This window comes from Duganella sp. 1224, assembly GCF_013408245.1.
GTDB lineage: Bacteria > Pseudomonadota > Gammaproteobacteria > Burkholderiales > Burkholderiaceae_D > Rugamonas.
On the sequence record NZ_JACBYS010000002.1, the window covers coordinates 738,312 to 850,690 of the forward strand.

106 protein-coding genes (2 of these 106 cut by a window edge) are annotated in these 112,379 nt (G+C 66.2%); 41 read left to right on the forward strand and 65 right to left on the reverse strand.

Annotated elements, in window-relative coordinates:
• The 4 genes in view from FHW58_RS15335 to FHW58_RS15350 are tightly spaced (at most 21 nt apart) and all read right to left on the reverse strand, a layout consistent with a single transcriptional unit that may run on beyond the window.
• A protein-coding gene (locus FHW58_RS15335) for an inner membrane protein YpjD (protein WP_179673989.1) crosses the window boundary here: on the reverse strand, positions 1-460 show its 5' portion. 344 nt of this gene lie to the left of the window's left edge; only the first 460 of its 804 coding nucleotides appear in the window; it begins with the start codon at positions 458-460; its stop codon lies beyond the left edge, outside the window.
• A gap of 21 nt (positions 461-481) precedes the next feature.
• Positions 482-1,273 (reverse strand): ABC transporter ATP-binding protein, encoded by a 792-nt coding sequence (locus tag FHW58_RS15340; RefSeq protein ID WP_179673990.1) that lies wholly within the window; start codon positions 1,271-1,273, stop codon positions 482-484.
• A complete protein-coding gene (locus tag FHW58_RS15345) occupies positions 1,273-2,103 on the reverse strand; it encodes an ABC transporter permease (protein ID WP_179673991.1) in 831 nt (276 codons plus the stop codon). Before FHW58_RS15345 ends, FHW58_RS15340 begins: the two co-directional genes overlap by 1 nt.
• Complete coding sequence (locus FHW58_RS15350) at positions 2,103-3,071, reverse strand: ABC transporter substrate-binding protein (protein ID WP_179673992.1); 969 nt, start codon at positions 3,069-3,071, stop codon at positions 2,103-2,105. Before FHW58_RS15350 ends, FHW58_RS15345 begins: the two co-directional genes overlap by 1 nt.
• A gap of 159 nt (positions 3,072-3,230) precedes the next feature.
• Between FHW58_RS15350 and FHW58_RS15355 the strand changes: the two genes are divergently transcribed.
• The 3 genes from FHW58_RS15355 to FHW58_RS15365 all read left to right on the forward strand — a co-directional run bounded on the left by FHW58_RS15355 (position 3,231) and on the right by FHW58_RS15365 (position 6,414).
• A complete protein-coding gene (locus tag FHW58_RS15355) occupies positions 3,231-4,451 on the forward strand; it encodes a hypothetical protein (protein WP_179673993.1) in 1,221 nt (406 codons plus the stop codon).
• A gap of 40 nt (positions 4,452-4,491) precedes the next feature.
• Positions 4,492-5,859, forward strand: coding sequence for a signal recognition particle protein (gene ffh, locus FHW58_RS15360; protein WP_179673994.1), 1,368 nt, complete (start codon positions 4,492-4,494; stop codon positions 5,857-5,859).
• 180 nt (positions 5,860-6,039) lie between these two features.
• Positions 6,040-6,414: an SWIB/MDM2 domain-containing protein gene (locus FHW58_RS15365; RefSeq protein WP_179673995.1), complete on the forward strand. Its 375-nt coding sequence runs from the start codon at positions 6,040-6,042 to the stop codon at positions 6,412-6,414.
• 92 nt (positions 6,415-6,506) lie between these two features.
• Here FHW58_RS15365 and FHW58_RS15370 read toward each other — a convergent pair whose 3' ends face one another.
• On the reverse strand, positions 6,507-7,082 hold the full coding sequence (locus FHW58_RS15370; RefSeq protein ID WP_229265332.1) for a lytic transglycosylase domain-containing protein: 576 nt from the start codon (positions 7,080-7,082) through the stop codon (positions 6,507-6,509).
• Between the two features lie 110 nt (positions 7,083-7,192).
• On the reverse strand, positions 7,193-8,929 hold the full coding sequence (locus FHW58_RS15375; protein WP_179673997.1) for a proline--tRNA ligase: 1,737 nt from the start codon (positions 8,927-8,929) through the stop codon (positions 7,193-7,195).
• A 203-nt stretch (positions 8,930-9,132) separates the two neighbouring features.
• Between FHW58_RS15375 and FHW58_RS15380 the strand changes: the two genes are divergently transcribed.
• On the forward strand, positions 9,133-9,762 hold the full coding sequence (locus tag FHW58_RS15380; RefSeq protein ID WP_229265333.1) for an RNA pyrophosphohydrolase: 630 nt from the start codon (positions 9,133-9,135) through the stop codon (positions 9,760-9,762).
• Positions 9,763-9,819: 57 nt separating this feature from the next.
• Positions 9,820-10,245 carry a DUF1841 family protein gene (locus tag FHW58_RS15385; protein ID WP_179673998.1) on the forward strand — a complete coding sequence of 142 codons (426 nt, stop codon included), beginning with the start codon at positions 9,820-9,822 and terminating at the stop codon, positions 10,243-10,245.
• Between the two features lie 117 nt (positions 10,246-10,362).
• Here FHW58_RS15385 and FHW58_RS15390 read toward each other — a convergent pair whose 3' ends face one another.
• Together FHW58_RS15390 and FHW58_RS15395 are read right to left on the reverse strand one after the other, a co-directional pair.
• Entirely contained in the window at positions 10,363-10,713 is a 351-nt protein-coding gene (locus FHW58_RS15390) for a cytochrome c (protein ID WP_179673999.1), read from the reverse strand.
• Positions 10,714-10,724: 11 nt separating this feature from the next.
• Complete coding sequence (locus FHW58_RS15395) at positions 10,725-11,069, reverse strand: cytochrome c (protein ID WP_179674000.1); 345 nt, start codon at positions 11,067-11,069, stop codon at positions 10,725-10,727.
• A gap of 191 nt (positions 11,070-11,260) precedes the next feature.
• On the opposite strand from FHW58_RS15395, the gene FHW58_RS15400 reads away from it, so the two are divergent.
• From FHW58_RS15400 to FHW58_RS15415, 4 genes are all read left to right on the forward strand, one after another.
• Positions 11,261-12,112 carry a MoxR family ATPase gene (locus FHW58_RS15400; RefSeq protein WP_179674001.1) on the forward strand — a complete coding sequence of 284 codons (852 nt, stop codon included), beginning with the start codon at positions 11,261-11,263 and terminating at the stop codon, positions 12,110-12,112.
• A complete protein-coding gene (locus tag FHW58_RS15405) occupies positions 12,109-12,714 on the forward strand; it encodes a GNAT family N-acetyltransferase (protein WP_179674002.1) in 606 nt (201 codons plus the stop codon). The genes FHW58_RS15400 and FHW58_RS15405 overlap by 4 nt, the downstream gene beginning before the upstream one ends.
• 1 nt (position 12,715) lies before the next feature.
• Positions 12,716-13,885: a VWA domain-containing protein gene (locus tag FHW58_RS15410; protein WP_179674003.1), complete on the forward strand. Its 1,170-nt coding sequence runs from the start codon at positions 12,716-12,718 to the stop codon at positions 13,883-13,885.
• 100 nt (positions 13,886-13,985) lie between these two features.
• Positions 13,986-14,900, forward strand: a complete 915-nt coding sequence (locus FHW58_RS15415) for a GNAT family N-acetyltransferase (RefSeq protein WP_179674004.1) — start codon at positions 13,986-13,988, stop codon at positions 14,898-14,900.
• Between the two features lie 45 nt (positions 14,901-14,945).
• Here FHW58_RS15415 and kdpE read toward each other — a convergent pair whose 3' ends face one another.
• The 6 genes from kdpE to kdpF are packed head-to-tail and all read right to left on the reverse strand — an operon-like array spanning position 14,946 to position 23,184.
• Positions 14,946-15,653 carry a two-component system response regulator KdpE gene (gene kdpE, locus FHW58_RS15420; RefSeq protein WP_179674005.1) on the reverse strand — a complete coding sequence of 236 codons (708 nt, stop codon included), beginning with the start codon at positions 15,651-15,653 and terminating at the stop codon, positions 14,946-14,948.
• Positions 15,646-18,489: a DUF4118 domain-containing protein gene (locus tag FHW58_RS15425; protein WP_179674006.1), complete on the reverse strand. Its 2,844-nt coding sequence runs from the start codon at positions 18,487-18,489 to the stop codon at positions 15,646-15,648. The genes kdpE and FHW58_RS15425 overlap by 8 nt, the downstream gene beginning before the upstream one ends.
• A 15-nt stretch (positions 18,490-18,504) precedes the next feature.
• A complete protein-coding gene (kdpC, locus tag FHW58_RS15430) occupies positions 18,505-19,116 on the reverse strand; it encodes a potassium-transporting ATPase subunit KdpC (RefSeq protein WP_179674007.1) in 612 nt (203 codons plus the stop codon).
• A 43-nt stretch (positions 19,117-19,159) separates the two neighbouring features.
• Positions 19,160-21,283 carry a potassium-transporting ATPase subunit KdpB gene (kdpB, locus tag FHW58_RS15435; RefSeq protein WP_179674008.1) on the reverse strand — a complete coding sequence of 708 codons (2,124 nt, stop codon included), beginning with the start codon at positions 21,281-21,283 and terminating at the stop codon, positions 19,160-19,162.
• Positions 21,284-21,292: 9 nt separating this feature from the next.
• Positions 21,293-23,095 (reverse strand): potassium-transporting ATPase subunit KdpA, encoded by a 1,803-nt coding sequence (gene kdpA / locus FHW58_RS15440; protein WP_179674009.1) that lies wholly within the window; start codon positions 23,093-23,095, stop codon positions 21,293-21,295.
• On the reverse strand, positions 23,095-23,184 hold the full coding sequence (gene kdpF / locus FHW58_RS15445; protein WP_179674010.1) for a K(+)-transporting ATPase subunit F: 90 nt from the start codon (positions 23,182-23,184) through the stop codon (positions 23,095-23,097). Before kdpF ends, kdpA begins: the two co-directional genes overlap by 1 nt.
• A 282-nt stretch (positions 23,185-23,466) precedes the next feature.
• Between kdpF and dapA the strand changes: the two genes are divergently transcribed.
• From dapA to FHW58_RS15460, 3 genes are all read left to right on the forward strand, one after another.
• Positions 23,467-24,468 carry a 4-hydroxy-tetrahydrodipicolinate synthase gene (gene dapA / locus FHW58_RS15450; protein ID WP_229265334.1) on the forward strand — a complete coding sequence of 334 codons (1,002 nt, stop codon included), beginning with the start codon at positions 23,467-23,469 and terminating at the stop codon, positions 24,466-24,468.
• Positions 24,465-25,052 (forward strand): hypothetical protein, encoded by a 588-nt coding sequence (locus FHW58_RS15455; protein WP_179674011.1) that lies wholly within the window; start codon positions 24,465-24,467, stop codon positions 25,050-25,052. The genes dapA and FHW58_RS15455 overlap by 4 nt, the downstream gene beginning before the upstream one ends.
• A 216-nt stretch (positions 25,053-25,268) precedes the next feature.
• Positions 25,269-25,916, forward strand: a complete 648-nt coding sequence (locus FHW58_RS15460) for a hypothetical protein (protein ID WP_179674012.1) — start codon at positions 25,269-25,271, stop codon at positions 25,914-25,916.
• On the opposite strand, the gene FHW58_RS15465 is transcribed toward FHW58_RS15460, so the two are convergent.
• Genes FHW58_RS15465 through FHW58_RS15475 form a run of 3 tightly spaced genes read right to left on the reverse strand, consistent with a single transcriptional unit; the run spans position 25,913 to position 27,589 of the window.
• Complete coding sequence (locus tag FHW58_RS15465) at positions 25,913-26,674, reverse strand: TorF family putative porin (protein ID WP_179674013.1); 762 nt, start codon at positions 26,672-26,674, stop codon at positions 25,913-25,915. The genes FHW58_RS15460 and FHW58_RS15465 overlap by 4 nt on opposite strands.
• A 13-nt stretch (positions 26,675-26,687) precedes the next feature.
• Entirely contained in the window at positions 26,688-27,278 is a 591-nt protein-coding gene (locus tag FHW58_RS15470; protein ID WP_179674014.1) for an AAA family ATPase, read from the reverse strand.
• On the reverse strand, positions 27,275-27,589 hold the full coding sequence (locus FHW58_RS15475) for a hypothetical protein (protein ID WP_179674015.1): 315 nt from the start codon (positions 27,587-27,589) through the stop codon (positions 27,275-27,277). The genes FHW58_RS15470 and FHW58_RS15475 overlap by 4 nt, the downstream gene beginning before the upstream one ends.
• A gap of 210 nt (positions 27,590-27,799) precedes the next feature.
• On the opposite strand from FHW58_RS15475, the gene FHW58_RS15480 reads away from it, so the two are divergent.
• Together FHW58_RS15480 and parC are read left to right on the forward strand one after the other, a co-directional pair.
• Positions 27,800-29,797: a DNA topoisomerase IV subunit B gene (locus tag FHW58_RS15480; RefSeq protein ID WP_179674016.1), complete on the forward strand. Its 1,998-nt coding sequence runs from the start codon at positions 27,800-27,802 to the stop codon at positions 29,795-29,797.
• A gap of 386 nt (positions 29,798-30,183) precedes the next feature.
• Complete coding sequence (parC, locus tag FHW58_RS15485; RefSeq protein WP_179674242.1) at positions 30,184-32,481, forward strand: DNA topoisomerase IV subunit A; 2,298 nt, start codon at positions 30,184-30,186, stop codon at positions 32,479-32,481.
• A 133-nt stretch (positions 32,482-32,614) separates the two neighbouring features.
• Here the strand turns inward: parC and FHW58_RS15490 are convergent, their stop codons facing one another.
• The 5 genes from FHW58_RS15490 to FHW58_RS15510 all read right to left on the reverse strand — a co-directional run bounded on the left by FHW58_RS15490 (position 32,615) and on the right by FHW58_RS15510 (position 40,198).
• Entirely contained in the window at positions 32,615-33,082 is a 468-nt protein-coding gene (locus FHW58_RS15490; RefSeq protein WP_179674017.1) for a hypothetical protein, read from the reverse strand.
• A 95-nt stretch (positions 33,083-33,177) separates the two neighbouring features.
• Positions 33,178-34,581 carry an IgA Peptidase M64 gene (locus tag FHW58_RS15495; protein WP_179674018.1) on the reverse strand — a complete coding sequence of 468 codons (1,404 nt, stop codon included), beginning with the start codon at positions 34,579-34,581 and terminating at the stop codon, positions 33,178-33,180.
• Between the two features lie 109 nt (positions 34,582-34,690).
• On the reverse strand, positions 34,691-35,905 hold the full coding sequence (locus tag FHW58_RS15500) for a cyanophycinase (protein WP_179674019.1): 1,215 nt from the start codon (positions 35,903-35,905) through the stop codon (positions 34,691-34,693).
• A 138-nt stretch (positions 35,906-36,043) separates the two neighbouring features.
• A complete protein-coding gene (locus FHW58_RS15505; RefSeq protein ID WP_179674020.1) occupies positions 36,044-37,369 on the reverse strand; it encodes a cyanophycinase in 1,326 nt (441 codons plus the stop codon).
• 87 nt (positions 37,370-37,456) lie between these two features.
• Positions 37,457-40,198, reverse strand: a complete 2,742-nt coding sequence (locus FHW58_RS15510; protein WP_373996690.1) for a TonB-dependent receptor — start codon at positions 40,196-40,198, stop codon at positions 37,457-37,459.
• A gap of 169 nt (positions 40,199-40,367) precedes the next feature.
• Here FHW58_RS15510 and FHW58_RS15515 point away from each other — a divergent pair, with 169 nt between their 5' ends.
• Positions 40,368-41,507, forward strand: coding sequence for a succinylglutamate desuccinylase/aspartoacylase family protein (locus tag FHW58_RS15515; protein ID WP_179674021.1), 1,140 nt, complete (start codon positions 40,368-40,370; stop codon positions 41,505-41,507).
• Positions 41,507-42,901 carry a YfcC family protein gene (locus FHW58_RS15520; RefSeq protein ID WP_229265336.1) on the forward strand — a complete coding sequence of 465 codons (1,395 nt, stop codon included), beginning with the start codon at positions 41,507-41,509 and terminating at the stop codon, positions 42,899-42,901. The genes FHW58_RS15515 and FHW58_RS15520 overlap by 1 nt, the downstream gene beginning before the upstream one ends.
• 24 nt (positions 42,902-42,925) lie before the next feature.
• On the opposite strand, the gene FHW58_RS15525 is transcribed toward FHW58_RS15520, so the two are convergent.
• Positions 42,926-43,375 carry a GNAT family N-acetyltransferase gene (locus FHW58_RS15525; protein WP_179674023.1) on the reverse strand — a complete coding sequence of 150 codons (450 nt, stop codon included), beginning with the start codon at positions 43,373-43,375 and terminating at the stop codon, positions 42,926-42,928.
• Between the two features lie 80 nt (positions 43,376-43,455).
• On the opposite strand from FHW58_RS15525, the gene argH reads away from it, so the two are divergent.
• Both argH and FHW58_RS15535 read left to right on the forward strand, forming a co-directional pair.
• A complete protein-coding gene (gene argH / locus FHW58_RS15530; protein WP_179674024.1) occupies positions 43,456-44,850 on the forward strand; it encodes an argininosuccinate lyase in 1,395 nt (464 codons plus the stop codon).
• 163 nt (positions 44,851-45,013) lie between these two features.
• Positions 45,014-47,296: a M4 family metallopeptidase gene (locus tag FHW58_RS15535; RefSeq protein ID WP_373996682.1), complete on the forward strand. Its 2,283-nt coding sequence runs from the start codon at positions 45,014-45,016 to the stop codon at positions 47,294-47,296.
• Between the two features lies 1 nt (position 47,297).
• Here the strand turns inward: FHW58_RS15535 and FHW58_RS15540 are convergent, their stop codons facing one another.
• Positions 47,298-48,890 (reverse strand): S-layer protein, encoded by a 1,593-nt coding sequence (locus tag FHW58_RS15540; RefSeq protein WP_179674025.1) that lies wholly within the window; start codon positions 48,888-48,890, stop codon positions 47,298-47,300.
• A gap of 114 nt (positions 48,891-49,004) precedes the next feature.
• Here FHW58_RS15540 and FHW58_RS15545 point away from each other — a divergent pair, with 114 nt between their 5' ends.
• Positions 49,005-50,231, forward strand: coding sequence for a Xaa-Pro peptidase family protein (locus tag FHW58_RS15545; protein ID WP_179674026.1), 1,227 nt, complete (start codon positions 49,005-49,007; stop codon positions 50,229-50,231).
• A 3-nt stretch (positions 50,232-50,234) separates the two neighbouring features.
• Here FHW58_RS15545 and FHW58_RS15550 read toward each other — a convergent pair whose 3' ends face one another.
• From FHW58_RS15550 to paaA, 14 genes are all read right to left on the reverse strand, one after another.
• Positions 50,235-52,418, reverse strand: a complete 2,184-nt coding sequence (locus FHW58_RS15550) for a tetratricopeptide repeat protein (RefSeq protein ID WP_179674027.1) — start codon at positions 52,416-52,418, stop codon at positions 50,235-50,237.
• Positions 52,415-52,708, reverse strand: a complete 294-nt coding sequence (locus tag FHW58_RS15555; protein ID WP_229265337.1) for a hypothetical protein — start codon at positions 52,706-52,708, stop codon at positions 52,415-52,417. Before FHW58_RS15555 ends, FHW58_RS15550 begins: the two co-directional genes overlap by 4 nt.
• Before the next feature lie 64 nt (positions 52,709-52,772).
• Positions 52,773-54,821: a phenylacetic acid degradation bifunctional protein PaaZ gene (gene paaZ, locus FHW58_RS15560; RefSeq protein ID WP_179674028.1), complete on the reverse strand. Its 2,049-nt coding sequence runs from the start codon at positions 54,819-54,821 to the stop codon at positions 52,773-52,775.
• Between the two features lie 43 nt (positions 54,822-54,864).
• Complete coding sequence (locus FHW58_RS15565) at positions 54,865-55,476, reverse strand: phenylacetic acid degradation protein PaaY (RefSeq protein ID WP_179674029.1); 612 nt, start codon at positions 55,474-55,476, stop codon at positions 54,865-54,867.
• 2 nt (positions 55,477-55,478) lie between these two features.
• The gene (pcaF, locus tag FHW58_RS15570) at positions 55,479-56,693 is read right to left on the reverse strand and encodes a 3-oxoadipyl-CoA thiolase (protein WP_179674030.1); all 1,215 of its coding nucleotides are present in this window, start codon (positions 56,691-56,693) and stop codon (positions 55,479-55,481) included.
• 10 nt (positions 56,694-56,703) lie between these two features.
• Positions 56,704-58,014, reverse strand: coding sequence for a phenylacetate--CoA ligase PaaK (gene paaK, locus FHW58_RS15575; protein ID WP_179674031.1), 1,311 nt, complete (start codon positions 58,012-58,014; stop codon positions 56,704-56,706).
• 13 nt (positions 58,015-58,027) lie between these two features.
• The gene (gene paaI / locus FHW58_RS15580; RefSeq protein ID WP_229265371.1) at positions 58,028-58,408 is read right to left on the reverse strand and encodes a hydroxyphenylacetyl-CoA thioesterase PaaI; all 381 of its coding nucleotides are present in this window, start codon (positions 58,406-58,408) and stop codon (positions 58,028-58,030) included.
• 100 nt (positions 58,409-58,508) lie between these two features.
• Positions 58,509-60,122 carry a 3-hydroxyacyl-CoA dehydrogenase PaaH gene (paaH, locus tag FHW58_RS15585; RefSeq protein WP_179674033.1) on the reverse strand — a complete coding sequence of 538 codons (1,614 nt, stop codon included), beginning with the start codon at positions 60,120-60,122 and terminating at the stop codon, positions 58,509-58,511.
• Between the two features lies 1 nt (position 60,123).
• Entirely contained in the window at positions 60,124-60,924 is an 801-nt protein-coding gene (gene paaG / locus FHW58_RS15590; RefSeq protein WP_179674034.1) for a 2-(1,2-epoxy-1,2-dihydrophenyl)acetyl-CoA isomerase PaaG, read from the reverse strand.
• Between the two features lie 13 nt (positions 60,925-60,937).
• Positions 60,938-62,020 carry a 1,2-phenylacetyl-CoA epoxidase subunit PaaE gene (paaE, locus tag FHW58_RS15595; protein WP_179674035.1) on the reverse strand — a complete coding sequence of 361 codons (1,083 nt, stop codon included), beginning with the start codon at positions 62,018-62,020 and terminating at the stop codon, positions 60,938-60,940.
• Between the two features lie 5 nt (positions 62,021-62,025).
• Complete coding sequence (gene paaD / locus FHW58_RS15600) at positions 62,026-62,700, reverse strand: 1,2-phenylacetyl-CoA epoxidase subunit PaaD (RefSeq protein ID WP_179674036.1); 675 nt, start codon at positions 62,698-62,700, stop codon at positions 62,026-62,028.
• Positions 62,701-62,713: 13 nt separating this feature from the next.
• Complete coding sequence (paaC, locus tag FHW58_RS15605; RefSeq protein WP_179674037.1) at positions 62,714-63,466, reverse strand: 1,2-phenylacetyl-CoA epoxidase subunit PaaC; 753 nt, start codon at positions 63,464-63,466, stop codon at positions 62,714-62,716.
• Positions 63,467-63,477: 11 nt separating this feature from the next.
• Positions 63,478-63,762, reverse strand: a complete 285-nt coding sequence (paaB, locus tag FHW58_RS15610) for a 1,2-phenylacetyl-CoA epoxidase subunit PaaB (protein WP_072786100.1) — start codon at positions 63,760-63,762, stop codon at positions 63,478-63,480.
• A 13-nt stretch (positions 63,763-63,775) separates the two neighbouring features.
• Positions 63,776-64,756 (reverse strand): 1,2-phenylacetyl-CoA epoxidase subunit PaaA, encoded by a 981-nt coding sequence (gene paaA / locus FHW58_RS15615; protein WP_179674038.1) that lies wholly within the window; start codon positions 64,754-64,756, stop codon positions 63,776-63,778.
• 147 nt (positions 64,757-64,903) lie between these two features.
• Between paaA and paaX the strand changes: the two genes are divergently transcribed.
• Positions 64,904-65,830 carry a phenylacetic acid degradation operon negative regulatory protein PaaX gene (paaX, locus tag FHW58_RS15620; protein ID WP_179674039.1) on the forward strand — a complete coding sequence of 309 codons (927 nt, stop codon included), beginning with the start codon at positions 64,904-64,906 and terminating at the stop codon, positions 65,828-65,830.
• Here paaX and FHW58_RS15625 read toward each other — a convergent pair.
• Positions 65,827-66,078, reverse strand: coding sequence for a DUF2442 domain-containing protein (locus FHW58_RS15625; protein ID WP_179674040.1), 252 nt, complete (start codon positions 66,076-66,078; stop codon positions 65,827-65,829). The genes paaX and FHW58_RS15625 overlap by 4 nt on opposite strands.
• Positions 66,038-66,211 (reverse strand): DUF4160 domain-containing protein, encoded by a 174-nt coding sequence (locus FHW58_RS27950; RefSeq protein WP_218892771.1) that lies wholly within the window; start codon positions 66,209-66,211, stop codon positions 66,038-66,040. The genes FHW58_RS15625 and FHW58_RS27950 overlap by 41 nt, the downstream gene beginning before the upstream one ends.
• A gap of 252 nt (positions 66,212-66,463) precedes the next feature.
• On the opposite strand from FHW58_RS27950, the gene FHW58_RS15635 reads away from it, so the two are divergent.
• Both FHW58_RS15635 and FHW58_RS15640 read left to right on the forward strand, forming a co-directional pair.
• On the forward strand, positions 66,464-67,597 hold the full coding sequence (locus tag FHW58_RS15635; protein WP_179674041.1) for a carboxypeptidase family protein: 1,134 nt from the start codon (positions 66,464-66,466) through the stop codon (positions 67,595-67,597).
• Between the two features lie 94 nt (positions 67,598-67,691).
• Entirely contained in the window at positions 67,692-68,798 is a 1,107-nt protein-coding gene (locus tag FHW58_RS15640) for a hypothetical protein (RefSeq protein WP_179674042.1), read from the forward strand.
• Between the two features lie 6 nt (positions 68,799-68,804).
• On the opposite strand, the gene nfsB is transcribed toward FHW58_RS15640, so the two are convergent.
• Together nfsB and pmbA are read right to left on the reverse strand one after the other, a co-directional pair.
• Positions 68,805-69,458, reverse strand: coding sequence for an oxygen-insensitive NAD(P)H nitroreductase (gene nfsB / locus FHW58_RS15645; protein WP_179674043.1), 654 nt, complete (start codon positions 69,456-69,458; stop codon positions 68,805-68,807).
• 117 nt (positions 69,459-69,575) lie between these two features.
• The gene (gene pmbA, locus FHW58_RS15650) at positions 69,576-70,928 is read right to left on the reverse strand and encodes a metalloprotease PmbA (protein ID WP_179674044.1); all 1,353 of its coding nucleotides are present in this window, start codon (positions 70,926-70,928) and stop codon (positions 69,576-69,578) included.
• 94 nt (positions 70,929-71,022) lie between these two features.
• Between pmbA and yjgA the strand changes: the two genes are divergently transcribed.
• The 3 genes from yjgA to FHW58_RS15665 are packed head-to-tail and all read left to right on the forward strand — an operon-like array spanning position 71,023 to position 72,915.
• Positions 71,023-71,640 (forward strand): ribosome biogenesis factor YjgA, encoded by a 618-nt coding sequence (gene yjgA / locus FHW58_RS15655; RefSeq protein WP_179674045.1) that lies wholly within the window; start codon positions 71,023-71,025, stop codon positions 71,638-71,640.
• Positions 71,630-72,250: a molybdopterin adenylyltransferase gene (mog, locus tag FHW58_RS15660; RefSeq protein WP_179674046.1), complete on the forward strand. Its 621-nt coding sequence runs from the start codon at positions 71,630-71,632 to the stop codon at positions 72,248-72,250. Before yjgA ends, mog begins: the two co-directional genes overlap by 11 nt.
• Entirely contained in the window at positions 72,247-72,915 is a 669-nt protein-coding gene (locus FHW58_RS15665; RefSeq protein ID WP_179674047.1) for an alpha/beta hydrolase, read from the forward strand. Before mog ends, FHW58_RS15665 begins: the two co-directional genes overlap by 4 nt.
• 81 nt (positions 72,916-72,996) lie before the next feature.
• Here the strand turns inward: FHW58_RS15665 and FHW58_RS15670 are convergent, their stop codons facing one another.
• Positions 72,997-73,551, reverse strand: a complete 555-nt coding sequence (locus FHW58_RS15670; protein ID WP_179674048.1) for a carboxymuconolactone decarboxylase family protein — start codon at positions 73,549-73,551, stop codon at positions 72,997-72,999.
• Between the two features lie 98 nt (positions 73,552-73,649).
• Between FHW58_RS15670 and FHW58_RS15675 the strand changes: the two genes are divergently transcribed.
• Positions 73,650-74,993, forward strand: a complete 1,344-nt coding sequence (locus tag FHW58_RS15675) for an aspartate aminotransferase family protein (RefSeq protein WP_179674049.1) — start codon at positions 73,650-73,652, stop codon at positions 74,991-74,993.
• A 42-nt stretch (positions 74,994-75,035) separates the two neighbouring features.
• Here FHW58_RS15675 and FHW58_RS15680 read toward each other — a convergent pair whose 3' ends face one another.
• From FHW58_RS15680 to FHW58_RS15695, 4 genes are read right to left on the reverse strand one after another with little or no spacing between them, the layout of a single operon-like run.
• Positions 75,036-75,887: a fumarylacetoacetate hydrolase family protein gene (locus FHW58_RS15680; protein WP_179674050.1), complete on the reverse strand. Its 852-nt coding sequence runs from the start codon at positions 75,885-75,887 to the stop codon at positions 75,036-75,038.
• 34 nt (positions 75,888-75,921) lie between these two features.
• Positions 75,922-76,818 (reverse strand): 2OG-Fe(II) oxygenase, encoded by an 897-nt coding sequence (locus FHW58_RS15685; protein ID WP_229265338.1) that lies wholly within the window; start codon positions 76,816-76,818, stop codon positions 75,922-75,924.
• 7 nt (positions 76,819-76,825) lie between these two features.
• On the reverse strand, positions 76,826-78,151 hold the full coding sequence (locus tag FHW58_RS15690) for an MFS transporter (protein WP_179674051.1): 1,326 nt from the start codon (positions 78,149-78,151) through the stop codon (positions 76,826-76,828).
• A gap of 12 nt (positions 78,152-78,163) precedes the next feature.
• The gene (locus FHW58_RS15695) at positions 78,164-79,612 is read right to left on the reverse strand and encodes a KamA family radical SAM protein (RefSeq protein WP_229265339.1); all 1,449 of its coding nucleotides are present in this window, start codon (positions 79,610-79,612) and stop codon (positions 78,164-78,166) included.
• 133 nt (positions 79,613-79,745) lie between these two features.
• On the opposite strand from FHW58_RS15695, the gene FHW58_RS15700 reads away from it, so the two are divergent.
• Entirely contained in the window at positions 79,746-80,195 is a 450-nt protein-coding gene (locus tag FHW58_RS15700; RefSeq protein ID WP_179674052.1) for a cache domain-containing protein, read from the forward strand.
• Between the two features lie 81 nt (positions 80,196-80,276).
• Complete coding sequence (locus FHW58_RS15705; RefSeq protein WP_179674053.1) at positions 80,277-81,920, forward strand: methyl-accepting chemotaxis protein; 1,644 nt, start codon at positions 80,277-80,279, stop codon at positions 81,918-81,920.
• Here FHW58_RS15705 and FHW58_RS15710 read toward each other — a convergent pair.
• On the reverse strand, positions 81,825-82,400 hold the full coding sequence (locus FHW58_RS15710; protein WP_179674054.1) for a DNA-3-methyladenine glycosylase: 576 nt from the start codon (positions 82,398-82,400) through the stop codon (positions 81,825-81,827). The two genes, FHW58_RS15705 and FHW58_RS15710, sit on opposite strands and share 96 nt — an antisense overlap.
• A gap of 183 nt (positions 82,401-82,583) precedes the next feature.
• Between FHW58_RS15710 and FHW58_RS15715 the strand changes: the two genes are divergently transcribed.
• The 4 genes from FHW58_RS15715 to FHW58_RS15730 all read left to right on the forward strand — a co-directional run bounded on the left by FHW58_RS15715 (position 82,584) and on the right by FHW58_RS15730 (position 88,706).
• Positions 82,584-83,450, forward strand: a complete 867-nt coding sequence (locus FHW58_RS15715; protein ID WP_179674055.1) for an HDOD domain-containing protein — start codon at positions 82,584-82,586, stop codon at positions 83,448-83,450.
• 14 nt (positions 83,451-83,464) lie between these two features.
• Complete coding sequence (locus tag FHW58_RS15720) at positions 83,465-84,652, forward strand: DUF2863 family protein (RefSeq protein ID WP_179674056.1); 1,188 nt, start codon at positions 83,465-83,467, stop codon at positions 84,650-84,652.
• A 118-nt stretch (positions 84,653-84,770) separates the two neighbouring features.
• Positions 84,771-85,952, forward strand: a complete 1,182-nt coding sequence (locus tag FHW58_RS15725; RefSeq protein ID WP_179674057.1) for a tetratricopeptide repeat protein — start codon at positions 84,771-84,773, stop codon at positions 85,950-85,952.
• Between the two features lie 147 nt (positions 85,953-86,099).
• Positions 86,100-88,706, forward strand: a complete 2,607-nt coding sequence (locus FHW58_RS15730) for a quinoprotein amine dehydrogenase (protein ID WP_179674058.1) — start codon at positions 86,100-86,102, stop codon at positions 88,704-88,706.
• Positions 88,707-88,712: 6 nt separating this feature from the next.
• Here the strand turns inward: FHW58_RS15730 and FHW58_RS15735 are convergent, their stop codons facing one another.
• On the reverse strand, positions 88,713-89,108 hold the full coding sequence (locus tag FHW58_RS15735; RefSeq protein ID WP_373996691.1) for a DNA-deoxyinosine glycosylase: 396 nt from the start codon (positions 89,106-89,108) through the stop codon (positions 88,713-88,715).
• Positions 89,109-89,179: 71 nt separating this feature from the next.
• Here FHW58_RS15735 and FHW58_RS15740 point away from each other — a divergent pair, with 71 nt between their 5' ends.
• Both FHW58_RS15740 and FHW58_RS15745 read left to right on the forward strand, forming a co-directional pair.
• Positions 89,180-89,629: a hypothetical protein gene (locus FHW58_RS15740; protein ID WP_179674059.1), complete on the forward strand. Its 450-nt coding sequence runs from the start codon at positions 89,180-89,182 to the stop codon at positions 89,627-89,629.
• Positions 89,623-90,369 carry a DUF1828 domain-containing protein gene (locus FHW58_RS15745; protein WP_179674060.1) on the forward strand — a complete coding sequence of 249 codons (747 nt, stop codon included), beginning with the start codon at positions 89,623-89,625 and terminating at the stop codon, positions 90,367-90,369. Before FHW58_RS15740 ends, FHW58_RS15745 begins: the two co-directional genes overlap by 7 nt.
• Before the next feature lie 56 nt (positions 90,370-90,425).
• Here the strand turns inward: FHW58_RS15745 and FHW58_RS15750 are convergent, their stop codons facing one another.
• The 3 genes from FHW58_RS15750 to FHW58_RS15760 are packed head-to-tail and all read right to left on the reverse strand — an operon-like array spanning position 90,426 to position 91,749.
• On the reverse strand, positions 90,426-91,076 hold the full coding sequence (locus FHW58_RS15750; RefSeq protein WP_179674061.1) for a hypothetical protein: 651 nt from the start codon (positions 91,074-91,076) through the stop codon (positions 90,426-90,428).
• Complete coding sequence (locus tag FHW58_RS15755; protein ID WP_373996692.1) at positions 91,073-91,570, reverse strand: DNA-deoxyinosine glycosylase; 498 nt, start codon at positions 91,568-91,570, stop codon at positions 91,073-91,075. Before FHW58_RS15755 ends, FHW58_RS15750 begins: the two co-directional genes overlap by 4 nt.
• Positions 91,571-91,614: 44 nt before the next feature.
• Positions 91,615-91,749 (reverse strand): hypothetical protein, encoded by a 135-nt coding sequence (locus FHW58_RS15760; RefSeq protein ID WP_373996693.1) that lies wholly within the window; start codon positions 91,747-91,749, stop codon positions 91,615-91,617.
• 77 nt (positions 91,750-91,826) lie between these two features.
• On the opposite strand from FHW58_RS15760, the gene FHW58_RS15765 reads away from it, so the two are divergent.
• The gene (locus FHW58_RS15765; protein ID WP_179674063.1) at positions 91,827-92,264 is read left to right on the forward strand and encodes a DUF962 domain-containing protein; all 438 of its coding nucleotides are present in this window, start codon (positions 91,827-91,829) and stop codon (positions 92,262-92,264) included.
• A gap of 1 nt (position 92,265) precedes the next feature.
• On the opposite strand, the gene FHW58_RS27725 is transcribed toward FHW58_RS15765, so the two are convergent.
• Positions 92,266-92,400 carry a hypothetical protein gene (locus FHW58_RS27725; RefSeq protein ID WP_255484675.1) on the reverse strand — a complete coding sequence of 45 codons (135 nt, stop codon included), beginning with the start codon at positions 92,398-92,400 and terminating at the stop codon, positions 92,266-92,268.
• Between the two features lie 167 nt (positions 92,401-92,567).
• On the opposite strand from FHW58_RS27725, the gene FHW58_RS15770 reads away from it, so the two are divergent.
• Both FHW58_RS15770 and FHW58_RS15775 read left to right on the forward strand, forming a co-directional pair.
• A complete protein-coding gene (locus FHW58_RS15770; RefSeq protein ID WP_179674064.1) occupies positions 92,568-93,476 on the forward strand; it encodes a DMT family transporter in 909 nt (302 codons plus the stop codon).
• The gene (locus FHW58_RS15775; RefSeq protein WP_179674065.1) at positions 93,476-93,967 is read left to right on the forward strand and encodes a GNAT family N-acetyltransferase; all 492 of its coding nucleotides are present in this window, start codon (positions 93,476-93,478) and stop codon (positions 93,965-93,967) included. The genes FHW58_RS15770 and FHW58_RS15775 overlap by 1 nt, the downstream gene beginning before the upstream one ends.
• A gap of 139 nt (positions 93,968-94,106) precedes the next feature.
• Here the strand turns inward: FHW58_RS15775 and FHW58_RS15780 are convergent, their stop codons facing one another.
• From FHW58_RS15780 to hutU, 7 genes are all read right to left on the reverse strand, one after another.
• Entirely contained in the window at positions 94,107-95,696 is a 1,590-nt protein-coding gene (locus FHW58_RS15780; RefSeq protein ID WP_373996683.1) for a glycine betaine ABC transporter substrate-binding protein, read from the reverse strand.
• A 61-nt stretch (positions 95,697-95,757) separates the two neighbouring features.
• The gene (gene hutI / locus FHW58_RS15785) at positions 95,758-96,978 is read right to left on the reverse strand and encodes an imidazolonepropionase (RefSeq protein WP_179674066.1); all 1,221 of its coding nucleotides are present in this window, start codon (positions 96,976-96,978) and stop codon (positions 95,758-95,760) included.
• An 11-nt stretch (positions 96,979-96,989) separates the two neighbouring features.
• Entirely contained in the window at positions 96,990-97,568 is a 579-nt protein-coding gene (locus FHW58_RS15790; protein ID WP_179674067.1) for a HutD family protein, read from the reverse strand.
• On the reverse strand, positions 97,565-98,941 hold the full coding sequence (locus tag FHW58_RS15795; RefSeq protein WP_179674068.1) for a formimidoylglutamate deiminase: 1,377 nt from the start codon (positions 98,939-98,941) through the stop codon (positions 97,565-97,567). The genes FHW58_RS15790 and FHW58_RS15795 overlap by 4 nt, the downstream gene beginning before the upstream one ends.
• The gene (gene hutG, locus FHW58_RS15800; protein ID WP_179674069.1) at positions 98,938-99,723 is read right to left on the reverse strand and encodes an N-formylglutamate deformylase; all 786 of its coding nucleotides are present in this window, start codon (positions 99,721-99,723) and stop codon (positions 98,938-98,940) included. Before hutG ends, FHW58_RS15795 begins: the two co-directional genes overlap by 4 nt.
• Before the next feature lie 11 nt (positions 99,724-99,734).
• On the reverse strand, positions 99,735-101,273 hold the full coding sequence (gene hutH, locus FHW58_RS15805; protein ID WP_179674070.1) for a histidine ammonia-lyase: 1,539 nt from the start codon (positions 101,271-101,273) through the stop codon (positions 99,735-99,737).
• Positions 101,274-101,281: 8 nt separating this feature from the next.
• Positions 101,282-102,985, reverse strand: a complete 1,704-nt coding sequence (gene hutU, locus FHW58_RS15810; protein ID WP_179674071.1) for a urocanate hydratase — start codon at positions 102,983-102,985, stop codon at positions 101,282-101,284.
• 291 nt (positions 102,986-103,276) lie between these two features.
• Between hutU and FHW58_RS15815 the strand changes: the two genes are divergently transcribed.
• Positions 103,277-103,813, forward strand: coding sequence for an FxDxF family PEP-CTERM protein (locus tag FHW58_RS15815; RefSeq protein ID WP_179674072.1), 537 nt, complete (start codon positions 103,277-103,279; stop codon positions 103,811-103,813).
• Between the two features lie 40 nt (positions 103,814-103,853).
• Here FHW58_RS15815 and FHW58_RS15820 read toward each other — a convergent pair whose 3' ends face one another.
• Entirely contained in the window at positions 103,854-105,512 is a 1,659-nt protein-coding gene (locus FHW58_RS15820; protein WP_229265340.1) for an amidohydrolase, read from the reverse strand.
• 139 nt (positions 105,513-105,651) lie between these two features.
• On the opposite strand from FHW58_RS15820, the gene msbA reads away from it, so the two are divergent.
• Positions 105,652-107,496, forward strand: a complete 1,845-nt coding sequence (gene msbA / locus FHW58_RS15825) for a lipid A export permease/ATP-binding protein MsbA (protein WP_179674074.1) — start codon at positions 105,652-105,654, stop codon at positions 107,494-107,496.
• On the opposite strand, the gene FHW58_RS15830 is transcribed toward msbA, so the two are convergent.
• The 4 genes from FHW58_RS15830 to ada all read right to left on the reverse strand — a co-directional run bounded on the left by FHW58_RS15830 (position 107,484) and on the right by ada (position 110,829).
• The gene (locus FHW58_RS15830) at positions 107,484-108,209 is read right to left on the reverse strand and encodes an SDR family oxidoreductase (protein ID WP_179674075.1); all 726 of its coding nucleotides are present in this window, start codon (positions 108,207-108,209) and stop codon (positions 107,484-107,486) included. The genes msbA and FHW58_RS15830 overlap by 13 nt on opposite strands.
• Before the next feature lie 92 nt (positions 108,210-108,301).
• Positions 108,302-108,880: a TetR/AcrR family transcriptional regulator gene (locus FHW58_RS15835; protein WP_179674076.1), complete on the reverse strand. Its 579-nt coding sequence runs from the start codon at positions 108,878-108,880 to the stop codon at positions 108,302-108,304.
• A gap of 13 nt (positions 108,881-108,893) precedes the next feature.
• Positions 108,894-109,781, reverse strand: a complete 888-nt coding sequence (locus tag FHW58_RS15840; protein WP_229265341.1) for a 2OG-Fe(II) oxygenase — start codon at positions 109,779-109,781, stop codon at positions 108,894-108,896.
• Positions 109,765-110,829: a bifunctional DNA-binding transcriptional regulator/O6-methylguanine-DNA methyltransferase Ada gene (ada, locus tag FHW58_RS15845; RefSeq protein WP_179674077.1), complete on the reverse strand. Its 1,065-nt coding sequence runs from the start codon at positions 110,827-110,829 to the stop codon at positions 109,765-109,767. Before ada ends, FHW58_RS15840 begins: the two co-directional genes overlap by 17 nt.
• A gap of 126 nt (positions 110,830-110,955) precedes the next feature.
• Between ada and hutC the strand changes: the two genes are divergently transcribed.
• A complete protein-coding gene (gene hutC, locus FHW58_RS15850; protein WP_179674078.1) occupies positions 110,956-111,678 on the forward strand; it encodes a histidine utilization repressor in 723 nt (240 codons plus the stop codon).
• A 197-nt stretch (positions 111,679-111,875) separates the two neighbouring features.
• Positions 111,876-112,379 carry the 5' end (the start) of a PAS domain S-box protein gene (locus FHW58_RS15855; protein WP_229265342.1) on the forward strand. 3,750 nt of this gene lie beyond the right edge of the window, so 504 of the gene's 4,254 nt are visible here — the first part of the coding sequence; it begins with the start codon at positions 111,876-111,878; its stop codon lies beyond the right edge, outside the window.

The following is a 112,379-nucleotide window of genomic DNA, read 5'->3' on the forward strand; positions in this document are numbered from 1 at the left end:
ATTTCTTGTCGCTGCGCGCGTGCAGGCGCGACTCCTGCAGCGCCATCAGCACGGCGTGGAAGGCGGCAATGGTCAGCGTGCTGTAAGCCATGGTGGCGATGGCGATGTGCCAGCCGAACAGCGGCGACTTGCCCTCCAGCGGCACCAGGTTGCCGGGGAAAACCACCTGCAGCGCGGCCGACACGGCGGCGAACGGCATCACCAGGCGGCGCAGGCCGTCCAGGCTGAAGTTGCGGTTTTCCACCCAGTAGGCGGCCACCGACACCCACAAGGCCGACGACAGCATGGCGGCAAAGCCAAAGCGCAGTTCGCCGCCGCCGGCGATGTCCGACCACAGGCCCACGCCATGCAGCAGCCAGGCCAGCACGGTGATGGCGGAAATCAGGCCGCCACGGCGCGATGGCAGCGCGGCGCACAGGATGTACAGCGCGATGGCTGCGATAAAGGAATAGGTCTGCATCCCCGCAGTTTACACCATCGCTCAGTCGACGGCTGCCATGCGCAACTCATCGTGATGGTGACGTTGCTGTTCTTCCATCACCAGCTGGCCCAGTTCGCGCTTGAGCGCGTTGAACTCGGCGGCGGCCGGGTCGCGCAGGCGCGGCAGCTCCACCAGCAGGTCGCGCTTGACGGTGCCGGGGCGGTAGGTCATGACCACGATGCGGTCGGCCAGGTAGATCGCCTCCTCGATCGAATGGGTGACGAACAGGATGGTCTTTTTCAGCTCGGCCCAGATGCGCAGCAGCTCGTCCTGCAGATTGCGGCGCGTCAGCGCGTCCAGCGCGCCGAACGGCTCGTCCATCAGCATGATCGGCGAATCCAGCGCCAGCACGCGGGCGATGGCCACCCGCTGGCGCATGCCGCCGGACAGGTCCTTCGGGTAGCGGTTGCGGAAATCCTGCAGCGACAGCATGGCCAGCAGCTGGTCCACCGTGGCCTGGATCTGCGCCTTGGGCTGGCCCTTGATCTGCAGGCCGAAGGCGATGTTGTCGGCCACCGTCATCCACGGGAACAGCGCGTATTCCTGGAACACCATGCCGCGCTCGGGGCCGGGCGCGGTCACCAGCTTGCCGTCGGCGGTGATGCTGCCGGACGACGGCGGCGCGAAGCCGGCCACCGCGTTGAGCAGCGTCGACTTGCCGCAGCCGGACGGCCCCAGCAGGCAGACGAACTGGCCCTGCGGGATTTCCAGGTTGATGTCCTTGAGCGCCACCACCGCGCGTTCGGCGGTCTGGAACACCTTGTTGACTTGCGAGACTAATATATGCGACATCAATTCTCCAGTCCGCGGTGCCAGCGCAGCAAGTGGTTATTCAGCTTGTTCATGCCGACGTCGATGGCCAGGCCGATCAGGCCGATGGTGATCATGCCGGCGATGATCTTGTCCGACCAGAAGTACTCGCGCGCCTCCAGGATGCGGAAGCCAAGCCCGTTGTTGACCGCCACCATCTCGGCCACGATCACCACGATGAAGGCGGTACCGATGCCGATGCGCACGCCGGACAGGATGTAGGGCACCGCCGCCGGCAAAATCACGCGGGTAAACAGGGTGAAGCCGGAGGCGCCGAGGTTGCGCGCGGCACGGAGATAAATGCCGTCCACCTGGCGCACGCCGGCGATGGTGTTCATCAGCACCGGGAAGAAGGCGCCCAGCGCGATCAGGAACACCGCCGGCGGATTGCCCAGCCCGAACCACAGCATCGACAGCGGAATGTAGGCGATCGGCGGTATCGGCCGCACCATCTGCACCAGCACGTTGAACCAGTCATAGACGCGGTGGCTCATGCCCATGGCCAGGCCGAGCGGCAGCGCCAGCCCGCCGCCGATCAGGAAGCCGACCACCACCCGGTACAAGCTGCTCAGCGAATCGGTGATCAGCTCGCCGGAGAAGGCCCAGTGCAGCCAGCCGCCGGCGGCCGGATCATAGGGCTGCAGCGGCAGCAGGTAGGCGATCCACTTCTCCGCCACCGCCAGCGGCGACGGCAGCACCTGCGGATTGACCCAGCCCATGCTCGCCACCGTCTGCCACAGCGCCACCACCACGGCCGGCAACACCAGGCCGACGCCGACCTGCCGCCACGACGCGGACGAAGCGGCTGCCATTACTTGACGCCCAGCGACTTCTTGGCCGCGTCCAGCAGGTCGGTCTTGACCCAGTCCTTCGCCACCGGCGGCTTGCTCATGCGGCCGACGCCGGTCTTGACCATGACGTCGGTGGTGGTCTGGATGTGCTCGGGCGTGATGTCGTAGCTGTACGGCGAATTGCCGATGGCGTCGTCGAAATCATCCTTGGTGATCTGGCCCTTGAACACCACCTCGCGCACATACTTCTCGGCGATGGCCTTGTTGTCGATGAAGGTCTTGGTGGCCTGCACGAAGCAGCTCATGAACTTCTCGGCCAGCGGGCGCTTCTCCTTGTAGAACTTCTCGGTCATCACCATGGTGCGCACCGGCTCGCCGATCGGCGTGTCGTACGGCTTCAGGATCTCGCTGCCGAAGCCCTTGTTGACCGCCTGCGACGACTGCGGCTCGGACTGCATCATGGCATCGATCTGCTTGCCCAGCAGCGCCTGATTGAGGTCGGCGTAGGCCAGGAACACCAGCTGCACGTCCTTGCCCGGCTGGTCGGAGAAGCTCAGGCCGTTCTGCTGCAGCTCGGCCAGCAGCAGCACCTCCTGGATGCCGCCGCGCGTGACGCCGACCTTCTTGCCCTTGAGTTCCTTGACGCCTTTCAGCTTCAGGTCGGCGCGCCCGACCAGCATGGCGCCGCCCTTGGCGAAGCCGGCCACCACATAAATCGGCGCCCCGCCGGCGCGGCCGGAGATGGCCGCCTCGGACGCGGTGGTGCCGACATCAAGCTCACCGGCGATAATCGCCTGCATCACGTCCAGCCCCTTGGCGAACACCCGCTCCTCGACTTTGATGCCGCACTTGGGCGCGATTTCCTTGATATACGAGACGGCGCCGTAGTGGGCGAATTTCAGGTTGCCCAGCCGCACCACTTCCTGCGCCTGGGCGGTGCCGCACAGCGCCAGGGCGGTCAACGTGACGCCGATCGCTTTCAATTTCATGCCTGTCTCCCGAGAGTTTTTCTTGCGGAAATGATACCAAGCCCAGCAGCATATCTGTAAAAAATGTAACTTGTGATGATTATCACCTTTGAACGCCGCCACTGGGCTTACGATGGCTTGCGAAATCGCAAACATATTTCTTTTTACAACGGAGGCAGCATGCCCACATCCCCCCGCCACGCGTTATCCACCCTTCCAGCCGTATTGCTGCTGACCGCCTTGTCCGCCTGTGGCGGCGGTGGCGGCAGCAGCGGCACGGTTACCCCGCCGCCGGTCACGGAAACGCTGGCATTGAGCGCGCCGGTGTTCAAGACCATCGGCGGCAAAAACATCACGCTGGGCGCCGGCACCGCCACCGGCAGCGCCGCCACCTGGACCCTGGCCAGCGGCAGCGTCGGCAGCCTGTCGGCCAGCAGCGGCGCCAACCTCTTTTATCAGCCGCCTGCCAGCGTCAGCGCCATCTCGACGGCCACGGTGACCGCCGCCATCGGCAGCTTGAGCAAGTCGGCCACGCTGTATGTGTATCCGGATCCCGGCACGCCCGCGCTGAGCCTGATCGCGGGCGCCGACGATCTGCAGTCGGGGCCGGTCGATGGCCAGGGGGCCAGCGCCCGCTTCCAGAATCCGCGTCTGATGGGCGCCGCCCCGGACGGCAGCATTTATGTGGCGGACTTCAATCCGCAAGGCAGCTTGACCGAGGACCGCTTCGCGCTGCGCAAGATCAGCGCGGCTGGCGTGGTCAGCACACTGGCCACCAATGTCGACCTGAACCCGAACTACTACAACGACGTGGTGCGTATCGGCGTCGACCGCGCCGGCACCGTGTACCTGGCGGAAAACGGCCGCACGTCGCTGGGCAACAACAATCCTTCCGGCGGGGCGATTTACAAGCTGGGGACGGACGGCAAGCCGGCGCTGTTTGCCGGCGAACTGTCGCACAATGCCGCCGCCAACGAAACCTTCCAGCAGGACGGCACCGGCAGCGGCGCCAAGTTCTACGCGCCCGATATCGTCGGCTTCGATGCCGACAACAATCTGTATATCAAGGACAGCCCGCGCAACGTGGCCTTGACGCGCCCCTACCGCAAGGTGACGCCGGCCGGCGTGGTGACCACCATCGACGCGCTGCCGGCCGGCGTGGGGGCGGCCGACGACGGCAACAGCGACGCCTACAGCGCCGACCTCAACGCCAATGTGATTTACCGCACCCCGGCCGGCGGCGTCAAGACGGTGGTGGCCGGCGTCGCAGGGCAGCCAGGCGACCAGCTGGGCGCCCTGCCGGGCCTGCTGAGGGCACCCAATGCCCTGATCCAGCTGGGACCGTACAGTTACGCCTTCAGTTCGGGCACGCGGGTACTTAAGCTGGTGACGCCGCGCTGATGCGGTAAAATGGCGGCCAATCTTCAACTCCGCCATCACCATGCTAGATAATCTGACTCAACGCCTCGCCAAGGTCGTCAAGACCATGCGCGGCGAGGCCCGCCTAACCGAAGCCAACACCGCCGAGATGCTGCGCGAAGTGCGCATGGCGCTGCTGGAGGCCGACGTCGCCCTGCCGGCCGTGCGCGAATTCATCGCCCGCGTCAAAGAAAAAGCCCTGGGCGAGGAAGTGATTTCCTCGCTGTCGCCGGGCCAGGCGCTGGTGGGCGTGGTGCAGCGCGAGCTGGCTGCCATCATGGGCGCCGACCTCGGGCCGGAAGCGGCCCAGTTGAGCTTTGCCCAGCAGCCGCCCGCCATCATCCTGATGGCCGGCCTGCAGGGTGTGGGTAAAACCACCACCGTCGGCAAGCTGGCCAAGTACCTCAAGGAGGAAAAGAAAAAGAAGGTGCTGACCGTGTCGGCCGACGTCTACCGTCCGGCCGCGATCGCCCAGCTGCAGTCGGTGACCGCGCAGGTCGGCGCCGACTTCTTCCCGTCCACCGCGCAGGACAAGCCGGTCGACATCGCCTTGAACGCGCTGGACTGGGCCAGGAAGCACTACCACGACGTGCTGATCATCGACACCGCCGGCCGTCTCGGCATCGACGAGGAAATGATGAAGGAGATCGCCGCCGTGCACGGCGCGGTCAAGCCGGTGGAAACGCTGTTCGTGGTGGACGCCATGCTGGGCCAGGACGCCATCAACACCGCCAAGGCCTTCAACGACGCGCTGCCGCTGACCGGCATCGTGCTGACCAAGCTCGATGGCGACTCGCGCGGCGGCGCGGCGCTGTCGGTGCGCCACATCACCGGCAAGCCGATCAAGTTCGCCGGCGTGTCGGAAAAGCTGGACGGCCTGGAAGCGTTCGACCCGACCCGCATGGCCAACCGCGTGCTGGGCATGGGCGACATCCTGGCGCTGGTGGAGGAAGCGCGCAAGGGCGTCGACGCCAAGGCCGCCGCCGACCTGGCCAACAAGGTCAAGTCGGGTGGCAAATTTGACATGAACGACTTCAAGGCGCAGCTGGGCCAGATGAAGAAGATGGGCGGCATGGCCAGTCTGGTCGACAAGCTGCCGGCGCAGTTCCAGCAGGCGGCCGGCAACGCCAACATGGACCAGGCCGACAAGCAGGTGCGGCGCATGGTCGGCATCATCGACGCCATGACCCCGGCCGAACGGGCCAAGCCGGAGTTGATCAAGGCCACCCGCAAGCGCCGCATCGCCGCCGGCGCCGGCGTCCAGGTGCAGGAAGTCAACCGCATGCTGAACCAGTTCGAGCAGATGCAAACGATGATGAAAAAGCTGTCCGGCGGCGGCATGATGAAGATGATGCGCGCCATGAAGGGCATGATGCCGGGCCTGCGCTAAGCGGCGCGGCGCGCTGTCGAAAGCGGCCTCGCTCACGTAAACCGGGGTTTTGCCCCTTGTTTACGTGGTGTTTCCGGGAAAAAACGCGAAAAACACTTGCGCACCGGTTAAATCCCCACCAATATTAGCCGGTGCGATCAATTGCGCAATTTTCTATGTGTTCGTTAAGGAGGCTCGAATATGGCAACAGCCAAAAAAACCCCAGCAGCACCAGCAAAGAAACCCGCGGCGAAACCAGCCGCGAAGAAAGCAGCAGCACCGGTAAAAGCCGCCGCGAAACCAGCCGCCAAAAAGCCGGCCGCGCGCAAGCCTAACGCCGCCTTCATGAAAGAACTGACCCCATCGGCCTCGCTGGCCGCCGTGGTGGGCGCCGCCCCGCTGCCACGCACCGAAGTCACCAAAAAGGTGTGGGATTACATCAAAAAGCACGATCTGCAAGACGCCGCCAACCGCCGCAACATCAACGCCGACGACAAACTGAAAGCCGTATTCGGCGGCAAAGCCCAGGTTTCCATGTTCGAAATGACCAAGCTCATTTCCGACCACCTGAAATAATCTGCACACAAAAACCGGGGTCAGTGCCGACATTCGGACATTGGGTCGCTCGCGATCCAATGTCCGAATGTCGGCACTGACCCCGGTTTTTTTTATTTCCAGTTATTCCACGCGGCCAGCACCGCGTTCGGGTAGTCCGGCTTGCCGCGGCTGCCGTTGTAGCGGCCCAGCGCCAGGTACAGATTGCCGGCCTCCATGTCCAGGTACATGCGCAGGATCGAGCAGCCGTAGCGCAGATTGGTCTGCATGTCGAATAAGGCGCGGCGGTTGCGGTCGCCGATGATGTTGGTCCAGAACGGCATCACCTGCATGTAGCCGCGCGCGCCGACGATCGACACCGCGTACTTGCGGTAGGCCGATTCCACCTGGATCAGCCCCAGCACCATGCCCGGATCGAGGCCGGCGCGGCGCGCCTCGTACCACACGGTGGCGAGGAATTCGTTGCGGGTCTGGTCATCCGGCAGCTTGCGCTTCAGCCGGTAGGACATGGTCTCCAGCCAGTTGCGGTAGCGCGCGGCGTCGGACGGGTTGCGGAAGGTGGGCGTGGGCGGCGTGGCGTCCTTGATGGCGTTGGACAGCGCCAGCCGCACCGAGTCGGCCAGCGCCTCTTCCTTCTGGTTGCCGGCCAGCGCCAGCGGCGCGCAGCCTGCCAGCACCAGCGCCAGCAACCACCGTCGCCCCGGCGCACGCCGGGCGCTGCGCCGCCGCGCGCCATGCTGAGCGTCCCGCCCGGCGCAGCATGGATCCCGGCTTGCGCCGGGATGACGCGCGCCGTCCATCACTGCGCCATTTTGCCTTTGATAAAGGCCAGCGCCTCGGCCACCGGCACGGCGGTCGCTTCGGTGTCGCGGCGGCCCTGGTATTCCAGGTTGCCTTCCTTCAGGCCGCGGTCGCCGATCACCACGCGGTGCGGCACGCCGATCAGCTCCCAGTCGGCAAACATCTGGCCCGGACGCAGGCCGCGGTCGTCGATGATGACGTCGATGCCCGCCGCCACCGCCTCGGCGTACAGCTGCTCGGCCGCCTGCTTGACCGCCTCGCTGCGGTCCATGCCCATCGGGCACAGCACCAGCTCGAACGGCGCCAGCGCGGCTGGCCAGATGATGCCCTTGTCGTCGAAGTTCTGCTCGATGGCGGCGCCCAGGATGCGCGTCACGCCGATGCCGTAGCAGCCCATCTGCAGCGGCGCCGGCTTGCCGTTTTCATCCAGGAAGGTGGCTTTCATGGCTTCCGAGTAGGCCGTGCCCAGCTGGAACACGTGGCCCACCTCGATGCCGCGCTCGATCGCCAGCACGCCCTGGCCGTCCGGCGAGGCGTCGCCCTCGACCACGTTGCGCAGGTCGGCCACGATGGCCGGCTCGGCGCAGTCGCGGCCCCAGTTGGCGCCGCTGTAGTGGTGGCCGGCGTCGTTCGCGCCGCAGACGAAGTCGGCCATGTTGGCCACGGTGCGGTCGGCCACCACGGTGACCGGCGCCTTGGTGCCGATCGGGCCCAGGTAGCCCGGCACGGTGCCGTAGACTTCGAGGATTTCCGCCTCGGTCGAGAAGCGGTGCGCGGCCAGGCCCGGCACCTTGGCCACCTTGATCTCGTTCAGTTCGTGGTCGCCGCGCAACAGCAGCATGAAGTACTGCTTGCTCACCTTGCCGTCGGTTTCCTGCTCGACGGTCAGCGCCAAGGTCTTGACGGTCTGCGCCAGCGGCAGCTTGAGCTGCTCGGCCACCAGCTCGCACTTGGTGGCGTCGGGCGTGGCCACCTTGGTCAGCGGCTGGGCCGCGGCCGGACGGGTGGCGCTGACCGGCAGCGCCTCGGCCGCTTCCATGTTGGCGGCGTAGTCGGAGGTCGGGCAGTACACCAGCGCGTCCTCGCCGGTGCTGGCGATGACATGGAATTCGTGCGAACCGGTGCCGCCGATGGCGCCGTTATCGGCTGCCACCGCACGGAACTTCAGGCCGAAACGGTTGAAAATCCGCACATAGGCGTCATACATGATCTTGTACGACGCCTGCATGCCGGCCAGGTCGCGGTCGAACGAGTACGCATCCTTCATGGTGAACTCGCGGCCACGCATCAGGCCGAAGCGCGGGCGGCGCTCGTCGCGGAACTTGGTCTGGATGTGGTAAAAATTCAACGGTAGTTGACGATAGGATTTTATTTCCGAACGGACAACATCGGTGATCACTTCCTCGGCGGTCGGCTGGAAGGCGAACTCGCGGCCGTGGCGGTCCTTGATGCGCAGCAGTTCGGCGCCCATCTTGTCCCAGCGGCCGGTCTCCTGCCACAGCTCGGCCGGCTGAATCAGGGGCATCAGCAGCTCGATGGCGCCCGACTGGTTCATTTCTTCGCGCACGATGGCTTCGACCTTGCGGATGATTTTCAGGCCCATCGGCATGTAGGTGTAGATGCCCGAACCCAGGCGTTTGATCATGCCGGCGCGCATCATTAACTGATGACTGACGATCTCGGCATCCGAAGGAGCTTCTTTAAGCGTGGAAATAAAAAAACGTGACGCGCGCATACGGTGAATTCTTTTTAAAAAGAGAGAGTTATAATCAACCTAATTTTAAAGGATTAGCTGGCTGATGCACCCATACTTTATACAAATGCGTTCAAATCAGGGCCCGCCGGCCGTTTTCGCACCCCGAAAACCGCGCTGGCGTGCTGTTTTGTGGGCAAAAAGATAAGACAGGGAGCTCAGCGGCAGAAAGTTTGAGGTGCAATATGCTCGATCGTGAAGGGTTTCGGCCCAACGTCGGCATCATCCTGCTGAACGCCCAGAACGAGGTGTGGTGGGGCAAGCGGGTGCGCGAGCACTCATGGCAGTTTCCGCAAGGCGGCATCAAGTACGGCGAAACGCCGGAGCAGGCGATGTATCGCGAGCTGGAAGAGGAAATCGGTCTGCGGGCCGAGCACGTCAAGATTGTCGGTCGCACCCGCGACTGGCTGCGCTACGAGGTGCCGGACCACTTCATCAAGCGGGAAATCCGCGGCCATTACCGTGGCCAGAAGCAGATCTGGTTCCTGTTGCGGATGTGCGCGCGCGACAACGACGTCAACCTGCGGCTGACCGACCATCCGGAGTTTGACGCCTGGCGCTGGCACGACTACTGGGTGCCGCTGGACGTGGTGATTGAATTCAAGCGCGACGTCTACCAGCGCGCGCTGCAGGAGCTGTCGCGCTTCCTGACGTGGCCGGCCAACGGCCACGACCGCCGTCACCACGGCTCGCGCTACCTGCGCCAGCCGCACGCGCCGCGCAACAGCGCGACGCCGCCGCCCAAGCCGCTGCCGCCCACCACGGACGACTGCGCGTGCGCCGAACCGGCGGCCGGGCAGAAAAACAGCGCATGATGCCGAGCGCGGGGCCGTCTCTGACGGTCCCGCGGTTTTTCCGTACAATGGCGGCCTATGTTTAATCCATCCTCCGACGATGTGCGCCGCTTCTTTTGCGCCGCCTACCGCAAGCAGCAGGCGCGCGAACCGCTGACGCCGATCGAAACCATGGCGGCCGACTGGATCCGTCACCATCCCGAATACCACGACGTGCTGGCCGACGTCGACACGGCGCTGACGCGCGACTACCAGGTCGAGGGCGCGCAAGCCAATCCGTTCCTGCACTTGTCGATGCACCTGTCGATCGACGAGCAGATCTCGATCGACCAGCCGCCCGGCATCCGCGCGCTGGCCACGCAGCTGACGCTGAAGCTGGACGATGCCCACGCGGCGCAGCACGAGATCATGGAATGCCTGGGCGAGATGATCTGGAACGCCCAGCGCACCGGCACCCCGCCCGACGGCGCCGCCTACCTCGACGCCATCCGCCGCCGCCTGTAACGACGGGGTCATGTAACGACGGGGTCAGGTCCTCCATTTCTACACGAGCTGTGCCGTAGGTGCGCCTACGGCACAGCTCGTGTAGAAATGGAGGACCTGACCCCGGAGTTTCGGCGTTTAGCGGTGGGTGGCCAGCGTGCCTGGCAGGCTGTGCAGGTAGGCCGCCAGGTCCTTGATGTCCTGGTCGCTCAGCGGCTTGACCTGGCCGGTCATGATGGCGTTGCTGCGGCCGTTGGCGGCGTCGCCGCGCTTGTAGGCCCGCAGCGCGTGCTCCAGGTAGTCGCGGTGCTGGCCGGCCAGCTTCGGATAGCTGGGGTCGATCGGGCTGTTGAAGTCCTTGCCGTGGCAGCTGAAGCAGGCGTATTTGTCGGTCAGCGCCTTGCCGGCGTCGATGTTGCCGGCCGCGTGGGCGCCGGCGGCGGTGAACGCGGCCAGCGCGCAGGCCAGGATGGCGATAATGCGTTTCATGGGAGCGCTCCTCATTTCGGGTCTGCCGTGCGGGTCTGCTGCGAATAGAACGCCGCCACGTCGGCAATGTCCTGGTCGCTCAGGCTGGCGGCGATGCCGCGCATCGATGGGTGCTTGCGCTCGCCCTTCTTGTAGGCCTGCAGCGCGTTCTCGATATACTTGGCCGACTGGCCGCCGATCATCGGCACCTGGAACACTTCGGGAAACGTGGCCTTGTAGCCGGGGATGCCATGGCAGCCGATGCACATTTCGATCTTGGCTTTGGCGTTCTGGACATTGCCGACCACGTCGGCCGCGTGGACAGCGGCGATGTGCGACAAGCCTGCGAGCACGAGGAGTGCGGGGAGTTTTTTCATGGTGTCTCTAAGTAAGTAATCGGATGCTGCGATCTCGGATACTACTACCACGCGTCAATTCTATTGACTTTTGCTCTATATCTTCAAGGATTCTAACCCAAGTATTTTTTACAAACAACACGCTTCGGTCGCATGCCGCGCGCCGGCGTTTCCTTCTATACTGTTTTCACGTCGCTCACCAGGAAATCCGCATGACCACCGCTCGCTTCGAAGGTTCCGACCACTACGTGGCCACCGCCGACCTCAAACTGGCCGTCAACGCCGCCCTCACCCTGCAACGCCCGCTGCTGATCAAGGGCGAGCCCGGCACCGGCAAGACCATGCTGGCCGAGGAGGTCGCGGCCGCGCTCGACCGGCCGCTGCTGCAGTGGCACGTCAAGTCCACCACCAAGGCGCAGCAGGGCCTGTATGAGTACGACGCTGTCTCGCGCCTGCGCGATTCCCAGCTCGGCGACGAGCGCGTGCGCGACATCCACAACTACATCGTCAAGGGCGTGCTGTGGCAGGCCTTCACCGCGCCCGAGCCGGTGGTGCTGCTGATCGATGAAATCGACAAGGCCGACATCGAGTTCCCCAACGACCTGCTGCGCGAGCTGGACCGCATGGAGTTCTATGTCTACGAGACGCGCGAGATGGTGCGGGCGCTGCACCGGCCGCTGGTCATCATCACCTCCAACAACGAGAAGGAGCTGCCGGACGCCTTCCTGCGCCGCTGCTTCTTCCACTACATCCAGTTCCCCGACCGCGACACCATGGCGCAAATCGTGCAGGTGCACTACCCGCACCTGAAGCGCGACCTGCTGGCGCAGGCGCTGCAGACCTTTTACCAGCTGCGCGAGGTGCAGGGCCTGAAGAAGAAGCCGTCCACCTCGGAGTTCCTCGACTGGCTCAAGCTCTTGATGGCGGAGGACATCCCGCCCGAGGCGCTGCGCAGCCAGGACGCCAAGGCCATCGTGCCGCCGCTGCACGGCGCGCTGCTGAAGAACGAGCAGGACGTGCACCTGTTCGAGCGCCTGGTCGCCATGGCGCGCATGAACCGATGAGCGCGACGTTCGACACGCCGCTGCCGGTCACGCTGGCGCTGCATGGCGTACGGCTGGAGCCGCTCGGCGCGCACCACGCCGGCGGCCTGCGCGCGGCCGCCAGCGACGGCGAGCTGTGGCACCTGCGCGTGACCTCGGTGCCGGCGCCGGACGAGGTCGATGCCTACATCTACAAGGCCATCGGGCAGCGCCCCACCCGGCTGGCGTTCGCCGTGATCGACGCCGGCAGCGGCACGCTGATCGGCACCACCAGCTACCACGACATCGTGCCGGCCATCGGCCGCCTGGAAATCGGCTACACCTGGTACGCGCGGCGCTGGCAGCGCACCCACGTCAACACCACCTGCAAGCTGCTGCTGTTGACGCACGCCTTCGAGACGCTGGGGGCGGCGCTGGTGGGCCTGCGTACCGACAATTTCAACCACGCGTCGCAGGCTGCCATCGAGCGGCTCGGCGCGAAGAAGGACGGCGTGCTGCGCCACCACGCGCAGCGCCGCGACGGCACCGTGCGCGACACGGTCATGTACAGCATCGCGGCCGGCGAGTGGCCGGAGATCAAGGCCCAGCTGCGCGACCGGCTGGCGCGGCACGGAGTGCGCTGACATGCTGATCGATTTCTTTTTCACGCTCAAGGATGCCAGGATCCCGGTCACCATCAAGGAGTTCCTGACCTTGCTGGAGGCGCTGCAAAAGCAGGTCATCCTTGGCTCGCTGGACGATTTTTACTACCTGTCGCGGCTGACGCTGGTCAAGGACGAGGCCCACTTCGACAAGTTCGACCGCGCCTTCGGCCTGTACTTCAAGGGTATCGCCGCGGCGCTCGATGAACAGGGCGGCGTGCCGCTCGACTGGCTGGTGCAGCGCATGAAGCGCGAGCTGACGCCGGAGCAGATTGCCGCGCTGGAAAAATTCGGCTACGACAAGCTGATGGACCGCTTGCGCGAACTGCTCAAGGAACAGCAGGAGCGCCACGAGGGCGGCAGCAAGTGGATCGGCACCGGCGGCACCTCGCCGTTCGGCCACGGCGGCACCAACCCGGAGGGCGTGCGCATCGGCGGCAAGGGCGGCAACCGCACGGCGGTCAAGGTGTGGGAGGCGCGCACCTACAAGGACTACGACGGCGAGCGCGAACTCGGCACCCGCAACATCAAGGTGGCACTGCGGCGGCTGCGCAAGTTCGCGCGCCAGGGCGCGGCCGACGAACTTGCGCTGGACGACACCATCCGCGCCACCGCCAGCAACGCCGGCTACCTGGACATCAGGATGCGGCCCGAGCGCAAGAACAACATCAAGGTGCTGATGCTGTTCGACGTCGGCGGCAGCATGGACGACCACATCGAACGCACCGAGGAGCTGTTCTCGGCGTCCCGGTCGGAATTCAAGAACATGGAGTTCTTCTACTTCCACAACTGCGTGTACGACCACCTGTGGCAGAACAACCGGCGCCGCCACTCGGAGCGCTTCCCGACCTGGGACATCCTGCGCAAATACCCGCCGGACACCAAGCTGATCTTCGTCGGCGATGCCACCATGAGTCCCTACGAGATCCTGCAGCCGGGCGGCTCGGTCGAGTACAACAACGAGGAAGCCGGCAGCGCCTGGCTGGCGCGCTTCACGGCGGCGTTTCCGAAATGCGTCTGGCTCAATCCCGAGCCCGAGCACCTGTGGCAGTACCGGCAGTCGATCGCCATCATCCGCCAGCTGATGCACCAGCGCATGTACGCGCTGACCATGAACGGCCTGGAGCAAGCGATGCGCACGCTGAGCAAGTAATTAACGAAACGCAACTTTGTTAAATATATTGAAATTTATGAAACAAACTGCTACAAATCTTAAGTTGTAGCGCAACCGTCCATCCCTTAGCCTGACGGCCATGTCTATCCTGCTCTCTTTTCGCCGCCTCGGCGCGCGCCTGCGCGCGGCCAGCCCGCGCAGCATCGCGGCCGGCGCCGCCGTGCTGATCGCCGCGATTTTCCTGCTCGATGTCGGCAGCGGCCCGACCATTTCCTTTGGCCTGTTTTACACGCTGGCGGTGGTGCTGGTGGCGTGGCGGCTCGGCCCCGGCGCCACCGCGCTGGCGGTGCTGGGCGCCAGCGTCGCCCGCGTGGCCGATTTTTATCTGACGCGCCACCACGACAGCCCGCCGATGCTGGTCTACGATCTGCTGCAGAGCGCGGCCGGCTACGGCCTGGCGGCGCTGCTGGCGTGGCAGGGCCGGCTGCTGTTCGAGCGCACCGCCCGCCATGCGCGCAGCTTCCAGCGCCAGGCGCGCCGCGAACGGCGCCGGCGCCGGCTGGAGTCGACCATCCGCCGCGCGGTGCTGGCCGATGTGCCGGCCATCATCGCGCTGACCAACGCCGGCGGCGAGGATGGCGCCTTCGACCAGCGCGTGCAGGACGCCGTGCACCAGGCGGCGCTGAGCAACAGCTTCAGCCAGGGCATCATCGAGGGCGCGGCCCTGCGCGACGTCTGGCACGGCGGCCAGACCGTGGTGCCGATCGAGTTCTGGGTATCCGAGATCGATGGCCAGCTGGCGGCCTACATGATGGTGCTGGGCCTGGACGGCAACAAGGGGCCGGAGCGCGAGCTGCACGCGCTGGCGGTGGCGCCGGCGCAGCGCGGCGCCGGCCTGGGATCGGTGATGGTGAATTTCTTCTGCACCCGCTACCAGCAGCGGCGGCTGGTGGTGGCCAGCAAGGCCGGCTCGCAAATGATGCAGATGTTGCAGCGCCGCCACTTCCAGCAGCTGAGCAGCGACAAGGGCTATGACATCATGGTCCGCGACTGAAGCCGCCGCCCGGCCAACAGGGGTCTGCCCCCGCAGCTGCGGCGCTCATGCGGGCAGCTGCAGGCGGTAGCCGACCGCGGTTTCAGTCAGCAGGTAGCGCGGCTGGGTCGGGTCCTGCTCCAGCTTGTGGCGCAGGTGGCCCATGTAGATCCGCAGGTAGTGGCCGTTTTCCGACTGCGACGGCCCCCACACCGCGCGCAGCAGCTGCGGGTTGCTCATCACCCGCCCGGCGTTCGCCACCAGCACCGCCAGCAGCCGGTATTCGGTTGGCGTCAGGTGCACGTGTTCGCCGCCGCGCGTGACGCGCCGGTGCTGCAGGTCGACCGCCACCTCGCCAAAGCGCACCATCCCGCCTTGGTCGGCGGCCGGCTGGCGCTGCCGGCGCAGCGTGGCGCGCACCCGCGCCAGCAGTTCGCCGACGCCAAACGGCTTGCTCAGGTAATCGTCGGCGCCGGCGTCCAGTGCGCGGATTTTGTCGGCCTCGTTGACGCGCGCCGACAGCACGATCACCGGCACCGACGACCATTTGCGCAGGTCGGTGACGAAGTCGATGCCGTCGCCGTCCGGCAGGCCGAGGTCGAGCACGATCAGGTCGGGCTTGCGGGTGCCGGCGTCGATCAGGCCGCGCTGCAGGCCGCCGGCTTCAAACACTTGCCAGCCCTCCTCTTCCAGCGCGGCGCGCACGAAGCGGCGGATTTGCGGTTCGTCTTCGACCAGCAGGGCAGTCGGGGCGGTCGCGGCATGATCAGTCATGGGGTTCCTCGTCCGGCATCGCCGGTGGTGTGCCAAGCGGCAGCGTGAAGGTGAAGGCGGCGCCGCCGGCGGCGCCGCGGCCGGCGCGGATCTGGCCGCCATGCGCCTCGACGATGGCGCGGCAGATCGCCAGCCCCAGGCCGACGCCGGGCTTGGCCGATTCGCGCTCGCCGCGGGTGAATTTTTCAAACAGCGCCTCCTCGCGCCCGGCCGGCAGGCCGGGGCCGTCGTCGCTGACGGTGATGGCGATCCAGGCGCCGTGCAGCGCCGCGCCGATCGCAATGTGGGCGCCGGCCGGCGTGTATTTGGCGGCGTTTTCCAGCAGGTTGGCCAGCACCCGCTCGATCAGCACGGCGTCGTAGTGCAGCAGCGGCAGGTCGGCCGGCAGCTGGGTGCTGACGTGGTGCGCCCGCAGCGTGGCGCCGCTGGCGCGCAGCGCGCTGCCGACCACTTCTTCCAGCGGCTGCCATTGCAGATTGAATTTGACTTCGCCGCTCTGGATGCGCGCCATGTCGAGCAGGTTGGCCACCATGGTGCTCATGCGCAGCGCCTCGTCGTGCAGCGCGCGCGCCACGTCCTGCTGGGCGTCGCTGAGCGCCGGCCGTGAGCCGGCCAGCGATTCGGACAGGCCAACCAGCGAGGTCAGCGGGGTGCGCAGGTCGTGCGACAGCGCCGCCAGCAGCGAGTTGCGCAGCCGCTCGGATTCCATGCTGACCAGCGCGCTCTGGGCGACGTCGATGTAGTGCACCCGCTCCAGCGCGATGGCGGCCAGCGCGGCGAAGGTGTCGATCTGCTGGCGCTGCTCCGGGATCAGGATCCAGCGCCGCTGCTGCGGCTCGATCGCCAGCACGCCGCGGGTGCGCATCGGCGCCACCAGCGGCAGGTAAAAGATGCGGCTGGCCGGCAGGGTGCCGGTGCCGAGGCCGGCCGGTTCGGCGCGGTCGTAGGCCCATTGGGCGATGCCGGTGTCGAGCACCGACAGGTGCGCGCGGCTGGCGCTGTCGGCCATCAGGTTGGCGCGCTCGAACGGCGGCAGCTGCAGCCGGCCAGCGTCGTCCGGCAGCAGCAGCGTGGCGCGCGCGCGGAAGGCGTGCTGGATCACGCGCTGGGTGCTGTCGAAGATTTGCTCGGTTTGCAGGGCGCCGGACAGTTCGCGGGCAAATTCGTACAGCGCCCGCGCGCGCCGCTCGCGCTGCGCGGCCACCCGCGCCTGGAAGCGCAGGCCGGCCGTCAGGTGGCCGGTGATCAGGCCCACCGCCAGCATCACCACGAAGGTGATCACGTACTGGAAGTCGCTGACGGCCAGCGTGAAGCGCGGCGGCACGAAGAAGAAGTCGAAGCTGGCGACGCTGACGCAAGTCGCCAGCACCGACGGCCCGCGGCCGTGGCGCACCGCCACCAGCACCACCACCAGCAGGAACAGCATGGCGATGTTGGCCAGGTCCAGCCAGGCCAGCAGCGGCGTCGCGATCAGCGCGGTGGCGAGGCTGGCCGCGGCGGCCACCAGGTAGCCGGTGGCGCGGCGGCGCTGGGCGGCGCTGGCGGCGTCAGCATCGGCATCGGCCGCGGCGTCGGCCTCGCTGCGGGCCGCGCCATCGACGCCGCCCCAGTTGCCCGCGCTGGCCGCGCTGCTCGACGCGGCATCGTCGGCCGCGGCCGCGCGCGCGCTGGCCGGCTGCCGGCGCGGGGTGCCGATTTCGATCAGGTCGAGGTCGGGCGCCTGCTGTGCCAGCCGTTTCAGGTGCGGTGTGCGCCACGGCTGCGGCCAGACGGTGCGGTGCGCGCGGCCCAGCACCAGCTTGGACAGATTATGGCTGCGTGCGTAGTCCAGCGCGGCGGCAGCGATGTCGGCGCCGGACAGCACCGCGGTGCTGGCGCCGAGGTCTTCGGCCAGCTTGAGGTGTTTGAGGATCTGTTCGCGCTGCGCCGCCGGCAGCCGCTGCAGCGCCGGCGTTTCGACGTACACCGCGTGCCAGCCGGTGCCCAGCTGGCTGGCCAGGCGCGCCGTGCTGCGCACCGTGTGCTCGCCGTCGGCGCGCGGGCCGACGCAGGCCAGCAGCGCGGCGCCGGTCTTCCAGATGTCGGCAATCGATTTTTCGACCCGGTAGGCGCGGACGTCGTCTTCGACGCGGTCGGCAGTGCGGCGCAAGGCCAGTTCGCGCAGCGCGATCAGGTTGCCTTTGCGGAAGAAGTTCCTGGAGGCGCGTTCGGCTTGCGCCGCCTGGTAGACCTTGCCGCTTTGCAGGCGCGCCAGCAGTTCGTCGGCCGGCAGGTCGACCAGCACCACTTCGTCGGCCTGGTCGAACACGGTGTCGGGCACGGTTTCGGCGACACGGATGCCGGTGATGCCGCCCACCACGTCGTTCAGGCTTTCCAGATGCTGCACGTTGACGGTGGTGAGCACGTCGATGCCGGCGTCCAGCAGTTCTTCGACGTCTTGCCAGCGCTTCGGATGGCGCGAGCCGGGCGCGTTGCTGTGCGCCAGTTCGTCCATCAGGATCAAGGGCGGCTGGGCCGCCAGCGCGCCATCGAGGTCGAACTCGGCGATCTGTTTGCCACGGTAGGCGACCTGGCGGGGCGCCAGCAGCGGCAGCCCGGCCAGCATGGCGGCGGTGTCGGCGCGGCCGTGGGTTTCCACCACGCCGACCAGCACCGGCTGGCCGTCGGCCTGCAGTTTGCGGGCGGCGGCCAGCATGGCGTAGGTTTTGCCGACGCCGGCCGAGGCGCCGAAGTAGATCCGCAGCTTGCCGCGCGCGGCCTTGCGTTCCTGTGCCTGCACCTGCGCCAGCAGCGCATCGGGGTCGGGTCGGACGGAATCGTGGGGGAACAGGGCCATGCGCGGATTGTACCCTTAGCCGTGGTCCGGCGGGGTGGCCATATGCGCCGCCCGGTCCAGCGCCAGGTTCAGCGCCAGGACATTGACGCGGCTTTCACCGAAGAAGCCGAACCACTGTTTCTGCTGCTCGCGGGCGATCAGCGCCAGCACCTGCTCGCTGCTGACGCGGCGCGCGGCAGCGATGCGGCCGGCCTGGTAACGGGCGGCGGCCAGGCTGATCTCGGGATCGAGGCCGCTGGCCGAAGCAGTCACCAGGTCGACCGGGATCGCTGCGCTGTTGTGGACGCCCACCGCGGCGTCGGCAGCGTGCAGCGCGTCGATGCGGCCTTTGACGGCGTCGATCAGGGCCGGGTTGGTCGGCCCCTGGTTGGCGCCGCTCGAGCCGCTGGCGTTGTTGGGCATCGGCGCGGTGGCCGACGGCCGGCTCCAGAAGTACTGCGGCGAGGTGAAGGCCTGGCCGATCAGCGCCGAGCCGACCACTTTGCCGTTGACGCTGACCAGGCTGCCATTGGCCTGGTCGGCGAAGGCGGTCTGGCCGATGCCGCTGACGGCCAGCGGGTAGATGACGCCGCAGAGCACGGTCAGTGCGGCGAAGATGGTGAGGGCGGGACGCAGTTGCGATGCCATGGGAACTCCTTGCTGCCCCCTCGTCCAGCGAGGGGGCGTGAGATTAAACGAGGTTGAGGGCGGCCAGCAGCAGATCGATGGCCTTGATGCCGATGAACGGCAGGATGATGCCGCCGACGCCGTACAGCAGCAGGTTGCGGCGCAGCAGCGCCACCGCGCCGATGGCCCGGTATGGCACGCCTTTCAGTGCCAGCGGGATCAGCACCATGATGATCAGGGCGTTGAAGATCACCGCCGACATGATCGCCGAGGCCGGGCTGGCCAGTTGCATGATGTCGAGCGCCTTCAGCTGCGGGTAGGTGCCGACAAACGCCGCCGGGATGATGGCAAAGTATTTGGCGATGTCGTTCGAGATCGAGAACGTCGTCAGCGAGCCGCGCGTCATCAGCATCTGTTTGCCGATTTCAACGATTTCCAGCAGCTTGGTCGGGTTCGAATCGAGATCGACCATGTTGCCGGCCTCCTTGGCGGCCTGGGTGCCGGAGTTCATCGCCACCGCGACGTCGGCCTGGGCCAGCGCCGGGGCGTCGTTGGTGCCGTCGCCGGTCATCGCCACCAGCCGGCCTTCGGCCTGGTAGCTGCGGATCAACTTGAGCTTGTCTTCCGGCGTGGCTTCGGCCAGGAAGTCGTCGACGCCGGCTTCGGCGGCGATGGCGGCGGCGGTCAGCTTGTTGTCGCCGGTGATCATCACGGTCTTGATGCCCATGCGGCGCAGTTCGGCAAAGCGTTCCTTGATGCCGCCCTTGACGATGTCTTTCAGTTCGACCACGCCCATCACGCGGTCGCCATCGACCACCACCAGCGGCGTGCTGCCGCGACGCGCTATATCGTCGACGCTGCGGGCGATTTCGTTCGGATACGGCTGGCCCAGCGCGGCGACATACTGGCGCACGGTGTCGGCCGCGCCCTTGCGCACGGCGCGTACCGTGCCATCCGCGCCCGGCAGGTCGATGCCGGACATGCGGGTTTGCGCGGTGAACGGCACGAAGGTGGCGTTCAGCGACGCCATTTCGCGTTCGCGGATGTTGAACTTTTGCTTGGCCAGCACCACGATGCTGCGGCCTTCCGGCGTGTCGTCGGCCAGCGAGGCCAGTTGCGCGACGTCCGCCAGTTGCTGTTCGCTGACGCCCGGCGCCGGCACGAAGCTCGAGGCCTGGCGGTTGCCCAGCGTGATGGTGCCGGTTTTATCCAGCAGCAGCACGTCGACGTCGCCGGCGGCTTCCACCGCGCGGCCCGAGGTGGCGATCACGTTGGCCTGCATCATGCGGCTCATGCCGGCCACGCCGATCGCGCTCAGCAGGCCGCCAATGGTGGTCGGGATCAGGCACACCAGCAAGGCGATCAGCACGGTGATGCTGACCGGCGTGCCGGCGCCGGCGGCGCCGACCGAGAACAGCGAGAACGGCAGCAGGGTCACGGTGACGATCAGGAACACGATGGTCAGCGCCACCAGCAAAATCGTCAGGGCGATCTCGTTCGGGGTTTTCTGGCGCTTGGCGCCCTCCACCATCGAGATCATGCGGTCGAGGAAGGTTTCGCCCGGATTGGCGGTGACGCGCACCACCAGCCAGTCCGACAGCACGCGGGTGCCGCCGGTGACGGAGGAAAAGTCGCCGCCCGATTCGCGGATCACCGGCGCCGATTCGCCGGTGATGGCGCTTTCGTCGACCGAGGCCACGCCTTCGATCACTTCGCCGTCGATCGGAATGACGTCGCCTGCTTCGACCAGAATGTAATGGCCCTTGCGCAGGTCCAGCGCCGGCTGCGGCAGCCAGGTGGTGCCGTGCTTCGGCGTCGCCAGCTTTTTGGCGGTGACGGTCTGCTTCAGGCTGCGCAGCGAGGCCGCCTGCGCCTTGCTGCGGCCCTCGGCCAGCGCTTCGGCGAAGTTGGCGAACAGCACCGTGAACCACAGCCAGACGGCGGTGGCGGCGATGAAGCCGAACGGCGCTTCGCCGTGGCCGCTTAGCGCCTGCGCCGCCAGCAGGGTGGTGATGATGCTGCCGACGTAGACCACGAACATCACCGGGCTGCGCAACTGGGTGCGCGGATGCAGCTTGCGGAACGAGTCGGCAATCGCCGGCACCACCAACTGGGAGTCAAACATGCGCAGTTTGCGGGCGGGCGGATTGGTGAACAAGGTCGCCTCTTTTTGAGTAGCTTGTGACATGGTAATTCCTTATTTGGCAAACAGCTGCAGGTGTTCGACGACCGGGCCCAGTGCCAGTGCCGGCACGTAGTTCAGCACCCCGACCAGCACCACCACGCCGCACAGCAGGCCGATGAACATGCCGCCGTGGGTCGGCATGGTGCCGGCGTTGGCGTCGAGGCGCTGCTTGCCGGCCAGCGAGCCGGCGATCGCCAGGATCGGCACGATCATGGCGAAGCGGCCAAACCACATGGCCACCGCCAGCATGCTGTTGTAGAACGGCGTGTTGGCCGACAGGCCGGCAAACGCCGAGCCGTTGTTGTTGGCGGCCGAGCTGAAGGCGTACAGGATTTCCGAGAAGCCGTGGGCGCCGGGGTTGGCGATGCCGGCCTTGCCGGCGTCGCACAGCACGGCGATGGCGGTGCCGGCCAGCACCAGCGTCGGCGTCACCAGGATGGCGATCGAGGTCATCTTCATTTCATAGGCCTGGATTTTCTTGCCCAGATATTCCGGCGTGCGGCCGATCATCAGGCCGGCGATGAAGACCGCCATGATGGCGAACACCAGCATGCCGTACAGGCCGGTGCCGACGCCGCCGAAGATCACTTCGCCGAACTGGATCAGCAGCATCGGGATCATGCCGCCCAGCGGTGTGAACGAGTCGTGCATGGCGTTGACCGCGCCGCACGAGGCGGCGGTGGTAACGGCCGCGAACAGCGTCGAGGCGGAGATGCCGAAGCGGGTTTCCTTGCCTTCCATATAGCCCTGGCTCTGGTCGATATTCAGTGCCTGCAGCGCCGGATGGGCGCTCTGCTCGGCGCTCATCACCACGCAGGTGCAGAGCACGAACAGCAAGGTCATCGCGCCCAGCACGGCCCAGCCCTGGCGGCGGTCGCCGACCATGCGGCCGAAGGCGAAGCACAGGCCGGCCGGAATGATGAAGATCGCCAGCATCTGCAGGAAGTTGCTCAGCGCCGTAGGATTTTCATAGGGGTGGGCCGAGTTGGCGTTGAAGAAGCCGCCACCGTTGGTGCCCAGCATTTTGATCGCTTCCTGCGAGGCCACCGGCCCCATGGCGATGGTTTGCGTGGTGGCGGTCAGCGTTTCGGTGACCGGCTGGCCCTGGGCGTCCAGCAGCGGCTGGCCGTCGGCGCCGGTTTTAGGCTGGCTATAAGTGACTGGATCGAGCAGTTGCACTTGCTGGTACGGCGAGAAGTTCTGAATCACACCCTGCGCCATCAGCACCACCGCCAGGATCAGCGACAGCGGCAGCAGGATGTACAGGGTCGAGCGCACCAGGTCGACCCAGAAGTTGCCGATCGATTTGGCCGAGCGCGCGGCGAAGCCGCGGATCAGCGCATAGGCCACGGCAATGCCGGTGGCGGCCGAGAAGAAGTTCTGGCCGGCCAGCACCAGCATCTGGGTCAGATAGCTCATGGTCTGTTCGCCGCTATAGCCCTGCCAGTTGGTGTTGGCGACAAAGCTGACGGCGGTGTCGAACGCCGAATCCGGCGAGACATTGGCCATGGCCTGGGGATTCAGCGGCAGCCAGATTTGCAGGCGCTGCAGCGCGTAGGTGGCCAGCGTGCCGATCACGCTGAACAGCAGCAGCGAGATGGCGTAGGCTTTCCAGCCCTGGCCTTCTTTCGGGTTGACGCCGGCCAGGCGGTAAATCAGGTTTTCCAGCTTGGCCAGCCAGCCGAAGCCGCGCAGCGGGCTGCTGCCGGCGGCGCCGGCGTCACCGACGCGCGCCAGCACGATGCCGAGCGGCCAGGCCAGCGCCAGCAGCGCCGCCAGGAACACGATCAGCAGAACGACAGATTGCATGCTCATTACAGGTCCTCCGCTTTCAGCAGCGCCACCACCAGATAGACCAGCAGGCCGGCCGACGCCACCGCGCCGATCACATAGAAGGTATTCATTGTTTGCCTCCCAGCTTGTCGCAGCCGGCGGCCAGCGCCGCCGTCAGCAGATAAAACAGCACGATTGCGCCGATAAATACGATGTCCATCACACCCTCACAGGTCTTGTTTTGATAGCCTGAAGGTTAGCCAAATCGGTCTAAAGATTTTGTAAAGACTTGCCGGCGGGGTGTAAACAAGGCGTAAAAATTTATGTTTTCTTTACGCCCGGCGGGCCACTCTTTAGAACATTTTTACGGGCGCTTGGCTACGCTGGATCCATCGCAACTACCTCGGACTATCATGACTTCTTTACACGGCATCTGGGTGCCGCTGGCCACCCCCATGCGCCACGGCGAAATCGACCTGGCGCAGCTGCAGCGGCTGGCCGCGCGCCTGATCGACGACGGCGTCCACGGCCTGGTGGTGTGCGGCACCACCGGCGAGGCGCCGCAGCTGGACCTGGCCGAGCAGAGCGCGGCGCTGGCGGCGGTGCTGGAGGTAGCGCAGGGCGCGCACGGGGCGCATGGTTCGCACCAGCGCTGCCCGGTCATGATGGGCATCGGCGGCAGCGATACCTTTGCCGCCGCCAGCCGCGTGCTGGAATTCGATGACACCGACCTGGCCGGCTATCTGGTATCGACGCCGGCCTATGTGCGGCCGTCGCAGGAGGGGCTGGTGCGCCACTTCGAGACCATCGCCGACGCCACCGCCCGCCCCATCGTGCTGTACAACGTGCCGGCGCGCACCGGCGTCAACCTGGAACTGGCCACCGCCGAGCGGCTGGCGCAGCGGCCACAGTTTGTCGCCATCAAGGAAGCCGGCGGCAGCCTGCAGCAGATGACCGATCTGGTGCAGCAAACGCCATTGTCGGTACTGTGCGGCGACGATGTGCTGCTGTTTGCCGCGCTGTGCGGCGGCGCCCATGGGGCCATTTCGGCCTCGGCGCACATTCGCGCCGACCTGTATGTGCAGCTATTCGATCTGGTGCGCGAGCAGCGTCTGGTGGAAGCCTGCGCGTTGGCCGAACGCCTGCTGCCGATGATGCGGCTGCTGTTCTCGGAACCGAATCCGGCGCCGCTGAAAGCCGCACTGTCGATGCAGGGCCTGCTGCGCGATGAATTGCGGCTGCCGATGGTGCCGGCCACCGAAACCTGCCGCCAGAAGCTGGCGGCGGCGCTGGAGGCGCTGGAGGCGGTGCCGCTGTACCGGCCGCAACGCCCGGCAGCGGCGGCAACGACAGCAACGTCGGCAGCCGCGCGCACGGCGCGCTATTCGCTGGCGCATGCCACGGCGGCCGTATGATCGTCGCCCTGACTGGTGAAGACGGCGACAGCGCGGTCGCCGATCTGGCCGAAGACCTGGCCATGCTGCGCGTGGCGGCTGGCAAGCGCGTGCTGCTGGTGTCGCCCAATCCGCGCCCCTATGACGCCCAGCTGTTCGACGATCTGGTGATCGACGCCTCGCTGCGCAGCCAGGACACGGCGCTGGCCCGCGCCAGCGTGATTCTGGCGCTGCTGCGTCCCGAGGCGCTGGAGCGCGATGGCTGCGCCGAACTGCTGGCGCGCTTGAAGGTGATGCAGAGCGTGAATCCGGCGGCGCGGGTGCTAGTGACGGTGGCGCACGGCCGCCGCCCATTGACGGCGCATCAGGCCGGCTGTGTGCTGGTGTTTGTCGCCCAGCTGCCGCACGCCCGCCTGGCCGACACGCTGGTACTCGAAGATGGCCACGACACCTACCACTCGCGCCACAGCGAACTGGAGCTGCAGGCCTACAAGGAAGACCGCAAACTGTGCGCCCCCGAGGTGCGCCACCTGTACCGCGAAATCTTCCCCCAGCGCGCCGACCTTCACACGGGCGCCCTGTTCCCGCGCGCCTGCCCGCTGTAGCGGGAGGATATACATGGGGGTCGCATTTTTCGGCGTTTTACTAAAATTGTCTATTCCGTACTACCTCATCGTATCCGGTGCTATTTCACGCTAACGGGACGGCGCGGGAACTAAAACCCATGCCGGCGCTCTAACCTTAGTAAGTGTTAGAGCGCTGCCGCACTCTATAGCACGAATGAGCAGCTTTTAGTAAAACCCGTTTTTCGGAGCCCCCACATGCCTACTCTCCAATTTCCGATGCGCCTGCCTGCCGACCTGATGGTAGAACTGGGCGAACTCACCGGCATTGCCTGGAACAGCTGGGAGCTGGAACCCATCATCTGCGAAGCCATCCGCCGCTACATGCATCCGCCGGCCACTGCCGCGCAGGAGCCAACCAGTACCGCCAGCGGCGCCGGCTATCAATGGAAACAAGTCTATCTGCCGGATGGCACCCGGCTGCGCGCGAGCTTCGGCCGCAAGCCCTACTTCGCCACTGTCAGCGGCACCGACATCAAATGCGGCGATCTGACCGTCACGCCCTCCGGCTTTGCCAATCTGCAGGGCAGCGGCAACCGCAATGCCTGGAAAGCCGTCTGGCTGCGCTTCCCCGGTAATGAACAATGGGTGCTGGCCGACGTCTGCCGCACCAAGCAAAAAGCCGCGATCGCCCGCCTGTTTGCCGGCGCGGACTACGTAGCTGCCGATCCGCCAGCCAAACCGGCCCGCCCGGCCATCGCGCCAGCAAGGCAAGCGACGCAGCCAACGCCAGCGGCCGGGCAGACCCCGGCCGCGCAAAACGGCAAACAGCACAAACTCCGGAAACGCGGCAGACGCGGCAAGCGCCGCCACCCGCACGGCGCGGCGCCCGCCCCGGCCGCTTAGAACACCTTGCTGATGGTCAGCTGCAGCGCCGTCTTGCCGAGGAATTTGCCGTTGGCAGCCGAGGTATAGGCCGATTCCTGGGCATTGGTGCCGATTACCGCCAGCGCGCCGGTCACCACGCCGAAGTCCTTGGTCACGCCCAGCTTCCAGTCGGTGTACGAGGCAGCGTCGTTGTGACGCACATCTTGGCGGCCGCCGTGCAGATTGATGGTCCAGCCGTCGCCGGCGTCGAGGTTGGCGCCGATATCCAGGTAGCCGCTGTTCTTGCTGTCGGCAAAGCCAAACAGATTGGTCACCGAGTGCGAGTATTTCACATACGCCGGGCCATAACCCAGTTGGCCGTAGATCTCGGTGGTGTTGGCGCTGACCGGCAAACCGTTCGACGCGTACACATAGGTCAGCACACCAAGGTCATACGACACCGCCTCGGTGATCTGGCCGCGCTTGCCGCCATACAGGTCCAGCTCGACGTTGCCATCGCCGCCGGCGTCCTTGATCCATTTAATGGTCGAGGCCCAGGCGCCCAGATAGAAACCGGTCGGGTTGTTGACGTAATCGACGCCGCCCTGCAGCGCCGGCTTCAGGCGGGTTTGCGAAATGCCGCGATAGCGGTAATCGCTGATCGTCGCGACGTTGAAGCTGACCGCGTTGTCCGGCACCGCCGCCGCCGCAGGTTCCGCAGCGACGTCCTCGGCGCGGGCGCCAGTGGCAATAACAGCAAGGGTAGCCACGGCTGCGGCGAGTACTAACTTTTTCATGTTCTACTTTCTATCAGTGGTGGAAAACTTCGCGGTACAGCCCGTCCATATCGGCTGGCGCCGGACCGCGAATAATGGCGCTGGCCAGCGTCGCCGACATCACCCGCGACGCGTAGGCGCGCACGGCAGCGCGCTCCTCGTCACCGGGCGCGCGGTCGCCGCCAACCAGAACAAACAGCACGCGCAAGCCCGGATTGAACATGCGCGCAGCATTCAGGCGGGCAATCAGCTGGTACTGGCTGCCCAGATCGACCTGCTCGGCTGTCACCGGCACATCCAGCGGCACGATCGCCAGCCGCGCGGCGATCAGCGCGGCGCGGCTGTCGGCCGTGTCGCGGCCCTCGGTGTCGATGACGATATCGTTGTAGCGCTGGCGCAGCAGCTCCAGCTCGCCCACCAGCGCGCGGCCGCAGAGGGCGCGCGCGGCCACGCGCGGCCGCACGCCGGCCGCCGCCAGCTCGCCGCACCAGGCGCAGGAGGCGGCGCGCGGGTCGGTGTCGAGCAGCAGCACGCGGCGCCCGGCCCGTGCCCGCAGCAGCGCCAGATTGTTGGCGACGATGACCTTGCCGGCGCCGCCGCTTTGGTTGGCGACGGCGATGATCATGCGCTCCTCTGCGCCAGCGCGGTCAGGCGGCCGAATTCGGCGCCCGGCAAGGCCCGCATCACGGCCTCCATCACCTGCCCGGCCAGCGCCCGCGACAGGCACAGCCAGACCTTGACGCGGGCGCCGTGGTCGCAGGCCTCGACCCGCATGAACTCCATGGCGCCGCCGCAGGTGCGCATCACCAGCGCCCGCAGGTCGCTGACCGCGCCCACGTCCACGGTCAGCTGCATCAGGCAGCCGCGCGCCGGGGCCGGGCGGCGCGGCGGTTTGGCGCGGCGTTGCGCGGCTTGGGTGTGGAAAAAGGCGTGCATGACTAACCTCCAGGTGAGCGTTTCGATACCTGTCAGCTTAGCGACGGCGTCGTAAAAACGGTCTAAAAAGGCGGCCCCGCCCTGTAAACATCGTGTATAAATTGCGCGGTGCGCAATTTTTGCCGCGCCCCGGCACGGTTGAGGATAGAATACGCATTAATCGCCGCACCTGTACATAAACCCAGTATCAAAAACACAAGCTGCTCACGTATGGCCACCAAAAAACCTGTTTCCGACTATAGCGAATCCTCCATCCGGGTCCTGAAGGGGCTGGAACCCGTCAAGCAACGCCCGGGCATGTACACCCGCACCGAGAACCCGCTGCACATCATCCAGGAGGTGATCGACAACGCTGCCGACGAGGCGCTCGGGGGCAACTGCAAGAATATTATCGTGACGCAGAACGCCGATGGCAGCGTGACGGTCGAGGATGACGGTCGCGGCATTCCGGTCGGCCTGCACCCGGAGGAAGGCGTGCCAACGGTGGAAATCGTGTTCACCCGGCTGCACGCCGGCGGCAAGTTCGACAAGGGCAAGGGCGGCGCCTACGCCTTCTCGGGCGGCCTGCACGGGGTCGGCGTGTCGGTCACCAACGCGCTGTCCAAGCGGCTGGAGATCACCGTGTGGCGCAAGGAGCCCAACGGCACCGGCCTGCACCACCTGGTGTTCGAGCACGGCGACGTCGTCGAGCCGCTGTCGTCGGTGGTGGCGCCGCGCGACGCCAAGAAGTCCGGCACCAAGGTTACCGTGTGGCCGGACGCCAAGTATTTTGACTCGGCCGCGATCTCGCAGGTCGAGCTGCAGCGCCTGCTGCGCTCGAAGGCGGTGCTGCTGCCGGGCGTGTCGGTCACGCTGACCAACGCCAAGAGCGGCGAATCGCAGACCTGGCAGTACAACGACGGCCTGCGCGGCTACCTGACCGAGGCGCTGGCGCAGTCGAGCGACGGCGAAACGCTGATCCCGCTGTTCGAGGGCGAGCAGTTCGCCGGCCCGGACGCCGAGGGCTTCGCCGAGGGCGAAGGCGCGTCGTGGGTGGTGGCGTGGACCGAGCAAGGCGCCATCGTGCGCGAATCCTATGTCAACCTGATCCCGACGCCCAACGGCGGCACCCACGAATCGGGCCTGCGCGACGGTTTATATGGCGCGGTGAAGAACTTCGTCGAGATGCACTCGCTGCTGCCGAAAGGCGTCAAGCTGCTGCCGGAGGACGTGTTCGCGCGCGCCTCGTTCGTGCTGTCGGCCAAGGTGCTCGATCCGCAGTTCCAGGGCCAGATCAAGGAACGCCTGAACTCGCGCGACGCGGTGCGCCTGGTGTCGACCTTCTCCAAGCCGGCGCTGGAACTGTGGCTGAACCACCACGTCGACTACGGCAAGAAGCTGGCCGAGCTGGTCATCAAGCAGGCGCAGTCGCGCCTGCGCTCGGCGCAGAAGGTGGAAAAGAAGAAATCCTCGGGCGTGGCGGTGTTGCCGGGCAAGCTGACCGACTGCGAATCGACCGACGTCGAACGCACCGAACTGTTCCTGGTCGAGGGCGACTCGGCCGGCGGTTCGGCCAAGATGGGCCGCGACAAGGAATTCCAGGCGATTTTGCCGCTGCGCGGCAAGGTGCTGAACTCGTGGGAAACCGACAAGGACCGGCTGTTCGCCAACAACGAGATCCACGACATCTCGGTGGCCATCGGCGTTGACCCGCACACGCCGCAGGACACGCCGGACCTGTCCGGCCTGCGCTACGGCAAAATCTGCATCCTGTCCGATGCGGACGTGGACGGCTCGCACATCCAGGTGCTGCTGCTGACGCTGTTCTTCCGCCACTTCCCGGCGCTGATCGCCAACGGCAACATCTGCATCGCCCGGCCGCCGCTGTACCGCGTGGACGCGCCGGCGCGCGGCAAGAAGCCGATCCAGAAGCTGTACGCGCTGGACGACGGCGAGCTGACCGCCATCGAGGACAAGCTGCGCAAGGACGGCCTGAAGGAAGGCGCGTGGTCGATCTCGCGCTTCAAGGGCCTGGGCGAGATGAACGCCGAGCAGCTGTGGGAAACCACGATGAACCCGGACACGCGGCGCCTGCTGCCGGTGGCGCTGGGCGGCTTTGGCCTGCACGAATCGGCCGCCCGCTTCAACATGCTGATGGGCAAAGGCGAAGCGGCCGCGCGCCGCGCCTGGATCGAAGAACACGGCAACGAAGCCGACGCCGACATTTGACACGTCATTCCGGCGCAGGCCGGAATCCATGCTGAGCCGGCCAGGACGCGCCGCATGGGTTCCGGCCTGCGCCGGAACGACGCGGGACCAACAACACAGCCACAGACACCATGACTCAAGCAAATCTCTTTGACGACCCGGCGCCGGAAGACAACAAACCGGCGCCCGCGCCGGCCTCGGCGCCCAACGCCGCCACGCCCGGCGCCTCCGACCATCCGGTGCATAGCGCCGGTCAGGCCGCGTCCCACGCCGCCGCCGAGGCGCACGCCCACGGCCAGCCGGCGCCCGACGCTGACACCAGCGTCGCCCTGGCCGACGCCGACGCTGGCGGCGACCCCGCCGGCAATAACGGCGCCGGCGGCGGCGGCGGCAACGACGACGGCGGTATGTTCGGCAACGGCGGCGGCGATGACGGCGGCGACGCCTTGACGCTGTCCACCTTCGCCGAGCGCGCCTACCTCGACTACGCCATCTCGGTGGTCAAGGGCCGCGCGCTGCCGGACGTGTGCGACGGCCAGAAACCGGTGCAGCGCCGCATCCTGTACGCGATGAACGAAATGGGCCTGAACGCCACCGCCAAGCCGCGCAAATCGGCCACCGTGGTTGGCGACGTGCTCGGCAAACTGCACCCGCACGGCGACCAGTCGGTGTACGACGCCATGGTGCGCATGGCGCAGGACTTCTCGCTGCGCTACCCGCTGATCGACGGCCAGGGCAACTTCGGCTCGCGCGACGGCGACGGCGCGGCGGCAATGCGCTACACCGAAGCCCGGCTGACGCCGATCGCCAAGGTGCTGCTGGACGAAATCAACCAGGGCACGGTCGACTTCCAGGCCAACTACGACGGCTCGACCGAGGAACCGACCTTGCTGCCGGCGCGCCTGCCGATGGTGCTGCTGAACGGCGCCTCCGGCATCGCGGTCGGCCTGGCCACTGAAATCCCGTCGCACAACCTCGGCGAAGTGGCCTCGGCCGCCGTCGCCATGATCAAGCATCCCAAGATCAGCCACAGCGAGCTGATGGCGCTGATGCCCGGCCCCGACTTCCCGGGCGGCGGCCAGATCATCACCCCGCCGTCGCAGATCGCCGAGATGTACGCCACCGGGCGCGGCTCGATGAAGGTGCGCGCGCGCTGGAAGATCGAAGAACTGGCGCGCGGCCAGTGGCAGGCGGTGGTGACCGAGCTGCCGCCGGGCACGTCGGCGCAAAAAGTGCTGGAAGAAATCGAAGAGCTGACCAATCCCAAGGTCAAGCTGGGCAAGAAGGCGCTGACGCCGGAACAGCTGGCGCTCAAATCGCTGATCCTGAATTCGCTCGACACCATCCGCGACGAATCCGGCCGCGCCGCGCCGGTGCGCCTGGTGTTCGAACCGAAGTCGAAGAACCAGGACCAGACCGAGTTCATGCTGCTGCTGCTGGCCCACACCTCGCTGGAATCATCGGCCTCGATCAACCTGGTGATGATTGGCGGCGACGGCCGGCCGCGCCAGAAAGGCCTGAGCGACATCCTGCAGGAATGGATCACCTTCCGCTTCGCCACCGTCACCCGCCGCACGCAGTTCAAGCTGGGCAAGGTCGACGCGCGCATCCACATTCTCGAGGGCCGGCAGACCATTCTGCTCAACATCGACGAAGTGATCCACATCATCCGCAACTCGGACGAGCCGAAGGCGGCGCTGATCGAACGCTTCAAGCTGTCCGAGATCCAGGCCGAAGACATCCTGGAAATCCGCCTGCGCCAACTGGCGCGCCTGGAAGCGATCAAGATCGAACAGGAGCTGTCCGAACTGCGCAAGGAAAAGCAGATGCTGCAGGACCTGCTGGACAACCCGGCGTCGATGAAACGCGCCATCATCAAGGAAATCGACAACGACGCCAAGGTGTACGGCGATGCCCGCCGCACGCTGATCGAGGAAGCGCAGAAAGCCGTGGTCGAGCAGAAGGTGGTGGACGAGCCGGTGACGGTGATCATCTCCGAAAAAGGCTGGATCCGCGCCCGCAGCGGCATCGGCCACGACGCCACGCAGTTCACCTTCAAGGCCGGCGACACGCTGTACGGCGCCTTCGAATGCCGCACGGTCGACCACCTGCTGGCCTTCGGCAGCAACGGCCGCATCTACTCGGTGCCGGTGGCGGCCTTGCCCAACGCGCGCGGCGACGGCGTGCCGGTGACTACGCTGATCGACCTGGCGTCCGGCTCGCGCCTGCTGCACTACTTCGCGGGCAATGCCAACACGCGCTTGCTGCTGGCCACCAGCGCCGGCTTCGGTTTCGAAAGCAAGGCCGGCGACATGGTCAGCCGCAACAAGAGCGGCAAGGCCTTCATCACGCTGGACGAGGGCGACAGCGTGCTGCCGCCGACCGTGATTCCGGACAGCGCCAGCGCGGTGGCGACGTTGTCGTCGGGCGCGCGGGTGCTGGTGTTTGGCATGGACGAAATGAAGGTGCTGACCAACGGCGGTCGCGGCGTGATCCTGATGGAGCTGAACGACAAGGAAACGCTGCTGGCGGCCAAGCCGATCAGCCAGAAAGGCGTGACCGTGCATGGTATCGGGCGCGGCGGCAAGGCGCAGGAAGAGAAGCTGTCGGCGTCGGCGCTGGCGGTACACTTCGGCAAGCGCGCGCGCAAGGGCAAGGAGCTGGCGACCAAGATCAAGCCGAGCGGGTTGGTGCCTATCGTTTAACCCGCACGGCGGCAGACGTAGGGTCGGACCCGCAGGGTCCGACCCTGGGCCTTAATGACGTTGCGGCTCACGTATAGGACGAAGGGTCGGACCCCGCAGGGGTCCGACCCTCGTTTCGCTTGGGGGTAAAAGCTTAGTGCTTGGCAGCAGCCTCTTTCACATCCGCATCCGCCTTGGCCTTGACGGCAGCGGTCTTGTTGGCGGCCAGCGCCTTGTCTTCGGTGGCATCCACGGTAGCCTTGATGGCCTTGGCATCCGCCTTCACCGATTTCTTCTCGGCCTTTTCCATGGCCTTGGCGACGTTCTTGTCACCCTTGGCTTCGGCCTTGGCCTTGTCTTCCGGATCGGCCTTGGCTACTTTCTCATTGGCCTTGGCCTGCTCCACGGCTACCTTGGCCTGCTGCTCTTCATGCACCTTGTCGGCCTTGGCGATGGCCTTGTTGGCCTTCTTGTCGGCCTTGGCGTCAGCCTTGGCTTCCTTCTGCTCGGCCTTGGCGACATCCTTGTTCGCATCAGCTTGGGCCTTGGCGACGTCCGAGGTTTGCGCGAAAGCGGCGGTGGCGAACAGGCCGGCGATCAGGGTAGCGATAATCTTGTTCATGATGTGATCCCTTTCGGTGTGTTGTTGGAGTAAGTGAGACACAGCTTATTCCTCCAACGACACACACACTGTACGCTACCGTACTAAACCGCCTATTACTTTTCCGGCCGGGAATACAAATCGATGATGGTGCTGATCGCGTCCGCGCACACCGCGCAGAAGGCCGCGCTGCGGTCGAACATAATGCACTGCATCTCCGGCCGGTAATAGCCGGTGGCCTCGTAATTGGCGCCCTCGAACGCCCCCACCGTGTGCAGATGCGGGTCGCGCGAGAACAGCGCGTTGGTGTCCGCCAGATCGCGGCGGAACAAGGCGCTCATCTCCGACTCCGGCCGGTTGGCGGCGCGCAGCGCGGCGCGCTCCTTCTGGTAGGCGCGCGAGGCCGTCTCATAGGCCTGCTTCGGCCATGGCGTCGGCAGTGGCGTGCCCGCTTTCACGAACTTCTTCCATTTCAGCCTGGCCGGATCGCGCAGCGCGGTGGCATTGGGCTCCCACGGCTCGCGGCGCTCGCCGCCGGTCGCGTAGGCCACCGGCGAGGTGTAATACTCGTCGGCCAGGCCGGCGAAGTGGTGGCCGAATTCATGCACGAACAGGTAGTTGGCCCAGTCATTGTCGGCCGCCGCCGTGCTGAACTGGCCGAAGATGCCGCCGCCGCCGTAGGTGTCGTTGTTGACCAGGATCTCGATGAACTCGTACGGCGCGTACTGCGCCAGCTCGCGCAGCGCGCGGTTGTCGGTGGTCAGCACATAGCGTTCGCTGCCGAAAATATCGTAGCGCGCGCCCAGTGGCGACGCGTGATGCACGCCGGTCGACGGCCGCGACACGCCCGACTCCTGCGTCGGCAGCGCGATGGCCCAGACGTTGAAGTCCCGCGCGCGCTCCTTGAACGGCGATACCTGGAACAGGTGGTCGGCCAGGCGGCGGGCGGCGGCCTCGAACTTCGGCATCTCGGCCTGGGTATAGCCATCGCCGACGATCAGCAGATCGACCTTGTCCTCGGACGGGCCGTTGACGCGGATGCCAATCGGCTTGACCGGCGCCGGCGGCTGCTTGCGGACCACGTCCATCGCATCCGGGTTGACGTCAGCGGTCCAGACCAGCGAAAACTGGTTGCGCTCATCGCGCTTGAGGATGCGCACGCGCACCGGCTGCTCCGGCTTGGGGAAACGCACCGATTCCTCGAAGGCGCGGTCGACGCGCGCCGCCTCCTCGGTGCTGCGCCACTCGGCGAACACGGTCGAGAAGCCGCGCGAATACAGCAGCTTGCCGGTGTTGGCGTCCACTACTTCGACCATGTTGTTGCCGCGGTTGGTCTGGTCGATGGTCTGGCGCAGGTTGCCGGGCCACGGCAGCGGCTCGATCACCACGCGCTCGATCGCGTAATGCTCGTCGCGGGCGTTGCCGCTGTGAAGATAGTCGAGGCGCATGGTCGCCGGCTGCGCGGCCAGGGCGGAAGCCGAGGCGCACAGCGCCAGCAGGGAAAGCAGAGTGCGGAGCATGGGGATCCTGATGGGCAGTTGAAAACGTGGACCACATTGTAAACCGACATCGTGCCCGGCCCGTCCTTGCCGCGCGCGCGCAGCCGGATAGGCGCCGGGCGGTGGGCCGCTACGGTTGGCGCAGCGCGCCGCCAAGCTCGAGCGGACGGATGTCGAGCCGCAGGTTGAGGATGGAATAGCTTTGCGGCGCAGCCGATGCGTAGCCGACGCTGTCGCGCGTCTTGCTCAACGTGAACTGGAAGGCCAGCTCCGGCGGCGTCGCGCCGGGGCCGCCGGTGGCAATGCCGATGGCCTCGCTGCGGCGGTTGTTCATCAGGTTCTCCATCAGCTCGACCAGCGCGTTGCGCGCCAGGATGTCGGGCGAGAAGACCGGGCCGGCCAGCAGGTCCGGGCGCGGGCCCAGCCGCCCGCCCGCCTTGGCCGGCGATGGCGTGAAGGTGTGGCTGGCGAGATCGTACAGGTCGCCGCGATCCAGGTAGCTGATGACCGCGTTGGACACATTGAAGCCGGCGCTGGCCGGATCGGTGATGGCATGCGACAGGTCGACCAGCAGCGCGCCCTTGCTGCCGACGATTTCCACGCGGCGGCGGCGATCGACCACCATGGCGGTGTTCTCGTCGATGCCCAGGCCGAACTTGTAGCCCTTCTTCAGCATGGCCGGAATCATGCGCGCGAAGCGGCCGCGCACCAGGAAATGCTGGTCGACGAACACGTCATCGCCGATGAAACCGAGGCCGGGAGCGATCTCCTGGCCGTCGGTGACGCCGCCGCGCAGCGTGGCGTACACCGTCTTGGGCGCGTAAAACATGGTGCTGCTCATCACCGCCGCGCCGGCGCTGTTACCCGCCACCACGCCGCCGTTGCGATAAACCTCCCACACCGCCTCCAGCACCGCGCTGCGGCTGCCGTCCGCGCGCACCAGCGCCTGGGTGATGCGGGCCTGGTCGCCGCCGGAGAAGAACACGCCACCGGCGCCGCGCACGGCGTCGGCCAGCAGCGGATCGTCGGCGGCCTGGCGGAAATCGCGGTCGGCCAGCTTGACGGCCAGCGGGATCTGGAAGGCGTCGGCGCCGTAGCGGTTCAGGTAGCCGACGATGGCGGCCGCCACCGGCGCCGGATCGGCCGCCGCCGACGCGAACACGGCGATGCGCGCGCCCGGGCCGCCGGCCAGTTGGACGATGCGTTGCCAGACGGCGTCGTTATCCGGCCGCAGGTTGCCGCCGATGATGACCAGCGAGCCCTTGGGGCCGTCGCTGGCCACCACCGGGAACGGGAGGGCCAGCAGCAGGGCCGCGTGGACCAGGAATTTGAGTGCCGTGCGCATACAATCTCCGGAAGAGGTACGGGGTCATTGTATGCAATTTACGGCGGGAAGTGGCGGCGGATGGCACCCGCGCAACCCGCACCGCTAGCGCCAGGGTCTGACCCCGTACGGGGTCAGACCCTTTCGTCCGGGGTACTTTTAGCGGTAGCGGTACAACGGCTGCTGCAACTGGATCGGCCGGATGTCCATGCGCAGTTTCAGCACCGAGTAAGCCTCCACCTCGGTCGAACTGTAGCCCACGCTGTTAATAGTCTTGGAAAAGCGAAACTCGAAACCCAGTTCCGGGTTGAAATCGCGCGGGTTGCCAAAGGCGATGCCGATCGCCTCCTGCTGCGCGTTGTCGATCAGATTGACCATCAAATCCAGCACCGCGTTATTGCCAAGAATATCATTGGTATACACCGGCTCGCGCGTATCCGGCTGATTCGGATCGAGCTTGTTGTCGGCCTTGTCCGGCGACGGCGTGAACTCGCGGCTCACCAGATTGAACTTGTCGCCCCGGTCCAGATAACTGATGGTGGCATTGGAAATATTAAAGCCCTTGATGCCGCGGTCGGTAATCGCCGCCGACAAATCCAGCAGCAACGCCCCGCTGTAACCGATAATTTCCACATCGCGCTTGGCATTGACCACCATCGCCGTATTCTCGTCGATCCCCAGGCCGATCTGATAGCCCTTCTTCAGCATCACCGGTATCATGCGCGCAAAGCGGCCGCGCACCAGCAAATGCTGGTCCACAAACACATCCTCGCCGATGAAGCCCAGCCCCGGCGCGATCTCATGGCCATCGTTGACGCCCTGCTTCAGCATATCCAGCGTCGACTTGGCGTCATAAAACATGGTGGTGCTCATGATCGCCGCGCCGGCCGACGAGCCGGCGATGACGCCGCCGTCGCGGTACACATCCCACACCGCGTCCAGCGCCGCCGTGTGGCTGCCGTCGGTCCGCACCAGCGCGCGCGTGATGCGCGCCTGGTCGCCGCCGGTGAAGTAAATGCCGGTGGCCGAATGGATCATGGCCACGGTTTCCGGGTCCTCGGCCGCCTTGCGGTAATCGCTGTTGGGCCAGGTTACGCCCAGCGGAATGGCGAATGCCTGCGCGCCGTACTGATTGAGCTTGTTGACGGTGGCCTGGGCCGCCGCCTCCGGGTTGATCGAGGCCGAGCCGAACACGCCGATGCGCGCGCCCTTGCCGCCGGCCAGTTGCACGATGCGCTGCCACACCTCGGCGTTTTCCGCGCGCAGGCCGCCGCCGATGATGACCAGGTTGCCCGCTGGCGGCGCCAGCACCGGCTTGGGTGGCGGCACGGCCTTGGCCGGCTTGCTGGTCTTGCCCGGCACCTGCACCTTGGGAACCGGGGTCGTCGTCGCCGCCTGCGCGGCGGCGCCGGCCAGCACCAGCAGCCAGAGCATGCACAACCGCCACATGCCCCAGCCCTGGCGCGTCAAACCAGTAAATTTCATGTTGCCCTTCCGATGAAAACCGGCGCCGGGCTGTCGCCGGGCGCCGCAATTACCGCAGATGATACCAAGCTATTGCTTAAAAACGCATTACTTGAACGCGTAATTTACACTAGCAAACAGGCGACGGCCGCGCACATCGGTATACGTCGGGTCATAGCCGGAAATGAAGTAATACGCCTGGTTGGAGAACGGCGGCGCGGTGTCGAACAGGTTCTGGATGCCGGCCCGCACCTTCAGCGCCTTGCTGGCCTGCCACGAGCCGGTCAGGTCCCACAGCGAGTAGGACTTGACGTGATTCGGTTTGACCACCGAGCCGTCGTCCAGGTTGATGGCCGAGTTCTGGTCCTCGTAGCCGGTCGAGAAGGTGTTGGACAGCGTGGCCGCCCACGGGCCGCGGTCCCAGTCGAAGCTCAGGGTATGGCGCCAGCGCTGCACCACGCCGTCGGTGACGAAGCGGCCCAGGTTGGACACGTAGACGTCGCCCTTGTCGTTCTGGATCTTGGAATCGGTCACATAGGTGCCGCTCAGGCGGCCGCCGAAGCGCCCGGCCCAGGTCTGCACGCCCTTGAACTCGATCGTCAGGTCGAGGCCGGCGGCCTTCTGGGCGCCGCGGTTTTCCTTGTACTGGTCGATCCACAGGATGTAGTTGTCGTCGTCCGGGTCGCGGTGCACCAGGCTGGCGTACTTGACCGGGTTGGCCAGGATCAGGTCGTCGCCGACCTCGGCGATCAGGTCGGTGCGCTTGATGTTCCAGTAATCCAGCGTCAGCATCACCTGCTTGGACGGCTGCAGCACCATGCCCAGCGAGTACTGGCGGCTCTTCTCCGGCTTCAGGTTGGGATTGGAGTGGCGGTGGGTTTCCCACGACTCGGCGCAGGCGGCGTAATCGTTGTCGACCACCGCGCAGTAGACCGGGTCCGGCAGCACGGCGGTGCCGCCGACCTGGGTCGGGCGGTACAAGTCGGTCATCGACGGCGCGCGGAAGCCGCGCCCGGCCGAGGCGCGGAACAGCATGGTCTTGGTCGGCATGTAGCTGAGGCCGACCTTGGGGCTGGCGGCGCCGCCGACCACCTGGTAGTGGTCGTAGCGCGCCGACAGCTGCGCCTCCCACTGCTTGGTCAGCGGCAGCAGCAGCTCGCCGTACACCGCCTGGATGTTGCGCGCATAGCTGGTGGCCTGGCCGCCCTCGGGCGCGGCGTCGTTGTTGATGTTGTCGCTCAGCAGCAGGGCCGACGGCCGGTAGTCGGTCTTCTCGCGGCGGATTTCGCCGCCGATGGCCAGCGCGGCGTCGCCGCCGGCCAGCGTGCCGACCGCGTGCGAGATCTTGAAGTCGACCGAGTCGGTGGTGCCGCGCGCGTGGCGCACCTCGTCGTTGACCTGCAGGCTGTTGATCAGGTCGCGGCCAGCCTGGCTGGACGGGCCGAACGGGTTGATCAGGCCATCGCTGATGCCCTGCACCAGCTCGTTGTACAGCAGGTAGCCATGGGTGTCGCGGTCGCGCACCACGTTGACGCTGTGGTTGAGGCCGATGTCATAGTCGAAGCCGTTGCGCGAGCCGCTCAGGCCGACCACGTAGCGCTGGCTTTCGCTGGTCAGCTCGCTGGTGCGGCGGCCGGCCTCGTTGAGGCGGATGCGCAGCTCGACCTCCGGGTCGCCGCCGGCCTCGTCCGAGCCGAGGTCGTAGCCCTTGAAGGCCGGGATCACGCTGGCGTCGACATAGGCGCGCACCCGCGCCGACGAGGCCGCGTACCAGGTCTTGGTGCGGCTCAGCGCGATTTCGGCGTACAGCTGGTTGTCCGGATTGAGCTGCAGCACGCCGCGGGTCAGGAAGTTGGCCTTCTCCGATTTCGGGTACAGCTCGGTGTCGCCCATGTAGTTGTAGGTGCAGCCCTCGGGGCCGCCGGTGCCGGTCGGCAGGTACAGGTTGGCCGGCGTCGAGCAGGTCGGCACCGACGGGTTGATCAGGCGGCTGCTGATGGGCTGGCCGTTGATCTTGAAACCGTTGGCGGCCAGGTAGTCGCGCTGGTCGGCGCTGAGGCGGATGTTGGCCGGCGAGGTGTAGCCGGACAGCAGGTGCGGCAGGCGCTCGGGGATGCGCAGCTTATCGATGAAATCGCGCTGCGAGGTCGACAGCGCGTCGGTGCGCTGGAAGTCGGCCACCGCGAAGAGGTTGTAGCCGTCCTTGGACAGGTCGCCGTGGCCGGCGGTGATGGTGGCGGTGCGCTTGCCGGCGCCGCCCTCCTCGGTCTTGAGGCCGTAGGCGTTCAGCTCCAGGCCCTGGAAATCCTTGCGGGTGATGAAGTTGATCACGCCGCCGATGGCGTCGGTGCCGTACAGCGCCGAGGCGCCATCCAGCAGCACCTCGACGCGGGCGATGGCGGCCGCCGGGATATTGTTGAGGTCGACGCCGGTGTCGTCGCCGGGCGAGGCGAAGTTGGCCATGCGGCGGCCGTTCAGCAGCACCAGCGTGGACGAGGTGCCGATGCCGCGCAGGTTGGCGCTGTTGAAGCCGCGCTGGTCCTTGCCATCCGAGATGCTGGCGCCGTCGGTCAGGCCGTTGACGTTGGCCGACAGCCGCGCCACGATTTCAGACGCGGTGGTGACGCCCACCTTGTCGATCTCGTCGCGGGTGATGATCTGCACCGGCAGCGCGGTCTCGGACTCGATGCTGCGCTTGATCGCCGAGCCGGTGATCTCGACCTTGGCCAGCGGTTCCGGCAGCGGCGTGTCCTGCGCGCGGGCCGGCTGGCCGAGGATGCCGGCCACGGCACCCAGGCCGACGGCCAGGCGGACGGCAAGGGTCATGGCGCGGGCGCGCGGACGGTGCATGTGCTTCATAGGCTCTCCCTGCTTTTCGATATATAAATAATTCATTTAAACTAACTGTACGCAGTTGTAGCCGAAAACTCAAGAAAGCGCGCCGCCTTTCTCCGGTGCGCGATTTACTTTGTGAAAATAGTGCTACATACTCAATCCTTGACCACAACGGTGACCCGCCATGCAAGCACATACCCATCCCCTGTCCGCGCCGTACGCGCGCGCCACGTATGAACTGACCAGTTTCCATTTCGGCACGCCCGGCCGTGGCAAAAAAGTCTACATCCAGGGCTCGCTGCACGCCGACGAGGTGCCGGGCATGCTGGTGGCGCAGTTCCTGCGCAAGGAACTGGCGGCGCTGGAGGCGGCCGGCAAGATCAGCGGCGAAATCATCCTGGTGCCGGCCGCCAATCCGATCGGGCTGGCGCAGGTGATCCACGGCGCCGCCTTCGGCCGCTTCGACCTGACCACCGGCGTCAACTTCAACCGCGCCTACAAGCACGTGGCCGAGGATCTGAAAAAATCGCTGGCGGGCAAGCTGGGCCAGGACGCCGCCGCCAACGTGGCGCTGATCCGCGAACACGCGCGCGCCTCGATCGCCGCCTGGCAGCCCAACACCGACGCCGAAACGCTGAAGAAAACCCTGATGATGCTGGCGATCGACGCCGACATCGTGCTCGACCTGCACTGCGACAACGAGGCGGTGCTGCACCTCTATGCCGGCACGCCGCTGGCCGAGGCCATCGCGCCGCTGTCGGCCATCCTTGGCTCGCACGCCACGCTGCTGGCCTACGAGGCCGGCGGCGAGCCGTTCGACGAGGCCTGCAGCCGGCTGTGGTGGGACCTGGACCGCCACTTCCAGCACCAGTACCCGATTCCGCCCGCCTGCCTGGCCACCACGGTCGAGCTGCGCGGCGAGCAGGAAGTCAGCTACGAACTGGCGCGCAAGGACGCCGCCGGCCTGCTACAGTTCCTGACCCTGCAAGGCGTGCTGCACGCCGACGACGCCGCCGCGCGGGCCGCCGCCGCCGTGCTGCCGGCGCCATTGTGCGCGGCCACGCCGCTGGAGGGCGTGGAACCGCTGTATGCGCCGCACGCCGGCATCCTGGTCTACACCCGCGAGCTCGGCGCGCGCGTGGCGGCCGGCGACGAAATCGCCGACCTGATCGACCCGGTCAGCGGCGACGTCACCGTGCTGCGCGCGGCAGTGGATGGCGTGTTCTTCGCGCGCAGCGCGCACCGCCACGTGATCCGCGGCATGAACGTCGGCAAAGTGGCCGGCGCCAAGGCCTACCGCGAGGGCGACCTGCTGAGCGCATGATGAAGAAGAAACTCAAACTCCCGCATACCTTCGTCCTGCTGTTCATCATCCTGGCGCTGATCGCGGCGGCCACCTGGCTGGTCCCCGGCGGCAAGTACGACACGCACCTGGTCAATGGCAAGCAGCTGATCAACCCGGACAGCTTCCACTACATCGACAGCGCGCCGCAGGGGCTGGTGGCGCTGATGAAGGCGCCGATCAAGGGCTTCGTCGAGGCGGCGCAGATCATCGGCTTCGTGCTGATCGTCGGCGGCGCGTTCGCGGTGCTGCAGAAGACCGAGGCCATCGACGCCATGATCAAGTCGCTGGCCAAGGCGCACGCCAGCTCGAAGTTCATCCAGCGCGCGCTGATCCCGGTGTTCATCACGCTGTTCTCGATCGGCGGCGCGACGTTTGGCATGAACGAGGAAGCCATACCGTTCATCCTGATTTTCGTGCCGCTGGCGCTGGCGCTGGGCTATGACACGGTGGTGGGCGTGTCGATTCCCTTCCTAGGCTCGCAGGTCGGTTTCTCGGCGGCGTTCCTCAACCCGTTCAACGTCGGCATCGCCCAGGGCATCGCCGGCGTGCAGGTTTTTTCCGGTTGGGGCTACCGGCTGATCGTGTGGGCGATCGCCACCGCTGTCACCATCGTCTTCATGATGTGGTATGCGGCGCGCGTCAAGCGCGACCCGACCCTGAGCCCGACCTACGCGCTGGACCTGGAAAAGCGCAAGGACCTGCCGGTGGGCGGCATCGGCGAGTTCCACGGCATGACCTTGCGCCACAAGCTGGTGCTGTGGATCTTCGCCGGCTCGCTGGCGGTGATGGTGTTCGGCGTGGTGCACTACGGCTGGTACATCGACGAAATCGCCGCGCTGTTCCTCAGCATGGCGGTGGTGATCGGCCTGGTGGGGCGGCTCGATTCGACCCAGATCGTCGAAGGCTTCATGCAGGGCGCGCGCGACCTGGTCGGCACGGCGCTGGTGATCGCGCTGGCGCGCGGCACGCTGGTGCTGGCGCGCGACGCCCACATCATCGACACCATGCTGCACGCGCTGATGCCGCTGGTGCAGTCGGCGCACCCGGTGTTCGCGGCGTGGAAGATGTTCGGCATCCAGACCGTGATCAACTTCTTCATCCACTCCGGCAGCGGCCAGGCCGCGCTGACCATGCCGATCATGGCGCCGCTGGCCGACCTGGTGGGCGTCACGCGCCAGACCGCGATCCTGGCGTTCCAGTTCGGCGAATTCACCACGCCGATGATCCCCACCTCCGGCATCACCGTCGGCGTGCTCGCGCTGGCGCGCATCCCGTGGATCACCTGGGCCAAGTGGATGATCCCGCTGCAACTGATCTACGCGGTCCTCGCGCTGACCCTGCTGGTGCCGCCCTGCCTGATGAACTGGCAGTAGTCCCGCCCGCGCCGGCCGGCGCCGTCACGCCGAGGACGCTGCGTAGATATCGGGGAAATAGCGCTCCATCAGCGTCGCCGGGCGGGCCGGCGGCGTGAAGCCGTAGCGGGCGTAGAGCGCGTGGGCGTCGCTGGTGGCCAGCATGAAGCGGCGCAGCCTTTGCAGGTCCGGATGCGCCAGCACCGCTGCCATCAGCATCTTGCTGACGCCCTGGCCGCGCTCCGCCTCCACCACGAACACATCGGCCAGATAGGCGAACGTGGCGCGGTCGGTGGTCACGCGCGCGAAGCCCACCTGCCGGCCATCGCGATACGCGCCGAAGCACAGCGAGTTGGCAATCGCCCGCTCCACCGTGGCACGCGGTATGCCGCGCGCCCACGCCGAGCGCTCGGACAGAAACTGGTGAATCAGGGCGACGTCGAGCGCCGCCGGATCAGTGCTGATGTGCAGTTGGGCCATGTTTTCCGTAACCATAAAGACAATGTTGACGTATTTTAGGGCAGATGCCGGTTTATAATCGCTGTTGATCTTCAGCGACATTCCACTATTTGACTATGACTTCACAATTCTCCAAAAAAGCCGAAGCCTGGTCGGCGCGCTTCAGCGAACCGGTTTCGGACCTCGTCAAACGCTACACCGCCTCGGTGTTCTTCGACAAGCGCCTGGCCAAGGCCGACATCCAGGGCTCGCTGGCGCATGCCGAAATGCTGGCCGCGCAGGGCATCATCAGCGCCCAGGACCGCGCCGACATCGAGCGCGGCATGGCGCAGATCAGCGCCGAAATCGACGCCGGCCAGTTCGAATGGCTGCTGGACCTGGAAGACGTCCACCTGAACATCGAAAAGCGCCTGACCGAACTGGTAGGCGACGCCGGCAAGCGCCTGCACACCGGCCGCTCGCGCAACGACCAGGTGGCCACCGACATCCGCCTGTACGTGCGCTCGGCCATCGACGACGTGCTGCAACTGCTGCACGCGCTGCGCTCCGCGCTGGTCGACCTGGCCGACAAGAACGCCGACACCATCCTGCCCGGCTTCACCCACATGCAGGTGGCGCAGCCGATCACCTTCGGCCACCACATGCTGGCCTACGTCGAAATGTTCGGCCGCGACGCCGAGCGCATGGCCGACGCCCGCAAGCGCGTCAACCGCCTGCCGCTGGGCGCTGCCGCGCTGGCCGGCACCACCTTCCCCATTGACCGCGTGCGCGTGGCCAGGACGCTGGGCTTCGACGACGTCTGCCACAATTCGCTGGACGCCGTCTCCGACCGCGACTTCGCCATCGAATTCACCGCCGCCGCCTCGCTGATCATGACCCACATCTCGCGCATGTCGGAAGAGCTGATCATCTGGATGAGCCCACGCGTGGGCTTCATCGACATCGCCGACCGCTTCTGCACCGGCTCGTCGATCATGCCGCAGAAGAAAAACCCGGACGTGCCGGAACTGGCGCGCGGCAAGACCGGCCGCGTCTACGGCCACCTGATGGGCCTCCTGACCCTGATGAAAGGCCAGCCGCTGGCCTACAACAAGGACAACCAGGAAGACAAGGAACCGCTGTTCGACACCGTCGATACGCTGGTCGACACGCTGCGCATCTTCGCCGACATGGCCGGCGGCATCACCGTCAAGCCGGACAACATGCGCGCCGCCGCGCTGCAAGGCTACGCCACCGCCACCGACCTGGCCGACTACCTGGTCAAGAAAGGCCTGCCGTTCCGCGACGCCCACGAAGCCGTGGCCCACGCGGTGCGCGCCTGCGACGACCTGAAGATCGACCTGGCCGAGATGTCGCTGGAACAGTTGCGCGCCTTCTCGACGCTGATCGAGGACGACGTGTTTGCCGTGCTGACGCTGGAAGGCTCGGTGGCCGCGCGCGACCATGTTGGCGGCACCGCGCCGAACCAGGTGCGCCAGGCCATCGCCCGCGTGCGCGCGCAACTGCAGTAACCAAGCGTCGTTCCGGCGCAGGCCGGAACCCATAGAACGCCAGCCTGCCCGCGTTCTATCGGTTCCGGCCTGCGCCGGAACGACGTGGCGGTTTGTTGATCTGGCACAGTACCTGCAGCCCGCCCGCGATCTAGCGTGAAGTCATCTACCAACGGAGGATGACATGACACCCCACACGCCCCTGACCGCCATCTGCCTGGCCCTGCCCCTGGCCTTGGCCACCTGGCCCGCCCGCGCCGCCCAACTGATGTCCGCCCCGGTGGCCGTCGCCACGCCGCAGGAAAGCGCCAGCCTGGTCGCTCGTCTGATGGCGCTCGACGCCCGCCAGGGCCTGACCAACGACTACAGCTTCCGCATCAGCAGCCAGCACCCCGGCGTGATCGGCCAAAAAATCACCCGCGCCCAGCACACCTACAAGAACCTGCGCGTGCTCGGCTCCGAATCGGTGGTGGTGACCAACGCCGCCGGCGACATCGTCAGCGTGTCGGTGTCCGACCGCCGTCCCGGCCTGACGCTGCAGGCCACCACGCCCGGCGGGCCGCCGCCGCCGGCGCTGCCCTCGCCGGCCGAGCTCACGCCCACGCTCAGCCCCGACGACGCCATCCAGCGCGCGGTCCAGGCCATCGCCCCCGGCGCCACCCACCGCTGGCCGCCCGGCGCCGAACTGCTGATCTACCCGGTGATGAAAACCGTGCGCAACGCCAGCGCCGCCAACAAGCCGGACGAACAACTCAACGCCCTCGACGTGGAAGAAGTGGTGGAGCGCTACGCGCTGGCCTACCTGGTGCGGCTGCGCATGGCGCTGGACGGAAAGCTGGTCTACTACGACGTGGTGGTCGACGCCCGCGACGGCGCCATCATCGCCAGGTGGCCAGCGCTGCAGACGGTGATCGGCACCGGCAACAGCCAGTACAACGGCGTGGTCCCGATCAGCACCTCGCAGATCGCCAGCGGCTTCCAGATGCTCGATCCGTCGCGCGGCAGCGGCGGCAAATTCGGCGGCATGGCCATCACCAACGCCAACCACAGCTCGCCCAACAACCCCGATCCCGGCGCCATCTACACCAACAGCAGCAACACCTGGGGCGACGGCAAGCAGTACACCGGCGCCAGCACCACCGACGCCAACGGCCAGACCGCCGCCGTCAACGCGCTGTGGGGACTGATGAACACCTACGACACCAACCGCAATGTGTTGGGATGGCAGTCACTGGACGGCAACAACACCGCCACCTACATCGCCGCCCACGTCGGCACCCGCTACGACAACGCCTTCTACGACGACAGCTGCGCGTGCATGTACATCGGCGACGGCAACAGCTTCACCAGCCTGGGCGCGATCGACGTCATCGGCCATGAAATGTCGCACGGCGTCACCGCCGCCACCGCGAACCTGATCTACGCCGGCGAATCCGGCGGCCTGAATGAATCCAGCTCAGACATCGGCGGCGAAATGGTGGAAGCTTACGCCCGAGCCGGCGGCAGCGGCACCACGGTGCCAGCCAGCGGTAACGACTGGATGATGGGCACGGAAATCAGCAAGAGCGGCCAGCCGCTGCGCTGGATGTACAAGCCGCACAAGGATGGCAGCAGCCCGGACGCCTGGAGCGCCAGCCTGAAAAACCTCGACGTCCACTATGCCAGCGGCCCGAATAACCGCATGTTCTACTTCCTGTCGCAAGGCTCCAGGGCCGATCCGGCCAGCGACTACTACAGCCCCTATCTCACGCGCACCCCGGCCGCCATGACCGGCATCGGCAACGACAAGGCCTACCGCATCTGGTTCAAGGCGCTGACCACCAAATTTACCGCCGCCACCAACTACGCAGACGCCCGCAACAAGGTACTGCAAGCGGCGCAGGAACTGTACGGCGCGGCGTCGAAGGAAGCCATCGCCGTGCAGCGCGCGTATGCCGCCATCAACGTTGGCGCGGATATCGACGAGGAAGGGGGCGGCGGCGGGGGCGGCGGTGGCGATGGCGGCGCCGTCGAGCAGATCGTCAACGGCGGTTTTGAAAACGGCGTCACCGGCTGGAACGGCAGCACCGGCGTGATCGGCGCGCACAGCGGCCAGACGCCCTACGAAGGCAAGCGCTACGCCTGGCTGGGCGGGAACGGCCGGCGCAGCAGCGAGACGCTGACGCAGCAGGTGCAGATCCCCGCCGCCGCCAGCAGCGCGCAGTTGAGCTTCGCGCTGCACATCGACACCGCTGAAACCAGCAACACCGTCTACGACACGCTGACCGTATCGCTACGCCCCGACAGCGGCGGCGGCGCCACGCTGGCCACCTACACCAACCTGACGCCGGCCGCCGGCTACCAGCTACACAACTTCGACCTGCTGGCCTACAAAGGCCAGACGCTGACGCTATCCTTCGCCATGCGCGAAGACCGCAGCAAACAGACCTCCTTCGTGCTCGACAAAGTCAGCCTGCTCACACGCTGAATCAGCGCAGCGTGACGAACACCGGGTTCGAATAGAACCACAGGCTGCGGTAATTGCGGTCGTTGATGTCGTTGAAGCGCTGGGTATTGTCGGTGGTGCTGGTGCGCTGGTCGGCCAGCGGTTCGCCGTTGGCCGTCAGTCCCGCCACGTCGGTGCCCAGGTTGGTGCCGCGCAAACGGAAGTACTGGTTCTTCGACGCCGTGGTTTCATACGTCACGCTGTAATAGCCATCCGCATCCACCTTCCAGTCGGCCGCCGTGAAACGCTTGACCACGCGCGTGCTGGCGTTGGTCGCCACGCTGTACGCCGCGCTGCCCGGCGCCGCCTTGGCGCCGACATCGCCGGCGATCAGGTCCACATGGTCCACCACCGGCTTGACGTTGGCCGCCGTGCCGCTGTCCACCGGCTTCTCGTAATTGTTCTTGGCCGGCGACTTGAAGCGGATGGTGATGGTGACCTTGTCGCCGCTCGTCACTTTCAGCTCGCCGCCCATCTCCTTGCGGTCATCCTTGCTGGCCAGGTTGAAGTCCAGCGCGTTGATCAGATCACCGTAGACCGAGAACATCTTGCCCGAGCGCAGACCGGCCAGCAGATCCTTGGCCGCAGGTTTGCCGGTGCCGCTGTTGAACACATAGTTCTTCGCGTACTCGCCGGGGAAGTAACCGCTGCTGTTACCGCCAACGATCTTGAAGTGCGTATCCGAATCGGTCAGGTTCCAGATGTGGCGACCCTCGCCCAGCAGCGCGTCCCACGGGCCGCCCAGCTTCGCCACCACGTAATCCACGCCGCCGTACACGCGCAGCAGCGCGTTGTCGTCAGTGTAGGCCGCCGTGTAGCCGCCGCGATCCGGCTCCATCTGGTTGCCCACCATGCCCTCGATGGCAAACATGATGTTCGGCGCGGCGTCGTTGAAGGCGCGGAAGTCGGCGATGCTGTAGCTGCCCTTGTTGCGCGACGGGTGATTGATCACCGCGTAGCTGGTGTCCGGATAATTTGTCTTCAGCCAGTTGAACGCCTGCAGCGCATCGTCGGCGGTCTTGTTGTAGCGCGTGTCGCCGTACTTGGCCTTCCACGCCGTCACATCGGCCGGATCGAACATGGCCACGTCACGCGTGGTGAACAGGTACTCGAACTCCTTCAGGCCCTTGGCGCCGCCGTCCAGCAGCGCGATGCCAACGTGATCGTGGGTCGGCATGTCCCACTCCACGCCGGAGAAAATCAGCTTGTCGGCATACGTACCTGCGGCCTGCAAGGCCTGGATGTGCGGCGTCTCGTAACGCTCTATGCCAACCGACATCGGAATCTGCGCCGCCAGCGTGGCGCCCTTCTCGTCGCGGGTCGACACGCGCAGGTGGTTGGACACGGCCATCCAGTCCAGGCCATAGCTGGTAAAGGCCTTGGACAAAATCTTGTCGAGCGTCTGGCTGACGTCGGCGTCTGCCGACTGCGTGGTGTGGGTGTGCAGATCGCCGGCGAGCCAGCGGCCCGCTGGCAGCGGCGGCACCGTGTTCACGGGACCGTTGTCGCCACCGCAGGCGGCGACAGTCAGGACGGCGGCAATGGCGGATGGGATCAGCAATTTTTTGAACGACATGGGTGGGTATCCTGAAGTGTAAAACAAACGAGCGGGCACCATAACATTGGTGTGTGACGGCCGAATGACCTGCTATCATCGACAGCTTGTACGCACACCCATCAGGATATAAAAATGACTATTGGCGGAAAGACCATCGACCAGGCGCTGGCCTCCTTATCGGACATGACCGCGGGCGCGGTCCCCATCGGCAAAGACGAACACCTGCAACGCATCGCCCGCGCCCAGGCCTACATGCAGGCGCAGGGCATCGCCGCCATCTACATCAACGCCGGCGCCAACCTCACCTACTTCACCGGCACCAGGTGGTACGCCAGCGAACGCATGGTGGGCGCCATCCTGCCGGCGCAAGGCGCGGTGGAATACATCGCCCCGGCGTTTGAAGAAAGCACGTTGAAAGACTTCATGCTGGTCGAAGGCGCCGTCAACTGCTGGGAAGAACATGAAAGCCCGTACGCGCTGTTCGTCGCTGTGCTGAAACGCATGGGCATCATGCCGAATACCGCACAACCACCGCGCGTGGGCATTTGCGAAAGCGCCGCCTTCTTCATCTATGACGGTATCCGCCCGCTGGCCGATGGCTACGCACTGGAAAACGCCCGCACCGTCACCGCCCACTGCCGCACGCGCAAGTCGGCCGCCGAAATCGCCCTGATGCAGCGCGCCAAGGACATGACCATGGCCGTGCACATTGCCACCGCCAGCATCCTGCATGAAGGGATCACCACCAAGGAGGTGGAAGAATTCATCGACCGCGCGCACCGCAAGGTCGGCGCGCCCGCCGGTTCGTATTTCGTCATCGTGCTGTTTGGCGAAGCCACCGCCTACCCGCACGGCGTCAGCTACGTGCAGACGCTGAAGCCGGGCGACACAGTGCTGATCGACACCGGCTGCAAACTGCACAACTACATCTCCGACATCACCCGCACCTACGTGTATGGCCCGATCAGCGAGCGTCAGCGCTCGGTGTGGAACAGCGAGAAGAAAGCGCAAGCCGCCGCCTTCGCCGCCGCACAACTTGGCGTGCCATGCGAGGAAGTGGACCAGGCCGCGCGCCGTTCGCTGGAAGCCGACGGCTTCGGCCCCGGCTACAAGCTGCCCGGCCTGCCGCACCGCACCGGCCACGGCATCGGCCTCGACATCCACGAATGGCCCTACCTGGTGGGCGGCGACAAGACGCCGCTGGACGTCGGCATGTGCTTCTCCAACGAGCCGATGATCTGCATCCCCGGCGAATTCGGCATCCGCCACGAGGACCACTTCTACATGACGGAGAACGGTCCGAAGTGGTTCACCGAACCGGCGCACAGCATCGACGATCCATTCGGCCTGCAGCGCTAAGGGCTAGCGCAGCTGGCGCACATCGGCCGCCACCTGCGCCACCAGCGGCGCCCAGTCGCCGCGCTGCGCCTGGCGGTACAGCGTGGCCGTCGGATACCAGGGGCTGCTGGCGCCCTGCTCCAGCCAGCGCCATTCGAATGGCCTCTGCAGCATGATCCACACCGGCAGCCCGAGCGCGCCGGCCAGGTGCGCCACGCTGGTGTCGACCGTGATCACCAGGTCCAGCACCGCGCACAAGGCGGCGGTGTCGGCGAAATCGTGCAGCTGATCGGCCACCTGCAACACCGGCAGCGTGTCGAGCAGGGCCTGGTCGCCCGGCCGCACATCCTTTTGCAGGCTGATGAAATCGCACGGCGCGTCAAACAGCGCCGCCAGCAGCGGCAGCGGCAGGCTGCGATTGCGGTCATTCTGGTTGTCCGCGCTGCCGCTCCAGGCCACGCCCACACGCGGCCGCGTGCGCGGCCCCAGCGCGGCGCGCCAGTGCGCCACCTTGTCCGCGTCCGGCGCCAGATACGGCGTGGCGGCCGGTATGCTGTCCAGCCGCGTGCCAAAGGCCAGCGGTAAACTCATCAACGGAATGTGATAGTCGAACGACGGCAGCGGCTTGCCCTTGGCCACGATGCGGCTGACGCCATCGAGGGTGCCCATCAAGGCCACCAGCGCCGGCCGCACCTCCAGGATCACCGTGGCGCCGCGCTGCGCCACCAGCGGCGCGTAGCGGCAGGCCTGGATGGCGTCGCCAAAGCCCTGCTCCGCGTGTAGCAGGATAGTCTTGCCGGCCAGCGGCTCACGCCCCGTCCACATGGGTTGGCGAAAATCGCGCTGCTTCTTGTGCAAGTCCAGCGTCTCCGCTTTCCAGCGGTATTCGTAATCGCGCCAGCCCTGCTGGTAATCGCCGCGGCGCAGATGCACCAGGCCGCGGTTCCAGCGCGCCAGCGCGTTGCCCGCATCGAGCGCAATCGCGCGCTCGTAGTTGGCCATGGCCTGATCGGCCAGGCCAAGCTGGTCCTGCACGCTGCCAAGATTGGTGTAGCCAGCAGTGTTGTGCGGGGCCAGCCGCACCACCTGCTCGTAGCTGTGCAGCGCCTCGTCGTAGCGCCCCGCCGCGCGCAAAATGACGCCGCGCGTCAGGTGGAATTCCGCCGCGTCCCGCTTCAGCGCCACGGCGCGGTCAATGCTGGCCAACGCCGCGTCGCGCTGTGCGGCGGCGTTGAGCGCGCGCGCATGCAGCTGCCACAATGCGGCGTCGCCCTCATCCAGCCGCAACGCGGCGGCGACATGGCGCGCCGCCGCTGCCGCGCGTCCCTGCGCCAGCTGCTCTTCGCCGTGCCGGCGGTAGGCTGCCACCTGTTCGCGCCGCAGCTTATTGGCCGTGGCCTCGGCGCGTTGCGCGTCATCGCGGCGCTCCAGCTGGCGCAGCACGGCGGCGCGGCTGGCGTGGGCTTCGTGCCATTGCGGTTGCAGCGCCAGCGCCTGATCGTAGCAATACAGGGCGTCGGCCGGCTGGCCCGCCGTCGCCATCAACAGGCCAAGGTTGTGGTGGGCTTCGGCATATTCCGGCACCAGCGCCAGTGCCTGTTGCAGGCTTTGGGATGCGTCCTCCAGCCGTCCCAGCGCATGCAGCGCGACGCCGCGCAGATTGTGCGCCTCCACGTTCTGGGGATTGATGGCCAGCGCCTGCTCCGCGCTCTCCAGCGATGGGGCGTGTTGCCCCAGTTGGCGCAGCGCGGCAGCGCGCTGCTGCCACGCCTGGTCGTCGGCGTCGTTCAGCGTCAGCGCCTGCTCGAAGCTGTGCAGCGCATCCTGCGGCCGCGCCACGGCCAGCAGCACGGCGCCGCGATTGAACCAGGTGTCGGCATCGGCCGCGTTCAGCGCCAGCGCGCGCTCGTAGCTGTCCAGCGCCTCCTCCAGCTGCTGCTGTTCCTTGAGCGCGTTACCGAGGTTGCTGTGCGCGGCCGCATCGTCCGGCGCCAGCGCCAGCACGGAACGGAAAAAGCCGGCCGCCATCTCGAAGTTCCCGGTCTGGAAGCCGACGATGCCGACGTGGTACAGCGCGTCGATGTGCTGCGGCGCCAGCTTGAGCGCCTGCTCGTAAGCTTGCATGGCCTGCGCCAGATCGCCCTGGCCATGGAATTGCAGGCCTTGAGCAAACAGCTGGTCGGCCTGGGAAGAATGTGGAGTGGTCATGAAAAACTCAGGCCTGAAGGCGCTTCAGGCGGAAATAGAAGTAGTAAGGGGCGGTAACCTGCAGCGCGCGATTCTGCGGCGGTGCGGATCACGATCCGGCGGGAGTCCCCGCGCGCCGGGCGCGGGCCCTTGTCGTTGAAGATGCGTCCTTCGGCGGTTTCGCCGGCAGCCACGCTGCCGTGCACCGGCAGACAGCCCGGCAGCGATGGCAGGCCGCCAAAAATGAGCCAGTCACGCAGGGCGAGCATCGGGCGGACGCCGATTGATGGCATGATGAAGGAGGATCTCATTCCTTCATCATGCGCCAGTTTGGCAAAAAAATCAAAGCCCGGTCGGGCGGCCCGGCCTGCGGCGTCAGGCGCGCTTCATCACCAGCGTCAGGATGTCGTAGCTGGCCACCAGCTCGTCGCGCTGGTTGGTGACCTGCACGTCCCACGCCACCACGCCCTGGCCAACGCCTTTGTCGTCGGTACGGTTGCGGTCCACCTTGCGCTTGCAGGTCAGGCGCGCGCGGATGGTATCGCCGATCGCCACCGGCGCCACGAAGCGCAGGTTGTCGAGGCCATAATTGGCCAACACTGGCCCCGGCGCCGGCGACACGAACAGCCCGGCCGCCGCCGACAGCACAAAGTAGCCGTGCGCGATGCGCTGGCCAAACTGCGTATCTTTCGCCGCCACCTCGTCGAAGTGCATGTAGAAGTAATCGCCCGAGACGCCGCCGAAGTTGACGATGTCCGCCTCGCTGACCGTGCGGCGATGCGTGAGCAGCGAGTCGCCAATCGCCAGGTCTTCGAAGTATTTGCGGAACGGATGCAGGTCATGCTCCTGCACCGCCGCGCCCCGAACGTACTCGCCGGTGACGGCGGCCAGCATGGTCGGCGATCCCTGCACGGCCGCGCGCTGGAGGAAATGACGCACCGCGCGAATGCCGCCCAATTCCTCGCCGCCGCCGGCGCGTCCCGGCCCGCCGTGCTTGAGCTGCGGCAGCGGCGAGCCGTGGCCGGTCGAATCCACCGCCGCTTCGCGATCCAGCACCAGCACGCGGCCATGCGAGGCGGCCGCCGTCGGCACCGCATATGCCGCAATCGCCGGCTCCTTGGTCACCAGCGTCGACACCAGCGAACCCTTGCCGCGCGCGGCCAGCGCCAGCGCTTCGTCGATGCCGTTATAGCTGATGATGGTGCTGACCGGCCCAAACGCTTCAACATCATGCACCGCCTCGTTACGGTGGCCGTCGCGGCACAGCAGCAGCGTCGGCGCGAAGAAGGCGCCATCGGCCACGCCCTCGCCCACCGGCTTGAAGCCGTCGCGCGCGCTGAACAGCACCTCGTTGCCGCGCGCGAGCAGCTCGACCCGCTCGGCCACGTCGCGCTGCTGGTCGCGCGACGCCAGTGCGCCCATGCGTACGCCCTCCACCGACGGGTCGCCGACGCTGACCTTGGCCAGCCGCTCGCGCAGGCGGGTGCCTACCGCGTCCACCATCTGCTCCGGCACGATGATGCGGCGGATGGCAGTGCATTTCTGCCCCGCCTTACCGGTCATCTCGCGCGCCACCTCCTTGACGAACAGGTCGAACTCGGCATCGTCCGGCGTCACGTCCGGCGCCAGGATGGCGCAGTTGAGCGAGTCCGCCTCGGCGGTGAACGGCACCGAGTTGGCGATCAGGTTGCGGTTGACGCGCAGCCTGGCAGCGGTATCGGCGGAACCGGTAAAGGTCACCATGTCGGCGCCGCCCAGCCGATCCAGCAGATCGCCGGTGCTGCCGATGACCAGTTGCAGCGCGCCATGCGGCAGCAGGCCGGAGTCGTGCATCATGCGCACCAGCGCCTCGGTCAGGTAGCTGGTGGCGGTGGCCGGCTTGCCGATGCACGGCATGGCGGCCAGGAAGCTCGGCGCGAATTTCTCCAGCAGGCCCCAGATCGGGAAATTGAAGGCGTTGATGTGCACCGCCAGTCCGCCGCGCGGCACCAGGATGTGGGTGCCGGCGAAACCGCCGTTCTTCCCGAGCGCCATGGCCGGGCCTTCGTGCAGCACATTGGACGACGGCAGCTCGCGGCTGCCCATGCTGGCATAGGCGAACAGCGTGCCGATGCCGCCTTCGATGTCGACCCAACTGTCGGCGCGGGTGGCGCCGGTCTGGTGCGAGATGGCGTACAGCGCCTCCTTGCGCTCCAGCAGATGCAGGGCCAGTGCCTTCAGGCGCGCGGCGCGCTGCTGGAAGTTCAGTTGCATCAGCGCCGGCACACCGGTCTTGCGGGCATAGGTGACCGCTTCGTCGAAGTCGATCTGGTCGGCGTGGGTGTGGTAGATGACGGCGTTGGTCAGGGCGCTGTGCAGCGGCGCGGCGGCCTCGCTGCCGATCCAGCGGCCGGCGATATAGCTTTGCAGAGTAGGTTGTGACATGTGCGGTCTCCGTTGATATTGTGATTGCGGCTGGTGGCGCGTGCTATGCGCTGGCGTTCTTGTGCAGATGCAGCGGCAGCGCGCTGTCCCATTCGACGCGTTTGCGGTCCGGCTCCGGCGCGGTCAGGGCCTCGGTTTCGCGCATGGTCCGCATCGAGCGCACGGCCAGTTCCTGATATTGCGCGGTGCCACCGGACTTCCAGGCGATTTCGTCATCGCGCAGTTCGCGCGCCACCTTGGCCGGGGAACCCATCGCCAGGCTGCGCGGCGGGATCTCCATGCCGGCGCGGACAAAGCTCATGGCGGCGACGATGCTGTCGGCACCCACCACCGCGTTGTCCATGATGACGCTGTTCATGCCCACCAGCGCGTTGCGGCCGATGCGGCAGCCGTGCAGCACGGCGCCGTGACCGATGTGGCCATCGCGCTCCACCACCGTGTCGCAGCCGGGGAAGCCGTGCATGACGCAGGTGTCCTGAAGGTTGGCGCCCTCCTCCAGAATGAGCCGCCCGAAGTCGCCGCGCAACGCGGCCAGCGGGCCGATATAACAGCGTGGGCCGACGATCACGTCGCCGATCAACACCGCGCTCGGGTGGACGTAGGCGGTGGGGTCGACCACCGGCGTAACGCCATTAATTTCATAGACCTTGACCATGCTCACACCCGTTCGATGACGACGGCGATGCCCTGCCCCACGCCGATGCACATGGTGCACAACGCGTAACGGCCGCCGGTGCGTTCCAGTTGATGCAGCGCCGCCAGCACCAGCCGCGCGCCGGACGCACCCAGCGGGTGGCCGATGGCGATGGCGCCGCCGTTGGGATTGACGTGCGGCGCGTCGTCGGCAAGGCCCAAGTCACGCGTCACTGCCAGCCCTTGCGCGGCAAACGCCTCGTTCAATTCGATGACATCCATGTCGGCAATACTGAGGCCCAGTTGCGCCAGCACCTTCTTCGACGCCGGTGCCGGACCGAAGCCCATGATGCGAGGCGCCAGCCCGGCGGTCGCCATGCCCAGCACGCGGGCGCGTTTGCGCAGGCCATACTGCTCGACGGCGGCGGAGGAGGCCAGCAGGATGGCGCAGGCGCCGTCATTGACGCCGGACGCGTTGCCGGCGGTGACCGTGCCATCCGGCCGCACCACGCCTTTCAGTTTGGCCAGCATCTCCAGCGTGGTGTCGGGGCGCGGGTGCTCGTCGGTGTCCACGACCTGCGGCGGCGCCGACGCGCGGCGCGCCTGCGGCAGGGTCACCGGCACGATCTCGTCGCGGAACACGCCGGCCGCGTGGGCGGCGGCCCAGCGCTGCTGGCTGCGCAATGCAAACGCGTCCTGGTCGGCGCGGCTGATGCCGAACTCCTGCGCCACGTTCTCCGCCGTCTCCGGCATCGAGTCGATGCCATGCGCCTCTTTCATGCGTGGATTGACGAAGCGCCAGCCGATGGTGGTGTCCTCGATCTTGGCGGCGCGCGAGAAGGCGCTGTCCGCCTTGCCCATGACGAACGGCGCGCGCGTCATGCTCTCCACGCCGCCGGCGATCACCAGTTGCGCCTCGCCCGACTTGATGGCGCGCGCCGCCATGCCCACCGCGTCCAGCGACGAGCCGCATAGGCGGTTGATGGTGCTGGCCGGGACGTCCACCGGCAGGCCGGCCAGCAGCGCTGCCATGCGGGCGACGTTGCGGTTATCCTCGCCAGCCTGGTTGGCGCAGCCGTAGTAGACGTCGTCCACGCGCGCCCAGTCGACGCCGGGATTGCGGGCGACCAGCGCGGCGATCGGCAACGCCGCCAGATCGTCGGTGCGCACGCCGGCCAGCGCGCCGCCATAGCGGCCGAACGGGGTGCGGATGGCGTCACAAATATAGGCTTCGTTCACGGTGTCTCCTTTAGTGTTTGGGGCGTTTGTCGACCACGCGACGCGCCTTGCCGGTCAGCGTGCGCTCGATGCCGTTGGGCGGCAGCGGCGTGACCCGTGTACTGACGCCAACGTTGGTCTTGATGCGCTGTTCCAGTTCGCGCCCCAGCGCCGCGGCGTCGCTGGCCGGGGTGTCCGGCCGCAGCTCGGCCAGCACTTCCAGCTTGTCCAGGTGGCCGTCGCGCGTGACCACCAGCTGGTATTGCGGCGACAGTTGCGGCATCTTGCAGATCAATTCTTCGATCTGCGTGGGGAATACGTTGACGCCACGGATGATCAGCATGTCGTCCGAGCGGCCAGTGATCTTGCCGATGCGGCGCATGCTGCGCGACGTTGGCGGCAGCAGGCGCGTGAGGTCGCGCGTGCGGTAGCGGATGATGGGCAGCGCTTCCTTGCTCAGCGAAGTAAATACCAGTTCACCCTCTTCGCCGTCCGGCAGCACGTCACCGGTTTCGGGATCGATGATCTCCGGGTAGAAGTGATCTTCCCAGATCACCGGGCCATCCTTGCTCTCGATGCACTCGCTGGCGACGCCGGGACCCATCACTTCCGACAGGCCGTAGATGTCGACGGCGTCGATGCCGGCGCGCTGCTGGATTTCGGCCCGCATGGCATCCGTCCACGGCTCGGCACCGAAGATGCCGACCTTGAGCGAGCTGGCGGCGGCGTCCAGGCCCTGGCGCTGGAATTCTTCGATGATGTTCAGCATGTAGGACGGCGTGACCATGATGATGGATGGCTTGAAGTCCTGGATCAGCTGCACCTGCTTTTCGGTCTGGCCGCCGGACATCGGCACCACCGTGCAGCCAAGCCGTTCGGCGCCATAGTGCGCGCCCAGGCCGCCGGTGAACAGGCCGTAGCCGTAGGAGATGTGCACCATGTCACCACGCCGGCCGCCGGCGGCGCGAATCGAACGCGCGACCACGTTGGCCCAGGTGTCGATGTCGTTCTGCGTATAGCCGACCACGGTCGGCTTGCCGGTGGTGCCGCTCGACGCGTGCACCCGTGCCACGCGTTCCCGCGGCACGGCGAACAGGCCGAAGGGATAGTTATCGCGCAAATCCTTTTTGCTGGTGAAGGGGAATTTGGCGATGTCGGATAGCGTGCACAGGTCGTCCGGATGAACGCCGGCGGCGTCGAAGGCGGCGCGGTAGTGCGGCACGTTGTCGTACGCGTGCTTGAGCGACCATTGCATGCGCTGCAGCTGCAAGGCTTGCAGCTCGTCGCGGCTGGCGCGTTCAATTGGCTCCAGGTCGGATGGCGCCGGGGTGCGTTGGACCATCGATGTCTCCTCGTTATATGACTTCGCCGCTGATGCGGTGCGATTTACCCCGGAACAGGGCGATCGTGCGGCCGTCCTGATTGGTGACCTTGACGTCGTAGATGCCGGTCTTGCCGGCCAGCGTTTGCTCGCTGGCGGTGGCGGTCAGCACGTCGCCCTCGCGGCCTGGCGACAGGTAGTCGATGGTGCAGCCGGCGCCCACGGTGACCTGGTTATGGCTGTTGCAGGCGAAGGCGAAGGCACTGTCGGCCAGTGCGAAGATGAAGCCGCCGTGGCAGGTGGCATGACCATTCAGCATGTTGGCGCGCACCGGCATCGACATGCGCGCATAGCCGGGAGCGATGGTGTCCAGCGTCATGCCGAGCGATTGCGAGGCCGGGTCGCGCGCATACATCGTCGCGCCGACCGACTCGGCCAAAGCCTGTTCCGGCACGCACGCGTCAGACGATGACGCGCGAGGTTGCGCCGCGCCGGCGGCGAGGTTGTCGAGCGGTTTAGTCATGGAAGCGCCCTCCGCTCATCTGCTTGCGGCGCAACAGCGGCGACACGCGGTAGCGGTCCTCGCCATAGCTGGCGGCCAGGTTGGCCAGCACGCGCACCACATGTTCGATGCCGATGACGTCCGCCCAGGCCAGCGGGCCGCGCGGATAGTTGACGCCTTTCTTCATCGCGGTGTCGGCGGCGGCGGCGTTGCAGACGCCCTGGTTGACCGCGTCCGCCGCCTCGTTGGCCAGCATGGCGACGGTGCGCATCACGGCCATGCCGGGCACGTCGTCCAGCCGCGTGACGGTGAAGCCGGCCGCCTGCAGCAGGCCGACCACCGCGTTGTAAGCCGCCAGCGAGCACTGGTCTGCGCGGGCGACCGCAATGCGCCTGGCGCTGCCGTAGTCCAGCGCGAGGTCGAACAGCACCGTATCGTCGTGGTGGTTGTCGCACGCGCGCTGGGTGGCGCTGCGGCCATCGGTAAGGTAGATGGCGGCGCCGTTGCAGTGGAAGGCTGGCGCATCATCGTGGGCGCCGGCCGCGCGCATCGTCTCCGGCGTCTTGCGGTGCGTGATGTCAATGCCGGACGCGCGCAAGCGAGCCGCCAGCGCGTCCACCACCGTGCCAGCCACCGCATGCGCGGCGCTCCCCTGCTCGATCGTGTAGCTGACGTATTCCGGCTTGGGCTGCGCCGCCTCGGCATTGACCCAGGCCACAGCGGGCGCCTCCGCAGCACCTGCCGCCGCCGGCGACACGCCGTCGCCGTAGCGATAGACGCCGCGCCCCGTTTTACGCCCAAGGAAGCCGGCGTTGACCATCTCTTGTTGCAGCACCGACGGCGTAAAGCGCGGATCGCCAAAATAAGCGTTGAAGACCGACTGCGTGACCGAGAAGTTGACGTCATGCCCGATCAGGTCCATCAGCTCGAAAGGCCCCATGCGGAAACCGCCGGCCTCGCGCAGCACGGCATCAATGGTAGCGGCATCGGCGGCCTGCTCGTTCAGCAAGCGCCAGCCCTCCGCATAAAACGGCCGCGCCACGCGGTTGACGATGAAGCCCGGCGTCGATTTGGCATGCACCGCCTGCTTGCCCCACGCGGAGGCGGTGTCGTACACGGTCTGCGCGACGGCAGCGTCGGTGGCCAGGCCGCTGACCACTTCGCACAACGCCATCAACGGCACCGGATTGAAGAAGTGCATGCCGGCCACGCGCTCCGGCACGCGCAGGCCGGCCGCAATCGCGGTGACGGAAATCGACGAGGTGTTGGTGGCCAGGATGCAGTCGTCGCCAACGATGGCCTCCAGCTGCGCGAACAGTCCGCGCTTGGCCTCCAGGTTTTCGACGATGGCTTCCACCACCAGGCCCGCCTCGGCAACCTCCTCCAGCGCGGCCGCGGCATGCAGGCGGGCGATGGCGGCGGCGCAGGCCACGGCGTCCATGCGCTCTTTGGCGACCAGTTTGTTCAGCGCGGCCGCAATTTCGGCGATGGCCTTGGCGACAGCGTCTGGACGCGTGTCGAACAGGTGCACGGTATACCCGGCCACCGCCGCCACTTGCGCGATGCCCGCGCCCATGGCGCCGCTGCCGATGACGGCGACCGCGCGGTCAGTGCTCAGGGCCGCCATCTCAGCGCCCCTTGAACTGTGGCGCGCGCTTTTCCATGAAGGCGGCCACGCCTTCGCGGTAGTCGTCGCTGCGACCCAGCTCGCTCATCATGCCGCACTCCAGCGCCAGCTGCTGTTGCAGGGTGTTGTGGCCACTGGCGTGCAAGGCCTGCTTGGTGAAGGCCAGCCCCTTGGTCGGCGCGCTGGCGAAGTGGCGCGCCATCGCCTGCACCTCGGCGGCAAAATCGGCATCCGGAATCGCGCGCCAGATCAGGCCCCAGGCCTCGGCCTTTTCAGCGCTGAGCTTTTCACCGGTCATGGCCAGGCCCATGGCGCGCGCGCTGCCGACCAGGCGCGGCAAGAAGTACGTGCCGCCGGTGTCGGGGATCAGGCCCAGTTTGCAGAATACTTCGACGAAGCTGGCCGAGTGCGTGGCCAGCACGATGTCGCACGCCAGCGCGATATTGGCGCCGGCGCCGGCCGCCACGCCGTTGACGGCGCAGATCACCGGCAGCGGCAGCGCGCGCAGCGACTGCACCAGCGGCGCATAGTTCTTTTCCACCGAGTCGCCCAGATCGACGGCCTTGGCGCCCGGCTCCACCGCGCGGTCGCCCAGGTCCTGGCCGGCGCAGAAGCCGCGTCCCGCGCCGGTCAGCACCAGCACGCGCGCGCTGCCATCGCCGGCCGCCGCGGCGGTGCGCTTCAGCGCGTGCCGCACCTCGTCGTGCATGGCCTGGGTGAAGCTGTTCAGCTTATCGGGGCGGTTGAGCGTCAGCGTGGCGATGCCGCCGCTGATCTCGAACAGGATGTTCTGGTAGTCCATGGGGTCTCCGTTTTTATTCCGCCTGGTCGAAGTCGATGACGACTTTGGCGGTGGTGGGGAAGCTTTGGCAGCTCAATACGTAGCCGCGCGCGATTTCGTAGTCCTCCAGCGCGTAGTTGACGTCCATATCGACCTTGCCTTCAATGACCTTGCAGCGGCAGGTCGAGCATACGCCGCCCTTGCAGGAGTAGCGCATGTCGAGGCCCGCGCGCAGCCCGGCGTCCAGTAGCGATTCCTTGTCCTGCTCCATGGTGAAGCTGGCGGCGTTGCCGTCCATGATGACGGTGACTTCGGTCTGGGCGTGGGCGGCAGCGCTGGTGGTGCTGGCACGCGGTTGGTGGGCGTGCCTGGGAATGCTGGCGGCGAACAGTTCGACCTTGATCTGCGCTTTCGGCAGGCCAGCCTCCTGCAGCGCTTCGGAGACGCCCAGCATCATGTCTTCCGGGCCGCAGATGAAGGCGGTGTCGATGTCCTCCACACGTACCCAGTAGCGCAGGAATTGCGCGGTTTTTTCCTTGGTGATGCGGCCGTTGAACAGTTCAATGTCCTGCTGCTCGCGGCTCATGACGTAGGCGATTTTCAGGCGGTCGAGGTAGGTGTCCTTGAGGTCCGAGAGTTCTTCCTTGAAGATGACCGACGACGAGGCGCGGTTGCCGTAGAAGAGCGTGAAGTGGCTGTGCGGTTCGGCGGCCAGCGTGGTCTTGATGATCGACAGGATGGGCGTGATGCCGCTGCCGGCGGCGAAGGCCAGGTAGTGCTTGCGGTTGGCGGCGTCCAGCGGGACGTTGAAGTGGCCCATCGGCGGCATTACCTCGATGGTGTGGCCGGCTTGCAGGTTGTCGTTGGCCCAGCACGAGAACAGGCCGCCCTGGGTGCGCTTGATGGCGACGCGCAGCGTGCGCTCCTGCGCGGCGGAGCAGATGGAGTAGGAGCGGCGCACGTCCTCGTCGCCGATCTGCGCGCGCAGCGTGAGGTGCTGGCCTTGCTGGTAGTGGAAGCTGTCGCGCAGTTCGGGCGGCACGGTGAAGGTGACGGCGATGGTGTCGCGGGTTTCCTGGCGCACGGCGGCGATGGTCAGCGGGTGGAATTTGCTCATGGCGGTTAGTGGCACTTGAAATAGTCGAACGGTTCGCGGCAGTCCAGGCATTTGTAGAGGGCTTTGCAGGGCGTGGAGCCGAACTGGCTGGTGATTTCCGTGTGCGTGGAGCCGCAGTGCGGGCACGCGACCGTCGGCGCCGGCGCGGCGTGGCGGGCGACGGCGGCTGCGGCGCTGCGGTGCGGCGGAACGGCGACGCTGGGGGACGGCGCGCCGTCGGCGCCGCGCCGGGCGGCGGCGGACGTCGCCCGCAGGCCGCTGATGTCGATCACTTTCTGCGCCGGTGGGGCGATGCCGTAGCCTTTCAGCGCGGCTTTGCCGGCGTCGCTCATCCAGTCGGTGGTCCAGGCGGGGGATATCTGGGTGTGCAGGCGCACTTGACGCATGCCGCGCGCGTGCAGGGCGTCGGTGATGGCGTCGGCGATGACTTGCATGGCCGGGCAGCCCGAATAGGTCGGCGTGATGGTGATGTCGCAGGCGCCGTCGTCGCCTACGCGGACGCTGCGCACGATGCCCAGGTCGACGATGCTGATGACCGGGATTTCTGGATCGGGAACTTCGCCGAGCCAGGCCAGGATTTGCTCAGCATGGGCCCCGGCTTTCGCCGGGGCGACGGTGGCGGCGCCGGCGCTGCTGATGGCCGGCGTAACGGCTGTGATGGCGTGCGTGGCGGCTTTCATGGGCGGCTCGCGCTTACCAGGTAGCGCCGGGATAGGCGCGCTGCAGGAACTGCATCTCGGCCAGAATGTAGCCCAGGTGCTCGCTGTGGCGGCCTTGCTTGCCGCCCTTCTGCATCCACGCGTCGGCGGGCGGCATGGTCAGCGTGGCTTCGGCAAAGATCTCCGCCACGTGCGCTAGCCATTGCGCGCGCAGCTGCTCGGCGGCCGGCGCGACGCCGGCGGCGATCATGGCCTCATCCACTTCGTCGTAGGCGAACACTTCGCCGCTATACATCCACAGCGCGTCAACGGCGGCCTGGGTCTTGGCGTGGCTGATCTCCGTGCCGTCGCCCATGCGCACGATCAAGTCGCCGCTGCGGCGCAGGTGATAGGTCACTTCCTTGAGCGACTTCTCGGCGATGGCGGCGATGCGCGCGTCGCTGCTGCGCGTCAGGCCCTCGATCAGGAAGTAGTGCCAGGTGTCGAAATAGAACTGCCGTACCAGCGTGTCGGCATAATTACCGTTCGGCTGTTCCAGCAGCAGGCAATTCTTGAAGTCGTGGGCGTCGCGCAGATAGGCCAGCTTGTCCTCGTCGCGACCGGCGCCTTCCAGTTCGGCGGCGTACTCGTACCACAGGCGGGTCTGGCCCAGCAGGTCCAGCGCGACGTTGGTCAGCGCCATGTCCTCCTCCAGCGCGGGGCCTTTGCCGCACCATTGCGACAGCTGCTGGCTGAGGATCAGCGCATTGTCGCCAAGGCGCAGCAGGTAATTGACTTTGTGGTCCATGGCGGCGCGCCTCACAGGTTCTTGACTTCTTCCGGCATCGGGAAGAAGGTCGGGTGGCGATACACCTTGCTGTTGGACGGCTCGAACAGCGCCCCCTTGTCGCCCGGGCTGCTGGCGACGATGTCGGCCGCGCGCACCACCCAGATGCTGACGCCTTCATTGCGGCGGGTGTAAACGTCGCGCGCGTTGTTGACCGCCATCTCGGCATCCGGCGCGTGCAGGCTGCCGACGTGCTTGTGCGCCAGCCCGTGCTGGCTGCGGATGAAAATTTCCCACAGTGGCCATTCTTTGCTCATGCTTGTCTCCTGTTTATGCGGCGGCGCGTTTCTTGTCGGCGTGGGCGACCAGCGCGTCGCGGAACCATTCGCCGTCATCCCACGCCTTGACGCGGGTCTGCAGGCGCTCGCGGTTGCACGGGCCGTTGCCCCTCAAAACGTTGTGGAACTCGGCCCAGTCAATGGCGCCGAAGTCGTAGTGGCCGGTATCGGCGTTCCATTTCAGGTCCGGGTCGGGGATGGTCAGGCCAAGGTATTCGGCTTGCGGCACGGTCTGGTCGACCATGCGCTGGCGCAGTTCGTCGTTGGAGAACAGCTTGATGCGCCACTGCGCCGACTGCGCGCTGTTGACCGATTCCGCGTCCGACGGGCCAAACATCATCAGCGACGGCCACCACCAGCGATTCAGCGCGTCCTGCGCCATGGCCTTCTGCTCCGGCGTGCCGCGCGCGAGGGACATCATGATGTCGTAGCCCTGGCGCGCGTGGAACGACTCTTCCTTGCAGACGCGGATCATGGCGCGCGCATACGGGCCGTACGAGCAACGGCACAGCGGGATCTGGTTGATGATGGCCGAGCCATCCACCAGCCAGCCGATGGCGCCCATGTCGGCCCAGCTCAGCGTCGGGTAGTTGAAGATGCTGGAGTACTTGGCCTTGCCACTGTGCAGCGCGGCCAGCAATTCGTCGCGCGACACGCCCAGGGTTTCGGCGGCGCTGTAGAGGTACAGGCCGTGGCCAGCCTCGTCCTGGATCTTGGCCAGCAGGATCGACTTGCGCTTGAGGGTCGGCGCGCGCGTCACCCAGTTGCCCTCCGGTAGCTGGCCGACAATCTCGGAGTGGGCGTGCTGCGAGATCTGGCGTATCAGGGTCTTGCGGTAAGCCTCGGGCATCCAGTCCTTGGCTTCGATTTTGACGCCGTCATCGATGCGGGCCTGGAAGGCCTGCTCGTCGGCGCTCATGTCCGCGGCCGTGCGGACTTGCTTCAGGCCGGTTTCCACCAGTTGTGCGTACATGGCTGTCTCCTGTTTCACCACATAATACGATACGTATTTTGATTTAGCTACAGTTTTTTTGTGTCATATTATTTTAATGCATCTCGTTAAATTTTGGCGCAGGGCAAAGTAAACTATTGTTTCCCTGTACAGATTAGTAAGCCGCTTATGAATTGCAACGACTGGATAGCCGGGTTTCTGGCCAGCGATCCGCCGCGCTCGAAGTCGCTGGTGGTGACGATTTTTGGCGATGCCATCGTGCCGCATGGCGGCATGGTGTGGCTGGGCAGCCTGATCGAGTTGCTGGCGCCGTTCGGCGTCAACGACCGGCTGCTGCGCACCTCGGTGTTCCGGCTGGCGCAGGAGGGCTGGCTGGGCGCGCAGCGCGACGGCCGCCGCGCCTCGTACGCCATCACGCCGGATGCGATGGCGCGCTTCGTGCACGCCTACCGCCGCATCTACGCGCCACCGAATGTGCACTGGGACGGCAGTTGGACGCTGGTGCTCAACGGCGATGGCGCGCTCAATGCGGCCGAACGGGCGGCGGTGCGCAAGGAATTGTTGTGGGAGGGGTATAGCGTAATCGCGCCCGGCATCATGGGCCATCCGGCCGCCGACGGTCCGGCGCTGGACGAGCTGCTCAAGCGGCTGGGCGTGGCCGGCAAGCTGTTCGTGGTGCAGGGCAAGGCGATGCGCCAGGTCAGCGCGCGGCCGCTGAGCGATCTGGTAGCGAATGGCTGGGATGTGGCGGCGGTGGCAGAGGGCTACAACAAATTCATCGCGCAATTCCAGCCGCTGCTGGCGGCGCTGCACGCGACGGCCTGCGACGAAACGCTGACGCCGGAAAAAGCCTTCGTCGTGCGCACGCTGCTGATCCACGCCTACCGCCGCGTCCAGCTACACGACCCGCAGCTGCCGGTCGAGTTGCTGCCAACGCCGTGGCCGGGCACGCTGGCCTACGAGCTGGCGCGCGACATCTACCTGCACGTCTACGCCGCCGCCGAACGGCACATCGACGCCGCCCTGCGCCGCGAGGACGCCGCCGCCCCGTCCGCCGAAGCCGCCTTCTTCGACCGCTTCGGCGGCCTGGCCTAGCGCGCGATCAGCGGAAACGCCGCCGGATCGCGCAACGAGGCCACCGCCAGATCGACATCCAGCGCCGGCCAATACAAGTGGTCGGCGCTGGGCCGCCGTACGTCGCTGATCTGTTCAATGGTAGCGTCAGCAAACCACGGGAAATCCGCATAAGCCGCATACAAGCGCTCATTGCCCAGATCGACCCAGAAGCCGTACACGGAACGCTCAAGGATTCTGACCTGATGAGAAATAGGTATGCCATGCATCTTGCAACTCCAGTCGATGATCCTTGATGAAACGCTCGGCGCTGCGTAGCTGGTGCGACGACAGGCCACGATGCTCTGCCAACTTCACGTCCGGCGACAGCCAGAATTTTGCGTCGCCGTCTGGATGAGACACGTGAACATGCTAGCGAGTTTCCTCGCGTGAGAAAAAAAAGTAGCGGAAATTGCCATCGTGGTACACGGTCGGCGTCATGATGATTTTACCCCGGTCTACGGAGACACCAATCTAGCCTCGCCGCCGGACAACGGTTTGCGCTAGCGCAGAGGGACAGGAAATCCGGCGCAGTCCCGCGCAAGCCTGTATCATGTCGGCTCCGCGCCACAAGCGCGAGCCACTATTTCCATAGAATTCACCAGGATTCCTGCCATGCCTATCAAAATCAGCCAGCAGTTTGACGCTGGCGCCATCGAGGTCGTGCGCGCCGACGATCCGGCCGCCATCGACCTGAACATCCGCAAGGATTCCCACGCCGACATCGTTCAATGGTTCTACTACCGTGTGCAGGGCGCGCAGGGCACGCCGCTGACCATGAACTTCCTGAACGCCGGCCAGGCCGCCTATCCGGATGGCTGGAAGGATTACCAGGCCGTCGCCAGCTACGACCGCGACAGCTGGTTCCGCGTGCCGACCACCTACGATGGCAAGACCATGACCATCAAGCACACGCCCGAGCACGACAGCGTCTACTACGCCTACTTCGAGCCGTACTCGTGGGAGCGCCACCTGGCGCTGCTGGACAACGCCCAGCTGTCGCCGCTGGTCAAGCTGGTGGATCTCGGCAACACCGTCGACGGCCGCGACCTCAACATGCTGGTCATCGGCGACCCGGAAGCCGAGCAGAAGGTGTGGGTCATCGCCCGCCAGCACCCTGGCGAAACCATGGCCGAGTGGTTCGTGGAAGGCTTCGTCGAAGCGCTGCTGGACCCGGCCAATCCGTTCGGCCGCCAGTGCCTGAAGGAAGCCGTGTTCTATGTGGTACCGAACATGAACCCGGACGGCTCGGTGCGCGGCAACCTGCGCACCAACGCCGCCGGCGCCAACCTCAACCGCGAGTGGCTGAATCCGACCATGGAGCGCAGCCCGGAAGTGTTCCTGGTCAAGCAGAAGATGCACGAAGTGGGCGTCGACCTGTGCCTGGACATCCACGGCGACGAGGGCCTGCCGTACGTGTTCGTGGCCGGCAGCGAATCCCTGCCGACCTTCACCGAAGATCAGGCCGAAGCGCAGCAATACTTCATCGACAACTTCCTGATCGCCAGCCCGGACTTCCAGGATGAGTACGGCTACGGCGAAACGCCGTACACCGACGAGACGCTGACCATGGGCTCGCCGCACATCACCCACGCCTTCGGCTGCCTGTCGCTGACGCTGGAAATGCCGTTCAAGGACAACGCCAACGATCCGGACCCGGACACCGGCTGGAACGGCGCCCGCTCGGCCGAGCTGGGCAAGTCCATCCTGCAGCCGGTGCTGCAGTCGCTGCTGGCACAGCAACAGTAAGCCGCTTCCCTGCGGCGCCACAAAGCGGTCGCCGCGGGGAAAAATACACTGGACCTCGGGCGGCGCATCCACGCGCCGCGTTCGGAGGTCCATCATGCCATTTCCCGCCTTGTGGCGCCGCGCGGCGCTGTTGCTGATGGTGCTGCTATGCGCCTGCACCACACCCTACCATCCGCCGCTGGTACCGTCGGCGACGTTTCCCGGATTGATCGATCTGGCCGCGCAGGCCGATGGCCGCGAGGCCGACGTGCTGCTGGTGCACGGCATCTGCACCCACGACGCCAGCTGGGCCAGCGTCACCGTCGCGCAACTGGCGCGCGCGCTGAGCGACGCCACCACGACCACCACGCCCGCGACAGCCATCGTCGCGCGCAATGCCGCCGCTCCGGCCGTCGACATCGTGCCCGCCACTATCGTTACGCCGGCAGGACGCCTGCGCTTTAGCGCGCTGATCTGGTCACCACTGACCAACGACCTCAAGCGCCAACTGTGCTACGACCAGACCGACAAGTCCGCCCTATGTACCGACGCCCCGCCCTATCCCTACACCCGCGCGCGCCTCAACGCCCGCTTCAAGGACGGCCTGATCGACGACTGCCTGCCGGACGCGTTGATTTACCAGGGCGTGGCGCGCGACAGCATCCGCCAGCGCATGCGCGCGGCGGTCCTGCAAGTGCTGTCCGCCGCACACGCCGACGTGCCGCTGGTGGTGATCGCGCACAGCATGGGCAGCAAGATCCTGTTCGACACCTTGTTGAGCATGACCGAGGAGCCAGCCGGTTCGCCGGCGGCGCAACTGGCGCGGCAAGCGGTAGACCGCATGCGCTTTCTGGTGATGGCAGCCAATCAGATCCCGCTGCTGTCGCTGGCCGACCAGCAAGTGCCAGGCGCGACGCTCGCCGCCGCGCCCGACAGCCTGCAACTATTGCTGCGCCAGCGCCAGGCCAGCCAGCGCCGCGTGCCCGGCGGCAACCTGACCGTGGTAGCCTTTACCGATCCGAACGATCTGCTGTCGTACACGCTGGAGGAAAGCAAATACGCGCAGCAAGGCGTCACGGTCTACAACATCCTGGTCTCCAACGCGCCAACCTGGCTGGGCCTGCTGGAGCGGCCGGACACCGCCCACCTGGAATACCTGAGCAATCCAGACGTCGGCCGGCTGATTGCCTGCGGCCAGCCGATCAGCCGGCGCTGCAACTGAACTGCCTTACAGGAAGGTGAAGACCTGCTCTTCGGGCAGGCGCGACTTGGGCAACTTGGCGTTGAAGTCATCGTCGGCGTGATAGCCGAGGCTCAACACCATCAGGCTGGTCAGCCCCTTGGCATGCAGGCCGAATTCCTCATCAATGGCCTTGGTGTCGACGCCTTCCATCGGCGTGGTGTCGATGCCCAGCGTGGCGGCGGCCAGCATGCCGGCGCCCAACGCCAGATAGACCTGCTTTTCCAGCCAGTGGCTCATGTCTTTGCCCTGGAAGCGATGCTGATCGACAAAGAACTTGCGGGCCTTGGCTTGCGCGGCCTTGTCGTCGTCGGTGCGATAGCGGCCATCGCGCTGCTCCTGCGACAGCAGCAACTCCTGGTGGCCGGCATCGGCATCGACGCGGGCGCAGAACACGATCACATGGGAAGCCTGGGTAATTTTCGGGGCATTGAAGCTGTAGCCGCCCTGCGCGCCCTTGGCCACGCGGGCCTTGCCCTCCGCCGTGCTGGCAACGATGAAATGCCACGGCTGCGAATTGACCGACGACGGGCTGAGTTGCAACACACTCAATACCTGGCGGAATACGTCGTCGGGGATCTTGCGGTCTGGATTGTAAGCTTTGGTGGTGTAGCGGTTTTTTGCGGCGGTAACGATGTCCATATTGTCCTTCATGTCATGTTGGCGATACAACCTGGTGTGTATCGCCACCATTATCATGCGGCTGAAAACTTATGGCGCACGGCACCGACCTTTGGCATAGCGCAAAAGTGCAATCGCTTAGCTGCCGGCCACCACCATGTTCTCGATCAGGATCGAGCCGGTCTGCTTGGTGCCGCGCACCAGCACATCGTTACCGACTGCAACGATTTGCGCCAGCATGTCCTTCATGTTGCCGGCGATGGTGATTTCCTCGACCGGATACTGGATCACGCCGTTCTCCACCCAGTAGCCGGCCGCGCCGCGCGAGTAGTCGCCGGTGACGTAGTTGGTGCCCTGCCCCATCAGCTCGGTGACCAGCAGGCCGGTGCCCATCTTGCGCAGCATGCCGGCGAAGTCATCGGCCTCGGCGGTCAGCGTCGACGTCAGCGACAGGTTGTGCGAGCCGCCGGCGTTGCCGGTGGTCTTCATGCCCAGCTTGCGCGCCGAATAGGTCGACAGGAAATAACCCTGCACCACGCCATCCTTGACTACGTCACGCTTGACGGTGCGCACGCCCTCCTCGTCGAACGGCGCCGAACCGACCGCGCCGATGACGTGCGGGTCCTCGTGGATCTGCACATGCTTGGGCAGCACCTGCTTGCCCAGCGAATCCAGCAGGAACGACGATTTGCGGTACAGCGCGCCGCCGGACGTCGCCTGCACGAAGGCGCCCAGCAGCCCGGCCGCCAGCGGCGCCTCGAACAGCACCGGGCAGGTGCGGGTGTCGATCGAGCGCGCGTTCAGGCGCGCCAGCGCGCGCTCGGCGGCGTAACGGCCGATCGCCTCCGGCGTCGACATCTTCGACGCGTCGCGCACCGACGAATACCAGTCGTCGCGCTGCATGTGCTTGCCCTTGCCGGCGATCGGCGCCACCGACAGCGTGTGGCGCGAATACGGATAACCGCCGATGAAGCCGCGCGAATTGGCCGCCACGAAGTGCGACTGCTGCACGTGCACGCCGGCGCCTTCCGAATTGGTCACGCGCGGATCGACGGCAAACGCCGCCGCCTCGGCGCGCTGCGCCAGCGCCACCGCGTCGGCGGTCGAGATATCCCATGGGTAGAACAGTTGCAGGTCGCGCGGATGCAGCTCCAGCTGATCCTCGTCGGCCAGGCCGGCGCAATCGTCATCGGCAGTGAAGCGGGCGATGTTGTAGGCCGCTTCCACGGTCGCCTTCAGCGCCGCCGGCGAAAAGTCCGAGGTCGAGGCATTGCCGCGGCGCTGGCCGATGAACACGGTCACGCCCATGCCCTTGTCTTTATTCTGCTCGATGGTCTCGATCTGGCTCTTGCGCACCGACACCGACAGGCCGCTGCCCTCGCTGATTTCGACGGCGCAATCGCTCGCGCCCTGGGCTTTCGCATAGCCCAGCACATCGCGTGCGAGCTGCTTCAACTGGTCCTGGGTGTGGGTAAAATGGGTATCGCTCATGGGCTGTTTTCTTCGGGTGGCCACTAAAACAGTTATCATAGCAGTCGTTTACAGTTTAAGGGCGCAGCCAAGCGCCCGCAGGAAAGTTGATATTATGGTAAATCCCAACCGCAGCGGCGGCGGCGTCGGCTTCAGCTCGGCCGAATTCGAAGACGAATACGAACGCCCTTCCAAATCCGAAATGAAGCGCCAATCGGACGCGCTGCAAAAACTCGGCAAGGAACTGGTCGAGGCCCCGCGCGACCGCGTGAAAAAAGTGCCGATGCCGGAAGACGTCCTGGACGCCATCCTCGAATGCCAGAACATTACCAACCACGAGGGCCGTCGGCGCCAGATGCAGTTCATCGGCAAGAAGATGCGCACGCTGGACGAGGCCGAAGTGGCCGCCATCCAGAAGGCCATCGACAGCTGGAAAGGCGGCTCCAAGGCGGAAACCGCCGCCATGCACGCGCTGGAACGCCGCCGCGAGAAGCTGCTGGCCGACGACAACGCCCTGACCGCGCTGCTGAGCGAAGCGCCGCACCTCGACGTGCAGCACCTGCGCACGCTGATCCGCAACGCCCGCAAGGAACAGGCCGAGAACAAGCCGCCCAAGGCCTACCGCGAAATCTTCCAGATCCTCAAGCAGCTGGAAGCTGACAAGCACAAGGCCGCCGCCGGCGATGATGCCGACGCCGACGCCGACGACGGTCACGAAGACGATGACGAATAACGCCGCAGCGCCGCTGCTGGTCGGCCTGGTCTCGATCTCCGACCGCGCCAGCGGCGGCGTCTACCAGGACCAGGGCATACCGGCATTGCAGGAGTGGCTGGCGCGCGCGCTGACCACCCCGTTCGAGGTCGAAACCCGCCTGATCGCCGACGAGCAGCCGCAGATCGAAGCCACGCTGATCGAGCTGGCCGACGTCGCCCGCTGCCACCTGATCCTGACCACCGGTGGCACCGGGCCGTCGCGCCGCGACGTCACGCCGGAAGCCACCAAGGCGGTCGGCACCAAGGAGATGCCCGGCTTCGGCGAACAGATGCGCCAGATCAGCCTGCACTTCGTACCGACCGCGATCCTGTCGCGCCAGACCGCCGTGATCCGCGAAAGCGCCGATCACGCGGCGCTGATCATCAACCTGCCCGGCCAGCCCAAGGCCATCGCCGAAACGCTGGGCGGCCTGAAGGACGCCGACGGCGCCACGCTGGTGGGCGGCATTTTCGCTGCCGTGCCCTACTGCGTCGACCTGATCGGCGGCCCGTACATGGAAACCGATCCGGCCGTGTGCAAGGCCTTCCGCCCCAAATCCGCCATTCGCCCCGCCCAAGGACAAGCATGAGCCAACTGCTGCAAACGATCGAAAAAGAAACCGGCGCCAACCCGACCGTCTCCATCATCTGGATGCACGGCCTGGGCGCCGACGCCAACGACTTCGTGCCGATGCTGCACGAGCTGGACTTCACCGGCCTGCCGGCGATCCGCTTCATCTTCCCGAATGCCGAGACCATGCCGGTGACCATCAACGGCGGCTACGTCATGCGTTCGTGGTACGACATCGTGCACACCGACCTGGGTCGTCAGGAAGACGAAGCCGGCCTGCGCGCCTCGCAATTGAAAGTGGAAGCGCTGATCGCGCGGGAAAACGCGCGCGGCATTCCGAACGAGCGCATCATCCTGGCCGGCTTCTCGCAGGGCTGCGCGATGACGCTGCAAACGGGGCTGCGCCAGAAGAGCAAGCTGGCCGGCATGCTGTGTTTGTCGGGCTACCTGCCGATCGCCGCCAAGGCGGCGGACGAGCACACGGCGGAAAGCAAGGCCACGCCGATCTTCATGGCGCATGGCCGCATGGACCCGGTGGTGCAACTGCCACGCGCCACCGCCTCGCGCGACCTGCTGGTGGCATGGGGCTACCAGGTGGAATGGCACGACTACCCGATGCAGCACTCGCTGTGCCAAGAGGAAGTAGACGACATCAGCGCCTGGCTCAAGCGCACCCTCGGCTAAAACCCCACCCCGCACGGCGGCACACCGGGGGTCTGACCCCGTACGGGGTCAGACCCCAGCCTCTCCGGGTTAAAACGCCGCTCAATCAGGCAATGGCAAAGCGGACGACGGCGGCACCGCCGTCTGCGCCGCGTTCATCACCATGGCCAGAAACGTGTAATAGCCGTTAATGCCCATCAAATCCACCACCCCCTGCTCCCCGAACGCCGCCAGCGCCGCCGCGTAGGTCGCATCGTCCACCCGCTGCCGCTGATGCAGCTGCACGCAAAAGTCATACACCAGCGCCTCATCCTCCAGCGCAAACGCCGGCCGCGCGCGCGCCGCGATGGCCGCGATCACCTCCTCGCCAACGCCATCATCGCGCGCGATCGGCGCATGAATCGCCCACTCCACCTGCTGGCTCCACTGCCGCGCCGTCACCAGGATGGCCAGCTCCGTCAGCCGCGTGCCGATGGCCGACCGATAGCGCAGATACTCGCCCATCCGCTGCGCCGCCGCCATCAGCTCGGGCGAGCGTATCAACGGCACAAACGGCCCATACAGCGCCCCGCGCGGCCCGTCGATCACCGCCTGCGCCGCCACCTGCTGCGCCGCCGTCATATCGGCAAACGCAATCGGCCCCAGTCGATCCTCCATGCTGCCTCCCTCAAAGACCTCATCATGGCATACATCAAAAAGCCCGCGCCAAAATCCGGCTATCGTCGGCAGTCTGCACCTCGCCACGAAAGGACGCCATGAGCCACATCATCCACCGCAACCTGCGCCGGCCGCCGCCGGTGGCCGCCCACGCCGCCGGCATCACCGTCACCGACACCGCCGGCCGCACCTATCTGGACGCCAGCGGCGGCGCCGCCGTCTCCTCGCTCGGCCACGCCCATCCCGACGTGCTGGCCGCCATGCATGCCCAGATCGACCGCAACGCCTACAGCCACACCGCCTTCTTCACCAGCGACGCCGCCGAGGAACTGGCCGCGCACCTCGCCGGCCACGCCCCCGGCGACCTCGATCAGGTCTACCTCGTCTCCGGCGGCTCGGAAGCCATGGAAACCGCGCTCAAACTCGCCCGCCAATACTGGCTCGAAGCTGGCCAGCCGCAGCGCGCCACCTTTATCGGCCGGCGTCAGAGCTACCACGGCAACACCCTCGGCGCGCTGGCCGTCGGCGGCAACGAGTGGCGCCGCCAGCCCTTCGCGCCGCTGCTGGTCGACGTGCCGCGTGTATCGCCCTGCTACGAATACCGCGAACGCGCCGCCGACCAAAGCACGCCGGCCTACACCGCCGCCCTGCTGCGGGAGCTGGAGGACGCCATCCTTGCCACCGGCCCGGAAAAGATCATCGGCTTCGTCGCCGAAACCGTGGTCGGCGCCACCGCCGGCGCGGTGCCGCCCACGCCCGGCTACTGGCGCGGCGTGCGCGCAGTGTGCGACCGATACGGCCTGCTGCTGATACTCGATGAAGTCATGTGCGGCATGGGCCGCACCGGCACGCTGTACGCGTTTGAGCAGGACGGCATCGTGCCCGACCTGGTGGTATTGGGCAAAGGCCTGGGCGCCGGCTACCAGCCGATCGGCGCCGTGCTGGCGCGCGCGCCCATCGTGGAGCGCCTGCGCGACGGCAGCGGCGCCTTCCAGCACGGCCACACCTACATGGGCCACCCGGTGGCGGCCGCCGCCGCGCTGGCGGTGCAAAAAGTGATACAGCGCGACGGCCTGACGGAGGTCGTCACCGCGCGCGGCAAGGCGCTGCGCACGATGCTGCAAGACGCCTTCGGCCAGCACTCGCAGGTGGGCGACATCCGCGGCCGCGGGCTGTTGATAGGACTGGAACTGGTGGCCGACCGCGCCAGCAAAGCGCCGTTCGACCCGGCGCGGCGGCTGTACGCCATCATCAAGGACGAAGCCATGGCGCGCGGCCTGATGATCTACCCGATGGGCGGCACGATCGACGGGCGGCAGGGCGACCACATTCTGCTGGCCCCCCCCTTCATCGCCACCGAGGCGGACCTCGGCGAAATCACCCACCGCTTGTCAGAAACGCTGTCCGCCGCGCTGAACCCCGCCACCGCACGAGGGGTCTGACCCCGTACGGGGTCAGACCCCGCGACGGAACGACGTGCGGGTTTAGCGCGCGCGCCAGCTGATCACTTCCTGCTGCTGCTCGCCCAGGCCCGCAATCCCCAGGCGCATCACATCCCCCTTCTTCAGGAAGCGCTGCGGCTTGCGGCCCATGCCCACGCCCGGCGGCGTGCCGGTGGCGATCACGTCGCCCGGCTCCAGCGTCATGAACTTGGACAGATAGCTGACAATCTGCGCCACCGTGAAAATCATGGTCGAGGTATTCCCGGTCTGCATGCGCTTGCCGTTCACCTCCAGGTACAGGTCCAGATCCTGCACGTCATAGATATCCTCCGGCGTCACCAGCCACGGGCCGACCGGGCCAAAGGTATCGCAGCCCTTGCCCTTGTCCCATTGGCCGCCGCGCTCCAGCTGATACTCGCGCTCCGACACATCATTGACCACCGTATAACCGGCGATGAACTTGTGCGCATCCGCCTCGCTCACATACTGCGCGCGCGCGCCGATGACGATGCCCAGCTCCACCTCCCAGTCGGTCTTCTTGGACCCTTGCGGCAGCATCACCGGATCATCCGGGCCGCTCAGCGCGGAAATCGCCTTCAGGAAAACGATCGGCTCCTTGGGCGCCGCCATGCCGGCTTCCGCCGCGTGGTCCGAGTAATTGAGGCCGATGCAAATGAACTTGCCCACCCGCGCCACCGGCACGCCAAAGCGCGGATTGCCACGCACCAGCGGCAGCGATGACTGCGCAATCTTCTCCAGCTTGCGCAGCGACTTGGGCGCCAGCGCCGTCGCGTCCACATCGGCGATCACGCCGGACAGGTCGCGCAGCTTGCCCTCGTCATCGATCAAGCCTGGTTTCTCTTTGCCTGGACGGCCGTAACGTACGAGTCGCATCTATCATCCTCAGTAAAAATAAGTCACGCTTATTTTAACCGTAGCGCTCCTGCCGCAGCCACTTGTTGGCGATGATCTTGGTGCCGCGCACCACCGGCGCGCCGCCGTGCAGCGTCTGCGGGTCCGGCTGGTGATTGCTGTCGGTGTTGAGGAACCACAGCGCATGGCCCTTCTTGGGAAACACCTCCAGCCCGAGATTCGGGAACACCGTGCCGCCGCCGGCCTCCACATCGCACAGATACAGCACAAAGGTCGCCAGGCGCTGGCCGCCGCGCGCCAGGTGCGAACGGTGGCCGGCGCTGTCGGGATCCAGCCAGTCGTAGTGCGGCCGGTACTCCTGTGTCCTGTCGTACTTCTGTAGCTGGAACGGTTCGCTGCATTCGGGCGTCCAGTGGGCGATGGCCGCCAGGCGGCGGTCGATGCGTTCCGCCACCTCGGCCTCGCCGCGCTGGATGAAGGCCATCTCCGACGTGCGGCCCTCGTGCACCACGCTGGCGCCGTCGGCTTCCGCTGTCACCGTCGACCGCGTGTAGCGGCTGCCGCAATGGGCGACAATGGCGTCGCACTCGTCGTCGCTGAGCACATTCCCCAGCAGGATCACCTGCGGCTTCTTCAGCACGAACAGCACCTCGATCTCGCGGTCCGGCGCCGCGATGCGGTTGCTGCTGGCGTCAATGAACGGCATCTCGCGCGGCGCCGAAAACGCACTGGCCACCGGCGCCGCCGCACCAGCAACGCCAGCGCCCGCGCCGGCGGCACGGATGCGCACCGCATCGTCGATCGCCGCGCGCGCGGTGGCCATGCTGTACTGGCCGGTGCGCGCCATGCTGTTGGCCATATCCAGCGGGCTGCAGGCGCGCGCCAGGTTTTCCATGATCCAGTCGCGCCAGGTCAGCGGCAAGGAAGCAAACACATTGTGATCTTGGGTCATCGCAGCATCAGAGGGTGGTCGGATGGGAAGTCCATTCTACCGGATTGCGCCAGCGCCGCCACGCAAACCAGAACAGTCCGGGCAGCTGCAGCGCCACCAGCGCGCCAAACGCCACCTGGTAGGCCAGCGCCGGATAATGCCCCAGCAAATCCGGCCGCCAGCAGCCGACCACCAGGCCGAATCCCGCCTGCACGGCGAATGCCCCCAGGAAGATCAGCAGGTTCAGGCAGGTGGCCGCGCGCCCGGTCAGCGCGCCGGGCAGGCTTTGCGCGACGATGGTGTACTCGATGCCGGTCACCGTGCCCACCAGCGTGAACAGCACCGACAGCAACTGGTAGCTGGGCCGCCAGTTCAGCACAAAGCCGGCCTGCACGGCGACAAACAGCGCCACCCCGGTGGCCGCCACCGCGATCGGCGCAACGCCGCGCCGTCCGGCCCACTCGGTGATCATGCCCACGGCGATGGCGCCGAAGATTACCGCCGCCATGCCGAGGTACAGCAGATACGTCACCGCGTCCTCGGGATAGCGCGCCACGTCGCTCAGCCAGCGCCCGATCCACAGGCCCTGGATGCCGAAGAACACCATGTGCGGCACCAGCACCAGCGCCGCCACCTCGCGGAATGCCGGATGCTGGTACACGGCGCGCATGGCGTCGCGCAGTCCCGGCTTGTGGCCGGCGCCGGGCTGCGGCGGCGCCAGCGCGCGGATCAGGATGCCCACCATGGCCGCCGCCGCGGCCAGCCACAGAAACAGGCCACGCCAGTCCATGTACTGCATCGCCAGCCGCACCGGCAGCGTGGCCGCCGCCGCGCCCAGCCCGCCGACCGCGATCAGGTAGCCCTGCACCGAAGGCAGGCGCGCCGGCGCGATCCACGTCGAGATGGCCTTCACCGCCGACATGAAGCAGCCGCCCAGTCCCAGGCCGATCACCGCGCGCGCCGCCAGCAGCTGGCTGAAGGTGTGGCCGCCAGCGAAGGCCAGCGCGCCGACGCCGGCCAGCATGAGCATCGGCAGCTGCACCTTGGCCGGCCCCCAGCGGTCCAGCGCCATCCCCACCGGCAACTGCGCCAGCGCGAAGGCCAGGAAGAAGGCGCTGGTCAGCAGCCCAAGCTGGCCGGGGGTGAGCGACAGCGACGCCACCAGTTGCGGCGCCAGCGTCGCGTTCACCGTCCGCATCAAGCTGGAAAGGAAGTGGCCCAGCGCGAACGGCAGGAACACCAGCACAAACACCGCCCGGCCGGACAGCGGAACCACCGCCGGCAGTGCCACGCGCCCCACCACGTCTGAAACCGCCGCAGATGGCGCGGTGGGGCGGCGCGGATCGCGCGTCATACCGCCCCGCCGCTAGGCCGCGCTGTGCGAATCGCAACCGGCCGCGCTGTCGCCCGCGCCGGCCGCTGCCGGGGCCGCGCCGGCCGCGCCGCCGTCCGCCCGCGCCGCCATCAGCGGTATCACCTTGCGCGCTCCCGGCGGCGCGATGCCGTACTCGCTGCGGCTGCCGCCCTCCTCCTCGAAGAAAAACTTCTCCTTGCCAAACGCCGGTTTCAACTCATCCATCCACGTCGCCTGCGGATCAAACTTCGCATAAAACGGCTTGCGCACCCAATCCGCATTGCGCGCCTGCAGGAACTGCAAGGCAAACACCTTCTCGCCGCCGATGGTGGCAATCCCGTCGATCACCACCTTGCCCGGAAAAGCGCTCATCGACGGCCCGCGCACCGTGCGCGACAAGCCGGACACCATCTGGTAGGCCGCCTGGAAAATCGCATGCGCGCGCGCCAGCGGCAACTGGAAATACTCGCGCGGCCCGGTATCGCGCTCGACGAACATGTAGTACGGAATCGCCCCCAGCCGCACCCCGGTCTGCCACAGCTCCGCCCACGACGCCGGATCCTCGTTGATATGCCGGATCAGCGGCCCCTGCATGCGCAAGGTCGCGCCGGTGCCGACGATGCGTTTGACCGCCTGCTGCGCGATCTCCTGGCGCAGCTCCACCGCATGGTTGTAGTGCCCCATGATCGCCATGTTCTTCCCGGCCTGCACCACCCGCTCGAACAGGCGCAGAAGATCATCCGCATCACGGTCCGACACGAAGCGCTGCGGCCAGTACGCCACCGACTTGGTGCCGATGCGGATGTTCTGGATATGCGCCAGCTCCGGCGCCAGCAGCGGCGCGATATACGCCTCCAGCGAACGCGTGTTCATGATCAGCGGATCGCCGCCGGTGATCAGCACATCGGTCACCTCCGGATGCAGGCGCAGATACGCCGCCAGCTCGTGCGACTCCCTGGCGTCGAACTTCATGTCCTCCATGCCGACGAACTGCGGCCAGCGGAAACAGAAGGTGCAATACGCGTGGCAGGTCTGGCCCGCGCTCGGGAAAAACAGCACCGTCTCCTTGTACTTGTGCTGCAAACCCTTGAGCGGCGCGTCGTTCACGCGCGGCACATTGTGCGTCATCTGCCCGGCCGGATGGGGATTCATGCGCAGGCGGATGCGCCGCACCAGCTCCGCCAGCGCCGGCTGGTCGGCGCGGCCCAGCACCAGCTCGCGCAGGCGCGCGTAGTCGTCCGGCGCCAGCATGTCCCGGTGCGGGAAGGTCAGGCGGTACATCGGATCGTCGGGGATGTTGTCCCAGTCGATCAGATGATCCAGCACATACTCGTTGGTGCGAAACGGCAGCACGTGCGACACCACCTGCACCGCCTCCTGCAGATCGGGCGGTATCCATTCCCACTGCCGCGCGTGGGAGATGGTCTGTCGTATAAACGGTTTGAATTTGGGCGTATCCATCACGGTATCCTGTGTTGAGGTTTGGAAACGCCATGCTAGGCCGCGCGGCGCCGCTCAGTCTTGCGGCAACGCAACTCTTTAAATTTCCTGACGGTTACAGTGGACAGGTCATCCACCCGACAGGAGAACGCTGATGAAACCCCTCGCAAGCCTGATACTGCTGGCCGGCCTGGCGCACACCGCGCATGCCGCAGAACCGACCGAGAAGGACGCCATCGCCATGGCAGAAAAAGGCGCCGCCTACATCAAGGCCAACGGCCAGGACGCCTTCCTCAAAAAGATCGCTGCCAAGGATCCCGAGTACCTGCAAGGGTCCTTGTACGTGGACGTGCGCGATCTCAAGACCGGCATCGTGCTGGCGCACCCGGTCAACCCGTCGATCGTCGGCAAGGATCTGACCGACATCCCCGACGCCAGCGGCAAGAAGTACCGCCGCGAGATCATCGAGCTGGCCGCAAAAAAAGGCCATGGCTGGGTGGACTACCAGTACAAGAACCCCACCACCGGCAAGATCGAGCCCAAAACCACCTACATCCTGCGGGTGGGGGAAGTGGTACTGGAAGCGGGCATCTACAAAAAATAGCACCGCTACCCCGGGGCACAGCGGGGTCTGACCCCGTACGGGGTCAGACCCCATCGCCCGCGGGGGTTCAAGGAGAACACCATGCTCAACCAACTGCGTATCGGCCCCAAACTGCTGCTCGCCCCCATGCTGGTGCTGGCACTGCTGATCGCCACCGCCGCCGCGGCCTATGTCGGCATGGTGCGCCAGAACGCCTCGCTGGAAAACCTGGTACAGGTGCGCGCCGCCCGCCTCAAGACCGCCGCCGACGTCAGCGGCGAGGCGCGCTACGCCCACGCCAACATTTACCAGTTGCTGGCCTGGGTCAACGGCAGCTTCGCGCAAGCGCGGCTGGACGCGCTGTCACGCGACATCAAGGCCCGCCACGCCGCCACCGACACCCTGCTGCGCCAGCTCAACGCCGACGCCAGCGACGCCGCCGAGCGCCACATCGCCGCCCAGTCGCTGCAGGCGCTGGCGGCCTACCGCAAGGCGGTGCTGGAGACCATGGACATGGCGCAGATGGACCAGAGCATCGCCACCAACGCCATGGCCATCGCCGAAAAACAGTTCCTGCTGCTGAACGAACAACTGGCGCAACTCTCGGCGCTGGAAAAGCGCCTCAGCGAACAGGCGCACGCGCAGGCCAAGGCCGACTTCCACACGCTGAACACCAGCATGGCCATCATGGTGCTGCTGTCCATCGCGCTGTCGCTGGGCGTGACAGTGGCGGTGCGCGGCGCCATGCTGCGCGATATCCGCGCCATCGCCGACGTGGTGGTGGCGCTGGCGGCCGGCCGCCTCGCCGCCGGCCGCGGCACCCAGGGCCGCGATGAAATCGCCGATACCGCGCGCATGCTGGACCAGACCATGGCCAATCTCACGCACACCCTCACCACCATCCTCGGCGCGGTGCGCTCGATCGACACCGCCGCGCGCGAAATCGCCACCGGCAACCTCGATCTGTCGACCCGCACCGAGCTGCAAGCCAGCTCGCTCGAGCAGACCGCCAGCGCGATGAACACGCTGACGCAGGCGGTGCAGGCCAACGCCGCCAACGCGCGCCAAGCCTGCCAGTTGGCGGCCGGCGCCAGCGACCTGGCGCAGCACGGCGGCGCGGCGATGGAGGACGCGGTGCGGACCATGACCTCGATCCGCGCCAGCTCGCGCCAGATCGTCGACATCATCGCCGTCATCGACGGCATCTCGTTCCAGACCAATATCCTGGCGCTGAACGCCGCCGTGGAAGCGGCACGCGCCGGTGAACAGGGACGCGGCTTCGCGGTGGTCGCGGCCGAGGTGCGCACGCTGGCGCAGCGCTCGGCCGCCGCCGCCAAGGAGATCAAGACGCTGATCGCCGCCTCGGTGGCCACCATCGACAGCGGCAGCGCAACGGTGCAGCAGGCCGGCGAGCGCATGGCCGGCATCGTCGCCGCCGTGCGCCAGGTGAACGACATCATCGCCCGCATCAGCGCCGCCAGCGCCGAGCAGGCGCAGGGCATCGCCGAGGTCAATCAGGCGGTCGGGCAGATGGACGATGTGACGCAGCAGAACGCCGCGCTGGTGGAACAGGCCGCGGCGGCGGCGGCCAGCCTGCAGGACCAGGCCGGCCACCTGTCGCGGGCGGTGTCGGTGTTCAAGCTGGAGGGTTCAGCGCATGGGCTTGCTCAAAAAGCGCGAGCCGGCCTCGACGAAGCGCCACGGCAGATCCACGGCCTTGGAAATGCCGATGCGCGGACCGGCTAGCACCGCCACCTCGCGTGCGCGCGGCAACAGCAGGAACGGCGCCTCGGCCAGCGGCAGGTTGTTCTGCGCGCGCGTCACGCCCAGCGCCTGGCACAACCGGCCCGGCCCCGAGCACAGCAAGCGGACGTCGTCCAGCCCGCGCCGCGCGCGCATGCGCGCCAGGCCGTCGTCGTCCGCCAGCGGTTCCAGCGCCCGGATCAGCACGCCGGCGCCATGGCCGGCCTCGCGGCAGACGAAGTTCAGGCACCAGTGGATGCCGTGCGACTGGTACACATAGCTGCGCGCGGGCGGTCCGAACATGGAAAAATTGCGCGCCGTCTCGCCGATGTAGCAGTGCGAGGCCGGCTCGTCGCGGTCATAGGCCTCGGTTTCGACGATGCGGCCGCCAACGCCGCCGACCAGCAGCGTCACGCCGATCAGTTGCGCCGCCACCTCGTGCGCGGGAGCGCTGAAATCTATGCCTGCCAGGGTGGTCATCATTGCCCCATTGTAAACGCCAACCGGCGCCGGCCGCGCGCACGATTGGTGACAAATCATTATCAAATCGCGGCAATACATGACAAAATACGGTGCAGTCCACACAATTTCATTGCAAATTCACGCAATCGACGCCGCTTGCGGCGATAATCGAGGGTAAGATTGCCTTTTGCCCCGAAAACCACGATGACGACCGTTGCTGCCCCAGCCCTGCCAACCGAAAACGCGGTGGAAGACGCGCTGATGCGTTCCATCCGGATTCCGCCTCGGCCCAGCCTGCTCGTCGACCTGCAGCGCGAACTGGCCCGCGACGATCCGTCGCCGCGCCAGATCGCCCGCATCATCGCCAACGACGTCGGCATGTCCGGCGCGCTGCTGAAGCTGGCCAACTCGCCGTTCTTCGGCGCCGCGCGCAAGGCCAAGTCGGTCGAGCAGGCGATCAACTTCCTCGGCATCAACCAGTGCGCGGCCCTGCTGACCGGCCTGCTGGCGCGCCAGGCCATCGACGGCAACGATACCGACCTCAGCGCATTCTGGGAAGTCTCGGCGCGCCGCGCCCAGGCGCTGGTGTTCACCTCGCGCAAGCTGCGCGTGGCGCCGCCCGACATCGCCCACACCTTCGGCCTGTTCTGCGACATCGGCGTGCCGCTGCTGATGAACCGCTTCGCCGACTACACCGACACCTACCAGCGCGCCTGCAACGACGCCGACGGCGTCTTCACCGCCGTCGAGGACGCGCGCTACAGCACCAACCACGCCGCCATCGGCTGCCTGCTGGCGCGCAACTGGGGCCTGTCGCCGGACGTCTCCTGGGCCATCCTGCACCACCACGACTACCGCGTGCTGGACGACCCGGCCACCGACGACGCCATCCGCTCGCTGGTGGCGCTGTCGCTGCTGGCCGAAAAAGGCATCCAGCGCCTGCACAACCACCACAGCTCCTACGAATGGGAAAAAGGCGGCGACAGCGCCTGCCGCCACCTCGGCCTGACCGAGGATGAAACCGAAGACCTGCTCGACGAGCTCAACGAAACCTTCCACACCGAACGATAAGAAGAACCACCAGCATGCCCAAGAACAAGCGCCCGGTACCGCGCAAATCCGCCAACTCGCCCGAGCTCAAGGACGAGCAGCAAACCACCGAACTGTGCGCCCTGGCGCTGGACCTGGCCGACGAATCGGCCGGCGCCGACATCGTGGCCGCCAGCACCCGCGAGGAGCTGGCGCAGAAGCACATCGACTTCCAGCGCCTGCTGCGCCGCCTGCTGGCGCAAGGCAAGAACGAGGTGCTGTACGGCGCCATCGAGCTGGCGCGCGAGGAGTCGCTGGACGGCTACCGCTACCTGCGCAACGCCGTCGAGGAAGGCGCCGCCAACCTGATTCTGCGGCGCGACAACGCGCCCGACCTGGAAATCGACGCCTTCGCCATCCCGGTGTTCGTCCACAGCCAGGGCGGCCTCGACCCGGCGGCCGACTTCCAGGACAGCGACGCCTACGAGGCCCTGCTGCACAGTTTCACCGACGCCGGCCTGGAAAGCCCGAAAGCGCAGGTGGTGCTGGTCAGCCACGCCTACGACCTGAGCGAGATGGCCCGCATCACCTACGGCCAGCTGCAGGCCATGGTGCGCGAGGCGGCGCACTCGCTGACCGACAAGAAGATCGCCGCCGCGCCGGCGCTGGAGCGCAGCCTGGCGGCCGGCTGGTCGGCCACCAGCTTCGGGCCGGACGACACCGCGGTCGAACTGCGCTTCCTGCTCGGCTTTGCCATGAAGCGCGCCGACGACGCCTTCTACAAGGTGCCGGCCGGCGAGAAGGCGGCCGACGCCTACTTCGCCAAGCGCGCCGCGGCCTACCAGAAGTGGACCGAACAGCATGCGCCGCTGGTGGCGCGCTGCCTCGGCCGAGCGCGCGGCGCCAACCCGGCGCTGACGCTCAATTTCCTGTACCAGGACCTGTTCTTCGGCGCCCGCGCCCAGGGCCAGGCCGAGTACGACATGCTGGGCCTGCTGTCGACGCTGAACCAGGCGCTGGCCGGCCACGACCCGGCCGCGCTGCGCGCCGTCATCGCGCCCGGCGGCGACGACGACGAGCCGGCGCTGCGGGTGCAGCTGTCGCACGGCGACACCGTGCTGGTCAGTGTCGACAAGCCGCTCGATCCGGCCGCCGCGCTGGACCTGGCGCTGGAGGACCTGGCCGACGCCTTGTCCAGCCTCGGCGTCACCGATATGTCGGTATCGGAAGATCCGCTGCCCTGAAAGCGTTTTCCAGTTTGACAGTCCCGGTTTAGCCGAGGATACTTTCCAGCACGCGGAACGCAGATTCCGCTGCCTGGTGCGGCGCCGGCCTTGTGCTCCGCAGCAAAGGGAGACAGTCATGCAACCATGGGCCATCCTCGTGTGCGCCGCCGCCTTGCTGGGCGGCTGCGCCAGTCAGCCGGCGCATCAGGCGCCGGCGCAGCAACTGTTCCACGACCAATTGTTCCAGCCGGCCAGCCGGCCGATCGACACCGCCAGCGTGTTCGCGCTGACGCCGGCCATGCGCGACTACGTGCGCCACGAGATCGGCACGCCCGGCCCCGGCCGCGACGTCCGCCGCGTGCTGTTCGACGCCCTGTACCGGCGCGACAAGCTGCAGCTGGAATACGACGCCGCCATGACCCGCACCGCCGCCGAAACCTTCGCCGCGCGCTCCGGCAACTGCCTGTCGCTGGCCATCATGACCGCCGCGCTGGCGCGCGAGCTGAAGATGCCGGTGATCTTCCAGCAGGTGCAGGTGGACGAGGTATGGAGCCGCGCCGGCAACCTGTACTTCGCCAGCAACCACGTCAACCTGTCGCTGGGGCGGCCGCTGGCGGGCCAGAACCCCTACATGGCCACCACCATGGACGTGGCCAACTCGCTGACGGTGGACTTCATCCCGATCCCGCCCAAGGCGCGCGAGAACGCGCGGCCGCTGACCGAGCAGACGGTGCTGGCCATGTACCTCAACAACCGCGCCGCCGAGCTGCTGGCCGCCGGCCAGGTCGACGACGCCTACTGGGCCGCGCGCCGCTCGGCCGAGGTGGATCCGCTGTTCATCAACGCCTACAACACGCTGGGCGTGATCTACCAGCACCACGGCAACCCGGCCGAGGCCGAACAGGTGCTGCGCTACGCGCACAGCCAGCTGCCGGACAACACCATTTACCTGTCCAATCTGGCGCAGACGCTGGACAACAACCACCAGCCGGAAGAGGCGGCCGCGCTGCGCGCCCGGCTGGCGCGACTCGAGCCCTATCCGCCGTTCTACTTCTTCACCCAGGGCCAGGAAGCCATGCAGCTGGGCGACTACGCGCGCGCGCGCACGCTGTTCGAGCGCGAGCTGGACCGGGTGCCGGATTACCACGAGCTGCACTTCTGGCTGGCGATGGCCAACTACCAGTTGGGCAATCTGCGCGCGGCCGACCGCCACCTGGCGCTGGCGATGGAAAACAGCACCACGCGCAGCGACCACGCGCTGTACTCGGCCAAGCTCGACCGCCTGCGCGCGCACGCCGCGCAGTTGCGGCAAAAATAGCCGCACACGGCGCGCCGGCGCGGCCGCCGCCACCGCATGACGATGGTATGCTGAGCAAGCTTGGCTTGACACCCAGTTGCGTTCGCGCAACAATTGCAAGTAAATTAAGCAACGTCAAGCTAGCTGTATCTACCTAAGGATTTTGTCATGCTGAGATTCAGGCCCGCCCACGCCGCCCCCCTCCTGATTGCCGTGCTGCTGGCTGGCTGCGGCGGCGGTGGCGGGGGTGGCGGCGGCACCACCGGCGGCGGCACCACCACGCCGGCCACCAGCCCCGCCCTCACCTTCACCCCGGCCGCGTTCACCGGCAATGTCACGGCCGGCACCTCGCTGACCGCCAACATCACCGCCAACGTCACCCGGCCGGGCGACTTCACCAACGCCAGCGTCACCGCCGTGGTGGTCGACAGCGCCGGCGTGCTGCTGCCGAACATGCAGCTGGTGCAGGACAGCGCCAGCCAGTACCACGCGGTGCTGCAGACCGCGCCGTCGCTGGCGGCCGGCAATTACAAGGGCAGCTTCAGCGTGCGGCTGTGCCGCGACAGCGCCTGCGCCAGCCAGTTCCCCGGCTCGCCGGTGGCGCTGCCGTACGACATCACCGTGCAGCCGGCCGGCAGCGCGACTTTCACCGCCGTGCCGGCCATGCCGCTGACCGCCACCGCCCAGAGCGGCGGCGCGGCGCCGTCGGGCGTGACGGTGGCCATCACCAGCGGCGGCAGCTGGACTGCCGCCAGCGGCGCCGGCTGGCTCAAGCTGAGCGCCACCAGCGGCAGCGGCAACGCCAGCCTCGGCGTCAGCTACGACGCCAGCGGCCTGGCCGCCGGCACCTACACCAGCAACCTCACCGTCACCAGCGGCGGCAGCACCATCACGCTGCCAGCCACGCTGACCGTGCTGCCGGCCGGGCTGGTGCTGGATAACAACAGCCTGACCTTCACCGTCATCAACGGCGCGCCAGCGCCGAGCCAGGTGGTGCGTCTGGATACCGACAACAAGATCACCACCGCCTGGACCGCCAGCAGCAACACGCCATGGCTGGGCGTGTCGCCAGCCAGCGGCACCACCCCGGCCACCGCCGTGCTGACCGTGGATCCGACGGTCGGCACACTGGCCAGCGGCAGCTACCCCGGCTCGATCACCATCAAGCCCACCGGCCTGGCCGACCGCACGCTGCCGGTCACGCTCAACCTGACCCCAGCCACGCTGCAGACCTCGACCGACACGATCACACTGGGCGGCACCTACGGCCGCGACTTCAGCGCCGCCCAGATCGCCCAAGCGCTCAAGCTGACGCTCAACACCAGCACCAACAGCTGGCCGTGGAGACTTGGCCACGTGCCGCTGTGGGTCAGCGCCAGCAGCGCCGGCGGCACGGTCAACGCGGCCGGCGCCAGCACCACCTTCAAGGGCCTGCCGGGCGCGGCCCCGGCCGGGCGCAACCTGGGCGCGCTGGAAGTCGTGGCCCAGGTCAACGGCGACACCGTCAGCTCCTTGCTGCAGGTGGTGATGAACAAGGATCAGCACAAGCTGCTGCCGGCCACCACCGCCGTGGCGTTTGTCAGCACGCCGACCTGGAACGTGGTCCGCCGCACCATCACCGTCAGCGACAACTTCAACGCCTTCGGCGGCATGAGCGCCACCAGCGACCAGGCCTGGCTGGTGGTCGCCGTCAGCGGCAACCAGCTGACGCTGACCGTCGACCCGAGCCAGCAGCTGGCCGACACCCTGGTCACCGGCACCATCACGCTGACGCCTTCCGATCCGGACGCGACAGCGCCGGAGCCGATCCGCGTGGCCTTGTGGAAGGGGGCGGCCGCGCCCGGCGCCACCGTCAGCACTTCGCTGCCCTACACCACCGTGATCACCGACCCGTTGCGGCCATACGCCTACGCGCACAACGGCGGCGCCTACATCGACGTCTACAATCTGTACACCGGCCAGAAGGAAGCCAGCATCACCGGCTTCTCGATCAGGCTCGGCGACATGACCACCAGCCCCAACGGTGACACGCTGTACGTGATGGACATCGATAACAGCCGCATCACCACGGTCGACCTGGCCACCCGCAACATCAACGGCCAGGTGCCGCTGGCGGCAGCGGCCACGGCCGCCACCCGCATCAAGGCCATCCGTCCCAACGGCGTTGGCATGCTGGCGCTCAGCGACGGCCAGCTGTACCTGACCGCCAACAACAGCCGCCTGGCCAACCTGCCGCTGAGCGGCGGCACGCTGGCCGCCAGCGCCGACGGCAAGCACGTGGTGCAGCAGAGCGAGGGCGCCGCCACCGTCCAGCACACCACCGTCAGCGTCGACTACGCGGCGCTGGCCGGCGGCACGCTGTTCGCCGCCAAACTGGCCAACGCCAGCCACGCCAGCCCCGGCACGCAAGGCCAGGACCTGTGGGTCAACGCCGACGGCAGCCGCCTGATCTACGCCGCCGGCACGCCCAAATCGTGCACCATCATGGATGGCAGCAACCTCGGCATCCTCGGCTACCTGGCCATCGGCGACGCCGTCCCCAACAACGTGGCGGTGCTGCTGGACGGCCGCATCGTCTGCGCCGGCGCCGCGCGCGGCAACACCAACGACGTCTACCTGTACGACAGCACCGGCGCCCGCCTGATCCAGCAATACAAGCTCAACAGCGCCGGCAAGGCCCTGCTGCCACGCCAGCTGGCCGCCTCCGGCGACGGCTGGATCCTGGCCGGCATCACCGAAGACGGCACCCTCAGCTTCCTGCCGATCGGCCCGTAAGCGCCGTCAACGCCCCAATGCCCGCCACGCCGCCAGCTTCTGCGCGAAGGACATGGCGGCATGGGCGGGCGACGTCGACGGCAGCACCACGGTGCGGTAGCCCGCGGCGGCAAACTGCGGCGCGAACTTGCCGGAGGTCTGGCCGTTGAAGCCCACCGTGTGCAGCCGCGGGCACAGTTCGCGCAGGCGCGCGAAATCATTGGCGGCCGGCTTGCGGATCGCCGAGTCCAGGCTGCCCTCGCGCTCGCACGCGCCCAGCACATCCCACAGCCCGATGCCATGCGCCAGCAAGCGCGGCAAGCGCTCGGCATAGGGCAAGTCGGCCAGCGGTTCGCCGGTCAACGCCGACAGGATCGGCCACAGATGATTGATGTTTTGGTTAATTTGACACGCCACAGAAATTTCGTGTCGACTGATATATCTGCTTGAGCTAGACTTGGTAAAAAAACAAATCTCGATAGGCAGACATGCAAATGCACTTTGACGCAGACAAGGTTGCACAGCTCCTGCAAAACAAGAAGACTGCAAAAAACTGGTCAGGTTTTCGTCCCAAAGATAACCATCGCGGACTGCTAGTTGGCACGGCGGTATTGTTTGACGACAGCGAAATTGCAATTCCTGGAATGACGTTGCAAATCGAGTTGCGCATTCCAACCGTTGTCGATGACTGCCTCATCATTTTATCGATCTTTCAACGCCTAGGCGCTAGACGTCATCGAGCTTACCAGCTTGAGGTCTGCCCCCAGGACAAGCTCAGCCACAATGGCATAGAGGTGATCTATGGCCCACATGAGCACATGCCCCATGGGGAAGTTCGCCCTGTTCGTAAGATTGGCGTAGACTGTGGAAATTGGCAGGGTCTTGTTGATTGGTTTCTGTCGCGAACGAATATTGATCCTTTCGATCTGGAGCAACCATGCTGAACTGCGAATGGGCGCAGACGCTTACCCGATACGACTGCAAGCCCGTACGGGGCATACGGGGCGAGCTTGGGCTGCGGATTGGAACTCCTTTCAGTCTGCCCGATGATGCAGCAATTATCCTTTACATTATCCAGGCTGGCGATGGCCACTTGAAGATCAGCGATAATGGCGACACATTTGCGCACTTGAGCGCATTGGGTCTCGACCTGACTCACCATGCAAAAGTTCGCGCTTTGCGGGACCTCGTCATGCCCCACGGCCTCACTTTGGGGGATGAGGGAGACTTCAAACTACTTACCCAAAACAAGAATGCAGCATGGAATTTTGCGCGCAGTGTTACTGCACTTTTGGCCGTAGCACAGTGGGCTAGAGGACAGATGAATGATTCGGCTGTTGAGCATGATCTTCTTGCGGAAGCTGAGCCGTATATTTTAGCTCGCAATCCCTCGGTCAAGGTCAAGCGTCGTGTACATGTTCGCGGAGCATCAGCGGTTGACCACATTTTTGACTTCGAACACGGTAATGAAGTCATCGACGTCATTTCCCCGAGTCCGCAAGCGACGGGCGGGGCGATGCGCAAAGTTGGAGATGTGTTGAACGGGCCTTTTGCTGAAACCTACTCTCCATTAATCATTGTGGATGATCGAACCGATCCCCACAAAGCAGAGAGTGAAATTGGAATACTAGCCTCGCTGGTTCGAGCACAACCTTTCTCAGCTCTGGTTAAGCCTTTGCACTAAGCACGCTCCGCGCTCAATGTTTACTACAACGTATTACCTCATGGCCTAGAGGTTTTCTATGTCGTGTGAAGGCCATGCAGCGCAAGCTTAATTTGACCGGATGATTCAATTCTTTTGCTCTCCAAGTGACGGCAAAACTGAGCCATATCGTCCAACATGCCTTCGACTTCACGTGAAAAGACAAAAACATTTGTCATAAACAGGTACGGGATCGCTCCGGTTCCACGCGAATTAACAGGATATCGAAAAGTATATGAGCCAGAATCAACTGCATCAATCCTGGATGCAATATCCAGTATCCGGCGATCCAACTCCCCATTCATTGCCAGCAACTCGCCTGAATTGACGCTAATAATCGGTTTGGCCATCTCAGCCAAAGCCAGCAACGAGTGCTCCCGCCATAGTTTGGGCAACGCTGCTTTTAACTCCATCTCGTTGATTGTCACCACGGCAGCCTTGTAGACGATCGCTTTAAGATATAGCTCGATCGCGTGACGATAAAGGAACAAAATCGGAAGAGCTCCTTCATCAATAGTGCCGTGTATGCGTTGTTGGTACATCGACACAAGACACATAGCAGCTCTGCGATAATTATGTGCATATACCGTGAGATCTTGCGTGGGCTGCCCTTGCCAATTGATCAGCGCATTTCCATACGTATAAAGAGGTGCAGCAAAGAATTCATGAATTGGGGGCGATTTTTTCATAATCCCTCCAATACATAAGCCAACAATTTCCACTTCGCTAGCTTTTCAGAATAAGCTAAGGTGTACGCAGGACTGCTCGATGGCAAAATAAAAACCTCGTATCGCGAGAGATGTTCCCCTAGCACTTTCATACCAAGCTTTGCAGCAGTCCCGCCATTAAATGCGATGGCTTGGACGCTGGGGAAGCGAGCAAGCAACCCCAATAAATCATTATTTTGCCTGTCTTGAATATTGCTGTCCAAACTACCGGGACGATGTGCTTCGGCTACAACGTCCCATAGGCCAACGCTATGCTCCAGCAAAGATTGCAAGCGTGCGCCGTATTCAAGCGGCACCAGCTCAATGCCGATCACCGACGACATCAACGTCCAAAATTTATTCTGCCGATTCCCATAATATTCTTGAGCCGCTAATGACTTATCGCCAGGAAGACTACCTAACACAAGTAGGCGAGTATTTCCGTCAACCACCGGATCAAAAGAACGCTTTCGAATAAGCTGGTTCTGATGTGCTAAAGACATATTTAGATTCTACTACGCTAGCAACGGTTGCGCGGATGCGCGTAGTACTGCTGCGCAGCCAGCGAGGCGGCGCCGGGAAAACTGCCAAGTATCAGAATGCGCGTCTGCGCGTCGAGCACCGGCGCCAGGCCGGTCAGGGCGGAAGAAGTCATGCGGGCATTGTAGCGGATGGCCGCCGGCGCCACGTTCGGGTGTAGAATTTCCCAAACAATAATCGCAGGAGACAAGCATGGCGCAACCCCGTACCATCGATACGCTGCTGGCCAAGTACAGCGAAAGCCACCTCCACCCCACCAACGAGCTGATTCATTTCGTCTGCGTGCCGGTGATCGTGTTCACCCTGCTGGGCTTGCTGTGGGCGCTGCACCCGCTGGCGGCGCTGGCGGCCGTGGTGGCGTCCATGGCCTATTATGTCCGCCTGTCCCGGCCGTTCGCGCTGGGCATGGCGCTGATGGCGGCCGTGATGCTGTCCATCCTGGCGGCGTTGCCGCCGCAGACCGTCCTGCCGCTGTCGGTAAGCGTGTTCGTGCTGGCCTGGATCGGCCAGTTCATCGGCCACAAGATCGAGGGCAAAAAGCCGTCCTTTTTCGACGACCTGCGCTTCCTGCTGATCGGCCCGCTGTTCGTGCTGAGCTTTTTGTACCGCCGCCTGCACCTCGCCTATTGAACTAGCGCAACAGGGCGTAGAACAGCGCCGTCGCCGCGCCCTGGGTGCCCTCGTCCGCCAGCATCAACACCAGCGCGGTGCTCAGGGCCACATAGCCCAGCAGCGTGACGACCTTGATTTGCAGCGCGGTGCTCATGGCGCCCTCCGGTTGGCGTAAATGTGACGTGTCATTTCACTATACTTGGTCTTTCGGCCAGCACACCTGAATTTACACTCCTGATACAACTTTGGCCACGATCTGTTGCGTCGCAACAAAATGCTAGCCGCTAGGCAAGATATGGCGCGGCCAGCTATACTCGTTCGATGTCCTCTCCACTGTTATTCATCATCGCCTGTTTGATCTGGGGCTCGACCTTCTTCGCGATCACGCTGCAACTGGGCGAGGTGGCGCCGGCGGTGTCCGTCGTCTACCGTTTCGCGCTGGCCTCGGCCGTGCTGTTCGCCTGGTGCGCGGCGCGCGGCGACCGCCTGTTGCTGCCCTGGCGCGCGCAGCGCTGGATGCTGCTGCAGGGCGCCGCCACCTTTGCCGTCAGCTATATCTGCACCTACACCTCGGAGCAATACCTGGTGTCCGGCGTGGTGGCGGTGCTGTTCGCGCTGATGGTGTTCTGGAATCCGATTTTCAACCGCATCGCCTTTGGCAGCGCGCTGGGCTGGCGCACCTGGGCCGCCGGCGGCGTCGCCATCTGCGGCATCACGCTGCTGTTCTTCCATTCCATCGCCGACGCCTGGCGCGAACTGCGCGCCGGCGGCAACGGCCACTTCCTGCTGGGCCTGATGCTGGCGGTCACCGCCACGCTGGCCAGTTCGGTTGGCAACGTGGTGGTGGTCAAGGTGCGCGAGCAGTCCGACAATGTGCTGCTGACCATGGCCTGGTCGATGCTGTGGGGCACGCTGCTGGTGGCACTGTGGGTGGTCGTCAGCGGCCAGCACTTCGGCCTGCCGACGACGGCCAGATACTACGGCGGCCTGCTGTGGCTATCGCTGCTGGGCTCGGTCATCGCTTTTGCCGCCTATTTCACGCTGATCCACCGCATCGGCTCGGACAAGGCGGTCTACATCGGCGTCGTCACGCCGGTCATCTCCGTGCTGTTGTCGATCCAGCTTGAACATTACCGCCCCGGTGCCATCGAATGGATCGGCATGGTACTCTGCCTGTCGAGCGTGGCCTGGGCGCTGCAACCGAATTCTTCCACTACTGCCAACACCTGATGAGTACTTCCGAACTGACCATCCGCCCGGCCACGCCGGCCGACATCCCCGCCATCTTCAGCATGATTTTCGAACTGGCCGTATTTGAAAAGCTGGAGCACATGGTGGTGGCCAACGAAGCGATGCTGCACGACAGCCTGTTCTGCGAGAAGCCGGTGTGCGAGGCGCTGGTCGGCGAAACCGGCGGCGAGGTGGTGACGTTCGCGCTGTTCTTCCATAATTTTTCCACCTTCCTGTGCAAGAAGGGCCTGTACCTAGAGGACTTGTACGTGCAGCAATCGCATCGCGGCAAGGGCTATGGCAAGCAGATGCTGGTGGCGCTGGCGCAACTGGCGGTGGAGCGCGACTGCGGCCGCTTCGAGTGGTCGGTGCTGGACTGGAACGCCAACGCCATCAAGTTCTACGAGGGCATGGGCGCGACGGTGATGCCGGACTGGCGCATCTGCCGCGTCACCGGCGACGCGCTGGCGCAATTGTCGGCGCAAGCATAAAAAATTCCCACCCGGCGCCGCCGCCGGATGGGAGAACCCGTTGTCAGTGGGAGGGAGATTGAATCAACGGGTTCACTATAGCGCCGCTGCTGCGCGCGCGCCGCTGCCCTTACAAATCATTACGACGGGTGAAAGACGCTTACATACGCTTTACAGAAACGCGATGCCTGTTCGTCACCACCCGTTCCAGCAGTTCGAACATCCCCTGGGTCAGCAAGGCCAACAGCGCCGCCGGAATGGCGCCGGCCAGCAGCATGTCGTTGTCGTTCAGCGCCAGGCCGATGGTGATGCGCTCGCCATAACCGCCGGCGCCGATGAAGGCGGCGATGGTGGCCGTGCCCACGCTGAACACCGCCGCTGTTTTCACTCCGGCAAGAATGACCGGCAGCGCCAGTGGCAAATCGACATGCACCAGGCGCTGCATCGGCCGCAGGCCCAGCGCCTGCGCCGCCAGCTTCAGGCCCGCCGGCACCTGCAGCAGGCCGGTGCAGGTGTTGCGGACGATCGGCAACAGCGCGTACACCACCAGCGCCACCAGCGCCGGCACGGTGCCGATGGCGCCCAGCAAGGGAATCAGTAGCGCCAGCAACGCCAGCGACGGGATGGTCTGCAGCACGCCGGCCAGCCCCAGCACCACCTGCCGCAACCGCGGCAGCGACGCCGCCAGCACGCCTAGCGGAATGCCGATCACGCACGCCAGTGCCACCGACAGCAGCACCAGCGTCAGGTGCTGACGCGTCATGCGGCCCAGGTCCTGGTCGAAGATTTTGCTCAGCAGCCCCGCGCGGTGCGGCGCAGCTGCGTCTGCGCGCGCGCGCGCTCGCGCTGACGCAGCGGGATCCGCGGCGGTGGCGGTGGTGGCGGCGACGGTGGTGCCCTCGGCCGGCAACGGATGCGCCGCCAGCCAGTCGTGCGCCACGCGCGCGAAGCTCTGACCATCGATCTCCGCCGCCGCATTCATCGCAATCATGTCCTTCTCGCTGATGCGCCCTTCCAGCTGGCTGATCGCCTTCCACGCCGCCGGAAAACGCCGCGCGGCGTCGAGCCGGTACAGCAGCACCGCGTCATAGCGCGGGAAGAATGCGCGATCATCCTCCAGCACCCGCAAGCCGTACTGGCTGATACGCGCCTCGGTCGAATAAATATCGATCACATCGACCTGCTCGCGCCGCAGCGCCTCATACGCGATGCCGTGGTCTAGCCCCTCCGGACGCTGCGTCAGGCCATAGCGCGCCGCCAGTCCCCGCCAGCCGTCCGCGCGGCCGATGAACTCATGCGACAACCCAAACCGCAATTTGGGCCGTCCCGCCAGTTCGCTCAGCTTGTGCGGCGCGTCCGCGTCACCGCGCATCGCCAGCGCATAGGTATTATTGAAGCCCAGCGGCACCGCCACGCCCAGGCCCATCGCCGCCAGCTCCTTGCGCATCTGCTCCAGGGAGGCCGGCTGGTCATGCTTGAGAATCTCCAGATCCAGCGTCCCCACATACTCGGGATAGACATCAATGCGCCCGGCCTGCAACGCCGCCAGCACGATCGCCGTATTGCCCAGGCCCTGCAGATGCTCGACCTTCGCATGCGGCGCCGCCGTCTCCTTCAATATCTCGCCCAGGATATACGACTCGGTAAACCGCTTGGAACCGATATGCAGCGTATCGCCCGCCGCCATCGCCACCTGACCAGTGCACAGTAACGCCAGGACGGCGGCACGCACGAAATTCAACGCATACATACAGCTTCCTTCAATGACATTCGGATAATGTAACCGAAAGCACAAGGAAGCAAACAGATTTTTACACCGCTGGAGAGCGCAGGATGCCGGCGTTGACGACGCCGCGGCAAGGATTCAGCCCGATGGCGTAGGACAGATCGGCCGGACGCGCAATGCGCCACAGCGCGAAGTCGGCGCGCTTGCCCACTTCCAGCGTGCCGATATCGTCCCGCAGTCCCAGCGCGGAGGCGGCGTGGCGCGTGACGCCGGCCAATGCCTCGCTCGGCGTCAGGCGCCACAAGGTGCAGGCCATGTTCATCGCCAGCAGCAGCGATGTCATGGGCGAGGTGCCAGGATTGCAGTCAGTGGCCACCGCCATCGCCACGCCGGCTTCGCGCAGCGCCGCCACCGGCGGCGGCGTGGTGTCGCGCAGGAAGTAATAGGCGCCCGGCAGCAGTACCGCCACCGTGCCGGCGGCCGCCATGGCCACGACGCCGTCCGCGCCCAGGTGCTCCAGATGGTCGGCCGACAAGCCTTGGTAACGCGCCGTCAGCGCCGCGCCGCGCTGGTCGGACAACTGCTCCGCGTGCAGCTTGACCGGCAGGCCTTGCGCCCGCGCGGCCTGGAACACGCGCTCCGTCTGCTCGTGTGAAAAACCGATGCGTTCGCAGAACGCATCGACCGCGTCGACCAGCCCTTCAGCCACCAGCGGCGCAATCATCGTGCAGACTTCATCGACATAATCGTCCGCGCGGCCGGCGAACTCCGGCGGCAAGGCGTGCGCGCCAAGGAAGGTGGTGGCCACGCGCACCGGCAGTTCGCGGCCGATGCGCCGGGCGGCGCGCAGCATCTTCGCCTCCGACGCCAGCGTCAGGCCGTAGCCGGATTTGATCTCGATGGTGGTCACGCCTTCCGCCAGCAGGCTGCGCACGCGTGGCAGGCTTTCGCGCAGCAAGTCGTCCTCCGACGCCGCGCGCGTGGCACGCACGGTGGACATGATGCCGCCGCCGGCGCGGGCGATGTCATCATAGGTGGCGCCGTTCAGGCGCGCCTCGAATTCGTCGCTGCGGTTGCCGGCGTGGACGATGTGGGTGTGGCAGTCGATCAGGCCCGGCGTCAGCCAGCTACCGCCGCCGTCGTGCACCGTCGCCGCTTGCGCGCCTTGCGGCAGCGCGGCCCGAGGTCCCAGCCATGCGATGCGGCCATCCTTGACGGCGATGGCGGCGTCGCGCACCTCGCCATAAGCACCGTCACCATCGGCCATCGTGGCCAGATGGACATTCGTAAACAACACGTCCCACATGCTTTGCTTTCTTAATTGCGAATGATGTCGGCCACCAGCACGGTGGCCTGTTGCGCTTCCAGCGTCCATTCCTGCTCGGCGTCCGTCATCACCAGCGTGTCGTAGCGGACCATGGCGATGCGTTCGCGCGCGCTGCTCAGGGTCAGGCTCTCGCCTTCGGCCAGGAACAACACCGTGGTGCCGCTGCGGCGCTTGAGCGTCTCGGTGCCGCGCACGGCGCGCAGCTCCAGCCGGTGGCGGCACAGGCCACGGCGCGTCATCACGTTGAAATCGGTGGTGTGCTGGCCGGTGACGGTGGCGTGCAGCGTGTCCTCGCCGGCGAATTCGATCACCGGCTCGCTGGGGCTGAGCACAAAGCGCTCGTCGCCAAAGTCCAGCAGCACGCCGTCGCCGTCCACCAGCGCCAGCGAGCGGTCGATGCCGGGGAAGGAAGAGAACGGGCCATCCTGCGCGATGGTGGCCAGGCTGACGCGCCACTCGAAGTCGTCGAGCGTGGCGCCGGCCGGCGAGACGGCGATTTCCGTGGTGCTGCCGCCGCCGTTTTTCCACGGCGCGGAACGCAGGCTTGCATACTGGATCAGCTGGGTCATCGGAACTCCCTCAGTTCGGCCAAGGTCTGCTTGAAACGCGCGGCAATTGCCTGCTGCGCCACGTGCTGCTGATTGCGCACTACCCACTGGCCGCCGACCATCACGTCCTTGACCAGATTGTCGTTGCCGCTGAAGACAAAGCTGCCGAGTACCTCGTCCAGCGCCAACCCAAACATGTTCGGATGCGCGTCATCCAGCACCACGATGTCCGCGCGATGGCCCGGCGCCAGCGCACCCACCGGCCGTCCCGCCGCCTGCGCGCCGCCCTGCAAGGCGCGCTGCCACAGGAAATCGCCCACGTTGCGCTGCGCGTCCGACACCGCGATATTGCGGCGCTGGTGCTGCAGGCGCTGTCCATATTCCAGCCAGCGCAGCTCTTCCACCGCGCTTTGCGACACGTGGCTGTCGCTGCCGATGCCAAAGCGGCCGCCCTGCGCCACGAACGACGCCAGCGGAAACAGGCCGTCGCCGAGATTGGCCTCCGTGGTCGGGCACAGGCCGGCCACCGCGCCGCTGCGGGCGATGCCGCTGACCTCCTCCTCGCTCAGGTGCGTGGCGTGGATCAGGCACCAGCGCGCGTCCACCTCCACCTGCTCCAGCAGCCATTGCACCGGGCGGCGTCCGCTCCAGTCCAGCGATTGCAGCACTTCGCCCTGCTGCTCGGCGATGTGGATGTGCACCGGGCGCGCCGCCGGCAAGGCCGTCAGCACCTCCCTGATCTGCGCCACCGACGCCGCGCGCAGCGAATGCGGCGCCACGCCAACTTCGACCTGCGCGTCACGTTGCGGCGCCAGCGCTTCCACAATGCGCAACACGTCTTGCGCGTCCGTGCGGAAACGCTGCTGTTCCGGTTTCAGCGCCTTTTCGCCAAAGCCGGAATAACTATACAACACCGGCAGCATGGTGATGCCGATTCCGGCCAACCGTGCGGCGGCAATGACGCGCTCCGCCGTTTCAGCCGGACGCGGGTACATGGCGCCGTCCGGCGTGCGCTGCACATAATGGAATTCGCACAGCGAGGTGTAGCCGTGGCGCAGACATTCGCTGAACAGCTGCGCGGCGATGGCTTCGATATGCTCGGGCGTGATGTTGCGCGCGAAGCGGTACATCAGGTCGCGCCAGGTCCAGAAGCTGTCCTCGCTGTCGCCAGCCTTTTCGGTGCGGCCGCCGAGCGCGCGCTGGAAGCTGTGCGAGTGCAGGTTGATCATGCCCGGCAGCGCATACCCGACGCTGGCGATGGCGCCCGGGCCGGCCGACTGCGCGGCCGCGCCGGGTGTCACCGCCGTAATCGCGCCGCCGTCGTCCCATTCGATCAGCACATCGTTGGCCCAGCCTTCGGGCAGCAGCGCGTGGCGCGCGAACAGCCCGCTCATGCGCGCACCCAGTCGGCGGCGGCTTGCACCATGTCGCGCAGTGGCTGCCGCACCCGCGCGGCCAGATCGGCGCGATAACCATACGGCGCTTCCTCATCCATGTAGGTCGATTGGCACATCTCCAGCTGGATGGCATGCACGCCGGCCGCCGGCTGGCCGTAGCAACGCGTGATATACCCGCCCTTGAAGCGGCCGTTGACAGCGATGGTGTAGCCGCCCCCCTCGGCACGCGCAACGACGGCGTCGCTCAGGCCCGCGTCGCAGCTCTTGCCGTCCGCCGTGCCGAAGTTCAGGTCCGGCAGCTTGCCCTCGAAGAAGCGCGGCACATGCGAGGCGATCGAATGCGCGTCCCACAGCACCACGCGGCCGTGCAGCGCCAGCAGCCGGTCCAGCTCCGCGCGCAGCTGGTCGTGATACGGTTTCCAGTACGCCGCCAGGCGCCGCCGCACCTCGGCCTGGTCCGGCGCGCGGCCGTCCAGATACAGCGGCTCGCGGTGGAAGGTATCCACCGGGCACAGGCCAGTGGTGTCCTGCCCCGGATACAGATTGGTGTTCTCCGGTGGCCGGTTCAAATCGATGACGTAACGCGACCAGCGCGCCGACAGCACCGAGGCGCCCATCTCGCCGAGGAATTCATACAGGCGCACCAGGTGCCAGTCGGTGTCCTGCTTGTCGACGGCGGCTGGCGTCATCGTCGCCAGTACGTCGTCTGGGATATCGGTGCCCACGTGCGGCATGGACACCAGCAAGGGAATACCGCCTGCTTTGAACTGATAATCCATGCCAGTTCTCCTTACGGATGCAGCGCCGTGAACAGCGCTTTGCACGATGCGCTCAACTCGCCGCGCAGCACCATGCCCTTGGCCGCCTCGATGTCCGGCGCGAAGAAGCGGTCTTCCTCGTAGAACGGCACCTTGGCGCGCAGTTGCGCATGCACGTGCTCCAGGTGCGGCGACGTGGTCAGCGGACGGTGGAAGTCGATGCCCTGCGCCGCCGCCAGCAGCTCGATGCCGACGATGGTCGCGGTGTTCTGCGCCATGTCCTCCAGGCGGCGGGCCGCGTAGGTCGCCATGCTCACATGGTCCTCCTGGTTGGCCGAGGTGGGGATGGTGTCCACGCTGCCAGGATGCGCGATCGACTTGTTCTCCGACGCCAGCGCGGCGGCGGTCACATGGGCGATCATGAAGCCGGAATTGACGCCCGGATCGCGCACCAGGAACGGCGGCAGGCCGGACAAGGTGGCGTCGATCAGCAGCGACACGCGGCGCTCCGAGATCGAGCCGATTTCCGCGATTGCCAGCGCCAGCGTATCGGCGGCAAACGCCACCGGCTCGGCGTGGAAGTTGCCGCCCGAGACCACCACCGACAGCTCGCCGTCCTTGAACAGCAGCGGGTTATCCGTCACCGCGTTGGCTTCGATCAGCAGCGTGCGCGCGGCGTTGTTGATGATGTCCCAGCAGGCGCCCATCACCTGCGGCTGGCAGCGCAGGCAGTACGGGTCCTGCACGCGCTCGTCGCCGACCAGGTGCGAGGCACGGATGGCGCTGGCCGACACCAGTTGGCGGTAGATCGACGCGGCGGCGATCTGGCCCGGCTGGCCGCGCACCTCGTGCACGCGCGCGTCGAACGGCGAATCCGATCCCTTGGCCGCGTCCAGCGACAGCGCGCCGGCCACCATGCCCGCTTCCAGCAGGCGCTCGGCCATGAACAGGCCATGCAGCGCCAGCGCGGTCGATACCTGGGTGCCGTTGATCAGCGCCAGGCCCTCCTTTGCGGCCAGCACCACCGGCGCGATGCCGGCTGCCTTCAGCGCGTCGGCGGCGTCGGTCAGCACGCCGTTGACGCGCACCTGGCCCACGCCCATGATGGCCAGCGTCATGTGCGACAGCGGCGCCAGGTCGCCCGAGGCGCCCACCGAGCCCTTGGCCGGAATGGCCGGCATGATGCCGGCGTTATAGATGGCGATCAGCGCGTCGATGATCAGCGGGCGCACGCCCGAGTAGCCGCGCGCCAGGCTGCCGATCTTCATCAGCAGGATCAGGCGGCAGACCGCGTCCGACATCAGCTCGCCGGTGCCCACCGAATGCGACAGGATCAGGTTGCGCTGCAGCTGTTCCAGCTTGTCGTCCGGGATGCGGGTCTTGGCCAGCAGGCCGAAACCGGTGTTGATGCCATAGGCGGCGTCGCCCTTGGCGACGATGGCCTGCACGGCGGCGGCCGAGGCCTCGATCACCGGATAGGCTTCCGGCGCCAGCGACAGCGGCGCGGCGGCGCTCCACACGCCGCGCAGTTCGGACAGCGTCATGGCGCCGGGTTTGAGTATCAGGGTCATAGCTTCAATCACTTAATCATGGGGAGGTTCAGGCCATTGCGCTTGGCGCAGGCAACGGCGGTTTCATAGCCGGCATCGGCGTGGCGCATCACGCCGGAGCCGCTGTCGTTGACCAGCACGCGCGCCAGGCGCTTGGCGGCGGCGTCGGTGCCGTCGGCCACGATCACCACGCCGGAATGCTGCGAGTATCCCATGCCCACGCCGCCGCCGTGGTGCAGCGACACCCAGGTGGCGCCGCCGGCGGTGTTGAGCAAGGCGTTCAGCAGCGGCCAGTCGGAGACGGCGTCGGTGCCGTCCTTCATCGCCTCGGTTTCGCGGTTAGGGCTGGCAACCGAGCCGGTGTCCAGGTGGTCGCGGCCGATCACGATCGGCGCTTTCAGTTCGCCGTTGCGCACCATCTCGTTGAAGGCCAGGCCGGCGATGTGACGTTCGCCCAGACCCAGCCAGCAGATGCGCGCCGGCAGGCCCTGGAAGGCGATGCGCTCGCGCGCCATGTCCAGCCAACGGTGCACCTGCGCGTGGTGCGGGAACAGCTCCTTGATCTTGGCGTCGGTCTTGTAGATGTCCTCCGGGTCGCCGGACAGCGCCACCCAGCGGAACGGGCCGCGTCCCTCGCAGAACTGCGGGCGAATATAGGCCGGCACGAAGCCGGGGAAATCGAACGCATTCTGCACGCCGTGGTCGAACGCCACCTGGCGGATGTTGTTGCCGTAGTCAACCACCTTGGCGCCCAGCGCCTGGAAGTCCAGCATGGCCTGCACGTGCACCGCGCACGAGGCGGCGGCGGCGGCTTTCAGTGCCGCGTGGCGCGTCGCCTCCTGCTGCGCCGCCTTCCATTGTTCGATGCTCCAGCCCTGCGGCAGGTAGCCGTTGATCAGGTCATGCGCCGAGGTCTGGTCGGTCACCAGGTCGGGCACCAGGCCGCCGGCGCGCGCGCGGCGCACCAGTTCCGGCAGCACGTCGGCAGCGTTGCCCAGCAGGCCGATGGAGATGGCGTCGCCAGCCGCCTTGTGCTGCTTGATCATCGCCAGCGCCTCGTCGATGGAGGCGGCCTGCTTGTCGAGGTAACGGGTGCGCAGGCGGAAGTCGATGCTGCTCTGCTGGCACTCGATGGTCAGCGACACCGCGCCGGCCATGGTGGCGGCCAGCGGCTGGGCGCCGCCCATGCCGCCCAGGCCGGCAGTCAGCACCCAGCGGCCTTTGAGGTCGCCGCCGAAGTGCTGGCGACCAGCTTCCGCGAAGGTCTCAAACGTGCCCTGCACGATGCCTTGCGTGCCAATGTAAATCCACGAACCGGCGGTCATCTGGCCGTACATGAACAGGCCCTTGCGGTCCAGCTCATTGAAGTGCTCCCAGTTGGCCCACTTCGGCACCAGGTTGGAATTGGCGATCAGCACGCGCGGTGCGTCTTCGTGGGTCTGGAACACGCCGACCGGCTTGCCGGACTGGATCAGCAGGGTCTGATTTTCTTCCAGTTCGCGCAGCGAGGCCAGGATCTGGTCGTAGCATTCCCAGTTGCGGGCGGCGCGGCCGATGCCGCCGTAGACCACCAGGTGTTTCGGGTTTTCGGCCACTTCCTTGTCCAGATTGTTCTGGATCATGCGGTAGGCCGCCTCGGCGCCCCAGGTCTTGCAGGTGCGCTCGGGACCGCGCGGCGCGCGGATGTCGCGGCTGGCGTCGTAACGGGGATCGCTGTCGAATGGCGTGCTCATGATGTCTCCTGCGGCGTCAATGGATGTACGCAGCATAGGTTGTCTATACAACTAAGTCAATCGCTTTTTTCTTCACTTATTTGAAACCTCATTTGTGAAAATACAACGCACTTGCAATACGTAATCGTCCTATCAAACAACTAATAAAAATTTAGCCCCTGCATACAAACCGTCTATTCAACCGCCTTCTTTCATGAATATTTTCTGCGTGACGCCGGCAGGCAAGGCCCCTATTGTCGAATTGCAGTATGGGTATTTTGAGTCTCTAACAAGGTAAGTAGGGGAATCGAAATGAAAAACAAAAAATTGCACCTCCACGTACTCACGCTGGCAGTCATGCTGGCGGCATCGTCGGCGGCCATGGCCACGGTCATCCCGATCACGCTGACGAACACCACAGGCAATATCTGGACGGCCAACATCGGCAACACGCCTGCGCTGGTCAACAACACCCTGACGCCGTTCTCGGACACGTTCACGTTCCTGCCGGTGGCGACACCAGGCTCGACCGCCTACACGATGCTGAACAACATCACCTACTCCTTCACCGGATTGGGCAATATCATGTTTAGCAACGCCAACTTGAATGGCAATTCCTTAAGCATCACCAACACCACTTTCCCGGGCGGTAGCAGTACCATGGCCTTGCTCACGCCAACCCTCATCTCCGGCCCACTGACGCTGAGCGTCAACGGCACCAGCACCGGTGGCAGCTACTCGGGCAATTTCGTCGTGGCGCTGGAGCCGGTCCCCGAGCCGGAAACCTATGCCATGATGTTCAGCGGCCTCGGCATCCTCGCCATGCTGGCGCGACGACGCCAGCAGTAGCACCGACAAAAAAGGGAATCCCGCCGGATTCCCTTTTTGCTTATTTGCGGCTGTAGACCTTTTTGCCGCCCATCCAGGTTTGCAGCACCTGCGTCTTGCCCAACTGCTCCGGCGGAATCTTGAAGATGTCGCGGTCGACCACGATGAAGTCCGCCCACTTGCCCGTCTCCAGCGAGCCGATGACGTTCTCCTGGTGCGCCGCGTAGGCCGCGTCCAGCGTGAAGCAGCGGAATGCCTCGTTCAGCGTCATGGCCTGGTTCTTGTACCAGCCGCCCACCGGCACGTTGGCATTGTTCTGCCGCGTGACCGCCGCATGCAGCCCCTCGAACGGATTGGGCGACTCGATCGGGAAGTCCGAACCGCAGGCGATCTTCGAGCCCTGGTCGAGGAAGGTGCGCCATGCATACGCGCCCTTGATGCGCTCATGGCCGACGCGCTGCTCGGCCATGTTCTGGTCCGAGGTGGCGTGGGTCGGCTGCATCGACGGGATGATGCCCAGCTGCTTGAAGCGCGGAATATCCTCCGGCGTCACCACCTGCGCGTGCTCGATGCGGTGGCGCCGCTCGACGTTCTTGTACTGCGGGATCAGCTGCGCGTAGGCGTCCAGGATCTGGTGGTTGCCGGCGTCGCCAATCGCGTGGATGTTGACCTGGTAGCCGGCCTTCATCGCCTTGCTCATCTTGGCGCGCATCTCGGCGTCCGGGTAGAACAGCAGGCCCTTGGTGGACGGCATGTCCGAATACGGCGCCAGCAGCGCCGCGCCGCGGCTGCCCAGCGCGCCGTCCGAATACAGCTTGACCGCCGCCAGCGCGTACACGTCGTTGGCGTAGGACTTCAGCGGGCCATCCTTGGACAGCTCGTCGAAATCGGCCGTGGTGTCGCCGATCATGGCGTAGACGCGGGTGGTCAGCCTGCCGTGGTCGGCATAGTCGCGGTAGATATCGTCCTGCACCACCTTGATGCCGGCGTCGTGCACGCTGGTCAGGCCGACCTTGGACAGCTGCGCCAGCGCCACGTCCAGCGTGGCGCGCGCCTCGGCCGGCGTTGGCAGCGGCACCACCTTGTTGACCAGTTCCATGGCCGCATCGACCAGCACGCCGGTCGGCCGGCCGCTGGCGTCGCGCTCGATCTTGCCGCCGGCCGGATCGGCCGTCTCGCGCGTCACGCCGGCCATTTCCAGCGCCTTGGTGTTGACCCAGATGGCATGGCCGTCGACCCGGTGCAGCAGCACCGGGCGGTCGCGCACCACCGCATCCAGCTCGGCGGCGGTGGGGAAACGGCCGAGTTTCCAGATTTCCTGGTTCCAGCCGAAGCCGATGATCCAGGCGTTGCGCGGGTGCGCGCGGGCATAGTCCCCTACCGCCTTGACCGCGCCGCCGAGCGAGGTCGGGCTGTACAGCTCGACGCCGGAGGCGATCTCACCCAGCTCGAACACGTGGCCGTGGGCGTCGATCAGCCCCGGCAACACGGTCTTGCCCTGCACGTCGATGTGCTCCGCGCGCGGCAGGGCCGCCGCCGTCTGCTGCTCGCTGCCGACCGCCACGATGCGGCCCAGGTCATCGAACGCCAGCGAGGTAAACCGCTGCAGCTGGCCGGCGGCGGTTAGCGTGTAGCCGTTGGCGCGGTCGATGATGGTGTCGGCATGGGCCGGCAGGGCAAAGCCGGCCAGCAGGGCGGCGGTCAAAAAGGTCAGGCGCATCGGGTTCTCCATTCGGCGGCAAGATTCAGAGTGTAGCGAAGTTTGCGTTTTGGTCAACCGAACCGTGCATAACTGGGCGGGGCCAGTGGCCGGACGGGTACAATGCTGGCTTCCCGTCTTTCTTTAGCGTGAATAGCCAGTGTCCAGCCGCCAACTCTACCTTCGCCTCATCAAGGAATTCCTGCCCTACGGCGGGATCATGCTCGCCACGCTGGTGGCGGTCGGCGTGGCTGCGGCCACCGACGTGCTGCTGCTGGGCCAGTTGCAAAACGTGGTCGACGCGCTGACGCCGGCCAACGCGCTGGGCGTCATCAAGACCCCGTCCACCGGCATGATGGCGGCCATGAAGCAGGCGCTGGGCGATTTGCTGCCACGCGATCCGTCGCGCGCCGCGCTGTGGACCATCCCGGCCGTGATCTTCGCGCTGGCCCTGCTGCGCATGGTGTCCAGCTTTTCCGGCGAATACGGCGCCGCCTGGCTCAACAGCCGGGTCCAGGCCAATCTGCGCGACACCATGTTCGCCCGCATCATGCGCCTGCCCAACGGCTATTTCGACCAGTCATCGACCGGCACCACGCTGTCGCGGGTGGCGTTTGACGCCGCCCAGGTGGCGCAGGCCGGCCTGACCGTGGTCAACGTTGCCGTGCGTGACTCGGTGGCCACCATCGGCTACCTGATCACGCTGTTCGTGGTGGACTGGCAGCTGGCGGTGTTCTGTCTGTTCCTGCTGCCGCTGGTGGCCACGGTGGTGATCTTCGCCGGCCGCCGCATGCGCACCCTCAGCAACAACGCCCAGGCCGCGATGGGCGAGCTGACCAATGTGCTCGACGAGAGCATCAGCGGCCAGCGCGTGGTGAAGATTTTCGGCGGCCAGCGGTACGAGCAGAACCGCTTTGCCCAGGTGGTCAAGCTGAACCGCCAGCTGGCGGTCAAGCACGCCGCCACCTCGGCCTTCAATTCCGGCCTGATCATGCTGCTGATCGGCATCACGCTGTCGTCGGTGATTTATTTCGCGCTGATCCGCGCCCAGGCCGGCGCGCTGTCGGCCGGCGGCTTCGTCGCCTTCCTGACGGCGCTGATGGCGATGCAGTCGCCGATCAAGAACCTGACCAAGATTAACGAGCCGATGCAACGCGGCCTGGCGGCGGCCGAATCGGTGTTCGGCCTGATCGACCTGGAATCGGAGGCCGACCGCGGCACCCGCACCACCGAGCGCGCCGAGGGCCGGCTGTCGGTGCGGGACGTCAGCTTCCATTACCGCGGCGCCGACGGCAAGCCGCTCGACCCGGACGCGCGTCCGGCGCTGGACCATGTGTCGCTGGAGATCGCCGCCGGCGAAACCGTGGCCCTGGTCGGCAGCTCCGGCAGCGGCAAGACCACGCTGGCGGCGCTGCTGCCGCGCTTCTACGACGTCAGCGACGGCAGCATCACGCTGGACGGCGTCGACCTGCGCGACTACACCATGGCCTCGTTGCGCCAGCAGATCGCGCTGGTGTCGCAGGACGTGGTGCTGTTCAACGACACGCTGGCCGCCAACATCGCCTATGGCGACCCGGCGCCGTCGATGGAGCGCATCGAGGCGGCGGCGCGCGCCGCCCACGCGCATGAATTCATCAGCCGCATGCCGCAGGGCTACCAGGCGCAGGTGGGCGAGAACGGGTTGCGGCTGTCCGGCGGCCAGCGCCAGCGGCTGGCGATCGCGCGCGCGCTGTACAAGAACGCGCCGATCCTGATCCTGGACGAAGCCACCAGCGCGCTGGACACCGAATCCGAGCGCCTGGTGCAGCAGGCACTGGAGGTGTTGATGAAAGACCGCACCACGGTGGTCATCGCCCACCGCCTGTCGACCATTGAAAACGCCGACCGCATCGTGGTGCTGGATCGCGGCCGCATCGCCGAATCCGGCACCCACGATGCGCTGCTGGCGCGCAACGGGATTTACTCCCGCCTGTACCAAACCCAGAAAAGCGTTCAGGCGGAATAGCCGCCGTCGATGGTCAGGCTGGCGCCGGTGACGAAGCTGGCTTCGTCGCCGACCAGGTAGGCCACCATCGCCGCCACCTCCTCCGGCTGGCCGAGGCGCTTGACCGGCATGCTGGCCCGCACGTGCGGCACGTGTGCCTTGTCCGGACCATTCATGTCGGTTTCGATCGGTCCCGGCTGGACGTTGTTGATGGTGATGCCGCGCTCCGCCACGTCCAGCGCCAGCCCGCGCACCAGTGTCGATACCGCCGACTTGGTCATCGCATACACGCCGGCGCCCGGATAGCCCACGCGCCCGCCGGAGATACTGCCGATGGTGACGATGCGGCCACCCGCCTTCATGTGCCGGAGCGCCGCCTGCACCGCCACAAACACCGCGCGCACGTTCACCGCCAGCATGCGGTCGAAGTCTTCCAGCGGGAACTGGTCCACCGTCGCCAGGTGCAGGATGCCGGCGCTGCTGACCAGGATGTCCAGCTGGCCGAAGTGCGCCACCGTCTGTTCCACCGCCGCCCGCAGCGCGGCCGCGTCGGCGCTGTCGGCCTGGATGGCCAGTGCCTTGCCGCCGCTGGCGGTGACGGCGTCCGCCAGTTCCTTGGCCTTGTCCGGCGACGATACATAGGTGAAGGCCACCGCCGCGCCATCCCGCGCCAGGCGTTGGACGATGGCCGCGCCGATGCCGCGCGCGCCGCCAGTTACCAGAGCTACTTTCATGATATTCCTTTCATATTTTGGATCAATCGGTCAAAAATCGAGATCATGGTAGTTATTCTGGACTACATGGTCAAGTAAACGTTTTGTGATAACTAGCCGCGCAGGCCCCGCACGGCGAAGCTGGCGATGGCGCGCAAGGTGGCGATGCTGGCGCCGGCCTTGGCGCTGATTTTCATGCCGGACAGGGTGGACGCCAGGAAGGCGGCGGCTTGTGGAATGTCGGTGTCGGCGCCGATTTCGCCGCTGGCGGCGGCGGCGCGCAACTGCTCCTCCACCGCGCGGTTGAGCCGCCGGGCGCTGGCGTCGCGCAGGGCGTTGACCTCCTCGTCGCCGGTGCCGAACTCGGAAATCGCGTTGACGCCCATGCAGCCCTTGGCGTTGTCGCGCCTGGGCCGCGAGGCGAAGGCCTGCAGCATGTTGTCGATGGCGGCCAACGGCGTGTCGCCCTTGAGGTGGCGCAGCAGGTCGGTGACGCTGGCGTCGTTGTACTGGGCCAGCGCTTCCAGGTACAGCGAGCGCTTGTCGCCGAAGGTGTCGTACAGGCTTTGACGGCCGATCTGCATCGCCTCCAGCAGGTCGCTGGTGGAGGTGGCGGCGTAGCCTTTTTGCCAGAACACTTCCAGTGCCTTGTTCAATGTGTCGACGCGGTCGAACTCTTTTTGCCTTGCCACAGATATTCCTTTGTTAATGCGCGTCGTGGAAGATGATGCCCAGCGTGTGCCGGGTTCCGGCCCGCAACCGGCTGACGCCGTGCCGCAGGTTGACGCGGTAGATGCCACGCGTGCCCTGTACGGGCCGGTGGTTGACAGCGAAGATTACCATGTCGCCGCGTTTCAGCGGTACCACCTCCACCCGCGACTGCATGCGCGGGCGCTGTTCGGTCAGCACGAATTCGCCACCGTCGAAGTCCTGGCCGGGTTGACTGAGCAGGATGGCCGCCTGCAGCGGGAACACATGGTCCCCGTACAGGTCCTGGTGCAGGCAGTTGTAATCGCCGGCGCTGTATTGCAGCAGCAGTGGCGTCGGGCGGGTCTGGCCGGCGGCGTGGCAGCGGGCCAGGAACTCGGTGTGCTCGGCCGGAAAGCGGTCGGGCAGGTCCATCAGCGCGTGCCAGCGGTTGGCGATGCGCGCCAGCGGGCCGTATAGCGCCTGGCGCAACGCGGCGATCAGCGACGGCAGCGGGTAGCGGAAGTACTGGTACTCGCCGCTGCCAAAGCCATGCTGCGACATCACCACGCGGCTGCGGAACAGCTGCGGTTGGGCGTACTGCGCCGCCATCGCCGCGCATTCGTCGGCCGCCAGCATGCCGGGCAGGATGGCGTAGCCGTGCGCATTCAGCTCGTCGGCGATCGCCTGCCAGTCGAGGCCCGCGACGTGGACGGCGATGCCGGCCGCCGCGCCCACCGCGCGCCTGGCCGCCAGCGCGGCATCGGCATCGCGCTGCGGCGGCGCGGCCTCCGCCGGGGCCGGGGCCGGTGCACGCGGCACGGGCGCGACGGGCGGCACGGTGCGCGGCTTGCGCTGCGCCGCCGCATCGCCGAAATCCAGCTCGCCGTTATCCGCCTTGCTCATTGCCCGCCTCCCGGTTCAACAACGCCGCCTTGCGGTCCACACCCCAGCGGTAGCCAGAGATCGAGCCGTCATTGCGCACCACGCGATGGCACGGTATCGCCACCGCGATCGCGTTCGCCGCGCAGGCCGAGGCCACCGCCCGCGCGCCGCGCGGCACGCCGGCCAGTTCGGCCAGCTCCGCATAGGTGACGCGGCGGCCGGACGGAATCGCCCGCAGCACCTGCCACACGCGCTGCTGGAACGCCGTGCCGCGCACATCCAGCGGCAGATCGAGGCCCAATGATGGCTGCTCGACCATGCCCACCACGCGCGACACCACCTGCTCATAGTCCGCTTCGGCGCCGATCAGTTCCGCCTTGGGAAAGCGGTCCTGCAAATCCTTCACCAGAAAATCCGGATCGTCATCGATCAGGATCGCGCAAATGCCCTGCGCCGTGCTGGCCACCAGGATCGGCCCCAGCGAACACTCGGCGATGGCAAAGCGTATCCGCTCGCCCGCACCGCCGGCGCGGAAGGCCGACGGCGTCATGCCCAGCACCGCCGGCGACTGCGCATAAAACCTGCCGCTGGAATTGAAACCGGCCGCGTACATCGCGTCCGTCACCGAGCCCGGCGCCGCCAGCCCCGATTGCACCCGCCGCGCCCGCGCCGCGTTGGCATACGCCTTGGGCGTAATCCCGGTCACCGCCTTGAACATGCGGTGAAAATGAAAACGGCTGACGCCCACCGCCGCCGCCAGGCTGTCCAGGTCCGGCGTCTCCCCGGCCTCGTCGATCAGGCGGCAGGCCCGCGCCACGATGGCCGCCTGCCGTTCGGCCAGCGGCGGCTGGTCCGGCTTGCAGCGCAGGCAGGGCCGGAAGCCGGCCTGCTCGGCCGCCTCGCGCGTGTCGTGGAAGGCCACGTTCTTGCGCAAGGCCGGCCGCGCGCCGCACGACGGCCGGCAGTACACCCCGGTGCTGCGCACCGAATACCAGAATTCGCCGTCGGCGCCGGCGTCGCGCTGCTGCACCGCGGCCCAGCGCCGCGCTTCACTCACATACTTGGCCATCTCGGACTCCGTCACAGGTGGAATGATGCCATGCTAGCCAGCGCCGCGCGGGCACGCACTCCGCCTCTTGCTTTTGAATTGTACAAGCAGCCGATGCTAGAATGACAGCTCAAAGGAGACCGCCGTTTGGACGACACAATAACTCAAGACAGCACCCCCATCTTCCAGCGCATCAAGGACTATCTGCTGGCCGAAATCGCCGCCGGCACCTGGAAAGAAGGCGATGTGATCCCGTCCGAACAGGCGCTGGTCAAGCAGTTCGGCGTGTCGCGCATGACCGTCAACCGCGCCGTGCGCGAACTCACCGCCGAGCAGGTGCTGACGCGCCGCCAGGGCTCCGGCACCTACGTCGCCCAGCAAAAATACCAGGCCACGCTGCTGGAGATCAAATCCATCGCCGACGAGGTGCGCGCGCGCGGCCACGCCCACCGCAGCAGCCTGCAACAACTGGAACGGGTGCGCGCCAGCGACCTGATGGCCAAGCAGTTCGACCTGCCGCCCGGCCATGCGCTGTTCCACTCGGTGATCGTCCACTTCGAAAACGGCGTGCCGATCCAGGTCGAGGACCGCTGGGTCAATCCGCAATGCGCGCCGGACTACATGGCGCAGGACTTCGCCCACATCACGCCCAACGAATACCTGATGCAGGCGGCGCCGCTGCAAGGCGCCACCTACAGCATCGAGGCGCTGGCGGCGCCGCGCGACATCGCCGACATGCTGGCCATCGACACCAGGCAGCCCTGCCTGGTGCTGCGGCGCCAGACCCGCTCCGCCGGCCTGATCGCCTCGCTGGTGACCATGTGGCACCCCGGCCACCGCTACCAGTTCGCCGGCAGCTTCAACCAGTAGAACGCCTCACTAGCAGGGCGCAAGCCGGTATTTCTCTCGGAATGTCACAAAAATCGGTCGAAAACGTGAAATTTCGCCCGGTTTTTCGCTCCGAACGCACGTAATCGTTTTCCTGCCACATCGCTGTCTACGGCCGGGGCTTCGATGCTATAGTTTTCTCTCAGCACAGCATGCTTAAGTCCACCGAAGGGGATCTCTTGTTTCACAGCCGTCCGCGCTTGCGCCAGTCCCGCTGGCACCGTCTGTCGCTCAGGCTGGTGTCGGGCGTGTTTGCGCTTGCCCTGCTGCCGGCCGGCGCGGCGGAAAAGGTCACCATCCAGCTCAAGTGGCAGCACCAGTTCCAGTTTGCCGGCTACTACGCCGCGCAGGACCAGGGCTACTACCGCGACGCCGGCCTCGATGTGACGCTGCTGGAGGCGCGCCCCGGCGTCGATCCGCTGCAGAGCGTGCTCCAGGGCCAGGCCCAGTACGGCGTCGGTAACACCTCGCTGCTGCTGGCGCGCGGCAACGGCCAGCCAGTGGTGGTGCTGGCCTCGGTGTTCCAGCATTCCGCCGCCACGCTGGTGCGGCGGCTGGAGGCCGACGGCAAGCCGCGCCCCTGGCCCGGCAGCCGGCTGATGATCGCGCCAAACAACGACGAGCTGACCGTCTTCCTGAAAAAATCCGGCGTGCGCATGGACACCGTCTACCAGGTGCCGCAC

Bases quoted from the DNA above. Each gene is read 5' to 3' on its own strand.
- FHW58_RS15340 (WP_179673990.1), bottom strand. From the start codon at position 1,273: ATGTCGCATATATTAGTCTCGCAAGTCAACAAGGTGTTCCAGACCGCC.
- FHW58_RS15345 (WP_179673991.1), bottom strand. From the start codon at position 2,103: ATGGCAGCCGCTTCGTCCGCGTCGTGGCGGCAGGTCGGCGTCGGCCTG.
- FHW58_RS15350 (WP_179673992.1), bottom strand. From the start codon at position 3,071: ATGAAATTGAAAGCGATCGGCGTCACGTTGACCGCCCTGGCGCTGTGC.
- FHW58_RS15355 (WP_179673993.1), top strand. From the start codon at position 3,231: ATGCCCACATCCCCCCGCCACGCGTTATCCACCCTTCCAGCCGTATTG.
- ffh (WP_179673994.1), top strand. From the start codon at position 4,492: ATGCTAGATAATCTGACTCAACGCCTCGCCAAGGTCGTCAAGACCATG.
- FHW58_RS15365 (WP_179673995.1), top strand. From the start codon at position 6,040: ATGGCAACAGCCAAAAAAACCCCAGCAGCACCAGCAAAGAAACCCGCG.
- FHW58_RS15375 (WP_179673997.1), bottom strand. From the start codon at position 8,929: ATGCGCGCGTCACGTTTTTTTATTTCCACGCTTAAAGAAGCTCCTTCG.
- FHW58_RS15380 (WP_229265333.1), top strand. From the start codon at position 9,133: ATGCTCGATCGTGAAGGGTTTCGGCCCAACGTCGGCATCATCCTGCTG.
- FHW58_RS15385 (WP_179673998.1), top strand. From the start codon at position 9,820: ATGTTTAATCCATCCTCCGACGATGTGCGCCGCTTCTTTTGCGCCGCC.
- FHW58_RS15390 (WP_179673999.1), bottom strand. From the start codon at position 10,713: ATGAAACGCATTATCGCCATCCTGGCCTGCGCGCTGGCCGCGTTCACC.
- FHW58_RS15395 (WP_179674000.1), bottom strand. From the start codon at position 11,069: ATGAAAAAACTCCCCGCACTCCTCGTGCTCGCAGGCTTGTCGCACATC.
- FHW58_RS15400 (WP_179674001.1), top strand. From the start codon at position 11,261: ATGACCACCGCTCGCTTCGAAGGTTCCGACCACTACGTGGCCACCGCC.
- FHW58_RS15405 (WP_179674002.1), top strand. From the start codon at position 12,109: ATGAGCGCGACGTTCGACACGCCGCTGCCGGTCACGCTGGCGCTGCAT.
- FHW58_RS15410 (WP_179674003.1), top strand. From the start codon at position 12,716: ATGCTGATCGATTTCTTTTTCACGCTCAAGGATGCCAGGATCCCGGTC.
- FHW58_RS15415 (WP_179674004.1), top strand. From the start codon at position 13,986: ATGTCTATCCTGCTCTCTTTTCGCCGCCTCGGCGCGCGCCTGCGCGCG.
- kdpE (WP_179674005.1), bottom strand. From the start codon at position 15,653: ATGACTGATCATGCCGCGACCGCCCCGACTGCCCTGCTGGTCGAAGAC.
- FHW58_RS15425 (WP_179674006.1), bottom strand. From the start codon at position 18,489: ATGGCCCTGTTCCCCCACGATTCCGTCCGACCCGACCCCGATGCGCTG.
- kdpC (WP_179674007.1), bottom strand. From the start codon at position 19,116: ATGGCATCGCAACTGCGTCCCGCCCTCACCATCTTCGCCGCACTGACC.
- kdpB (WP_179674008.1), bottom strand. From the start codon at position 21,283: ATGTCACAAGCTACTCAAAAAGAGGCGACCTTGTTCACCAATCCGCCC.
- kdpA (WP_179674009.1), bottom strand. From the start codon at position 23,095: ATGAGCATGCAATCTGTCGTTCTGCTGATCGTGTTCCTGGCGGCGCTG.
- kdpF (WP_179674010.1), bottom strand. From the start codon at position 23,184: ATGAATACCTTCTATGTGATCGGCGCGGTGGCGTCGGCCGGCCTGCTG.
- dapA (WP_229265334.1), top strand. From the start codon at position 23,467: ATGACTTCTTTACACGGCATCTGGGTGCCGCTGGCCACCCCCATGCGC.
- FHW58_RS15455 (WP_179674011.1), top strand. From the start codon at position 24,465: ATGATCGTCGCCCTGACTGGTGAAGACGGCGACAGCGCGGTCGCCGAT.
- FHW58_RS15460 (WP_179674012.1), top strand. From the start codon at position 25,269: ATGCCTACTCTCCAATTTCCGATGCGCCTGCCTGCCGACCTGATGGTA.
- FHW58_RS15465 (WP_179674013.1), bottom strand. From the start codon at position 26,674: ATGAAAAAGTTAGTACTCGCCGCAGCCGTGGCTACCCTTGCTGTTATT.
- FHW58_RS15470 (WP_179674014.1), bottom strand. From the start codon at position 27,278: ATGATCATCGCCGTCGCCAACCAAAGCGGCGGCGCCGGCAAGGTCATC.
- FHW58_RS15475 (WP_179674015.1), bottom strand. From the start codon at position 27,589: ATGCACGCCTTTTTCCACACCCAAGCCGCGCAACGCCGCGCCAAACCG.
- FHW58_RS15480 (WP_179674016.1), top strand. From the start codon at position 27,800: ATGGCCACCAAAAAACCTGTTTCCGACTATAGCGAATCCTCCATCCGG.
- parC (WP_179674242.1), top strand. From the start codon at position 30,184: ATGTTCGGCAACGGCGGCGGCGATGACGGCGGCGACGCCTTGACGCTG.
- FHW58_RS15490 (WP_179674017.1), bottom strand. From the start codon at position 33,082: ATGAACAAGATTATCGCTACCCTGATCGCCGGCCTGTTCGCCACCGCC.
- FHW58_RS15495 (WP_179674018.1), bottom strand. From the start codon at position 34,581: ATGCTCCGCACTCTGCTTTCCCTGCTGGCGCTGTGCGCCTCGGCTTCC.
- FHW58_RS15500 (WP_179674019.1), bottom strand. From the start codon at position 35,905: ATGCGCACGGCACTCAAATTCCTGGTCCACGCGGCCCTGCTGCTGGCC.
- FHW58_RS15505 (WP_179674020.1), bottom strand. From the start codon at position 37,369: ATGAAATTTACTGGTTTGACGCGCCAGGGCTGGGGCATGTGGCGGTTG.
- FHW58_RS15510 (WP_373996690.1), bottom strand. From the start codon at position 40,198: ATGCACCGTCCGCGCGCCCGCGCCATGACCCTTGCCGTCCGCCTGGCC.
- FHW58_RS15515 (WP_179674021.1), top strand. From the start codon at position 40,368: ATGCAAGCACATACCCATCCCCTGTCCGCGCCGTACGCGCGCGCCACG.
- FHW58_RS15520 (WP_229265336.1), top strand. From the start codon at position 41,507: ATGAAGAAGAAACTCAAACTCCCGCATACCTTCGTCCTGCTGTTCATC.
- FHW58_RS15525 (WP_179674023.1), bottom strand. From the start codon at position 43,375: ATGGTTACGGAAAACATGGCCCAACTGCACATCAGCACTGATCCGGCG.
- argH (WP_179674024.1), top strand. From the start codon at position 43,456: ATGACTTCACAATTCTCCAAAAAAGCCGAAGCCTGGTCGGCGCGCTTC.
- FHW58_RS15535 (WP_373996682.1), top strand. From the start codon at position 45,014: ATGACACCCCACACGCCCCTGACCGCCATCTGCCTGGCCCTGCCCCTG.
- FHW58_RS15540 (WP_179674025.1), bottom strand. From the start codon at position 48,890: ATGTCGTTCAAAAAATTGCTGATCCCATCCGCCATTGCCGCCGTCCTG.
- FHW58_RS15545 (WP_179674026.1), top strand. From the start codon at position 49,005: ATGACTATTGGCGGAAAGACCATCGACCAGGCGCTGGCCTCCTTATCG.
- FHW58_RS15550 (WP_179674027.1), bottom strand. From the start codon at position 52,418: ATGACCACTCCACATTCTTCCCAGGCCGACCAGCTGTTTGCTCAAGGC.
- FHW58_RS15555 (WP_229265337.1), bottom strand. From the start codon at position 52,708: ATGAGATCCTCCTTCATCATGCCATCAATCGGCGTCCGCCCGATGCTC.
- paaZ (WP_179674028.1), bottom strand. From the start codon at position 54,821: ATGTCACAACCTACTCTGCAAAGCTATATCGCCGGCCGCTGGATCGGC.
- FHW58_RS15565 (WP_179674029.1), bottom strand. From the start codon at position 55,476: ATGGTCAAGGTCTATGAAATTAATGGCGTTACGCCGGTGGTCGACCCC.
- paaK (WP_179674031.1), bottom strand. From the start codon at position 58,014: ATGGTCCAACGCACCCCGGCGCCATCCGACCTGGAGCCAATTGAACGC.
- paaI (WP_229265371.1), bottom strand. From the start codon at position 58,408: ATGTATGCGCGCGACCCGGCCTCGCAATCGCTCGGCATGACGCTGGAC.
- paaH (WP_179674033.1), bottom strand. From the start codon at position 60,122: ATGGCGGCCCTGAGCACTGACCGCGCGGTCGCCGTCATCGGCAGCGGC.
- paaG (WP_179674034.1), bottom strand. From the start codon at position 60,924: ATGGACTACCAGAACATCCTGTTCGAGATCAGCGGCGGCATCGCCACG.
- paaE (WP_179674035.1), bottom strand. From the start codon at position 62,020: ATGAGCAAATTCCACCCGCTGACCATCGCCGCCGTGCGCCAGGAAACC.
- paaD (WP_179674036.1), bottom strand. From the start codon at position 62,700: ATGAAAGCCGCCACGCACGCCATCACAGCCGTTACGCCGGCCATCAGC.
- paaC (WP_179674037.1), bottom strand. From the start codon at position 63,466: ATGGACCACAAAGTCAATTACCTGCTGCGCCTTGGCGACAATGCGCTG.
- paaB (WP_072786100.1), bottom strand. From the start codon at position 63,762: ATGAGCAAAGAATGGCCACTGTGGGAAATTTTCATCCGCAGCCAGCAC.
- paaA (WP_179674038.1), bottom strand. From the start codon at position 64,756: ATGTACGCACAACTGGTGGAAACCGGCCTGAAGCAAGTCCGCACGGCC.
- paaX (WP_179674039.1), top strand. From the start codon at position 64,904: ATGAATTGCAACGACTGGATAGCCGGGTTTCTGGCCAGCGATCCGCCG.
- FHW58_RS15625 (WP_179674040.1), bottom strand. From the start codon at position 66,078: ATGCATGGCATACCTATTTCTCATCAGGTCAGAATCCTTGAGCGTTCC.
- FHW58_RS15635 (WP_179674041.1), top strand. From the start codon at position 66,464: ATGCCTATCAAAATCAGCCAGCAGTTTGACGCTGGCGCCATCGAGGTC.
- FHW58_RS15640 (WP_179674042.1), top strand. From the start codon at position 67,692: ATGCCATTTCCCGCCTTGTGGCGCCGCGCGGCGCTGTTGCTGATGGTG.
- nfsB (WP_179674043.1), bottom strand. From the start codon at position 69,458: ATGGACATCGTTACCGCCGCAAAAAACCGCTACACCACCAAAGCTTAC.
- pmbA (WP_179674044.1), bottom strand. From the start codon at position 70,928: ATGAGCGATACCCATTTTACCCACACCCAGGACCAGTTGAAGCAGCTC.
- yjgA (WP_179674045.1), top strand. From the start codon at position 71,023: ATGGTAAATCCCAACCGCAGCGGCGGCGGCGTCGGCTTCAGCTCGGCC.
- mog (WP_179674046.1), top strand. From the start codon at position 71,630: ATGACGAATAACGCCGCAGCGCCGCTGCTGGTCGGCCTGGTCTCGATC.
- FHW58_RS15665 (WP_179674047.1), top strand. From the start codon at position 72,247: ATGAGCCAACTGCTGCAAACGATCGAAAAAGAAACCGGCGCCAACCCG.
- FHW58_RS15670 (WP_179674048.1), bottom strand. From the start codon at position 73,551: ATGGAGGATCGACTGGGGCCGATTGCGTTTGCCGATATGACGGCGGCG.
- FHW58_RS15675 (WP_179674049.1), top strand. From the start codon at position 73,650: ATGAGCCACATCATCCACCGCAACCTGCGCCGGCCGCCGCCGGTGGCC.
- FHW58_RS15680 (WP_179674050.1), bottom strand. From the start codon at position 75,887: ATGCGACTCGTACGTTACGGCCGTCCAGGCAAAGAGAAACCAGGCTTG.
- FHW58_RS15685 (WP_229265338.1), bottom strand. From the start codon at position 76,818: ATGACCCAAGATCACAATGTGTTTGCTTCCTTGCCGCTGACCTGGCGC.
- FHW58_RS15690 (WP_179674051.1), bottom strand. From the start codon at position 78,151: ATGACGCGCGATCCGCGCCGCCCCACCGCGCCATCTGCGGCGGTTTCA.
- FHW58_RS15695 (WP_229265339.1), bottom strand. From the start codon at position 79,612: ATGGATACGCCCAAATTCAAACCGTTTATACGACAGACCATCTCCCAC.
- FHW58_RS15700 (WP_179674052.1), top strand. From the start codon at position 79,746: ATGAAACCCCTCGCAAGCCTGATACTGCTGGCCGGCCTGGCGCACACC.
- FHW58_RS15705 (WP_179674053.1), top strand. From the start codon at position 80,277: ATGCTCAACCAACTGCGTATCGGCCCCAAACTGCTGCTCGCCCCCATG.
- FHW58_RS15710 (WP_179674054.1), bottom strand. From the start codon at position 82,400: ATGATGACCACCCTGGCAGGCATAGATTTCAGCGCTCCCGCGCACGAG.
- FHW58_RS15715 (WP_179674055.1), top strand. From the start codon at position 82,584: ATGACGACCGTTGCTGCCCCAGCCCTGCCAACCGAAAACGCGGTGGAA.
- FHW58_RS15720 (WP_179674056.1), top strand. From the start codon at position 83,465: ATGCCCAAGAACAAGCGCCCGGTACCGCGCAAATCCGCCAACTCGCCC.
- FHW58_RS15725 (WP_179674057.1), top strand. From the start codon at position 84,771: ATGCAACCATGGGCCATCCTCGTGTGCGCCGCCGCCTTGCTGGGCGGC.
- FHW58_RS15730 (WP_179674058.1), top strand. From the start codon at position 86,100: ATGCTGAGATTCAGGCCCGCCCACGCCGCCCCCCTCCTGATTGCCGTG.
- FHW58_RS15740 (WP_179674059.1), top strand. From the start codon at position 89,180: ATGCACTTTGACGCAGACAAGGTTGCACAGCTCCTGCAAAACAAGAAG.
- FHW58_RS15745 (WP_179674060.1), top strand. From the start codon at position 89,623: ATGCTGAACTGCGAATGGGCGCAGACGCTTACCCGATACGACTGCAAG.
- FHW58_RS15750 (WP_179674061.1), bottom strand. From the start codon at position 91,076: ATGAAAAAATCGCCCCCAATTCATGAATTCTTTGCTGCACCTCTTTAT.
- FHW58_RS15760 (WP_373996693.1), bottom strand. From the start codon at position 91,749: ATGACTTCTTCCGCCCTGACCGGCCTGGCGCCGGTGCTCGACGCGCAG.
- FHW58_RS15765 (WP_179674063.1), top strand. From the start codon at position 91,827: ATGGCGCAACCCCGTACCATCGATACGCTGCTGGCCAAGTACAGCGAA.
- FHW58_RS27725 (WP_255484675.1), bottom strand. From the start codon at position 92,400: ATGAGCACCGCGCTGCAAATCAAGGTCGTCACGCTGCTGGGCTATGTG.
- FHW58_RS15770 (WP_179674064.1), top strand. From the start codon at position 92,568: ATGTCCTCTCCACTGTTATTCATCATCGCCTGTTTGATCTGGGGCTCG.
- FHW58_RS15775 (WP_179674065.1), top strand. From the start codon at position 93,476: ATGAGTACTTCCGAACTGACCATCCGCCCGGCCACGCCGGCCGACATC.
- FHW58_RS15780 (WP_373996683.1), bottom strand. From the start codon at position 95,696: ATGTATGCGTTGAATTTCGTGCGTGCCGCCGTCCTGGCGTTACTGTGC.
- hutI (WP_179674066.1), bottom strand. From the start codon at position 96,978: ATGTGGGACGTGTTGTTTACGAATGTCCATCTGGCCACGATGGCCGAT.
- FHW58_RS15790 (WP_179674067.1), bottom strand. From the start codon at position 97,568: ATGACCCAGCTGATCCAGTATGCAAGCCTGCGTTCCGCGCCGTGGAAA.
- FHW58_RS15795 (WP_179674068.1), bottom strand. From the start codon at position 98,941: ATGAGCGGGCTGTTCGCGCGCCACGCGCTGCTGCCCGAAGGCTGGGCC.
- hutG (WP_179674069.1), bottom strand. From the start codon at position 99,723: ATGGATTATCAGTTCAAAGCAGGCGGTATTCCCTTGCTGGTGTCCATG.
- hutH (WP_179674070.1), bottom strand. From the start codon at position 101,273: ATGACCCTGATACTCAAACCCGGCGCCATGACGCTGTCCGAACTGCGC.
- hutU (WP_179674071.1), bottom strand. From the start codon at position 102,985: ATGAGCACGCCATTCGACAGCGATCCCCGTTACGACGCCAGCCGCGAC.
- FHW58_RS15815 (WP_179674072.1), top strand. From the start codon at position 103,277: ATGAAAAACAAAAAATTGCACCTCCACGTACTCACGCTGGCAGTCATG.
- FHW58_RS15820 (WP_229265340.1), bottom strand. From the start codon at position 105,512: ATGCGCCTGACCTTTTTGACCGCCGCCCTGCTGGCCGGCTTTGCCCTG.
- FHW58_RS15830 (WP_179674075.1), bottom strand. From the start codon at position 108,209: ATGAAAGTAGCTCTGGTAACTGGCGGCGCGCGCGGCATCGGCGCGGCC.
- FHW58_RS15840 (WP_229265341.1), bottom strand. From the start codon at position 109,781: ATGAGCAAGGCGGATAACGGCGAGCTGGATTTCGGCGATGCGGCGGCG.
- ada (WP_179674077.1), bottom strand. From the start codon at position 110,829: ATGGCCAAGTATGTGAGTGAAGCGCGGCGCTGGGCCGCGGTGCAGCAG.